General features: G+C 70.2%; 92 protein-coding genes, 5 tRNA genes and 3 pseudogenes (1 of these 100 running past the window's edge). 69 read left to right on the forward strand and 31 right to left on the reverse strand.

Features of this window, described 5'->3' with window-relative positions:
• The 4 genes in view from DES41_RS34220 to DES41_RS34235 are tightly spaced (at most 60 nt apart) and all read left to right on the forward strand, a layout consistent with a single transcriptional unit that may run on beyond the window.
• Positions 1-1,052, forward strand: partial view of a carbamoyltransferase family protein gene (locus DES41_RS34220; RefSeq protein ID WP_114472110.1) — the 3' portion only. It extends 733 nt beyond the left edge of the window; 1,052 of the gene's 1,785 nt are visible here — the last part of the coding sequence; the start codon falls outside the window, past its left edge; its stop codon occupies positions 1,050-1,052.
• Between the two features lie 28 nt (positions 1,053-1,080).
• Positions 1,081-3,513, forward strand: coding sequence for a glycosyltransferase family protein (locus DES41_RS34225; RefSeq protein ID WP_114472111.1), 2,433 nt, complete (start codon positions 1,081-1,083; stop codon positions 3,511-3,513).
• The gene (locus DES41_RS34230) at positions 3,510-4,448 is read left to right on the forward strand and encodes an amidohydrolase family protein (RefSeq protein ID WP_114472112.1); all 939 of its coding nucleotides are present in this window, start codon (positions 3,510-3,512) and stop codon (positions 4,446-4,448) included. Before DES41_RS34225 ends, DES41_RS34230 begins: the two co-directional genes overlap by 4 nt.
• Before the next feature lie 60 nt (positions 4,449-4,508).
• The gene (locus tag DES41_RS34235) at positions 4,509-5,789 is read left to right on the forward strand and encodes a glycosyltransferase (RefSeq protein ID WP_114472113.1); all 1,281 of its coding nucleotides are present in this window, start codon (positions 4,509-4,511) and stop codon (positions 5,787-5,789) included.
• A 32-nt stretch (positions 5,790-5,821) separates the two neighbouring features.
• Here the strand turns inward: DES41_RS34235 and DES41_RS34240 are convergent, their stop codons facing one another.
• The gene (locus tag DES41_RS34240) at positions 5,822-6,769 is read right to left on the reverse strand and encodes a glycosyltransferase (RefSeq protein ID WP_114472114.1); all 948 of its coding nucleotides are present in this window, start codon (positions 6,767-6,769) and stop codon (positions 5,822-5,824) included.
• A 341-nt stretch (positions 6,770-7,110) separates the two neighbouring features.
• Here DES41_RS34240 and DES41_RS34245 point away from each other — a divergent pair, with 341 nt between their 5' ends.
• The 3 genes from DES41_RS34245 (at position 7,111) to DES41_RS34255 (ending at position 13,441) form a co-directional block, all read left to right on the forward strand.
• Positions 7,111-7,965, forward strand: a complete 855-nt coding sequence (locus DES41_RS34245) for a hypothetical protein (RefSeq protein WP_114472115.1) — start codon at positions 7,111-7,113, stop codon at positions 7,963-7,965.
• Positions 7,966-8,039: 74 nt separating this feature from the next.
• On the forward strand, positions 8,040-8,924 hold the full coding sequence (locus tag DES41_RS34250) for a glucose 1-dehydrogenase (RefSeq protein WP_114472116.1): 885 nt from the start codon (positions 8,040-8,042) through the stop codon (positions 8,922-8,924).
• A gap of 416 nt (positions 8,925-9,340) precedes the next feature.
• Positions 9,341-13,441 (forward strand): chemotaxis protein CheB, encoded by a 4,101-nt coding sequence (locus DES41_RS34255; protein WP_170168380.1) that lies wholly within the window; start codon positions 9,341-9,343, stop codon positions 13,439-13,441.
• Between the two features lie 139 nt (positions 13,442-13,580).
• Here the strand turns inward: DES41_RS34255 and DES41_RS34260 are convergent, their stop codons facing one another.
• Together DES41_RS34260 and DES41_RS38160 are read right to left on the reverse strand one after the other, a co-directional pair.
• The gene (locus DES41_RS34260) at positions 13,581-14,639 is read right to left on the reverse strand and encodes a P1 family peptidase (protein WP_114472118.1); all 1,059 of its coding nucleotides are present in this window, start codon (positions 14,637-14,639) and stop codon (positions 13,581-13,583) included.
• Between the two features lie 253 nt (positions 14,640-14,892).
• The gene (locus tag DES41_RS38160; protein WP_147283047.1) at positions 14,893-15,303 is read right to left on the reverse strand and encodes a hypothetical protein; all 411 of its coding nucleotides are present in this window, start codon (positions 15,301-15,303) and stop codon (positions 14,893-14,895) included.
• On the opposite strand from DES41_RS38160, the gene DES41_RS34265 reads away from it, so the two are divergent.
• The 5 genes from DES41_RS34265 (at position 15,302) to DES41_RS34285 (ending at position 21,803) form a co-directional block, all read left to right on the forward strand.
• Positions 15,302-16,186: a transporter substrate-binding domain-containing protein gene (locus DES41_RS34265; RefSeq protein ID WP_114472119.1), complete on the forward strand. Its 885-nt coding sequence runs from the start codon at positions 15,302-15,304 to the stop codon at positions 16,184-16,186. The genes DES41_RS38160 and DES41_RS34265 overlap by 2 nt on opposite strands.
• A gap of 80 nt (positions 16,187-16,266) precedes the next feature.
• Positions 16,267-18,048 (forward strand): sensor histidine kinase, encoded by a 1,782-nt coding sequence (locus DES41_RS39700; RefSeq protein WP_147283048.1) that lies wholly within the window; start codon positions 16,267-16,269, stop codon positions 18,046-18,048.
• On the forward strand, positions 18,045-19,382 hold the full coding sequence (locus DES41_RS34275) for a sigma-54-dependent transcriptional regulator (RefSeq protein ID WP_114472121.1): 1,338 nt from the start codon (positions 18,045-18,047) through the stop codon (positions 19,380-19,382). Before DES41_RS39700 ends, DES41_RS34275 begins: the two co-directional genes overlap by 4 nt.
• A gap of 247 nt (positions 19,383-19,629) precedes the next feature.
• Complete coding sequence (locus DES41_RS34280; protein ID WP_245966011.1) at positions 19,630-21,351, forward strand: zinc-binding metallopeptidase family protein; 1,722 nt, start codon at positions 19,630-19,632, stop codon at positions 21,349-21,351.
• Between the two features lie 17 nt (positions 21,352-21,368).
• Complete coding sequence (locus tag DES41_RS34285) at positions 21,369-21,803, forward strand: peptidase dimerization domain-containing protein (protein ID WP_170168382.1); 435 nt, start codon at positions 21,369-21,371, stop codon at positions 21,801-21,803.
• Positions 21,804-21,828: 25 nt separating this feature from the next.
• On the opposite strand, the gene DES41_RS34290 is transcribed toward DES41_RS34285, so the two are convergent.
• From DES41_RS34290 to DES41_RS34295, 3 genes are read right to left on the reverse strand one after another with little or no spacing between them, the layout of a single operon-like run.
• A complete protein-coding gene (locus DES41_RS34290; protein ID WP_114472123.1) occupies positions 21,829-22,839 on the reverse strand; it encodes a tripartite tricarboxylate transporter substrate binding protein in 1,011 nt (336 codons plus the stop codon).
• Entirely contained in the window at positions 22,836-23,162 is a 327-nt protein-coding gene (locus tag DES41_RS38165) for a hypothetical protein (protein ID WP_147283049.1), read from the reverse strand. Before DES41_RS38165 ends, DES41_RS34290 begins: the two co-directional genes overlap by 4 nt.
• Positions 23,163-23,195: 33 nt before the next feature.
• Positions 23,196-24,425, reverse strand: a complete 1,230-nt coding sequence (locus tag DES41_RS34295) for a CaiB/BaiF CoA transferase family protein (RefSeq protein ID WP_114472124.1) — start codon at positions 24,423-24,425, stop codon at positions 23,196-23,198.
• A 265-nt stretch (positions 24,426-24,690) separates the two neighbouring features.
• On the opposite strand from DES41_RS34295, the gene DES41_RS34300 reads away from it, so the two are divergent.
• The 16 genes from DES41_RS34300 (at position 24,691) to DES41_RS34375 (ending at position 39,906) form a co-directional block, all read left to right on the forward strand.
• The gene (locus tag DES41_RS34300; protein ID WP_114472125.1) at positions 24,691-25,902 is read left to right on the forward strand and encodes an ABC transporter substrate-binding protein; all 1,212 of its coding nucleotides are present in this window, start codon (positions 24,691-24,693) and stop codon (positions 25,900-25,902) included.
• Positions 25,886-26,755, forward strand: coding sequence for an HTD2 family dehydratase (locus DES41_RS34305; RefSeq protein ID WP_245966012.1), 870 nt, complete (start codon positions 25,886-25,888; stop codon positions 26,753-26,755). Before DES41_RS34300 ends, DES41_RS34305 begins: the two co-directional genes overlap by 17 nt.
• Positions 26,756-26,790: 35 nt before the next feature.
• Positions 26,791-27,537, forward strand: a complete 747-nt coding sequence (locus DES41_RS34310) for an SDR family NAD(P)-dependent oxidoreductase (RefSeq protein WP_114472126.1) — start codon at positions 26,791-26,793, stop codon at positions 27,535-27,537.
• Between the two features lie 35 nt (positions 27,538-27,572).
• Positions 27,573-28,496, forward strand: coding sequence for an NAD(P)-dependent oxidoreductase (locus tag DES41_RS34315; RefSeq protein WP_114472127.1), 924 nt, complete (start codon positions 27,573-27,575; stop codon positions 28,494-28,496).
• A gap of 4 nt (positions 28,497-28,500) precedes the next feature.
• The gene (locus tag DES41_RS34320; RefSeq protein ID WP_114472128.1) at positions 28,501-29,379 is read left to right on the forward strand and encodes a branched-chain amino acid ABC transporter permease; all 879 of its coding nucleotides are present in this window, start codon (positions 28,501-28,503) and stop codon (positions 29,377-29,379) included.
• Positions 29,372-30,364 carry a branched-chain amino acid ABC transporter permease gene (locus tag DES41_RS34325; protein ID WP_245966013.1) on the forward strand — a complete coding sequence of 331 codons (993 nt, stop codon included), beginning with the start codon at positions 29,372-29,374 and terminating at the stop codon, positions 30,362-30,364. The genes DES41_RS34320 and DES41_RS34325 overlap by 8 nt, the downstream gene beginning before the upstream one ends.
• Entirely contained in the window at positions 30,364-31,188 is an 825-nt protein-coding gene (locus DES41_RS34330; protein ID WP_245966014.1) for an ABC transporter ATP-binding protein, read from the forward strand. Before DES41_RS34325 ends, DES41_RS34330 begins: the two co-directional genes overlap by 1 nt.
• Positions 31,181-31,948, forward strand: coding sequence for an ABC transporter ATP-binding protein (locus tag DES41_RS34335; RefSeq protein ID WP_114472130.1), 768 nt, complete (start codon positions 31,181-31,183; stop codon positions 31,946-31,948). The genes DES41_RS34330 and DES41_RS34335 overlap by 8 nt, the downstream gene beginning before the upstream one ends.
• 14 nt (positions 31,949-31,962) lie before the next feature.
• Positions 31,963-32,880 carry an SMP-30/gluconolactonase/LRE family protein gene (locus DES41_RS34340; RefSeq protein WP_114472209.1) on the forward strand — a complete coding sequence of 306 codons (918 nt, stop codon included), beginning with the start codon at positions 31,963-31,965 and terminating at the stop codon, positions 32,878-32,880.
• A 115-nt stretch (positions 32,881-32,995) separates the two neighbouring features.
• Positions 32,996-34,237, forward strand: a complete 1,242-nt coding sequence (locus DES41_RS34345) for an FAS1-like dehydratase domain-containing protein (protein ID WP_245966015.1) — start codon at positions 32,996-32,998, stop codon at positions 34,235-34,237.
• 11 nt (positions 34,238-34,248) lie between these two features.
• Complete coding sequence (locus DES41_RS34350; RefSeq protein WP_114472131.1) at positions 34,249-35,433, forward strand: CoA transferase; 1,185 nt, start codon at positions 34,249-34,251, stop codon at positions 35,431-35,433.
• Positions 35,430-36,638 carry a CaiB/BaiF CoA transferase family protein gene (locus DES41_RS34355; RefSeq protein WP_114472132.1) on the forward strand — a complete coding sequence of 403 codons (1,209 nt, stop codon included), beginning with the start codon at positions 35,430-35,432 and terminating at the stop codon, positions 36,636-36,638. The genes DES41_RS34350 and DES41_RS34355 overlap by 4 nt, the downstream gene beginning before the upstream one ends.
• Positions 36,635-37,450 (forward strand): HpcH/HpaI aldolase/citrate lyase family protein, encoded by an 816-nt coding sequence (locus tag DES41_RS34360; protein WP_114472133.1) that lies wholly within the window; start codon positions 36,635-36,637, stop codon positions 37,448-37,450. Before DES41_RS34355 ends, DES41_RS34360 begins: the two co-directional genes overlap by 4 nt.
• Before the next feature lie 128 nt (positions 37,451-37,578).
• Positions 37,579-38,220: a GntR family transcriptional regulator gene (locus DES41_RS34365; RefSeq protein WP_114472134.1), complete on the forward strand. Its 642-nt coding sequence runs from the start codon at positions 37,579-37,581 to the stop codon at positions 38,218-38,220.
• Positions 38,221-38,299: 79 nt separating this feature from the next.
• Entirely contained in the window at positions 38,300-39,292 is a 993-nt protein-coding gene (locus DES41_RS34370) for a Bug family tripartite tricarboxylate transporter substrate binding protein (protein ID WP_114472135.1), read from the forward strand.
• A 32-nt stretch (positions 39,293-39,324) separates the two neighbouring features.
• Complete coding sequence (locus DES41_RS34375) at positions 39,325-39,906, forward strand: cysteine hydrolase family protein (protein ID WP_114472212.1); 582 nt, start codon at positions 39,325-39,327, stop codon at positions 39,904-39,906.
• Positions 39,907-39,909: 3 nt separating this feature from the next.
• Here DES41_RS34375 and DES41_RS34380 read toward each other — a convergent pair whose 3' ends face one another.
• Complete coding sequence (locus DES41_RS34380; RefSeq protein ID WP_114472136.1) at positions 39,910-40,686, reverse strand: IclR family transcriptional regulator; 777 nt, start codon at positions 40,684-40,686, stop codon at positions 39,910-39,912.
• Positions 40,687-40,931: 245 nt separating this feature from the next.
• On the opposite strand from DES41_RS34380, the gene DES41_RS34385 reads away from it, so the two are divergent.
• The 18 genes from DES41_RS34385 (at position 40,932) to DES41_RS34470 (ending at position 57,315) form a co-directional block, all read left to right on the forward strand.
• Positions 40,932-41,816, forward strand: a complete 885-nt coding sequence (locus DES41_RS34385) for an alpha/beta hydrolase (protein ID WP_170168384.1) — start codon at positions 40,932-40,934, stop codon at positions 41,814-41,816.
• A gap of 23 nt (positions 41,817-41,839) precedes the next feature.
• Positions 41,840-42,841, forward strand: coding sequence for a Bug family tripartite tricarboxylate transporter substrate binding protein (locus DES41_RS34390; protein ID WP_170168385.1), 1,002 nt, complete (start codon positions 41,840-41,842; stop codon positions 42,839-42,841).
• A gap of 97 nt (positions 42,842-42,938) precedes the next feature.
• On the forward strand, positions 42,939-43,841 hold the full coding sequence (locus tag DES41_RS34395) for an NAD(P)-dependent oxidoreductase (RefSeq protein ID WP_114472139.1): 903 nt from the start codon (positions 42,939-42,941) through the stop codon (positions 43,839-43,841).
• Between the two features lie 8 nt (positions 43,842-43,849).
• A complete protein-coding gene (locus DES41_RS34400; RefSeq protein ID WP_114472140.1) occupies positions 43,850-44,722 on the forward strand; it encodes an amidohydrolase family protein in 873 nt (290 codons plus the stop codon).
• A gap of 34 nt (positions 44,723-44,756) precedes the next feature.
• Complete coding sequence (locus tag DES41_RS34405; protein WP_114472141.1) at positions 44,757-45,749, forward strand: TRAP transporter substrate-binding protein; 993 nt, start codon at positions 44,757-44,759, stop codon at positions 45,747-45,749.
• A complete protein-coding gene (locus DES41_RS34410) occupies positions 45,746-46,243 on the forward strand; it encodes a TRAP transporter small permease (RefSeq protein WP_114472142.1) in 498 nt (165 codons plus the stop codon). The genes DES41_RS34405 and DES41_RS34410 overlap by 4 nt, the downstream gene beginning before the upstream one ends.
• Positions 46,244-46,316: 73 nt before the next feature.
• Positions 46,317-47,588 carry a TRAP transporter large permease gene (locus tag DES41_RS34415; protein WP_114472143.1) on the forward strand — a complete coding sequence of 424 codons (1,272 nt, stop codon included), beginning with the start codon at positions 46,317-46,319 and terminating at the stop codon, positions 47,586-47,588.
• Positions 47,585-48,388 carry an IclR family transcriptional regulator gene (locus DES41_RS34420; protein WP_114472144.1) on the forward strand — a complete coding sequence of 268 codons (804 nt, stop codon included), beginning with the start codon at positions 47,585-47,587 and terminating at the stop codon, positions 48,386-48,388. The genes DES41_RS34415 and DES41_RS34420 overlap by 4 nt, the downstream gene beginning before the upstream one ends.
• 13 nt (positions 48,389-48,401) lie before the next feature.
• Positions 48,402-49,454: a ketopantoate reductase family protein gene (locus DES41_RS34425; RefSeq protein ID WP_170168386.1), complete on the forward strand. Its 1,053-nt coding sequence runs from the start codon at positions 48,402-48,404 to the stop codon at positions 49,452-49,454.
• Between the two features lie 123 nt (positions 49,455-49,577).
• Positions 49,578-50,573, forward strand: coding sequence for a TRAP transporter substrate-binding protein DctP (gene dctP, locus DES41_RS34430; protein ID WP_211333142.1), 996 nt, complete (start codon positions 49,578-49,580; stop codon positions 50,571-50,573).
• Positions 50,574-50,575: 2 nt separating this feature from the next.
• Entirely contained in the window at positions 50,576-51,139 is a 564-nt protein-coding gene (locus DES41_RS34435; protein ID WP_114472147.1) for a TRAP transporter small permease subunit, read from the forward strand.
• A gap of 1 nt (position 51,140) precedes the next feature.
• A complete protein-coding gene (locus DES41_RS34440) occupies positions 51,141-52,442 on the forward strand; it encodes a TRAP transporter large permease (protein ID WP_114472149.1) in 1,302 nt (433 codons plus the stop codon).
• A gap of 1 nt (position 52,443) precedes the next feature.
• A complete protein-coding gene (locus tag DES41_RS34445; protein ID WP_114472150.1) occupies positions 52,444-53,367 on the forward strand; it encodes an SMP-30/gluconolactonase/LRE family protein in 924 nt (307 codons plus the stop codon).
• Between the two features lie 60 nt (positions 53,368-53,427).
• Entirely contained in the window at positions 53,428-54,243 is an 816-nt protein-coding gene (locus DES41_RS34450) for an IclR family transcriptional regulator (RefSeq protein WP_114472152.1), read from the forward strand.
• Between the two features lie 76 nt (positions 54,244-54,319).
• Positions 54,320-55,546: an alpha-hydroxy acid oxidase gene (locus DES41_RS34455; RefSeq protein ID WP_114472154.1), complete on the forward strand. Its 1,227-nt coding sequence runs from the start codon at positions 54,320-54,322 to the stop codon at positions 55,544-55,546.
• Positions 55,547-55,581: 35 nt separating this feature from the next.
• Positions 55,582-56,460 (forward strand): TauD/TfdA dioxygenase family protein, encoded by an 879-nt coding sequence (locus DES41_RS34460; RefSeq protein WP_114472156.1) that lies wholly within the window; start codon positions 55,582-55,584, stop codon positions 56,458-56,460.
• Between the two features lie 10 nt (positions 56,461-56,470).
• Positions 56,471-57,181, forward strand: a complete 711-nt coding sequence (locus tag DES41_RS34465; RefSeq protein ID WP_170168387.1) for an RraA family protein — start codon at positions 56,471-56,473, stop codon at positions 57,179-57,181.
• A gap of 59 nt (positions 57,182-57,240) precedes the next feature.
• Positions 57,241-57,315: transfer RNA gene (locus DES41_RS34470), tRNA-Glu, on the forward strand.
• Between the two features lie 96 nt (positions 57,316-57,411).
• Here the strand turns inward: DES41_RS34470 and DES41_RS34475 are convergent.
• From DES41_RS34475 to DES41_RS34515, 9 genes are all read right to left on the reverse strand, one after another.
• On the reverse strand, positions 57,412-57,918 hold the full coding sequence (locus tag DES41_RS34475; protein WP_245966016.1) for a retropepsin-like aspartic protease family protein: 507 nt from the start codon (positions 57,916-57,918) through the stop codon (positions 57,412-57,414).
• Positions 57,915-60,479: an ABC transporter permease gene (locus tag DES41_RS34480; protein ID WP_114472158.1), complete on the reverse strand. Its 2,565-nt coding sequence runs from the start codon at positions 60,477-60,479 to the stop codon at positions 57,915-57,917. The genes DES41_RS34475 and DES41_RS34480 overlap by 4 nt, the downstream gene beginning before the upstream one ends.
• Positions 60,466-61,200, reverse strand: coding sequence for an ABC transporter ATP-binding protein (locus DES41_RS34485; RefSeq protein WP_114472159.1), 735 nt, complete (start codon positions 61,198-61,200; stop codon positions 60,466-60,468). The genes DES41_RS34480 and DES41_RS34485 overlap by 14 nt, the downstream gene beginning before the upstream one ends.
• Positions 61,197-62,138 (reverse strand): tRNA (adenosine(37)-N6)-dimethylallyltransferase MiaA, encoded by a 942-nt coding sequence (miaA, locus tag DES41_RS34490; RefSeq protein ID WP_114472160.1) that lies wholly within the window; start codon positions 62,136-62,138, stop codon positions 61,197-61,199. Before miaA ends, DES41_RS34485 begins: the two co-directional genes overlap by 4 nt.
• Positions 62,139-62,363: 225 nt before the next feature.
• Positions 62,364-64,130 carry a methyl-accepting chemotaxis protein gene (locus DES41_RS34495; RefSeq protein ID WP_114472161.1) on the reverse strand — a complete coding sequence of 589 codons (1,767 nt, stop codon included), beginning with the start codon at positions 64,128-64,130 and terminating at the stop codon, positions 62,364-62,366.
• 199 nt (positions 64,131-64,329) lie between these two features.
• Positions 64,330-65,220: an alpha/beta hydrolase gene (locus DES41_RS34500; RefSeq protein WP_114472163.1), complete on the reverse strand. Its 891-nt coding sequence runs from the start codon at positions 65,218-65,220 to the stop codon at positions 64,330-64,332.
• An 81-nt stretch (positions 65,221-65,301) separates the two neighbouring features.
• Entirely contained in the window at positions 65,302-67,212 is a 1,911-nt protein-coding gene (mutL, locus tag DES41_RS34505; RefSeq protein ID WP_114472165.1) for a DNA mismatch repair endonuclease MutL, read from the reverse strand.
• Positions 67,213-67,294: 82 nt separating this feature from the next.
• Positions 67,295-68,380, reverse strand: coding sequence for a zinc ribbon domain-containing protein (locus tag DES41_RS34510; protein WP_114472167.1), 1,086 nt, complete (start codon positions 68,378-68,380; stop codon positions 67,295-67,297).
• Positions 68,381-68,418: 38 nt separating this feature from the next.
• Positions 68,419-69,375, reverse strand: coding sequence for a zinc ribbon domain-containing protein (locus tag DES41_RS34515; RefSeq protein ID WP_170168388.1), 957 nt, complete (start codon positions 69,373-69,375; stop codon positions 68,419-68,421).
• Positions 69,376-69,538: 163 nt separating this feature from the next.
• Here DES41_RS34515 and DES41_RS34520 point away from each other — a divergent pair, with 163 nt between their 5' ends.
• Both DES41_RS34520 and DES41_RS34525 read left to right on the forward strand, forming a co-directional pair.
• Entirely contained in the window at positions 69,539-70,207 is a 669-nt protein-coding gene (locus DES41_RS34520; protein WP_114472170.1) for a DedA family protein, read from the forward strand.
• 71 nt (positions 70,208-70,278) lie between these two features.
• Positions 70,279-70,548 (forward strand): hypothetical protein, encoded by a 270-nt coding sequence (locus DES41_RS34525; RefSeq protein ID WP_114472171.1) that lies wholly within the window; start codon positions 70,279-70,281, stop codon positions 70,546-70,548.
• A gap of 48 nt (positions 70,549-70,596) precedes the next feature.
• Here the strand turns inward: DES41_RS34525 and DES41_RS34530 are convergent, their stop codons facing one another.
• From DES41_RS34530 to tsaE, 3 genes are all read right to left on the reverse strand, one after another.
• Positions 70,597-70,815, reverse strand: a complete 219-nt coding sequence (locus tag DES41_RS34530) for a glycine zipper 2TM domain-containing protein (RefSeq protein WP_114472172.1) — start codon at positions 70,813-70,815, stop codon at positions 70,597-70,599.
• Between the two features lie 133 nt (positions 70,816-70,948).
• On the reverse strand, positions 70,949-72,376 hold the full coding sequence (locus DES41_RS34535) for an N-acetylmuramoyl-L-alanine amidase (protein ID WP_114472173.1): 1,428 nt from the start codon (positions 72,374-72,376) through the stop codon (positions 70,949-70,951).
• On the reverse strand, positions 72,373-72,927 hold the full coding sequence (tsaE, locus tag DES41_RS34540; protein ID WP_425466418.1) for a tRNA (adenosine(37)-N6)-threonylcarbamoyltransferase complex ATPase subunit type 1 TsaE: 555 nt from the start codon (positions 72,925-72,927) through the stop codon (positions 72,373-72,375). The genes DES41_RS34535 and tsaE overlap by 4 nt, the downstream gene beginning before the upstream one ends.
• A gap of 18 nt (positions 72,928-72,945) precedes the next feature.
• Between tsaE and queG the strand changes: the two genes are divergently transcribed.
• Positions 72,946-74,001, forward strand: coding sequence for a tRNA epoxyqueuosine(34) reductase QueG (gene queG, locus DES41_RS34545; protein ID WP_425466416.1), 1,056 nt, complete (start codon positions 72,946-72,948; stop codon positions 73,999-74,001).
• Here the strand turns inward: queG and DES41_RS34550 are convergent.
• Complete coding sequence (locus DES41_RS34550) at positions 73,992-75,038, reverse strand: AraC family transcriptional regulator (protein ID WP_245966017.1); 1,047 nt, start codon at positions 75,036-75,038, stop codon at positions 73,992-73,994. The two genes, queG and DES41_RS34550, sit on opposite strands and share 10 nt — an antisense overlap.
• 111 nt (positions 75,039-75,149) lie before the next feature.
• Here DES41_RS34550 and DES41_RS34555 point away from each other — a divergent pair, with 111 nt between their 5' ends.
• On the forward strand, positions 75,150-76,328 hold the full coding sequence (locus tag DES41_RS34555; protein WP_114472174.1) for an isovaleryl-CoA dehydrogenase: 1,179 nt from the start codon (positions 75,150-75,152) through the stop codon (positions 76,326-76,328).
• A gap of 5 nt (positions 76,329-76,333) precedes the next feature.
• Positions 76,334-77,989 (forward strand): AMP-binding protein, encoded by a 1,656-nt coding sequence (locus DES41_RS34560; RefSeq protein ID WP_114472175.1) that lies wholly within the window; start codon positions 76,334-76,336, stop codon positions 77,987-77,989.
• Between the two features lie 3 nt (positions 77,990-77,992).
• Here the strand turns inward: DES41_RS34560 and DES41_RS34565 are convergent, their stop codons facing one another.
• Entirely contained in the window at positions 77,993-78,910 is a 918-nt protein-coding gene (locus tag DES41_RS34565) for an AEC family transporter (RefSeq protein ID WP_114472223.1), read from the reverse strand.
• A gap of 161 nt (positions 78,911-79,071) precedes the next feature.
• Here DES41_RS34565 and DES41_RS34570 point away from each other — a divergent pair, with 161 nt between their 5' ends.
• On the forward strand, positions 79,072-80,034 hold the full coding sequence (locus DES41_RS34570; RefSeq protein ID WP_114472176.1) for a tripartite tricarboxylate transporter substrate binding protein BugE: 963 nt from the start codon (positions 79,072-79,074) through the stop codon (positions 80,032-80,034).
• Positions 80,031-80,957: a site-specific tyrosine recombinase XerD gene (xerD, locus tag DES41_RS34575; protein ID WP_425466417.1), complete on the forward strand. Its 927-nt coding sequence runs from the start codon at positions 80,031-80,033 to the stop codon at positions 80,955-80,957. The genes DES41_RS34570 and xerD overlap by 4 nt, the downstream gene beginning before the upstream one ends.
• Positions 80,958-80,967: 10 nt before the next feature.
• Here xerD and DES41_RS39705 read toward each other — a convergent pair whose 3' ends face one another.
• From DES41_RS39705 to hemH, 6 genes are all read right to left on the reverse strand, one after another.
• Positions 80,968-82,587 carry a methyl-accepting chemotaxis protein gene (locus DES41_RS39705; RefSeq protein WP_281277261.1) on the reverse strand — a complete coding sequence of 540 codons (1,620 nt, stop codon included), beginning with the start codon at positions 82,585-82,587 and terminating at the stop codon, positions 80,968-80,970.
• Between the two features lie 213 nt (positions 82,588-82,800).
• Entirely contained in the window at positions 82,801-84,192 is a 1,392-nt protein-coding gene (locus DES41_RS34585; protein ID WP_114472178.1) for a sensor histidine kinase, read from the reverse strand.
• Positions 84,193-84,194: 2 nt separating this feature from the next.
• A complete protein-coding gene (locus tag DES41_RS34590; protein ID WP_114472179.1) occupies positions 84,195-84,884 on the reverse strand; it encodes a response regulator transcription factor in 690 nt (229 codons plus the stop codon).
• 27 nt (positions 84,885-84,911) lie between these two features.
• The gene (locus tag DES41_RS34595) at positions 84,912-86,438 is read right to left on the reverse strand and encodes a tripartite tricarboxylate transporter permease (RefSeq protein WP_114472181.1); all 1,527 of its coding nucleotides are present in this window, start codon (positions 86,436-86,438) and stop codon (positions 84,912-84,914) included.
• A 185-nt stretch (positions 86,439-86,623) separates the two neighbouring features.
• Positions 86,624-87,070 carry a tripartite tricarboxylate transporter TctB family protein gene (locus DES41_RS34600; RefSeq protein WP_114472182.1) on the reverse strand — a complete coding sequence of 149 codons (447 nt, stop codon included), beginning with the start codon at positions 87,068-87,070 and terminating at the stop codon, positions 86,624-86,626.
• 104 nt (positions 87,071-87,174) lie between these two features.
• On the reverse strand, positions 87,175-88,227 hold the full coding sequence (hemH, locus tag DES41_RS34605) for a ferrochelatase (RefSeq protein WP_114472184.1): 1,053 nt from the start codon (positions 88,225-88,227) through the stop codon (positions 87,175-87,177).
• A 20-nt stretch (positions 88,228-88,247) separates the two neighbouring features.
• Between hemH and DES41_RS34610 the strand changes: the two genes are divergently transcribed.
• The gene (locus DES41_RS34610) at positions 88,248-88,940 is read left to right on the forward strand and encodes an HAD family hydrolase (protein WP_114472185.1); all 693 of its coding nucleotides are present in this window, start codon (positions 88,248-88,250) and stop codon (positions 88,938-88,940) included.
• On the opposite strand, the gene hpnE is transcribed toward DES41_RS34610, so the two are convergent.
• The 3 genes from hpnE to hpnC form a co-directional block, all read right to left on the reverse strand.
• Positions 88,933-90,180 carry a hydroxysqualene dehydroxylase HpnE gene (gene hpnE / locus DES41_RS34615; RefSeq protein ID WP_114472186.1) on the reverse strand — a complete coding sequence of 416 codons (1,248 nt, stop codon included), beginning with the start codon at positions 90,178-90,180 and terminating at the stop codon, positions 88,933-88,935. The genes DES41_RS34610 and hpnE overlap by 8 nt on opposite strands.
• Before the next feature lie 88 nt (positions 90,181-90,268).
• Positions 90,269-91,114, reverse strand: coding sequence for a presqualene diphosphate synthase HpnD (gene hpnD, locus DES41_RS34620; RefSeq protein ID WP_114472187.1), 846 nt, complete (start codon positions 91,112-91,114; stop codon positions 90,269-90,271).
• A gap of 28 nt (positions 91,115-91,142) precedes the next feature.
• The gene (hpnC, locus tag DES41_RS34625; RefSeq protein WP_114472188.1) at positions 91,143-91,991 is read right to left on the reverse strand and encodes a squalene synthase HpnC; all 849 of its coding nucleotides are present in this window, start codon (positions 91,989-91,991) and stop codon (positions 91,143-91,145) included.
• Positions 91,992-92,148: 157 nt separating this feature from the next.
• On the opposite strand from hpnC, the gene DES41_RS34630 reads away from it, so the two are divergent.
• From DES41_RS34630 to DES41_RS38630, 15 genes and pseudogenes are all read left to right on the forward strand, one after another.
• Positions 92,149-93,318, forward strand: a complete 1,170-nt coding sequence (locus tag DES41_RS34630; RefSeq protein ID WP_114472189.1) for an efflux RND transporter periplasmic adaptor subunit — start codon at positions 92,149-92,151, stop codon at positions 93,316-93,318.
• Positions 93,319-93,325: 7 nt separating this feature from the next.
• The gene (locus tag DES41_RS34635) at positions 93,326-96,523 is read left to right on the forward strand and encodes an efflux RND transporter permease subunit (protein WP_245966018.1); all 3,198 of its coding nucleotides are present in this window, start codon (positions 93,326-93,328) and stop codon (positions 96,521-96,523) included.
• A gap of 65 nt (positions 96,524-96,588) precedes the next feature.
• Positions 96,589-96,675 (forward strand) — tRNA-Leu (locus DES41_RS34640).
• 28 nt (positions 96,676-96,703) lie between these two features.
• Positions 96,704-98,017, forward strand: coding sequence for a trigger factor (gene tig, locus DES41_RS34645; RefSeq protein ID WP_114472190.1), 1,314 nt, complete (start codon positions 96,704-96,706; stop codon positions 98,015-98,017).
• A gap of 78 nt (positions 98,018-98,095) precedes the next feature.
• Complete coding sequence (clpP, locus tag DES41_RS34650) at positions 98,096-98,716, forward strand: ATP-dependent Clp endopeptidase proteolytic subunit ClpP (protein WP_114472191.1); 621 nt, start codon at positions 98,096-98,098, stop codon at positions 98,714-98,716.
• A gap of 113 nt (positions 98,717-98,829) precedes the next feature.
• Positions 98,830-100,095, forward strand: a complete 1,266-nt coding sequence (gene clpX, locus DES41_RS34655; RefSeq protein WP_114472192.1) for an ATP-dependent Clp protease ATP-binding subunit ClpX — start codon at positions 98,830-98,832, stop codon at positions 100,093-100,095.
• Between the two features lie 122 nt (positions 100,096-100,217).
• Complete coding sequence (lon, locus tag DES41_RS34660; RefSeq protein ID WP_114472193.1) at positions 100,218-102,650, forward strand: endopeptidase La; 2,433 nt, start codon at positions 100,218-100,220, stop codon at positions 102,648-102,650.
• Between the two features lie 61 nt (positions 102,651-102,711).
• Positions 102,712-102,787: transfer RNA gene (locus tag DES41_RS34665), tRNA-Gly, on the forward strand.
• 49 nt (positions 102,788-102,836) lie between these two features.
• Positions 102,837-102,912: transfer RNA gene (locus DES41_RS34670), tRNA-Gly, on the forward strand.
• A gap of 48 nt (positions 102,913-102,960) precedes the next feature.
• Positions 102,961-103,036, forward strand: a tRNA-Gly gene (locus tag DES41_RS34675).
• Positions 103,037-103,262: 226 nt separating this feature from the next.
• On the forward strand, positions 103,263-105,194 hold the full coding sequence (locus DES41_RS34680; RefSeq protein WP_421666870.1) for a tyrosine-type recombinase/integrase: 1,932 nt from the start codon (positions 103,263-103,265) through the stop codon (positions 105,192-105,194).
• Positions 105,195-105,236: 42 nt separating this feature from the next.
• Positions 105,237-105,361: pseudogene (locus DES41_RS34685) on the forward strand (IS5-like element ISCARN85 family transposase); the annotation flags it as partial.
• A gap of 12 nt (positions 105,362-105,373) precedes the next feature.
• Positions 105,374-105,945 (forward strand): annotated as a pseudogene (locus DES41_RS38625) (response regulator); the annotation flags it as partial.
• A gap of 177 nt (positions 105,946-106,122) precedes the next feature.
• Positions 106,123-106,284, forward strand: a pseudogene (locus tag DES41_RS39960) (two-component sensor histidine kinase); the annotation flags it as partial.
• Positions 106,285-106,373: 89 nt separating this feature from the next.
• Positions 106,374-106,814, forward strand: coding sequence for an ATP-binding protein (locus DES41_RS38630; RefSeq protein WP_169884165.1), 441 nt, complete (start codon positions 106,374-106,376; stop codon positions 106,812-106,814).
• A 146-nt stretch (positions 106,815-106,960) separates the two neighbouring features.
• On the opposite strand, the gene DES41_RS34695 is transcribed toward DES41_RS38630, so the two are convergent.
• Positions 106,961-107,461: a DUF2938 family protein gene (locus tag DES41_RS34695; protein WP_114472194.1), complete on the reverse strand. Its 501-nt coding sequence runs from the start codon at positions 107,459-107,461 to the stop codon at positions 106,961-106,963.
• Between the last annotated feature and the right edge of the window lie 342 nt (positions 107,462-107,803).

Consider the following 107,803-nt stretch of genomic DNA (forward strand, 5'->3'; position numbering starts at 1 on the left):
TCGCCATGCTGCCCGAGGGCCGCTACCGCATCGATCCCATCGACCTGACGGCGCTGGCCTGCCCGCCGCGCGCACGCGGGGCAGCGCTGGAGAGCGTGCACCTGGACCTGGCCGCTTCGCTGCAGCTGGTGCTGGAAGACAGCGCACTGCAGCTGGCGCGCTGGCTGCGTGAAGCCAGCGGGCAGCCGCGCCTGGCCATGGCCGGCGGCGTGGCGCTGAACTGCGTGATGAACGCACGGCTGCGCGACAGCCGGGTGTTCGACGAGATCTGGGTGCAGCCCGCCGCCGGCGACGCCGGCACGGCGCTGGGTGCGGCCCTGTGGACGGATGCGCGCCAGCGCCGCGGCGACGCACCGCCCGCCGGCCAGCCGAGCGCCCGTGGCGCCGCCACGCCGCTCGCGCCGCGCCGCTGGCGGATGGAGCACGCCTACCTGGGGCCGGACTACGACGACGAAGCGATCGAGGCGCTGCTGCGCTGGGCCAAGCTGCCCTACCGCCGTGCTGACGACGTGTGCGCGGAGACGGCGCAGCTGCTCGCGCGCGGCTGCGTGATCGGCTGGTTCCAGGGCCGCATGGAGTTCGGCCCGCGCGCACTGGGCGCGCGCTCGATCCTGGCCTCGCCGGTGGACCCGGCCATGCAGGCGCGCATCAACGAGTTGAAGGACCGCGAGGACTTCCGCCCCGTGGCGCCCGCGGTGCCGCAGGAGCGCCTGGCCGAATGGTTCAGCCCGGCCGAGGCCAATGGCGGGCAGGCGCCGTTCATGCTGTTCATCTACGACGTGCACGAAGACCAGGCGGCGCGCATCCCGTCGGCCTGCCACCAGGACCGCACGGCGCGCGTGCAGACCGTGTCGGCCGACGCCAATCCGCGTTTCCACGGCGTGCTGGAGGCGTTCGGCCGCATCACGGGCGTGCCGGTGCTCATCAACACCTCGTTCAACGTGCGCGGCGAGCCCATCGTCTGCACCCCCAAGGACGCGGTGGACGCATTCCACAGCACGCCGCTGGACGCGCTGGTGATCGGCCCGTTCGTGCTGGAGAAGCGCCCGTGAGGCTGGTGCACGGCGCCACGGTGCAACCATGATCGGCGCGCCCGGGCCCGTGCGCTCGTTCTGGATGGGCGGCTTCGAGGGCGCCGACCACCTGGATGGACAAGGCCGTCCGCTGGACATGGCCGCGGCGCACGGCCACCTGCAGCAGCTGGACGAGGACTACGCACTCGCCGCGGCGATGGGCATCGGCACGGTGCGCGAAAGCCTGGGCTGGCGCCTGTGCGAGACGGCGCCCGGCGTCTACGACCTGGAGCGCGCGCTGCGCATGGCCCGCAGCGCCCGGCGCCAGGGCCTGCAGATCCTGTGGACGCTGATGCACTACGGCACACCGGCCGACGTCAGCCTGATGGACGACCGCCTCATCGAGCGCTTCGCCGCGTTCGCCACGGCCGCTGCGCAGGCGCTGGCGGACGAGACCGACGGGCCGCCCGTCTACACGCTCGTCAACGAGATCAACTTCCTCTCCTGGGCGGCGGCGCACACCGACATGGTCTGGCCCTACCGCGGCCAGTCGGCCGACGCGGTGCCCAGCAGCCGGCACAGCGGCTACGAGGTCAAGCGCCGCCTGGTGCGCGCCACGCTGGCGGCGACCGAGGCCGTGCGGCGCGTCGATCCCCGCGCGCGCTTCCTCCAGGCCGAGCCGCTGGTGCATGTGGTGCCTCCGGCGGACCGGCCCGATCTCGCGCCCCTCGCGGCCCAGGTGGCCGACTACCAATGGCAGGCCTGGGACCTGCTCGCCGGCCAATGCGAACCCGAGCTCGGCGGCTCGCCCGCGATGCTGGACCTGCTGGGCGTGAACTACTACCACAACGGCCAATGGGAGGTGGAGACCGAGCGGCGGCTCGCATGGCACACGCGCGACCCGCGCCGGCGCGGCCTGGACGAACTGCTGCAGGCCGCGTGGCGCCGCTATGGCAGCCCGTTGCTGGTTTCGGAGACCAGCCACGTCGGCGCCGGGCGCGCGCTGTGGCTCAGCGACGTGGCCAGCCAGGTCGAACGCGCGCGCGCCGCAGGCGTGCCCGTTGCCGGCATCTGCCTGTACCCGCTGGTCGACCGGCCCGACTGGGGTGACCCGCAGCGCTGGCACCGCAGCGGGCTCTGGGACGTGGCGCAGGCGCAGAACCAGGGGCAAGGCCAGGACGAAGGGCCGGGGCCCGGCATGGCGCGGCTGCTGCAACTGCCCTATGCCCGGATGCTGGCGCACTGGCAGCGGCGGCTGCCGGTGCCGGCGCGGCCGGTGTGGACCAAGCCGCTGCTGCTGGTCTTCTCGCCGCTGCGCTGGGACCTGGTGCAGCACCGGCCCCAGCACCTGATGGCCGAGCTGGCGGCCGACTGGCGCATCGTCTTCGTCGAGGAGCCGGTGCACGGCGCGGCCCGGGCCCAGCTGGTGCGCAGCTGCCCCATGCCCGACATCGAGGTGCTGCAGCCCCACACGCCGGGCAGCGGGGCCGGGTTCGAGGGCGGCCACATGCCGCTGGTCGCTGCGCTGCTGCAGCAGGCCCTGGGGGCCGAGGCGCTGCATTCGGCGCTGACCTGGCTGGCGACGCCCGAGGCCTTGCCGCTGGTCCAGTCGCTGCAGCTGCGGCCGACCGTCTACGACTGCTTCCGCGCCGGCCCCGGCGCGCCGGCCGGCCCGCACCGCCTGGCGCTCTGGAAGACGCGCGAGCTGGCCTTGCTGCGCCAGGCGGCGCTGGTGCTGGTGGCGGGCCCGGCGCTGTCGCGCGCGCTCGGCGGGCGCCATGGCCATGTGGCGAGCGTGTTCAACGCAGTGGATGCGGAGCACTTCTCGCCACGCGCGCTGGAGCCGCATGGCAGCGAGGCGCACGAGGCCGAACGCCTGTTGGCCGGCATCGACGGGCCCCTGCTCGGCTACTGCGGCAGCATCGACGAACGGCTGGACCTGGGCCTGCTGGCGCAGCTGGCCGATGCGCGGCCGCACTGGCACATCGTGCTGGTCGGCCCTGCGCAGCTGCCGGCCGATGTGCCCTTGCCGCAGCGGCGCAATCTGCACTGGCTCGGCGCGCAGCCCTACAGCCTGCTGCCCTACCTGCTGGCGCGCCTGCACGTGGCCTTGCTGCCCTACGTGCAGGGCCCGCGCACGGCCCTGGCCAACCCGCCGCAGCTGCTGGAGTACCTGGCGGCCCGCAAGCCCGTGGTCAGCGTGGCCCTCCCGGATGTGCTGGACCTGTACCCCCACATGGTGGAGACCGCGGCGGGCGCCGCAGGCTTTCTGCAGGCCTGCGAGACGGCGCTGCGGCGGCTGCGCGTGCACGACCTGCACCAGCGCGCGCGCGTGGACGCGGTGCTGGCGCGGCGCTCCTGGCGCAGCGCCGCGCAGGCCGTGCACGGCCTCCTGCGCGGGCTGCAACAGGAGGCCGCGCACATTCTCGCGCCCACCGGCCGGCCCGCCGTGCCGCCGCCAGCCAGCGCCGACCACCACACCCCGGCAGGCCACCCATGACCATCGACGCCCACCTCCACTGCACCGGGCGCGAGACCACGGGCGACGTGCTGCGCGCGCTCGACGACGCGGACATCGACCAGGCCGTGCTGCTGGCGCCGTTCCTCGGCGACGGCTATGCGCTGGACGACGCGGCCTCCCTGCGGCGTGCCAACGACCACCTGGCACAGCTGGTGCGCGGGCACGCCGACCGGTTGATCGGCTTCGCCGTGGTCAACCCGCAGCACGGCGGCGCCGCCGACGAGCTCGCGCGGGCCGTCGAGACGCTGGGGCTGCGCGGCGCGAAGATGGTGCCCTCGGGCTGGTACCCGAGCGATGCGCGCGTGCAGCCGGTGTTCGCCGTGGCGGCCAGGCTGGCGCTGCCCTTGCTGTTCCACAGCGGCATCTTCATCGACGGCCGGTCCGGCCGTTTCTGCCGGCCCTGCGAGTTCGAGGTGCTGCGCGACCATCCCGGCGTGCGCGTGGCGTTGGCGCACCTGGGCTGGCCCTGGACCGACGAGGCCATCGCGGTGGGCCTGATCGACCGCATCCATGGCGTGGCGCCGGCCGACGCCGTGTTCCGCTTCGACATCTCGTTCGGGCCGCCGCCGCCGTACCGGCTGGAGGTGCTGCGCCGGGCGCTCGACGTGCTGGGGCCGGAGTCGCTGCAGTTCGGCAGCGACTGCTTCCTGCCCTGCAGCGGCCAGCACATCGCCGAGCGGCGCGGCTGGGTGGAAGACCTGCTGGACCAGCTGGGCCTGGACGCCGCAGCGCGCCACCAGGTGTTCACCGCAACGGCCGCCACGTGGCTGCGCCTGCCGCCGGCGGCACCGCGCACGGCGAGGGCGCCGGCGGCCGCGCCCGCATGTGCCGCTGCGGCACCGCGGCCCGCCGCCGGCAGCTTGCGCAGCGGCTGGCTGGGTGCCTCCGGCCGGATCGGGCCGCTCTGCTGCTGACGCCATGGCCGCCGCTGCCGAACCCCCGCACACCCCGGCGCACTGCAAACGGGTGCACCGATGACGGTGCACGCCACGGTCCCGCCAGGGTCGGCGCCGCGCGTGCGCGTGCTCGAAGTCATGGGCAACGCGATCGTCGGCGGCATGGAGAGCACGGTGCTGCGCCTGGTCGAGCGGCTGCCGCGCGCGCGCTTCCACACCACCGTGCTGGCGCCTTTCGCGAGCCCCTGCACCGAGCGGCTGCGCGCGCTGGACGTGGAGGTCATCATCGCGCCGATGCCGCAGGACATGGTCTGGTCTTCGGTGCAGCTGGCCATCGCGGCCATCGCCGCCTGCCGCATCGACGTGCTGCACGCCCACCTGGGCAACGCGCACGTGCTGGCGGGCCTGGCGGGCCGCCTGGCCGGCCGGCCGGTGCTGGGCACGGTGCATGCGCGCCAGGTCACGCCGCTGGAGCTGGAGGCGCACCGCGCGTTCGGCACGCACCTGCACATGGTCTGCCAGCACAGCTACCTGCACGCGCTGGGCATGGGCGCCATGCCCTCGCACCTGCACTGCGTGCCCAACGGCGTGGACACGGAGCTGTTCAGGCCCGCTGGCCCGGCCGGCCCCAGCGCGGCCGGCCTGCGCGCCAGCCTGGGGATCGGCGTGCAGGTGCCGCTGGTCGGCTTCGTCGGGCGGCTGTCGCCCGAGAAGGGCCCCGAGCTGTTCGTGCGCTGCGCGCAGCGCGTGCACGACGCGCAGCCGCAGGCGCACTTCGTGCTGGTGGGCGAGGGGCCGCTGCGCGACGCGGTGCAGGCGCGCATCGACGGCCTCGGACTGGCCGCGCATGTGCACCTGGCGGGCCTGCGCGAGGACATGCCGGCGCTGTACCCGGAGTTCGACGTGCTGGTGTCCAGTTCGCTGACCGAGGCCATGCCGCTGGCCGTCATGGAAGCCATGGCCTGCGGGGTGCCGGTGGCGGCCACGCGTGTCGGTGGCGTGGCCGACCTCGTCGTGGAGGACTGGACGGGCCTGCTGGCCGAGCCCGGCGACATCGAGGGGCTGGCGCGCCTCGTTGCCGCGCTGGTGGCCGACCCGCAGCGCCGGCGCGAGATGGGCCGGCACAGCCGCCAGCGCATGGTCGAGCACTTCAGCCTGGCGGCCAGCGTGGACGCCACCGCGGCCCTGCTGCAAGGCCTGGCCGCCCACGCGGGCCCTGCCGCGGCGCCGGGGCAACTGGTCGACACGCCGATGCTGCCCGGCCGCGCCGCATGCTTGTCCAGCCGAGCGCGCGGGCGGGCCGACGGAACAGCCGGCGAACTGGGCGGCGAACGGAGTGGCGAGAAGGACAGCGGATAGGGCGGCGAGCAAGGCGGCGAAGGCCGCGCCGGTTACCGGGTCACGCTGGCGAACGCGTCCATCCAGTCGGCGACGAAGCGGTCGATGTGGAAGCGCTCGTTGGCCAGGCGGCGCCCGGCCTCGCCCCAGTCGCGCGCGGTGCCGGGCTCGCGCAGCAGCATGTGCATGACCTCGGCGAGCCGCTCCGGCCGGGTGTCCACATAGCCGTTCTGGCCCGAGCGGATGACCGCCGCCAGCTCCGTGGTGGCCAGGCCGACGATGGGCAGGCCGACCATCATGGCCTCGACGATGGCCAGGCCCAGGCTGGTGTAGCGGATCGGGTTGAAGAAGAAGCGGTAGGGGGCCATGGCCCCCGGCAGCGCGGCGTTGTCGATCTCGCCCAGCCCGCCCAGCGGTTTGCTGCCCATGCCGACCAGGTCCAGCGGCACAGTGCGCGCCATGTCGTGGTAGATGTCCAGCCCGAGCCTGCGCCCGCGCAGCTGCATGTTGTTCACGACCGTGATGCCGCGCTCCAGCCGGCCCTCGTACCGCGCGTCGGACAGCGGCTTGACGCCGTGCTCCACCACGCGCGTGGGCGTCACGCCCGCGTCCCACATCAGCGCGTTGAACGGCGTCACATGGACCAGCAGGGCGCCGGGGTCCTGCACCCAGTGCAGCGTGCCGGTCGGGCTCTGCAGAGGCGGGTCGTGCTCGACGTAGATGCGCGGCAGGGCGCGCTGCGTCGGCGCCAGCAGCTGCTCGCGGTCGCTCTCCCACTCCAGGCGCGACTGGTACAGCACGACATCGAACTGCATGTTGCGCAGGTGCTCGACAGGGGCCTCGTGCACGTTGTCGCCCCAGGGCAGGCTGCCGCTGCGGCCCGAGCGGTGGGTGGAGCGGAGCTCGTCGCGCACGAGGTAGAAGTCATGCGGCACCTGGCTCAGGTAGTAGAGGTAGTTGCCGTGGACATGCCAGGTCAGGATGCGCAGGCGTTCAGGCATGGCCGGCTTCCTGGTCGCACCGCGTCGATGTGTGGGTCATGCGTTCGCCGTGGCAATCGGCATGCCCGCAACGCGACGGCAGTGGATCGGCGTCGCTCGCCGCCACCGGTGGTCCCGCTCCTGCGCGCGGCAGCGGAAAAAGTTGCCGCAAGGCAGGGGGCGCAATGCTGCCGTCTCGCGCCTCCCGGTGTCTCGAAAGACCCTGTCGGCATTCCACGCCCGGGCTGCGGCACAGGCACGCGGCTTGCCGCCCTGCGCAGGGTCGGCGCGGCGCTGCCGTCACCGGCTGACCCCACGGGCGGCGCGATGCCGCATCTTTCTTTCACACCGAGGAGATCTTCATGCACGACAGAAACCAAGGCGACTGGCGCGGCAACCGCCCGGGCGACACCTCGCAAGCTTGGGACAACCAGCAGTCCGGCTATGCGCCCTCGGGCCAGCAGCAAGGCGGCGGCTATGAGAGCGGTGGTGACCCGGGTCGCCAGGGCGGCCAGGGCAACTGGGGCAGCCAGCGCGACACGGGTGGCTATGGGGGCTATGGCGGCTATGGCGGCGGCCAGGGCAGGCGTGGCGGCGGCTACGGCGGCGAGGACCACCGCTACGGTGGCTCGGGCGGTGGCCAGGGCCATGGCAGTCGCGGCCAGGGCTACGGCGGCCGGGGCGACGGAAGCCGGGAATTCGGTGGCGAGGACTACGGCCGCAGCCAGGGCTACGGCGAGAGCGGCCAGGGCTATGGTGGCAACCACGGCTACGGCAGCAGCGGCCAGGGCTCGCAGGGCGACGGCGGCAACCAGGGATACGGCGGCAGCCAGGGCTACGGAGGAAACCAGGGCTACGGAGGAAACCAGGGCTACGGGGGCAACCAGGGCCATGGCGGCAACCAGGGCAGCCGGCAGCACCACGATCCCGACTACCACCAGTGGCGCGAGCGGCAGATCAGCCAGCTCGACAGCGACTACGACGCCTGGCGGCAGGAGCGCTACAGCAAGTTCTCCGAGGACTTCGACAAGTGGCGGTCCCGCCGCAGCAGCCAGGGCGGCGGCAGCACGGGTGCAGGCGCCAGCGGAGCCAGCGGAACCAGCGGCGCCAGCGGCACGAGCGGCGCCAGCGGCACCTCGGGCCAGTCGGCCGGCGGCGGCATGGGCGCGTCCGCCTCCGGCACGTCGCAGACCTCGTCGTCCAAGCAGGACAAATGAAGCCGCGCGGCCCATGCCGCCGGCCGCGCGCCGGCGGCACCGGCCGCACCACCCACCGACCCGGAGCCTTGCAGATGCACGACACCCCTCTTGCCGACCCCCGCACCAAGTACCCCGTTCCGCCCTTTGCGCAGCAGCAGCAGACGCCGCCGGGCCAGCAGCCCGCCATGGACCCCGTGCCCGACTGCGGCGAGGACTCCTACGTGGGCGCCGGCCGGCTGGCCGGCCGCAAGGCCATCATCACGGGCGGAGACAGCGGCATCGGCCGCGCCGTGGCGATCGCCTATGCGCGCGAGGGCGCCGACGTGCTGGTTTCCTACCTCGACGAACACCAGGACGCCGAGGCCACGGCCGGCTTCGTGCGCAAGGCCGGCCGCAAGTGCGTGCTGGTGCCTGGCGACATCCAGAGCCGGGCCCATTGCCAGGCCATCGTGCAGCGCGCGGTGGACGAGCTGGGCGGCGTCGACATCCTGGTCAACAACGCGGCGTTCCAGATGTCGCACAAGAGCCTGCAGGAGCTGACGGAAGAAGAGTTCGACAAGACATTCCGCACCAACGTCTACGCCACCTTCTTCCTGACACAGGCGGCCGCGCCGCACATGCCGCCGGGCGCCTGCGTGATCAACACCGCCTCCATCAACGCCGACAAGCCGAACGCCACGCTGGTGGCCTACGCCGCCACCAAGGGCGCGCTGCAGAACCTGACCGGCGGGCTGGCGCAGCTGCTGGCCGAGCAGGGCATCCGCGTCAACTGCGTGGCGCCCGGCCCGGTGTGGACGCCGCTGATCCCGAGCACCATGGGCGCCGAGCAGGCTGCGAAGTTCGGCCAGAACGTGCCGCTCAAGCGGCCGGCCCAGCCCGCGGAACTGGCCGCACCCTACGTGATGCTGGCCAGCGAGCAAGCCTCGTACATCTCGGGCGCGAGGGTGGCCGTGACCGGCGGCGTGCCGTTCATCTGACCGGCGCCGGACCGCCACGGCTTTACGCCACCACCTCGGCGGCGCAGGCTGCAGCCGGCCTGATGGCCCGCCGGCGACGCCCGCAAGCAACCGCCCCAAGGAACGCGATGCTGCTGGCGCACGGCCAGACCGCGTGCCTGGCGCCAGGAGCAGGGCGCCTGCAGGCCAGCGTGACAACGGTCTCGTGCGGCTTTGCGGCAGACGCACCACCCGCGATGGCAAACTGTCCATTCCGCTTGCTGGGCCTGGACCTGTGTTCGACGAGCCGACATTTTTTTCAGGTCGGCCGGGCTGAGCGGTTGATCGACACTTGTCGGTCGACCACGGTGCGAAACGATCGGTTGACGGAGGTCCTCGAACCGCGTTCGAGCACGATCGTCGAACGACGGCACCTGCGAGCAGCACAGGAGAACACAGTGAGCACCGAGACCTTCGCCGACCCCGAGGAGACGCCCATCGCCAAGAGCCATCTGGGCTTCCCCGTCGTGGGAATTGGTGCCTCTGCAGGGGGCATCGCGGCGCTGCAGGGGCTGCTTGGAACCATCCCCGTCGACTCGGGCATGGCGTTCGTGGTGGTGATGCACCTGTCGCCCGACCACGAGAGCATGCTCGGTCCCATCCTGGAGCGGGCCGGCAAGCTGCCGGTCACGACCGTCGTGGAACCCACGCCGATCCAGGCCAACCATCTGTACGTCATCTCGCCGGCCATGAAGCTGCAGATGACCGACGGGCACCTCCAGGTGTCGCCGCTGGTGACGGTAGAGGCGCGGCGGCAGTCGATCGACATGTTCTTTCGCAGTCTTGCCCAGGCGCATCAGGAACGGGCTGTGTGCATCGTGCTGTCCGGTACGGGCAGCGATGGTGCCCAGGGTTTGCAGCGCATCAAGGAGGTGGGTGGCGTCGCGCTGGCCCAAAGTCCGGAGGACGCCGAATTCGACGGCATGCCACGTTCGGCCCTGCAGACCGGCCTGATCGACTTCGTGCTTCCCGTGGGCGAGATGGCCGACAAACTGGCGCTGATGTGGCACAACGCCCAGCGCATCGAGTTGCCGGCACCACCGCCGGACCTGGACGTCGAGCGGCCCACTGCCGATGCAGAGTTGCTGGCAGAGGAGGCGCTGCTGTCGATCAAGGCCGTACTGCGCGAACGCACCGGCCACGACTTTGGCCACTACAAGCGGGGCACCGTGCTGCGGCGCCTGGAGCGGCGCATGCAGGTCAACGCGCTGCCGGACCTGCCCAGCTACCGGCGCCTGCTCGACAGCGAGCCCAAGGAAACGCAGGCGCTGCTGCAGGACATGCTGATCAGCGTGACCAACTTCTTTCGCGACCCGGAAGCGTTCTCCGCGCTGGAGGCCGCACTGCAAACCCGGCTCGCAGAGCGTCCCAGAGGCGAACCGTTCCGTGCCTGGGTCGTGGGCTGCGCCACCGGCGAGGAGGCCTACTCCGTGGCGATCGTGTTGCGGCAGCTGCTTGGCCGCGAGGGCCCCGCCATCCAGCTCTTCGCTTCGGACATCGACCAGCGGGCCATCGTCGCGGCGCGCACCGGGCTGTTTCCGCTGTCCATCGCCAACGATGTCTCGCCGGCGCGGCTGCGCGAGTTCTTTGTCGAGGAGAACGGCAGCTACCGCATCGCCAAGTCGATCCGCGAGAGCGTGGTCTTCTCGGTGCACAACGCCCTCAGCGACCCGCCGTTCACGCGCCTGGAGCTGATCTGCTGCCGCAATGTGCTGATCTACCTGGACCGGGTGGCCCAATCGCAGGTCCTGGGCACCTTCCATTTCTCGCTGAAGCCGCGTGGCGTGCTGTTTCTCGGCAGCTCCGAGACGGCCGATGCCGTCGACGGCCTGTTCCGAAGCCTCGACAAGACGCACCGCGTCTACTCCGCCAGCGCGGTGCCGACGCGGGCACGCGTGCTGCCAGCCCTGCCGCCACAGGTGCAGGTCGCGCCGCCTTGGAACGACCCCGTCGCCGAACCCTCTCCAGCCCTGGTCCCACTCGAAGCCCTGCATGAACGCGTCGTGCGCAACTACGCGCCGCCGACCATCCTCGTCGACGCCGACGACACCGTGCTGCACGTCAGCCAGCGCGCGTCGCACCTGTTGAGGTTTCCGGCGGGCGCCCCCAGCAACAAGCTGATGGCGCTCGCCCGGCCAGAGCTGCGCGCGGAACTGCGCGCGGCCATGGCGCGCGCCGCGGAGACGGGCCTGACCGTCGAGGCGCCGCGGGTCGAACTGGTCATCAACGGCCGGACCAAGACGGTCACCATGACCGTGCGGCCCGCGGTCGACGAGGTGCCCAAAGGCCTGCTGCTCGTGGTGTTCGACGAAACCGACGAGAGCCTGGCCGAGCGCGTCGAGGGCGCGGTGGTCCGCAATCCCCTGGTCGAGTCGCTGGAGGCCGAGCTGCTGCGGACCCAGGCGCGGTTGCGCACCACGGTTGGCGATTCGGCGGCGTCGACTGAGGAGCTGCGGGCGTCGAACGAAGAGCTCCAGACCATCAACGAAGAGCTGCGTTCCACGACCGAGGAACTGGAAACGAGCCGCGAGGAGCTGCAGGCCGTCAACGAGGAGCTCACCACCGTCAACGCCGAGCTGTCGCTCAGGATCGACGAGACCGGCAAGGTCAACGACGACCTTCACAACCTCATGATCCTGGCGGACATCGGCGCCGTCTTCGTGGACAAGGGCCTGGGCATCAAGCGCTTCACCCCGCAGGTGACCACGGTCTTCAACCTGCTGGCACCAGACCTGGGCCGCCCACTGCGGGACATCACGCACAAGCTCGCCTATGCGCAATTGGAATCCGACCTGGTCGAAGTCATGCGGCACCTCAAACGCGTGGAGCGCGAGATCCGCTCACAGGATGGGCGCTGGTATCTGGCACGCGTGGCGCCGTACCGCACGGTGGACGATCGCATCGACGGTGCGGTGCTGGTGCTGTTCGACATCACTTCACGCAAGGCAGCGGAAGATCAGTTGCGCGTGACCGAACAAAGGATGGCCCTGGTGGCGCAGAGCATGCGCGACTACGCCATCGTGACCATGAGCCCCGCGGGCCTGATCGAGACTTGGAGCGTCGGTGCCGAGCGCATCTTCGGCTATGAGGCGAAAGAGGTGCTGGGCCAGCACTTCGCGGTCCTGTTCACCGAAGAAGATCGGCTGGCGGGCAAGCCGGAGGAAGAGTTGCGCACGGCGCGCGAGCACGGTCGGGCAGATGACGACCGCTGGCACCTGTGCAAGAACGGCGACCGCATCTATTGCAGCGGCATGACGACGCCCCTGGGCGACGATGGGTCGATCGGCTTTGCCAAGATCGCGCGCGACTTCACGGAGACCGAACTGCTCGAGCAACGGCGCAAGACCGAGTTCGCAGCCGAGCGGGCCAGCAACGGACGGCTGCAGCAGAACAGCGTGATGAAGGACGAATTCCTGGCGGTCATGGCGCACGAACTGCGCAATCCGCTGTCCGTGATCCATCTGAACGTGCAGCTGTGGTCCCGTTTGCCGAGCACCGTGAACGATCCGCGCGCCGCGCGGGCGGCCAAGACCATCACGGCTGCGGTGGCGAGCCAGGCACAGATCATCGAGGACTTGCTGGATGTATCCCGCGTCAACATGGGCAAGATCGCGCTGGACCCGTCGCTGCTCGATCTGGCGGAGCTCACCCAGACCGTGGTGGACGCAGCGAACAACGATGCCCGGGCGAAGGAGCAAACGCTGGACGCACAGCTCGCCACGGCCCGCATCTTTGCCGACCCGGTGCGGATCGAGCAGATCGTCTGGAACCTGGTCTCCAACGCCGTCAAGTTCACACCGGCCAAGGGCTCGGTCAAGGTGCGGCTGTCCACCAAGGGCGGCATGGCCAGGCTGGAGGTCGCCGACACCGGCATCGGCCTGGAGCACAAGGACCTGGACCGCGTCTTCGACATGCTGCAGCAGGTCGAAGTCGGCGGCGGCCGCCACAAGAAGGGGCTAGGCATTGGTTTGGCGCTGGTCAAGCAACTGGCGGAACTGCACGGGGGGCGGGTGCAGGCCCAGTCCCAGGGAATCGGACATGGCTCGCGCTTCATCGTCTGGCTTCCGCTTGCCAAGGGCGACACGACCTCGGCGCCGGTCTTGGCCGAGAACGCTGGTTTGGCCGGCCTGTCGGTGTTGGTTGTCGATGACGAGCCTGAACTGCTTTCGGCGCTGGGAGAACTGGTCGAGGCCGAGGGCGGTCGGGTGACGATGGCCAGCGACGCCGAGACGGCGCTGGAGCTGGCCCGGCGCGGTGCGTTCGACGCTGTGCTGTCCGATCTGACGATGCCGGGGCGCGACGGCTTCTGGCTGGCGGCGCGCTTGCGCGAAGCCGAGGAAACGCGTCAGCTGCCGCTGGTGGCGGTCTCGGGGATGTCGCGCGCGGCAGACCGCATGCGGGCCATGGCATCGGGCTTCGACGCGCATGTGCGCAAGCCGCTGGACATGCCATTGCTCCGTGCCGGCATCCTGGAGGCGATGGCGCGGCGCCAGCCATGACAGGCTGCCGCCGACGGTGTCAGCACCCTTGTCGCGGGTGGCCTCGCGGATAGGCCCCTGGCCTCGGCTGGCATGCAAGCACCTGCGAGCGGCGCCGTTGCCGGCCGATGCCGTCTCGCCCCCGGCTACGCGAGGTCGGCTACGCGAGGTCGGCTGCGCTCGGATACCCGTCGATGCCCTTGGCGGCCCGGACGGCACGCACGACGGCGCGCGCCATGGCCTCGGCCGCCAGCATGCCCAGCAGGTTGGGGTTGCCCGTCTTGCCGGACTTGCCGGTGCCCACTGCGAAGATGGTGTCGCCATCGCTCATGGTGTGGACAGGGTTGATGCTCCGCGCAAAGCCATCGTGCGCCATCTGCGCGATCTTCTGCGCCTGTGCCTTGGTCAGCACAGCGTCGGTGGCGATCAGGCCGATGGTGGTGTTGGTGCCGGCCAACAGCCGCTCGGGAACCTGCCCCGACGCGATGGCGCGCCGCGCATCCAGCAGCCTGCGGCCGTCTTCGGTGCGCGCGCCGGCGATGGGTTGCGCCGTGTCGGGGTCGATGATGTCTCCCACCGCATTGGCCACGACGATGGCCCCGACCGTGAGGCCGGCCACCTGGATCGAGGCCATGCCGAGGCCACCCTTCATGGCGCGCCTGGCGCCGAACAGCTTGCCCACCGTGGCGCCCGCGCCGGCACCCACATTGCCTTCGGCCGGCCGGTTCGCGCTCGCGGCTTCGCATGCGCGGTAGCCGGCTTGTGCATCGGGGCGGATGCGGGCGTCGCCGACACCCAGGTCGAAGATGATGGCCGCGGGCACGATGGGCACGTGGGTGACGCCCACGTCGAAGCCGATCTTGCGCTCCTCGAGATAGCGCATGACGCCCGTGGCCGCATCCAGCCCGAAGGCGCTGCCCCCGGACAGCATGATCGCGTGCACCTTCTCGACGAGGTTGGACGGCTGCAGCAGGTCGGTTTCGCGCGTGCCCGGTGCCGAGCCGCGGACATCGACGCCGCCCACCGCGCCGTCCTCGGTGACGATGACCGTGCACCCCGTGGGCCGGCGGCTGTCGGTGAAGTGGCCGACGCGGATGCCGGGCACGTCGGTGATGCTCCCGGCATCGTCCTGCCATGCGGCGCGCGGCTGCGCGAGCGCGAGGCGAAGGGGCAGGGCGCTGAGAGCGCTTGCGCCGGCAACGAAAAGGCGTCGGTCCATGCGGTGTGTCCTGGTGGGGTGGGCTTCCAGGAAGTTTCGCATCATCGCGAACGCCCGATCCGTGCAGCGCCTTGCCCGGCGCTCAACCAATCCGTGACGAACCCGGGCACGTCACCATGGTCCTTGGTCCGCGAGGTGCCGGTCTGGTCCGACGGCGTTGCCCCCCATCGTTGCGACGCGCGCGCGGCGCCGAACAAATTGTTTCCTGTCCTGGCCCCCGCACGCGCACCGCAACCTGCTGACGGGCCCGCCGCTACGCGACAATCCCGCCGCCCCGGGCAGCATGCCGTGCGCCCGGTGGCGCCGAATGCCGCCCGATGCCGTTGCACCCTTTCCTCATCCGCCGCGCCGCCGCCGCCATGGCGATGGCCGCCCCCCGCCGAACCGGCCCCCGTTGCAGATGCTTCGACGCCATGCAGGCGGCGCAGAGCCGCGTCACGACGACCGGCCAGCGGTTCAGCGGCGCCTGCGGCAGGCGGGTCGGCGTGGGCCACGCCCTGGCGCGGCGAGGACGGATTTCCGTTCGCGCGCAGGCGGCACGGGCGGAAATCCGTTCGGCCTGCTGGCCCGTGCCCAGCGCCCATGCGGCTGCGCGGTCGTTGGCACGCGGCGTGCTGCGCCCATGCAGGTCCGGCAGCCACGCGCCGACCTCTTCTTCGTCCATGCCGCGTCCATTCATCGCCATCTTCTGCTTCCTGCTGGGCACCGCCGCCGTGGCGCAGCCCACAGACACGCTCAAACGCATCGCCGACTCCGGGCAGATCAACCTCGGCCACCGCGAGTCGTCTGTGCCGTTCTCCTACTACGACGAGCGGCGCCAGGTGCTCGGCTATTCGCACGAGTTGATGCTGCGTCTCCTGGAAGGCCTCAAGGCGGAGCTGGGCTTGCCGGCGCTGACGATCAAGCTGGTGCCGGTGACGCCGCAGAACCGGCTTGCACTGGTGCAGAACGGCACCGTCGACATCGAGTGCGGCTCGACCACCCACAACCGCGAGCGCGCGCGACAGGTCGCGTTCTCCGTGTCCATCTTCAAGATCGGCACGAAGCTCATGACCGCGCGCGACTCGGGCATCCGCGATTTTCCGGACCTGGCTGGCAAACGCGTGGTGGTGACGGCGGCCACCACCTCCGAGCGCTTGCTGCGGATGTTCAACGAGAGCATCGGCCGCAAGTTCACGATCGCCGTCGCCAAGGACCACGGCGAGTCCTTCGCGATGCTGGAAGCCGGCCGCGCCGACGCCTTCATGATGGACGACGCCCTGTTGTACGGCGAGCGCGCCAAGGCCCAGCAGCCCGAGCGCTGGGTGGTGGTCGGCTCGCCGATGTCGTCGGAGGTGTACGGCTGCATGATGCGCAGCGGCGATGCCGCGCTCAAGCGCATCGTGGACGGCGAACTGACCCGCCTGATGCGCTCCGGCGAAGCCATGCGCATCTACGGCAAGTGGTTCCAACAGCCGATCCCCCCGCGCGGGCTGAACCTGAACTGGCCGGCCTCGCCGGATCTGCTGGAGCTGTACCGCGAACCGAACGATCGGCCCGTCGATTGACGACCTCTCGCCCAGTTGAGCTGCGCGATGCCCGGCGCGCGGCACGTCGTCTTGTGGGCGCCGCAGCCGCGTTGTTGCTGATGGCGGGCAGCGCAATGCTGGCCTACCGCGACGGCCTGGACCAGGGGATGGAGCAGCTGCAGGCAGAGTCCAACCACCGTCTCGACCTGTTCGCATCGGCGGTCGAGGGCATGGTCAAGCGTTCCGAGCACGTCCCTGCCACGGTGCAGCTGCACCCCGACATCGTGGCACTGCTGCGTGGGCCTGCCACGCCGGAACGCACGGCGGCGGCCAGTGCCTACCTGCGCCGCCTCAACGCGCATGTCGGCAGCCTTGCCGCGTTCACGCTGAACGACCGCGGTGTGGTCGTGGCCTCCAGCAACCTGGACCATCCGGACGACAGCCGCATCGGCAACGATGTGTCGTTCAGGCCCTACTTCCTGGAGGCGCTGGCCGGCCGGGTGGGCAGGCATTTCGCGATCGGCGTCGATGGCAAGACACCCGGCTACTTCGTGTCGCACCCGATCCATGACGGCGCCCACGTGATCGGTGTCGCCGCCATCAAGATCAGCCTGCAACCGATCGACCAGACATGGGCAATGGTCGGCGCGCCGGCGCTGCTGGCCGATGCCAACCGCGTGGTGATCCATTCCTCGCGCGTGGACTGGCGCTACACCTCGCTGGTGCCATCGACGCTGGAGCAGCGCGTGGAGCAGCAGCTCACGCGCCTGTACGACGACATGCGCATCCCGCAGTTCCCGCTGGTGCCGCAGCTCGATCCGCAGGTCGAACGCCAGCAGATCGGCGAGGAGCTGGTGCTGACCCGGCCGCTGGACGGCATGGACTGGCGGGTGATGCTGTTCCTCGACCTGAAGGACGTGCGCCATGCCGCGTTGATGCAGGCCGCCATGTCGGCGGTGGCTGCGGCCTTCGTCGCACTGCTGGCGCTGGTCCTGGTGCAGGCGCGCCGCATCCAGCGCCAGCGCCAGGAGGCACGGCGCATGCTGGAGAGCGCCAACGCCGATCTCGAGTCGAAGATCGGGGCGCGGACCCAGGACTTGCTGGACGCCAATGCACACCTCAAGCGCGAAGTGCGCGAGCGCGAGCAGGCCGAGCAGTCGCTGCGCGACGCGCAAGTGGAGCTGGTCCACGCCGCCAAGATGGCCATGATGGGGCAGCTGGCCGCCGGCATCACGCACGAACTGACGCAACCGCTGGGCGCCATCCGGACCTTGTCCGGCAACGCGGAGGAGTTCATGCGGCGTGGTCAGCTGGAGCCGGTGGCCAGCAACCTGTCCATCATCGCGCGGCTGACGGACCAGATGGGCAACATCATCCAACCGCTGAAGGCCTTCGCGCGCAAGTCTGAGCCCCAGCTCGTCCGCACGGACATCGGCCAGACCTTCAGCAACGCGCTGTTCCTGTACGGCTTGCGCCTGCGCAAGATGCTGGTTGCGTTGGTCAACGACTGCGCGCCGGGCACCGTCCACGCCTGGTGCGATGCGAACCGGCTCGAGCAGGTGCTGATCAATCTCATCGGCAATGCGCTGGACGCGATGGCCGCCACGCCGGCGCCGGAGCTGGCGCTGAGGGCCGGATGTTCGGAGGGCCCCGCGGGTGGGGTTCGGTGGACATGGATCACCGTCGAGGACAACGGCGCCGGCCTCTCGCCCAAGGCACGCGAGCAACTGTTCGAACCCTTCTTCACAACCAAGGCCCCAGGCGCCGGGCTGGGCCTGGGGCTGGCCATTTCCCGCGACATCGTGCGTGGCTTCGGCGGCGACATCCAGGTCACCGACAGGGCGGGTGGCGGCACATGTTTCCGATTGCAGATCCCGTCCGACGGGCCCAGACCGACATGAATCCAAGTGCGCTTTCTGTCCTGATCGTCGAGGACGATCCCCATGTGCAGCTGGGCTGCGTGCAGGCGATCCAGCTGGCCGGCCTGCCGGTCACGGCGGTGGCGTCTGCCGAGGAGGCGCATCCCCTGGTGCGGCCGGGCTTCGCCGGCGTCGTCATCACCGACATGCGGCTGCCGGGGCAGGATGGGCTGGCGTTGATCCGCTGGTGCCAGCAGCGCGACGCCGACATGCCGGTGATCATGATCACCGGCCATGGCGACGTCGGTTTGGCGGTGGAGGCCATGCGCAGCGGTGCCTACGACTTCATCCCCAAGCCCTTCTCGCCGGAGGCCTTGGTGGAGATCGTGCGCCGCGCACTCGAAAAGCGTGCGCTGACGCTGGAAGTGGCGGCCCTGCGCAAGTCGCTGGCCAGCCGGGCCGGGCTGGAGAGCCAGCTGATCGGCAACTCGCCGCAGATGCAGCGCGTGCGCCATCTGGTCGCCGAGGTGGCGGACTCGCCGGTCGACGTGCTGGTGCACGGCGAGACCGGCACGGGCAAGGAGGTGGTGGCGCAGGCGCTGCACACCCATTCCACGCGCCGCGGCAACCCCTTCGTCGCGCTCAACTGCGGCGGCATGCCCGACAACCTGCTCGACAGCGAGCTGTTCGGCCATGAGTCCGGCGCGTTCACCGGGGCGCAGAAGCGGCGCATCGGCAAGATCGAGCATGCGCACGGCGGCACGCTGTTCCTGGACGAACTGGAGTCCATGCCTCCGGGCATGCAGATCAAGCTGCTGCGCGTGCTGCAAGAGCGGCGTGTGGAGCGGCTCGGGTCCAACGAGGGCATGCAGGTCGATGTGCGCGTGGTCGCCGCGACCAAGGAGAACCTGCTGCAGCGGGCCAGGGAGGGAGGCTTTCGGCTCGACCTCTACTACCGGCTCAACGTCGTCACGATCGAGCTTCCGGCGCTGCGCGAGCGCCGCGAGGACGTGCCGCTGCTGACCGAGCACTTCATGCTGCTGGCGGCCAGCCGCTACAACCGGCCACACCCGGGTGTGACCCAGGAGCAGTTGCGTCGCCTGATGGCACACGACTGGCCAGGCAACGTGCGCGAGTTGCGCAACATGGCCGACTGCCTGGTGCTGGGCATACCGAGCGGGGTGCTGGGCGCTGGCGAGGTGCCAGCCGCCGACGTGCCCGTGCCTTCGCTGACCGAGATGGTCGACACCTACGAGCGCGGGCTGATCGCCGCGGAGCTGAGCCGCAACCAGGGCAACGTGGCCCACAGTGCGCGTGCGCTGCGCATCGCCAAGACCACGCTGGCCGACAAGGTGCGCAAGCACGGCCTGCTCTGAACGGGCGAGGGGCGGGACGGGTTTCCGTCCGCAGCTGGCGCGCAGGGGACGGCTTTCCGTCGCCGCCGCCACGCTGGTCAAAGCAGAAAGCTTTGAAATCAATGCATTTTTTCCTTCCCAGGGCAGCTGGCATATGCCTTGCAAATTGCCATCCGTCATCGTGTTGCAACACGCTTGGCGTATCGGCCGCAGGACCAGGCCCAGGGCCCCCTGCGGAACCCCGCGAAGACTCGAACGGAGAGCCTCCATGGCAACGCAATTCAAACTGAACCTGATGGCCTGCTCAGTGGCCGTGCTGATCGCCGGCTGCGGCGGCGGTGGCGACGACCCGCCGGCGCCGCCCCCGGAGCCCGGCAACCCCAACGTGCCCGCCATCTCTGCCGAAGTGCAGGCCGCCTCGCAAAAGATCGTGGCCGATGCGAACGTGCGCGCCGCCGTGGCCGAGTGGGACACCGCTGTCAACGCGCAGGAGCGTTTCCACCAGCACATGGAGCTGGTGCGCATCGCCTCGCCCTCGCGCGAGGAGTACAACCGCGCCCGCGAGATCAAGCGCCGCATGGTGCAGGAATGGGGCTTCGCCGAGAGCGAGATCCGCACCCGGGAAGACGGCAATCTGCCCGGCTCGGACGTGCAGCTCGTCGATGGCCTGCCCGTCTACAACATCTGCGCCGAGATCAAGGGCAGCTACTCCAGCTCCGCCGGCGCCCAGAGCTACCGCGGCCAGTACCCCAAGGTGCTGGTCGAGGGCCACATCGACACCGTCAACCCGGAGCGGCTGACCTACTTCTATGAGCCGGTGAAGTTGCAGCCCATCTCGCTGCCCATCGTCGAGACGCCGGCGCAGCTGGCCGCGGTCCCGGACGAGCTGGCCTTCGATGCCGCCGGCCGCATCGTGCAGGACGCCAACTACGCGCGCGCCCGCCGGTACTTCGACACCGCCGAGGCCGCGACGGCAGGTGGTGCAATGCGCATCTATGTGCCTGGCTACGGCGATGCCATGGGCAACGTCTCGGGCGTGCTGAACATCGCCAAGGCGATGAAGAAGTACAACATCAAGCCGGTCTACGACATGTGGTTCTGCGGCACTGCCGGCGAAGAAGGCAAGGGCAACCTGGCCGGCATGAAGCAGCTGTACGGCTACGACCAGAACAAGGGCACCGGCACCAACCCGCTGAACTTCGTCACCAACTTCGGCATCGACGGCGGCAGCGGCACCATCAACTTCATCGGCAGCTACCGCTTCGAGATGAAGTACTCGGCACCTGCGGGCCCCGGCACGAACCAGCCCAGCGCCTTGGAGGCCGCAGCGGCTTCGATCGCCAAGATCGCCGACATCAAGACCCCATGGGACGACAACAAGGAGGCGCTGAAGACCACCTACACGGTGGGCGTTGTCAGCTGCGAGGAGCCAGCCGCCGGCAGCACCGTGGTGCCCAGCTGCACCGTGCAGGTGGACATGCGCTCGCCGCGCCTGGAGCCGCTCAACGAGATCCGCAGCCGCATCGAACCGCTGTTCCAGGCCGGCGTGAGCGAGGAGAACGCGCGCTACAGCCTGGCCGACGCATCGGCGCAGGCCGTGAAGATGGAACTCACCTGGTTCGGTGACCGCCCGCCGCACGAGCGCACCAACCTGTCCGACGTGTCGATCCAGGCAGCCTGGCAGTCCGCCGAGATCGTGGGCGTGGACAAGCGGACCGAGGTTTCCACGGCGGCCAGCAGCCTGAACGACAACGTGCCCGCCGCCATCGGCGTTCCGACCATCAACCTGAACATCGCGACGTCTGCCACCGGTGGCGGCGGCCACGCCTTCTGGGAATGGGGCATCCCCGGCAACCAGGCCACCGAAGTCCTGCGCATGAAGCGCGTGATGGCCGCAGCGCTGATCGCCTCTGGCTTCCACGCCGCCGACGGCAGCGTGACGCCGCCGGCGGCCGGCCCGATCGGCAAGCGCACCGCCGAAGTCCAGTGAACCTCAGGAGAGAACCCATGAAGAAGACGATCGCATCCCTCTTGTGCCTGGCAGCGCTGGGCATGGCGTCTGCGCATGCTGCAGGCCAGACCAGCATCGTGGTCGAGTTCCAGGGCCCCGGCGGCCACAGCAACGGCGCCTATGGCCGCACCAGCGCCGTCCACGCCGCTGGTCGGGCACTGGTGAAGCTCAAGGGCGCCGGCCTGCCGGTGGGCTCGTACAGCGTGTCGGGCCTGAACGGAGGCAACTCGGTCAACAGCATCGCCAGCGACGCGCGCTACACGGTGACGGCCCTGAGCTCCGATCCAGGCGTGCAGGCCGCCATCGCCCAGCAGGTGGCGGCCACGGCGAAGGCCGGTGCCGACGCGGAGAACGCCTTCCGCGGCGTGAAGGAGGGCGACACCGCGGGTGGCGCGCGGGCGGACATCCGCTACACCGTGGCGCCGCAGTAGGCAGCCCGCCGCCGCAGCACGGCGTTCAGTCCAGCCGGATCCCGGCGACCTGGACGATGCGGCGCCACCTCGCCATGTCGGCCGCGAGGTGGTCGCGCAGGCTTTCCGGGGTTCCCCCGCCGGGCATGACGCCGTGCTGGGCCAGGCGCTGCCGGACATCCGGTGCGGCGAGAACCCTGCTGCACTCCGCGTGCAGCCGGGCGATGACGGCCGGCGGCGTCCTGGCCGGTGCGAACAGCCCGAACCAGGCGTTGACCTCGAAGCCGGGGAGCCCTGACGCGTCGAGCGTGGGCACCTGCGGCAGCTCGGGCACGCGGCTGCCCGACGTGACCGCCAGCGCACGGAGCTTGCCGCTCTCGATGTGCGGCAGCGCTGCGGGAATGGTCGAGAAGTAGACCTGCACGTGGCCGCCCAGCAGGTCGGACAGGGCAGGGCCGCCGCCCTTGTACGGCACGCTGAGCATGCGCGTGCCCGCCATGTGGTTGAACAGTTCGCCGGCCAGGTGCGCCGTGGTGCCCGTGCCCGAGTTGGCAAAGGTCACCGGCGACGCCGCCGTGTTGGCCAGCTGGACCAGTTCCCTCGCATTGGTTGCAGCGACCTTCGGGTGCACCACCAGGACCAGCGGCAGCGTTCCCACCAGCAACACGGGCGCGAGATCGCGGACCGTGTCGAAGCCCAGCTTGTACAGGCTCGGGTTGATGGGGAACGAGGTGATCGGCATCACCAGCGTGTAGCCGTCGGGCGCGGCATCCACGACATGCTGGACCCCCAGGTTGCCGGCACCGCCGGGCCGGTTCTCGACGACCACGGGCTGCCCGAGGGCATTGCCCAGGCGCTCGGCCAGCAGCCGCGCCGTGAAGTCGGTGCCGCCTCCTGGCGCGACAGGGACGACGATCCGGATGGGGCGGCTGGGGTAGCCGTCGGCAGCGCGGGCCGTGCCCGCCGCCATGCCGATCAAGGCCAGCGCGCGCTGCAGGACGGCGCGGCGCGAGCGGGGCAGGGGCGCCCCGGGCCGGGGGCGTGCGCAGTCTGTCATGGAGGTCTCCGAAGTGTGGAATGGGCGGCGTGCGCTGCTGCCGTGGCCGGTGTGCGCGGCGCCTGGCCGCTGGTCGCCGCGGCGGCGGGGGCTGAAGGGGCGGCCGCGCCGGCCGCGTGGCGCGCGCTGGCCGCCGAGGTGGCGCGCGGGGCGGCGCACTCCACCGCAGGCGACGCGGGCTCCAGCCAGAACAGCACCTGGTTCACGACATAGCAGGCCGGGTCTGCCTGCGCCCGTGCGTGGACGGTGGCGCCTGCCAGCGCGGCGCAGAACAAAGCCCGCACCGCCAGCAGGCTGCGGGACTGCTTGGTCTTCCTTGCCATGTCGCCTCCCAGGCCGATTGCAGTGGGGGCGGCTCAGGCAGAGGCGCGCACGGGTGCCCAGGCGAAGCTGTCGGGCTCGTCGGTGCCGACCGCTCCGCTCGCCACCAGGGCCGCGCATTCGGCGGCCGAGAGCCCCGCCTGCTCCAGCACCTCCAGCGTGTGCTGGCCGAGCGCGGCAGGGGGCAGGGTGGGGGCTGCATCGCCCGCGCCGGGGTGCCTCGGGAATTCCGGCACCTGGAACTGCAGGCCGCGGAAGGCCACATCGCGCAGCTTGCCGGCCGACCGGGCCTGCGGCGCATCCAGCACGCGCTCCAGCGGCAGCACCTCGGTGCAGCCGACGCCGGCGGCCTTGAGCCGGGCCACGGCGTCGTCGAAGGGCAGGGCGGCGATGGCGCGCCGGACCAGCGCCTCCACCTGCGTGCGCGCCTTCTTGCGGTCCTTGAGCCTGGCGAGCGAGGCGTCGGCGGCTTCGGGCAGGTCCAGCGCCTGGCAGAACTTGAGCCAGTGCCCATCGGTCAGCATCAGCAGGTAGAGCCAGCGTTCGTCCGCGGTCATGTAGGCGCCGTAGCCCGGCATGGCGAACTCGCCATGCGGTTCGCGCTCGGCCCGCCCCAGCAACTGGGTCTTGAGCTGCACGCCGACCAGGTCGCGCGCCGCGACATGCAGGCCGGTCTCGTACAGGCCGATCTCGACATGCCGGTCCGCGCCGCCGGCCTTGGCCTGCAGCAGCGATGCGAGCACACCGATCACGGCATAGGCCCCCGCGAACTGGTCGTGGTAGGAGGGGCCGAGCCGGCTCGGCCTGCCGTCGACCCGGTTGCCTTCCATGACGCCCGTCGCGGCCTCCGCCACGGGGTTGGAGGCCAGGTCGTCCTCCTGCGGGCCGGCGGCGTAGCCGCGGATGTGGCAGTACACGAGGTCTGGATTCAGCGCCGCGCAGTCCTCGCGGCGGACACCCAGCTTGCGCGCCGCCTTGGGCGCGAGGTTGTGGACCAGCGCATCCGACCGCGCCAGCAGCTGGTGCAGCGCGGCGCGGCCGCCCGGCGTGGACAGGTCGATGCAGGCGCTCTTCTTGCCGTGGCTGTAGGCAATGAAGGTGCCGCTCGGGCCGCCGCGCACCAGGCTGCGCGTGGGGTCGCCGGCCGGTGGCTCGACCTTGATCACCTCGGCGCCGAGCTGGGACAGGATGTGGGTGGCGAATGGCGCGGCGAGCATGGTGCCGATCTCGACGACCCGCAGTCCGCGCAACGGGGAATGGCTCATGGATGCCCTTTCAAAGAATGCATGTTGCATTCTTATGAGGGGCGGCGCGGCGGGAGTCGCCCGGCGCTGCTTTTGTTCATCCCATGAAAACCTTGGCGTTGCGCGTGCTCTCTTGCCCTGCGCCTCCCGCTAACGTTCGCTCCATCGGCCCTGCAGTCGCGGTGATCCAGGCGGTTGCAAAGCAGACAAACCGGGTGCAAGGCCCGTGCAAAGCGCCATTGCATCGGTTTAAAGAATGCATTTTATTTAATGAATCGGAGACACCATGCGCAGACGTAGCTTTCTCTCCCACGCCGCGGCGGCCGCCGCGGTGACGGCGCCCGCCCTCGGCCGGGCCCAGCAGGCGGCCCCGGGCATCGACCTGGCGAGCAAGACGGTGACGGTGGGGGCCTTCACGCCCATCACCGGGCCGGTGCCCTTCTACGCCATCCTCACGCACGGTGCGGATGCCTGCTTCAAGTGGGCCAACGAGACCAACGCGCTGAACGGCTGGAAGATCAACTACGTCACCTACGACGACGGCTACGAGCCCGCGCGCAGCGTGGCCGTCACCCGCCGGCTGGTGGAAGAGAGCAAGGTCTTCGCGCTGGCCGCGCCCATCGGCACCGCACAGTCCGTGGCCGTCATCCCCTATGCCAAGGAGGTCGGCCTGCCGATGGTCGCGCCCATCGGCGGTGCCACGGCGCTGTTCTCCGAACGGCTGGTGTTTCCGCTGCTGCCCGACTACGGCTGGTCCGCCGCGTCGACGCTGGACTATGTCGCCGGCGCGCCCCTGAACGCCGGACGCGTCAGCCTCCTGTGGCAGAACGACGAGGTCGGCCGCTCGGCCAAGCGCGGCTTCGACATGCATTGCGCGGCGCTCAAGAAGGAGGCCGCCGAATCCATTCCCTTCGAGATCCGCACCACCGACTTCACCGCACAGGTGCGCCGGCTGGCAAATGCCAAGTCGGACGCCGTGGTCTTCTTCGGCTCCAACGCCAACCTCGCGGCGGCGCTGAAGACGGCCGAGCGCATCGGCTTCACCACCAAGTGGCTGGCGCCGTTCTACACGGCCGATCCGACCACGCGCAAGCTGGCCGGGCCGCTGCTGAACGGGGTGTACTTCTCGTCCTGGCTGCTGCCTGTGGATGCCGACGACGCCGAGGTCAAGGCCTACCGCGCCAGCGTGGCCAAGTACTGGCCGAACGATCCCATCGGTGTGCTGGGCCTGAACGGCTGGACCAACGGCGCGCTGTTCGTCAAGGGCTTCCAGATGCTGCTGGCCAGCGGCAAGCCCCTGACCCGCCAGAGCCTCGTGGACGTCATGGAGACCATGAACAACCAGAACTTCGGTGGCGCACGCAACGTGGGCTTCAAGCCGAACGACCACCGCGGCACGCGGCAGGAATGCATCATCCAGGCGACGGCCGATGCCTTCAAGCTCGAGCGCGATTTCAAGGCCTTCCCGGCGGAGGTGTTCGATGCCAAGCTCGCCTGAAGCCGCCACCATGGGCAGCGACCACCATGAGGCCTGGATCGGCCGCGAAGAAGAGCGCAGCGAGCGCCTGCACCTCTCCGTCGCCCAGACCATGGCCGCCACGCTGGACCTGGAGACCGCGCCGGCTGCCGGCACCGCCCTGCCACCCGGCTGGCAATGGCTGTTCTTCAACCCGGCCCTGCGGCGCAGCCAGCTGGGCGTGGACGGCCACCCGCAGCGTGGCGGCTTCCTGCCGCCGATCGCCCTGCCGCGGCGCATGTGGGCCGGCAGCCGCATCCAGTACCTGGCCGACCTGCCCGTCGATGCCGTGGCCACGCGCCGCAGCCTGATCCAGAAGGTCGAGCAGAAGGTCGGCAAGCGGGGATCGCTGTGGTTTGTCACGGTGCAGCACCGCATCGGCTGCGGCGAGCGCGCCTGCATCGTCGAGGAGCAGGACATCGTCTACCGCGAGGCCAGCCCCGTCGGTGCGCCCCAGGCCAAGGCCGAGCCGCATCCGGACGAGGCCCGCTGGAGCCAGCGCGTGCGGCCCGACACCACGCTGCTGTTCCGCTACTCCGCGCTGACCTTCAACGGCCACCGCATCCATTACGACCAGGCCTATGCGCAGGGCGAGGAGGGCTACCCCGACCTCGTCGTGCACGGCCCGCTGACGGCGACGCTGCTGCAGCAGTTCGCTCTCGCGCAGGGCGACGGCCGGCCGCTGGCGCGCTTCGACTTCCGCGGCGTCAACCCGCTGTTCGTGGGCCGCGAGTTCCGGCTGGAAGGCAAGCCGCTGGCCGATGGCTCGCTCGCCCTGTGGGCCCGTGGGCCGGACGGCGAACTCGCCATGTCCGCCACGGCGGCGTTCCGCTGAATTTCCTTCCAGCATCCACCCAGGAGACTTTTCACATGGCACAGCACCTGAGCGGCCCGGCCAACCTGCAAGGCCAGGTGGCCTTGATCACGGGCGGCGCCGGCGGCATGGGCCGCGCGATCTCTCGCGCCTTCCGCGCCGCGGGCGCGCAGGTCGTCGCGACCGACCGGGCCGAGCACGCCGACATCGGCGAGGGCATCGACTACCGCCCCTACGACGTGACCTCGCGTGCGCAGACCGACAGGGTCGTGGACGCCGTCATCGCCGCGCACGGCAAGGTCGACATCCTCGTGCTGTGCGCCGGCACCATCGCGCGCACCCCGCTGGCCGACAGCACCGACGAGGAGTGGGACGCCATCCTCGACGTGAACCTGCGCGGCGTCGTCAATCCCGCGCGCAAGCTGTTCCCGCTGATGTGCGGGCAGGGCTTCGGCAAGATCCTGGCCGCCGGTTCCATCGCGGCCAAGAACGGCGGCGTCGCCTCGGGCCCGGCCTATGTGTCGGCCAAGGCGGCCGTGCACGGCCTCATGCGCTGGATCGCCAAGGCCGGCGCGCCCCACGGCGTGTACGCCAACACGCTGGCACCCGGCCCGGTCGAGACGGCCATGTGGGCCAACGTGACGGGCAGCACCGGCGCACCCGCGGCCAACGCCACCGTGCCGCTGGGCCGCTACGGCAACGCCGAGGACATCGCCCAGGCCGCGCTGTTCCTGTGCTCGCCGGCCTCCAACTGGATCACCGGCACCTCGCTGGACATCAGCGGCGGCATGTGGATGGACTGAAGGTCCCCACCAGAACAACGACAGGAGACACCGACATGACACCATCCACCACCCCGACGCTCGGCTTCGTCGGCTTTGGCAACATCGGCGGCCCCATGTGCCGCAACATGGCCTTAAAGCACACCGGCGACGTGCTGGTGTTCGACCGCAACCCGGCCGCCTATGCGGTGTTGGACGGTACCCAGGCGCGGCAGGCCGCGTCGCTGCAAGCCCTGGCGGCCGAGGCCGACATCGTCTTCATGTCGCTGCCCGGCGGCCCCCAGGTCGAGGCCGTTTGCCTGGGCGAAGGCGGGCTCGCCAGCGGCGCGCGCCGGCCGCAGATCATCGTGGACCTCAGCACCACGACGGTGGCCACGGCGCGCAGCATGGCCGCGCGGCTCGCGCCGCTGGGCGTGGCCTTCGCCGATGCGCCGGTGGCGCGCACGGTGGAGGCCGCGCGCCGCGGCGAGCTGGCCATCATGGTCGGCGCCGACGAAGCGCTGTTCGCGCGCATCGAGCCGCTGCTGCGCTTCATCGGCTCGGACGTCACGCGCTGCGGCGGCGTCGGCTGCGGGCAGGTCGTCAAGCTCATCAACAACGCGCTGGTGTTCGAGAACACGCTGGCGGTGGCCGAGATGATGGTGCTGGGCGAACGTGCCGGCGTGGAACCCGCGCTGCTGCTCGATGCCGTGGCCAAGGGCTCGGGCGACAGCTTCGTGCTGCGCAACCATGCACGCCGCGCGATGCTGCCGCGCGAGTTCCCGGCCGGCGGCTTCCCGCCCGAATACGCGCTCAAGGACATCGGCTACGTGCTGGAGCTCGCGCAGCAGAGCGGCGTGGCCGCGCACGCCACCGAGCTGGCCCGGCGCTACTACAGCGCCGCCGTGGCGCACGGCCTGGGCGGGCGCTACTTTCCCAATGTGATCGAACTCGTCGACCGCAACCTGGGCATCGCGGCGGCGCAAGGGCAGGGGGCCTGAAGCCATGGCCGATTTCCTGGGCCTGGTCTGGGCCGGCGTCATCAGTGGCTGCCTGTATGCCATGGGCGCGGTCGGCCTGGTGCTGATCTACAAGAGCTCCATGGTCGTGAACTTCGCGCACGGCAACCTGGCCGGGCTGGCCGCCTTCCTGGTGTTCGGCTTCACGGCCGGGCACTTCGCGCAGATGGCCTGGCTGCCCGCGGTGCTGCTCACGCTGGCCATCATGGTCGCGGTGATGGCGCTCAGCTACCTGCTGATCGCGCCGCTGGTCTTCAAGTCCGACCTGACCAGCACCATCGCCACGCTGGGCGTCGGCCTGGTCGCGCAGGGCATCACCCAGCTGACCTTCGGCTCCGACGTGGTGGCGCTCGACCTCCCGCTGCCGGCGTGGCAGGGCCAACTGGGCCCGGTGCGGATGGGCTCCTACGACCTGGCCGTGCTGGCCGCCACGGCGGTGTCGGTCGGCGCGCTCTATGTGCTGATCGAACGCACCCGGGTGGGCATCGCGTTCCGGGCGGTGTCGGCCAACCCGTTCGCCAGCCGCGTGTGCGGTTTGAACCTGCGGCGCATCCACCTCCTGTCGTGGGTCGTCGCCGGTCTGTTCGGGTTGATCGCCTCGCTGCTGATCGTGCCGACGAGCTTCCTCTCGTCGACCTCGGTCGCGTCCTTCATGCTGCAGGCCTTCGCCGGCGCGGTGGTGGGCGGCTTCAGCAGCCTGGCGGGCGCGGTGGTGGGCGGCATCTTCATCGGCGTGCTCATGAACCTGCTGTCGTTCTACGTGGCGGCGGAGTTCAGCAACACCTATGTGCTGCTGACCATCCTCGTCGTGCTCAACCTGTTCCCGAGCGGCGTGCTGGCCGTGCGAAAGGGCGCCCGTGTCTGAGGCCTCCATCTCCTCCGGCGTGCTGCCGGCAACACACCGGCCCGCACAGGCCCCCACAGGCATGGCCTGGCGGCAGGGCGCAGCCGGCGCCTTGTGCCTGGCCGTGCTGGCTGCGCTGCCCTTCGTGGCGGGTGGCTACTGGACCTTCACGCTGGGCCTGTGCTTTGCCAATGCGATCGCGATCCTGGGCGTGAGCTTCCTGGTGCGCTACGGCGGCGAGGTGTCGATCGGGCACGGCGTCTTCGCCGCGGCCGGTGCCTACACCGTGGCGCTGGTCGAGAAGTACCTGGGCCTGTCGGTGCTGGCCAGCCTGCCGGTCGCCGCCGTGGTGGGGGCCTTGCTGGGCATCGCCTTCGCGTTCCCGTCGCGCAACCTGGCGGGCATCTACCTCGCGGTGGCGACCATGGCGCTGGCCCTGGCGCTGCCCGAGGTGCTGCTGCACTTCCCCACCGTGACGGGCGGGTTCGAAGGCCTGTACGTGAAGCTGGACGCCTTGCCCGGCATCTCCAAGTCCATGCAGCGCTACTACCTGCCGCTGGCCGGCCTGGTCGCGGTGGTGCTGCTGCTGAACCAGTTCCGGCGCTCGCGCCAGGCCACGGCGCTGCTGTTGATCCGCACCTCGGCCCATGCGGCGGAGTCCTTCGGCATCCGGCGCAGCTGGGCGCGGCTCTCGTGCATGGCGCTCAGCGCGGCGGTGGCAGCGGTCGGCGGCGCGCTGCTGGCGTTCAGCTCGTCGACGGTCTCGCCGAACAGCTTCACGCTGTGGACCTCGATCTTCCTGCTGGTCGGCTCGGTGGTGAGCCTGTACTCGCTCTCGCTGGTCGGTGCTGTGCTCGGCGGCATGTTCCTGACGCTGATGCCGCTGCTGCTGGCCGGTGCCGGCGACTGGGTGCCGATCCTGTATGGCGCGGCGCTGCTCGCAGTGGTGCTGGGCTTCAACGCACTGCCGCCGCATCTGCAGGCGCGCCTGCAAGGGGGCAAGTGATGAGCGCCGTGCTGTCATCGCCCGTTCTGGCCATGCCGCCGACAGCGCCTGCCGACCGGGGCGAGTCGCTCGAGGTGAAGAACCTCGCGCTGTCCTTCGGCGGCATCCAGGTGCTGCAGGACATGAACGTGCGCCTGCGTGCGGGCGAGATCACGGGCTTGATCGGCCCCAATGGCGCCGGCAAGACCAGCTTCTTCAACTGCCTGACGGGCCTGTACACGCCGCAGCAGGGCAGCATCCAGCTGGGTGAACGCCGGCTGGAAGGCGTGCCGCCCACGGGCCGCGCGGCGCTGGGGTTCTCGCGCAGCTTCCAGCATGTGGCGCTCTGCCCGGAACTGAGCATCGTCGAGAACGTGATGATCGGCCTGGACCGCCAGGCGCACGCCGGCTGGCTGGACGCCTTCCTGCCACTGGGCCGCGGCCGGCAGGAGCGCGCCGCGCACCGGGCGCAGGCCCTGACCGCGCTGGCCCGGCTCGGCATCGCACAGGTGGCGGAGCAGGCGCCTTCGGCCCTGCCACCTGGCGTACTGCGCCTGGCCGAGATCGCCCGCGCCATCGCCGGGTCGCCCCGCGTGCTGCTGCTCGACGAGCCCGCGGCCGGCCTGAACTCGCTCGAGACGGCGGAGCTGTCTGCCGCGCTCAAGCGCCTGCGCGCACCCGGCCTCGTGCTGGTGGTCGTGGAGCACGACATGGACCTGATCATGGACGTCTGCGATGTGATCCACGTGCTCAACAGCGGCCGGATGCTGGCCACGGGCAGCCCGGCGCAGATCCAGGCGAACCCCGAGGTGGTGCGTGTCTACCTGGGAGACGACGATGCGTGAATCACTCCACACCGCCGCGGCCCACTTGCTGGAGGTCGAGGGCCTGACGGTGCGCTACGGCGCCGGCCCGGTCGTCCACGGCATCGCGCTGGCGGTGCCGGACGGCAGCGTGGCCGCGCTGCTGGGCGCCAACGGCGCCGGCAAGTCCAGCACGCTGCGGGCCATCGCCGGCCTGGAACCGGCGCAAGGGCGTCTGCGCTTCGACGGCCACGACATCACGCGCCTGTCGGCCGCGCAGCGCTTTCGCGCCGGCATCGTCTACGTGCCCGAGGGGCGTGCCATCGTGAGCGACCTCAGCGTGGAGGAGAACCTCACGCTGGGCGGCTACTTCGCTGATGCCGCCACGCGTGCGCAGCGCCAGCGCATGGTGCTGGACTTCTTCCCCGAGATCGCGAACCGGCTGCGCGCGCCGGCCGGCCTGCTCAGCGGCGGCGAGCAGCAGATGCTGGCGATCGGCCGCGGCCTCATGTCGGGCCCGCGCCTGCTGCTGCTGGACGAGCCCTCGCTGGGCCTGGCGCCCCTGCTGGTGGCCCGGGTCTACGAGCGGCTGGCGCTGGTCCAGCGCGAGCAACAGCTCACCGCGCTGCTGGTCGAGCAGAGCTTCCATGCGGCAGCCAGGCTGGCCTCGCGCGCCTGGGTCATGCGCCATGGCCACCTGGTGGGCGAACTCGACGCAGACGCCCTGCACAGCCGCGAGGGGCGCCAGCAGGCCATCGACGCCTACCTGGGCGCGCGCCATGCGGCGCCGGCGGTGGCATGAACAAGGACAACACCATGAAGTTGCAAGCTGAAGTGATCGCGACCGGGCTGCGTTTCCCGGAAGGCCCGGTCGCCCTGCCGGATGGCAGCGTGCTGGTCGTCGAGATCGAAGGCGCGCGGCTGCTGCGCATCCAGGCCGGCCGCACGCCGCAGGTCGTCGCCGAACTCGGTGGCGGCCCCAACGGCGCCGCCCTGGGCCCCGATGGGCACTGCTACGTGTGCAACAACGGCGGCTTCAGCTGGCGCACCGATGCGGGCTTCACGCGGCCGACCGGGCCGAAGGCGGGCTACGCGGGCGGCGCCATCCAGCGCGTCGACCTGGCCAGTGGCGCGGTCGAGACGCTCTACACCCACTGCGACGGTGCGCCGCTGCACGGACCCAACGACCTCGTGTTCGACGGGCAGGGCGGCTTCTGGTTCACCGACTTCGGCAAGTTCTTCGAGGACCGCTACCTGCGCGGCGGGGTGTTCTACGCCCGCACCGACGGCAGCCTGGTGCGCCGCGTGGCCCACCCGGTGCTGACACCCAACGGCATCGGCCTGTCGCCGGACGGCCGCACGCTGTACGTGGCCGAGACCGAGACCAGCCGGCTGTGGGCCTACCCGGTCGAGGCGCCCGGGCAGCTCGGCATGGAGGCCTGGCCTTCGCCCAATGGCGGGCGGCTGCTGCATGGCCTGCCCGGCTACCAGCGCTTCGACTCGCTGGCGGTGGAGGAGAGCGGCAACATCTGCGTCGCCACCCTGGTCCGCGGCGGCATCCATGTGTTCTCGCCGGCCGGCGCGCTGCTGGAGTTCCACGAGGCGCCCGAGGGCTACTGCACCAACATCTGCTTCGGCGGCCCCGACCGCCGCACTGCGTTCATCACCCTGTCGGGCACCGGCCAGCTGCTGGCCGCGCGCTGGCCGCGGCCCGGCCTGGCGCTGATGCACTGATTCCGTCCCACCGATCCGTGCGTGGCCGACAAGGCCACCAGCGACGGGGCGGTGGATTCCTCAAAAGAATGCATTCTGCATTGTTCCCCTGTTTTGCCACCCTAGGAGAGTCACCTTGAGCACCGCCACCCTGACCGAAGCCCCTGTGAAAACCCAGCCCGCGCCGCAAGGCGAGGTCGGCCACGCACCTGCGGAAGGCCGCATCACCGACCAGGCCATCGCCGATGCGCGGGCCATGATCGGCCTGCACCTGCGCCCGGAAGGCCCGTACCTGCAGGACGCCACGGCCGACACGCTGCGCAACTGGTGCAACGGCATCGGCGACCTGAATCCGCTGTACCGCGACGTGGGCTACGGCGCCACCACGCGCTATGGCTCGCTGCTGGGCCACCCGATGTACCCCATGGCCTTCGGCTGGCTGGGCCGCACGCGCTGGGGCCTGCCCGGCGTGCACGGCTTCTATGCCGGCAACGACTGGGAGCTGTTCCGCCATGTGCGGCCGGGTGACCGCATCACGGCCATCGAGCGCGTGGTCGGCGTGGAAGAGAAGGAGAGCAAGTTCTCCGGCCGCCTGGTGCTGCAGTACGTCGAGGCCTGCTACTACAACCAGCGCAGCGAACTGGTCGCACGCGCTCTGGGCACCTGCACGCGCCATGAGCGCAAGGCCGCCCGCGACACCGGCAAGTACAAGGAGATCGAGCAGTACCAGTACAGCAACGAGGAGCACGACCGCATCGACGAGATCGTGCTCAACGAGCCGAAGAACATCCGCGGCGCCAACGTGCGCTATTGGGAAGAGGTGCAGGAGGGCGAGGAGCTGCCGACCATCGCGCGCGGCCCGCTGTCGCTGATGGACACCATGGGCTTCCTGGTCGGTTGCGGCCGCGGCCACACGCACGGCGTGGTGCTGCAGGCGGCCGTGAAGCACCCGGGGCACTTCTTCCGCAACCCCGAGGCGGGCGGCGGCGTGGAGTACACCGGCATCGGCCACCACCGCGAATCGGTGGCCAAGGAGGTCGGCGTGCCCGGCACCTACGACTACGGCCCGCAGCGTTCGTCGTGGATGGCCACGCTGGTCACCAACTGGATGGGCGATGCCGGTGTCCTCAAGCGCGTGCGCACCGAGATGCGGCGCTTCAACATCGTCGGCGACACCACCTTCTGCAAGGCCAAGGTCGTGCGCAAGTACGTGAAGGACCAGGTCGGCCTGGTCGACATCGAGATCGCGGCCGAGAACCAGCGCGGCGAGGTCACGACGCCGGGCCTGGCCACCGTGGCGCTGCCCTCGCGCAACGTCAAGCTGCCCGCCTTCATCGATGGCGCGGCCATCGACCTGGAGCTGCCGGTCACCCGCTGAAGACGGACGCCATGCCCCTGCACCCCTCCCCACCAACCGAGGCGCCACCGTCCGGCGCCAGCCTCCCCCTCGCGGGCTGCCTGGTCGTCGAACGCGCGCGCACCGTGGCCGGCGCCTATGCGGGGCGCCTGCTGGCCTCCATGGGCGCGCAGGTCATCATGGCCGAGCCGGCCGGCGGCTCACCGTTGCGCGGTGCGCCCCCCTGGCTGGACGACGGCGGCACCAGTGCGCTGTTCGCCCACCTGGGCGCAGGCAAGCGCAGCCTGGTCTGCGACCTGGCGGACGAGGGAGGGCGTGCCAGCCTGGACGCGGAACTGGCGCGTGCGGACATCTTCATCGACGACACGGCGCTGCGCGAGCGCGCAGCGCTGGGGATCGACGCGGATGCCGTGGCCGCGCGCCACCCGCATCTCGTGCACGTGAGCGTGCTGCCGTTCGGTGCCAGCGGCCCCAAGGCCCACTGGGACGGCGAGGAGGTGAACCTGCTGCATGCCAGCGGCGAAGGCTTCCTGCTGCCCAACGGGCTCTCGCACGAGCTGTTCCCCGACAGGCCGCCGCTCAAGATCTACGGCCACTTCGCCGGCTACCAGGGCGGCGCCACGGCGGCCATGGCCGGGCTGGCCGCCTGGTGGGCGCGGCCCGTGGCGGGCGGGCAGTTCGTCGACGTGGCGGTGCAGGACGCCAACCTGTGCGTGGGCGCGTTCGCATTGCAGCGCCTGGGCGACGGTTCGCTGGAGCACCGCGCCACGCGCAGCTTCCGCTACGGTGGCGTGTTCCAGGCGGCCGATGGCTACCTGGAGCTGCTCACGCTGGAAGACCGCCAGTGGCAGGCGCTGGTGGAGATGCTGGACCGCCCCGCCTGGGCGCTGGAGCCCGCCCTGGCGGACCCGCTGGAGCGCAGCCGGCGCGGCGACGAGATCAACGGCCACATCCGTGCCTGGATGGCGCTGCACGCGGTGGACGACATCGTGCGCCGGGCCCAGTCCCTGGGCGTGCCGGCCGGCAGGTACCGCACGCCGGCCGAGGTCGCGGCCGGCGCGCATGAACGCGAGCGCGGCCTGTTCGCCCAGGCGCAGCTCGCAGATGGCCGCCAGGTGTCGGTGCTGCGCGCGCCCTTCCAGTTCCGCTGCACGCCGCTGGCCGACACCGTGGCCGTGCCCGCGCTCGACGAAATGGCCAAGGAGGCCACGGCATGACCACCACCACAGCTGCGCGCGCGCCCCTGGCCGGCGTGCGCATCGCCGACTTCACGATCCACGCGGCCGGCCCGTTCTGCACGCACCTGCTCTCGCAGCTGGGCGCCGAGTGCATCAAGGTCGAGAGCCGCACGCGGCCGGACGCGTTCCGCAAGCCGCATGCGGTCTACGGCCGCATGCAGGCCGCGACCTTCGACCAGGTCTCGGCCAACAAGCTCTCGGTCCGCCTGAACCTCAAGCATCCCGAGGCCGTGGCATTGGCCAAGCGCCTCGTCGTGGCATCCGACGTGGCCGCCGAGAGCTTTCGGCCCGGCGTCATGCAGCGCCTCGGGCTGGACTTCGCGTCGCTGCGGCAGGCCAAGCCCGACGTGGTGCTGCTGTCGCTGTCGTCCTGCGGCCAGAGCGGCCCCGACTCGCACTTCGCAGGCTATGCGCCGCTGTTCGGCGCCTGGGGGGGCCTCGGGTGGATGAGCGGCTACAGCGATGGGCCGCCCGTCGAGATGCGGCATGTGATGGACCACTCGGCCGGCCTGCACGCGGCGCTGGCCACGATCGCGGCGCTGCACCAGCGCCGTCGCACCGGGCAGGCCCAGCATGTGGACCTCGCGGCACGCGAGGTTGCCTCGGCCATGGTCGGCGACGCGCTCGTGCTCGCGGGCGCCGGCCTGGTGCCGCCGCGGCCCGGCAACGCCGACGCGCTGCTCGCGCCGCACGGGGTCTACGCCACGGCGCAGCCGGACCGCTGGCTCACGCTGGCCGTGCGCGACGATGCGCAGTGGCGCGCCTTGCTGGGCGTGCTGGGCCAGCCCGATGCGGACGCGCGCTTTGCCAGCGCGGCCGGCCGGCGGCAGCACCGCGAGGCGCTGGATGAACAACTCGGTGCCTGGCTGTCCGTGCAGGACGGCGATGCGCTGGCGGTGCGCCTGCAACAGGCCGGCGTCTGCGCCCATGTGTCCTGGAACATGCAGGACATCGCAAGCGACCCGCACCTGAATGCCCGGCGCGCGCTGACGCCGGTCGAAGGCCCCGGCATCGACCCACGCCTGGCGGTCGGGGCGCCGGCGCGCTTCAGCCGCACGGGGGAGGTCGGCATCCGGCGGCTGACGCCGACGCTGGGCCAGGACGAGGACTACGTGTTCGGCGAGCTGCTGGGCCTGAGCCGATCGCAGCGCGACGCACTCGAGCAGCGCGAGGTGATCCTGTGAAGGCCACCCGCGCCGACCGCAGCCTCTTGTTCGTGCCGGGCCACCGCCCCGAGCGCTTCGACAAGGCCGCGGCCAGCGGCGCGCATGCGCTCGTGCTGGACCTCGAGGACGCCGTCGCGCCCGACGACAAGCCACGCGCCCGCGATCTGGTGGCCACCTGGCTGGCGGCCGGGCATGCCGCCTTCGTGCGCGTCAACGCGGTGGACACGCCCTGGCACGCCGACGACCTGCGCATGCTCGCCGCCGCACCCCGGGCCGGCGTGATGCTGCCCAAGGCCGACGCTGCGGCCATGGTGGCGGTGCTGCAGGCCCTGCCGGGCCGGCGCGCCATCGCACTGCTGGAAAGCGTGGCCGGCTACCAGGAACTGGCCTGGCTCGCGGCCGCGCCTGGCCTGGAGCGCATCGCCTTCGGCAGCGTGGACTTCTCCGCCGAGACCGGCATCGCCGACGAGGGCGAGGCCCTCACGGCCGTGCGCACCCAGATCGTGCTGCAGTCGCTGGCGGCCGGCCTGGCGCCGCCGGTCGACGGCGTGAGCCTGGGCTTCACCGATGCGCAGCTGCTGCGCGCCGAGGCGCGCCGCTCGCGCGCGCTGGGGTTCGGCGGCAAGCTCTGCATCCATCCGGCGCAGCTGGCGGCCGTGCACGCGGCCTTCGCGCCGAGCGCGGCGGAGCAGGCCTGGGCAGCGCGCGTGCTCGCCGCCTTCGAGGCCAGCGGCGGCGGCGCGACGGCCGTGGACGGCAAGATGGTCGACAAGCCCGTGGTCGAGCGCGCCCGCCGGCTGCTGGCCGAACCCGCTGCAGCGGACCTCTAGAATGCGCGCGCAGCGGCCGGCTCACCCGACGGGGCACCTCCTGCCACACCGACGCGCGGTGTCGCTGGCCAATCGACAGGCCCACCGGGGCGATGCCTGGGCCAGCCCAGGCCCACAGGCGACGGCACATGGATTACCGAACCAAGGAAGAACAGGTCGCCGACTACCTGCGCGAGCGCATCCTGTCCGGCGTCTACCCGCGCGGCTCGCGGCTCAAGCAGGCCGAGATCGCGGAGCAGCTGCACCTGAGCATCACGCCCGTGCGCGAGGCGCTCAAGCTGCTGGAGGCCGAGGGCTACATCGGTGGCGACTCCTACCGCGGTGCCCGCGTGGCGGACTTCGACGCCGCGGCCACGGGCGAAATCCTGCAGTTGCGCCTGCTGCTGGAGACGCAGCTCGTGCGCGCCTGCGCCGAGCGGGTGAGGGCCCAGGACATCACCGAGCTGCGCCAGCTGGCCGACGCGTTCGCCGAGGCCTTCCGCTCGGGCGACCGGGCCACCGCCCGCGGCATCAACTACCGCCTGCACCGCCGCATGTACGACATCGCGGCCCTGCCGCAGACGCTGCACTTCGTGCAGATCCTGTGGGCACGCTACCCGTTCGACCTGATCAACGCGGCCCAGGACCGGGGCCAGGGCGCGGTCGAGGAGCACGAAGAGATCCTGCAGGCCCTGACCACGGGCGACAGCGCGGGCGCCATGCTGGCCATGCGCCGGCACATCGAATCGGGCTGGACGGTGCTCAAGGCCGTGCAGCCGACCGAAGGCTAGGGCCTTCACCGCCGCCCGGCGCCGCCACGGCCATGGCGGGCGCCGCCGCGTGCCTGAACGATTTCACAAGGAGACCAGCATGACCTCTCGCCCGTCGCTGCGCGTTCGCCGCAGCCTGTTGGCCACCGTGGCGGCCGTTGGCCTGGGCACGCTGTGCCCGGTGCACGCCACACCGGCGTGGCCCGACAAGCCCATCCGCATCCTCGTGCCCTACGGCGCCGGCCAGGGCGCCGACATCCTGGCGCGGGTGATGGCGCAGGAACTCGGCAAGTCGCTGGGCCAGACGGTCTATGTCGAGAACAAGGCCGGTGCCGGCGGCAACATCGGCACGGCACTGGCGGCCAAGGCGCCAGCCGATGGCTACACCTTCCTGCTCGGCACCAACGCGACGAACGCTGCCAACGGCTACCTCTACGCGCACCCGGGCTTCGACGCGGCCGCCGATTTCGATGCGGTGGCCATGCTGGGCCTCTTGCCCATGGTGGTCTGCAGTTCGGCGCCCGACCTGCCGGCCAACGGCATCGCGCAGCTGGTCGAGAAGGCGCGTGCCAGGCCAGACAGCCTCAACGTCGGCCTGCCCAGCACCTCGTCGGCCGTGATCTTCGCCCACTTCGTCAAGACCGCGCAGGCGCCGCTGTTCGGCGTCAAGTACAAGGCCTCGGCGCAGTCGATGACCGACGTGCTGGGCGGCCAGATCCCGCTCGTCATCGACACCGTGATCGCGGCACGGCCGCACCTGGCGTCAGGCAGGCTGAAGGCGCTGGGCGTCACCACGCTCAAGGAAAGCGAGGTGCTGCCGGGCGTGAAGTCGCTGGCCGAGCAGGGCGTGCAGGGCTTCGAGTTCGTGCCTTGGGACGCGTTCTTCGCGCCGCGCGGCACGCCCGCGCCGGTGGCGCAGAAGTTCGCCGAGCATGTGCAGCGCGCCATGGAACAGCCCGAGCTGCGCCGCAAGCTGCTCGACACGGGCCTGGAGCCGCGCTACATGGGGCCGGCCGAGCTGCAGGCCTTCGTGGCGGCAGAGCGCCAGCGCTGGGGCGACATCATCAAGGCCGCCGGCATCCGCGCGGATTGACCTCTTTCAACCACTTCGACCAGGAGCGCAATGTGAGCACCTCGATCTATCTCGTGCTGGACATGGAGAACGACCTCGTGCATGCCGACGGTGCCAACTACAAGGCCGCCTATGCCGAGCAGGTGGAGGCGCGCCGCATCGTGCCGAACACGCGCGCCGCCATCGACAAGGCGCGCGCAGCGGGCCTGCGCATCGGCTTCGTGCGCGTCGGCTTCTCGCCCGACTACCGCGAATGCCCGCCGAACTCGCCGATCTTCTCGGCCGCGCGCACGCGCGGCGTGTTCCAGCTCGGCACCTGGGGCACGCAGACCCACCCCGACCTGGGCCAGCAGGCGGGCGACTTCGACATCGTCAAGCACCGCGTGAGCCCGTTCTACGCCACCAGCCTGGAGGCCATCCTGCGCGCGCAGGGCACCACGCGCATCTACTGCTCTGGCGTGTCGACCAACGCCGTCGTGCAGGCCATGGTGCGTGAGGGCCACGACCGCGATTTCGAGATGGTGCTGCTGGAGGACTGCTGCTGCGCGCCCAGCGCCGAGGAGCATGCGAACGCGGTGCAGGGCCTCAAGCGCTTCTGCCAGCTCAGCAGTTCGCGCGAGGTGGCGTTCTCCTGAGCGTCAGCCCGGCGCGCGGAAGCACTGCGCGGCGTCCGCCGCGATGTCCTGCACGGTCTCGGCCAGTTGGGCATGGGCCTGCGACAGCCAGCCTTCGCTGAGCGTGCTCTCGCTGCCGGACAGTGTCAGCGCCCCCAGGGGCTGGCCGCCGCCGTCCAGCACCGCTTCGGCCATGGCCCAGATGCCGGGTGCGAGTTCGCCGCGCGTGAGCCCGTAGCCCGCCTGGGCGCTGCGCGCGCGCATGCGGTCCAGCGCTTCGAGCCGGCGCGGGCCGCGGCGCGCGATCTCCTCGCGCCGGTTGCGCGCGAGGATCTCCTCGGACGCATGCGCCGGCATGCGTTGCAGCATGGCCAGGCCGGCCACGGCCGAGAACAGGGGACGCCAGGAGCCGATCCGGATCAACATGCCGGGCAACTCCACCTCGCCGCGCTTCTGGAAGGCGCAGACCATCTCGTCGCCACTGCGCAGCAGGAAGCTGGCAACGCTGTCGGTGGCGCGGGCCAGGCGCTCCATGCGCGGCTCGATCCGCTCGCGGAAGGCGTGGTAGGCCGGCATGCCCAGCCCCAGCTCGTAGAGCCGCTGGCCGGGGTAGTACTTCACGTCGCCGGGATGGCGGCTCGCAAAGCCCTCGCGCACGAAACAGGCCAGCAGGCGGTGGCAGGTACCGCGGTCCAGCCCCACCTGTTCGGCCAGGTCCGTCAGGCGCCAGCCGAAGTCGCCGCGGTGGCTCAGCTCGCGCAGCAGGGTCAGCGTGCGCTCGACGCTGCGCGTGCCGTGCATGGCGTCGCCAGGGGAAGCGGGAGGGTTTGCGGCGTTGTCGTGCAAGTCGTTGTCTCTCGGGCCGGTGGGGCCTTTTTGTGCGCGAAATTATCGGCCCCGGCCATGCTGCCGCGCGTGCCGGCCCGCACCGGGGGCCGACGGCACAGAAGTTCACAGGTTGAAAAAGTGCTGGCCACCGCGAGGCGGCGGCGCGCCCTGCGGGACTATGGTTGCAGCAGCCAAACCACAACGCATGGAGACAAGCCTTGGCGCCGCACACCCCGGACGACATCCTGGTCGAAGACATCGCCTACCAGCGGCAGGGCGATGCGCCCTTGCTGCTGCGCCTGTACCGGCCGCGCGGCCCCGGCCCGTTCCCGCTGCTGGCCGAGGTGCACGGCGGCGCCTGGTGCCGCGGCGACCGGCTCGACGAAGACCGGCTGAACTGCGCACTGGCCGCACGCGGCATCGTCGTCGCGGCGCTGGACTTCCGCATGCCGCCGCAGGCGGCGTATCCGGCCTCGCTGGCCGACATCAACCTGGCCGTGCGCTGGCTCAAGGCGCAGGCCGCGACCTGGGGCTGCGACGCCGCCGGGCTGGGCCTCATGGGCCTGTCCAGCGGCGCGCACCAGGCCATGCTCACGGCCATGCGGCCGCACGACCCGCGCTACGCCGCCCTGCCGCTGGAAGGTGGCGAGGGGCTGGATGCGCGCGCCGCCTTCGCGGTGCTGTGCTGGCCGGTGATCGACCCGCTGGGCCGCTACCGCTATGCGCGCGAATGGCAGGACAGCGGCCGCCCCGTGCCCGAGACCATCGGCCGCGTGCTGCCCGACCACCTGCGGTACTGGGGCGGCGAAGACGCCATGGCCGAGGGCAACCCCGTGCTGGCACTGGAGCGCGGCGAGGCCGTCGCGCTGCCGCCCGTGCTGGTCCTGCAGGGCGATGCCGACCTGGTGCACCCGCGCGCGCAGCTCGAGCGCTTCGCACAGGCCTACGGCCGGGCCGGTGGCGAGATCGCGCTGCAGTGGTTCGAGGGCGAGGCCGAGGGCTTCGTCAACAAGAAGCCCGACGCGCCGTCCACGGCGCGCGCCATCGATGCCATCGCGCATTTCGTCCACCAACGCAGCGGCAGCACGGTGCCCGCGCCATGACTAGAAGACAGGAGACACATTCCATGTTCCAGAACATCCTTCGCCGGGCCCGCAAGGCCTGCAGCCATTGCCTGGGCGCCACGCTGGCCGCCGCCGCGCTGGGCGCCGCGGCACAGGGCACGCCGTATCCGGCCAAGCCGGTCAAGCTCATGGTGGCGGCCGGCACCGCGAGCAGCCCCGACGCCATCGCGCGCCTGCTGGCCAGCCACCTGGGCGCGGCCTGGAAGCAGTCCGTCGTGGTGGAGAACGTGCCCGGCATGGGCGGCATCACGGGCACCGAGCGCGGCGCGCGCCAGCCTGCGGACGGCTACACGCTGGTGCTGAGCACGAGCGCGGGCATGGCGGTGGGCTCCAGCATCCTGGAGAAGATGCCCTACGACCCCGTGAAGGATTTCGAGCCCATCGCGCTGCTGATGCAGCTGCCCAACCTGCTGGTCATCCATCCCAGCGTGCCGGCGAAGAACCTGCAGGAGTTGATCGCCTACGCGAAACAGAACCCGGGCAAGCTGCGCTACGGCCATCCCGGCGGCGGCACCACGCCGCACCTGTCGGCCGTGCTGCTGAACCAGAGCGCGGGCATCGCCATGGAAGGCATTCCGTACAAGGCCAGTTCGCAGATGACGACCGACCTGCTGGCCGGCCACTACGAGGTGCTGTTCCACAACAGCTCGGTGCTGCTGCCCCATGTGCAGGCCGGCGCCGTGCGCGCCATGGGCATCACGGGTGCCCAGCGCACGCCGCAGCTGCCCGAGGTGCCGACCGTGGCCGAAGCCGGCAAGCTGCCCGGTTTCGAGGTCAGCGCCTGGTGGGGCCTGTATGCGCCGGCCGGCACGCCGCCGGCAGTGCTGGCCAAGGTCAGCGCCGACGTGGCGGCGGCACTGGCCAGCCCGGAGATCAAGGGCTGGATCGAGAAGCAGGGCGGCCAGGCCGGCAGCGGCTCGCCTCAGGCCCTGCGCGAGTTCCAGGCGGCCGAGACGCGCAAGTGGCGCGACATCGTCAAGGCGGCGCAGATCAAGATGGAATAGCGCGCCCCCGCGCTCCGTCCCGCGCGGCCTGCGCCGCAACTTCCCATTCCATGCCGGCTGCGCCAGCAGGCCGGCCTGCACCCCGGAGAACCTCCGCATGACCACGCAACCCCCGCCCGTGCTCGGCTTCGTCGGCCTGGGCAACATCGGCGGCCCCATGGCCTGGAACATGGCCGGCAAGCACGCGGGCGACTTCATCGCCTTCGACGCCGACCCGGCCGCCTGCGCGGTGCTGGACGGCACGCGCGCGCGCCGTGCCACCTCGCTGGCCGCCCTTGCGCAGGAGGCCGACATCGTCTTCCTGTCGCTGCCCGGCAGCGCCCAGGTGGAGGCCGTGTGCCTGGGGCCCGAGGGGCTGGCCGCCGGTGCGCGCTGGCCCGCCACCATCGTGGACCTCAGCACCTGCACCGTGGCCATGGCGCGCAGCGTCGCGGCGCGGCTGGCCGAACGCGGCATCGCCTTCGCCGACGCCCCCGTGGCGCGCACGGCGGAGGCCGCGCGCCGCGGCGAACTGAGCATCATGGTCGGCGCCGACGAAGCGCTGTTCGCGCGGATCGCGCCGTGGCTGCACTACATCGGCTCGGACGTCACGCGCTGCGGCGAGGTCGGCTGCGGCCAGGTCGTCAAGCTGGTCAACAACGCGCTGGTGTTCGAGCACACGGCCGCGCTGGCCGAGATGATGGTGCTGGGCCAGCGCGCCGGTGTCGAGCCCGCACTGCTGCTGGATGCCGTGGCCAAGGGCTCGGGCGACAGCTTCGTGCTGCGCAACCACGGCCGCAAGGCCATGTTGCCGCGCGTGTTTCCCCAAGGCGGCTTTCCGCCCGAGTACGCGCTCAAGGACATCGACTACCTCATGGAGCTGGCCGCGCAGACCGGCACCGCGACCGCCTTCGCGGGCCTGGCGCGGCGCTACTACGCGGCGGCTGCGGCGCATGGCTTCGGTGGCCGCTACTTCCCCACCGTGATCGAGGTGGTGGACCGCAACCTGGATGTGGCGTAAGGGCCGGCATGCACGACAAGACCACCCTGCAGCTGCCCGCGGGCGCCTGCGACTGCCACACGCATGTCTTCCTCGACCCGCGCACCTACCCCTGGTCGCCCGCGCGGCGCTACACCCCGCCGCCGGCCTCCACCGAGGCGCTGGCGGCCTGGCACGACACGCTGGGCCTGGCGCGCGTGGTGGTGGTTCAGCCCAGCGTGTACGCGGCCGACAACGCCGCCACCCTGCAGGCGCTGCGCGTGCTCGGTCCGGCGCGCGCGCGGGGGGTGGCCGTGCTCGATGCCGCCACCACCGAGGGGGACCTTGAGGCCATGCACGCCCTGGGCGTGCGCGGCGTGCGCGTGAACCTAGAGATCGACCACGCCAGCGATGCGGTCGCCGCAACCACCCAGCTGCGCGAGACCGCCGCGCGCGTGGCGCCGCTGGGCTGGCATGTGCAGGTCTACGCCAACCTGCCGCTGCTGGCGGCCTGCCGGTCGGTGCTGCGGGCGCTGCCCGTGCCGGTGGTGCTGGACCACTACGCCGGTGCGCATGCCCAGGGCGGGCCGGCCCAGCCGGGATTGCGCGAGGTGCTCGCCCTGGTGGCCGAAGGGCGCGCCTACGTGAAGCTCTCCGCGCCGTACCGCCTGTCCGCCGCGGTGGGCTACGCCGACATGGCGCCCATCGCGCGCGCCTTCATCGCGGCCGGGCCCGATTGCATGCTCTGGGGCAGCGACTGGCCGCACCCGCAGCCCGGCACCCGGCCGGATCCGCACGACACCAGCCCGCCGTTCGCGGTCGACTCGGCGCAGGTGCTGGCCGGGCTGCGCAGCTGGGCGCCGGATGCGCGCACCTTCGACCGCATCCTGGCCGACAACCCGGCCCGCCTGTACGGCTTCTGACCACCCACCACCAGACCACCCCTCGGAGACACGCATGCGCACCAGACATTTCCTCCAGGCCGCAGCGCTGGCCCTGTGCTGCGCGGCCACCGGCGCCGCGCAGGCCCAGCAGCCCACCACGCTCAAGCTGGGCTGGCCCACCTCCGACGGCGCCACCGACCCGCTGGCCATCGGCGCGCGGGCCTTCAAGCAGGCGCTGGAGAAGCAGTCCGGCGGGGCCATGCAGGTGCAGCTCTACCCGAACCGGCAGATCGGCGACGACAAGCAGCTCGTCGAAGGCGTGCGCTTCGGCACCGTGGACGCGGCCGTGGTCACCAATGCCGTCACGGCGCAGACCGAGCCGGCCTTCGGCGTGCTGGAACTGCCCTTCCTGTTCGAAAACGATGCCCATGTGCAGCGCGTGCTGGACGGCCCCGTCGGCGCCGACCTGGCCAAGCGCCTGGCCGCCAGGGGCGCCGTGGTGCTGGGCTACTTCGAGGGCGGCTTTCGCAGCCTCATCAACAACAAGCGCCCGGTGACGCAGCCCGCGGACATGGGCGGCGTCAAGGTCCGCGTGATGCAGAACCCGGTCTACATCGACCTCGTCAACGCGTTGGGCGGGGCGGCCGTGCCCATGGCATGGGGCGAGACCATCACGGCGATCCAGCAGGGCACCATCGACGGGCTGGAGCTGCCCGTCGCGCTGATCGAGCCGCTCAAGGTCAACGAGTTCGCCAAGTACCTGTCGCTGACGCAGCACACCTTCACCGCCTACGAGCTGCTGATCGGCAAGCGCCTGCTGGACCGGCTGCCGGCGCAGCAGCAGGCCTGGGTGCAGGCCGCGGCCAAGGAGGCCGTGCTGGAGCAGCGCCGCGCCATGGCCGGCCAGACGCCCAAGGCGCTGGAAAGCCTGCAGAAGGCGGGCATGCAAGTCAACGCCATCGGCGACGTGGCGAACTTCCGCAAGGCCGTGGCGCCGGTCTACGACAAGGCCCGCAAGGCCGGGCAGGGCGCCCTGATCGACGCCGTGCTGGCCGCCGGAAAATGAGGACCGCGGCGCACGACCTGGTGGAGGCGCTGGCGACGGCCACGCGCTGGAGCGTGCAGGCGCTCACGCTGCTGATGCTGGCCGCGCTGGCCATCCAGGTGCTGATGCGCTCGGTCTTCAACGCGCCGCCGTCCTGGTCCGAGGAACTGGCGCTGCTGGCCTTCAGCTGGACGGCGCTGCTGGCGCTGGCCTACGGCGTGCGCGAGGGCATCCATGTGCGCATGGACATGCTGCTCGATGCGCTGCCGCGGGCCTTGCGCCGCGGGGCCGAGCGCCTGGTGCTGGCCGCCGTGGCGGGCATCGGCCTGTACCTGGCGGTGGCCGGCTGGCACTACACCGAGAGCGCCGTCGGCACCACATCAGCCGCCATCGGCTACCCCATGCCGCTGCTCTATGCGAGCTGCGTGGCCTGCGGAGCGCTGGTGGCGCTGTTCGCGGCCGAGCGCCTGTTGCTGGGCCTGCCGGCGTGCGGCGAGCCGGAGGCCGCTGCATGAGCGCCGCGCCGCGCCGCCGCAAGCCAGCGCGCTCCCCCTTGGCGGGACAGGCCGCAGGCTGCAGGGTGCACAGGTGAGCGCCGTCGCCGCCATCCTGTCGCTGGGCTTCGCCGCGCTGGTGCTGCTCGGCGTGCCGTTCGCCTTTGCCCTCGCGCTGTGCGTGGTGGGCGCCATCGCCGTGACCGGCATGGACCCCATGCTGCTGCCGCAGACACTGGTCGCCGGCACGCAGAGCTTCAGCCTGCTGGCGATTCCATTCTTCATGCTGGCCGGCGAGATCATGTCCGCGGGCGGGCTGTCGCGCCGGCTCGTCAACGTGGCCGATGTCTTCGTGCGGCACCTGCCGGGCGGGCTGGGCCTGGTCGCCATCCTGGCGGCCCTGGTGTTCGCGGCCATCAGCGGCTCGGCGCCGGCCACCACGGCCGCCATCGGCGCGGTCATGGTCCCGGCCATGGCCGAGCGCGGCTACTCCAGGGCCTATGCCACGGCGCTGTGCGTGTCGGCCGGCGTGCTGGCGCCGCTGATCCCGCCGTCCATCGCGTTCGTGATCTGGGGCGTGATCGCCGAGCAGTCCATCGCCAAGCTGTTCCTGTCGGGCGTGCTGCCCGGCTTGCTGATGGCCGTGGGCATGGTGGCGCTGGTGCTCTGGCATGCGCGCCGCAGCGGCGTGGCGCGCAGCCCGCGTGCCAGCCTGCGCGAGATCGCCACCGCGCTGCGCGCAGGTGTGTGGGTGCTGCTGGCGCCCGTCATCGTGCTGGGCGGCATCTACCTCGGCATCTTCACGCCGACCGAGGCCGCCGTCGTGGCCTGCCTGTACGCGCTGTTCGTGGCCCTGTGCATCGAGCGTTCGCTCAAGCCCGCGCAGCTGGGCGGCAGCATCACGCGGGCGATGTCGACCACGGCCATGGTGCTGGCCATCGTCGGCTTCTCGCAGGGCTTCGGCGTGCTGGTGGCGCAGGAGCAGCTGGCACCCGCGCTGACGGGCTGGCTGGCCGCGCACATCCACACCAAGTGGCTGATGCTGGCCGCGCTGAACATCGGCTTCTTCCTGCTGGCGGCCGTCATGGACGAGGTGGCCATCATGGTCATCCTGGGGCCCATGCTGATCGCCATCGCGCGCCAGTACGGCGTGGACCCCATCCACTTCGGCAGCATGATCGTGACCAATGTCGCCATCGGCATGGCCGCGCCGCCGATCGGCTATTGCCTGTTCGTCGGCATGGCGATTGCCAAGCTCAAGCTCTGGGAGGTGGCGCGCGCCATCATGCCGTTCGTGCTCATGATGGTCGCGGTGCTGTTCCTCGTGACGTACGTGCCGGCCTTCTCGCTGGCCTTCGTGCGGTGACGGCCCGCGCCGCGTCCGCCGAGGCCGGCGTGGAGCGCCTGGGCACGCGCAGCCTGGGCCGCGGCATCAAGCTGCTGCGCCTGGTGGCTGCGCGGCCGCAGTTCGGCTGGCGGCTGTCGGACCTGGCCGCGGCCAGCGGCATCGACCGCGGCACCGTGCACCGCATGCTGGCCTGCCTGGTGGCCGAGCGGCTGGTGTTGCAGCGCGCGGGCGACCGCCACTACCTGCCCGGGCCGCTGCTGTTCGAGTTGGGCCTGGCGCTGCCCGACCACCAGCAGTTCCAGCGCCGCGCCGAGCCGCAGCTGGCGGCCTTCGCGCGGCGCATGGCCGGCGTGGCCGTGCTGGTGCTGCGCAGCGGCAACGAATACGTGTGCTGCCTGCGCGCGGGCAGCCTGCCGCTCACGGGCTCGGTGCTCTACCCGGGCAACCGCCGCCCGCTGTTCACCACGGCGGCCGGCGTGGCCATCCTGCAGACGCTGGGCGCGGCCGAGCAGCGCGCCGTGCTGCTGGACAACGTGGCGCAGGAGATTGCGCGCTGCGGCAGCGAGCGGCTGGCGGCGCTGCAGCGCATGCGCGAGCGCTCGGACCGCCATGGCTTCGGCGTGAACCTGGGCGACGTGGTGCCCGGCGTGCACGCCTTCGCGGTGCCGCTGCGCGGCAGCGGCGGCGAGGCCTTCGCGGCGCTGTGCCTGCTGGGGCCGCCGGGGCTGTACGGCGAGGAGCGGCTGCCGGCCATCCATGCCGAGCTGCTGGCCGCGCAGGATCGCCTGGCCACCGAGGCGCAGCGCTGGGGTTTTTGACAAGGAGGTCGACATGACGAGGGTATGCATCGTGGGAGCGGGGGCGGTGGGCGGCTACGTGGGCGCGCACATGGCCAAGGCCGGGGTGGACGTGACGCTGGTCGACGCCTGGCCCGAGCATGTGGAGGCCATGCGCCGCGATGGCCTGCGCGTGGAGGGCATGGATGGCGCCGGTGCGGTGCACACGGCAGTGCGCGCGCTGCATGTGGGCGAGCTGCAGCGCTGCGTGCGCGAGCAGCCCTTCGACGTGGCTTTCATCGCGGTGAAGTCCTACGACACGCGCTGGGCCACGGAACTGGTGCTGCCCTACCTGGCGCCCACGGCCTGCCTGGTGTCCTTGCAGAACGGCATCCACGAGGACGTGATCGCCAGCGTGGCCGGCTTCGGCCGCGTGCTCGGCGTGTCGGTCAGCGCGCTGGCGGCCGAGCTCGTGGCGCCGGGCCGCATCGTGCGCAACTCGCCGCTGGGCGACGAGAAGAAGGCCGGCATGCGGGTGGGCGAGATGCACGGCCAGGTCACGCCGCGCGCCCAGCTGCTGGCCGCGCTGCTGGCCCATGGCGACAGCTGCAAGCTCACCAGCAACCTGTGGGGCGAGCGCTGGTCCAAGCTGACGATCAACGCCATGCGCAACGGCGTGTGCGCGCTGACCGGGCTGACCGGGCGCCAGCGCGACCTCGACGAGGTGGCGCGCGATCTCACGGTGCGCCTGGGCAGTTCCTGCATCCGCGTGGGCCGCGCGCTGGGCCTGGCGCTGGAGCCGGTGGGGGGCCTGGACCTGGAGGTGCTCGCCCGCGCCGAGGAGGACCGCGCGGCCTACGACGCCATCACGCAGCAGATCATGGCGGTGGCCTACTCGCGCAGCGACGCGCAGCGCCCCTCCATGGGCCAGGACATCCAGAAGGGCCGGCGCACCGAGACCGAGGCCATCAACGGCCTGGTCGCGCGGCGCGGCGAGGAGGTGGGCGTGGACGTGCGCCTGCACCGCCGCGTGAACGGCGTGATCGGGCGCATCGAGCGCGGCGAGGCCGTGCCCAGCCCCTCGCACCTCGCGCAGATCCTCGCCTGACGCGAAGTTCAACATGTGGAACCGCCGCCGGCGCGGTGGTTCTCCGGTGCAGGCCTGCCACGTAAGGTTGCCGCCACCCGCTGCTGCGCTGCAGGGGCGGCATCCAACGACAAGGAGACAAGCATGTTGAACATCGAGCGCATCGCCCGGCGCTGGGGCGCTGCCGGCCTGCTGGCCGCGGCCTTCGCCGCCGTGCCCGCCCAGGCCAGCGAACGCTGGCGCGCCTACACCTACAACGCCGTGGCCACGGTGACGGCCGTGAAGGGGCTCAACGCGCTGTTCGAGGCGGTCGACAAGGAGACCGAGGGCGCGCTCAAGGTGCGGCTGCACCTGGGCGGCACGCTGCCGATCACGGCCACCAACATCACGCAGGCCGTGGCCGACAACGTGGTGCAGATGGGCGACGACGCCTTCTTCATCGGTAGCGTGCCGGTCGGCGGCGTGGTGCGCCTGCCGATGCTGTTTCCGCAGCGCGCCCAGTTCGAGAAGGCCTGGGACGCGGAGGCGCCGTTCCTGCGTGCCGACTACGACCGGAAGGGCGTGGTGCTGCTGGGCCGCTACATCTTTCCCGAGAACGTGTTCTGGTCGCGCAAGAAGCTGACCTCGCTGGCCGACATCGCGGGCCAGAAGATCCGCGTGGTCTCGCCCGAGCAGGCCGAGTTCATCCAGCGCCTGGGCGGCATCCCGGTCACGCTGGGCACCTCGGAAGTCGCGGCCGGCATCGACCGCGGCGTGATCGACGGCGCGCTGACGGCCAGCTCGGGCTACGGCTATGTCTGGCGCGACCTGCTCAAGTACAGCTACCGGCTCAACGTGAGCTTCGTCGACTCGCTGGTGCTGGTGAACAAGGAGGCCTGGAACAAGCTCGCGCCGGCCGTGCGCGGCAAGGTGCAGGCGCTTGTGGACGCGCACACGGCGCGCATGACGGCGGCCATGGCGGCCGAGGACGAGGAGCTCACGAAGAAGCTCGCGGCCGCCGGCATGGTCGTGACCGAACCCACGGCGGCCGACCTGGCCGAGGCAGAGAAGCGCATCACGCCGTACTGGACGGAGTGGGGCGAGAAGCGGCCGGCCGCGCAGGATGCGCTGCGCAAGGCGCGTGCGGCGGCGGGGCGCTGAGCATGGGCGCGCATGGGACGCTGCCGGCCATCGATGTCGATGGCGCCAGCCAGGACGCAGACGCGTTCAGTTCCGGCGAGGACCTGCCCGCGCGGCTGGGCCGCTGGGCCACGCAGGGCATCGTGCTGGGCCTGGTGGTGATGATGGGCCTGGAGATGCTGGTGCGCTCGGCCTTCGGCTGGTCCATCCAGTTCAGCAACGAGATCGGCGGCTATGCGCTGGTGGCCGTCACCTTCTTGTCGCTGGCCTCGGGCCAGCTGCTGCACGCCTACCACCGCGTGCACTTCCTGGACAGGCAGCTCGGCCCGGTGGGGCGCGCGCGGTTGCGGCTGGGCTTCGACCTGGCCACGGCCGCGGTGGCCGCGGTGCTGGCGGCCGAACTGGTCCGCTTCGAATGGCTGACCTGGCAGTCCGGCGATGTCGCGGCCACCAGCCTCATGACGCCGCTGTGGCTGCCGCGCCTGGTCATGCCGCTGGGCGCCCTGGCGCTGTGCTGGGCGCTGCTGCGCACGCTGGCCGGCGACTGGCGCCGCCTGCGGGCCGCGCACGGCCTGCTGGGGAGCTGACATGGCCGAGTACCAGATCGTCTTCATCTTCGCGTTGTTCATCGGCCTGCTGGCCGCGGGCATGGCCGTGCCCTTCGCCATCCTGCTGCCGGGCATGCTGTACCTGTACCTGCAGGGCGGCGTGGCCGCGCTGCACAGCCTGGGCCTGGTGAGCTGGGGCAGCATGGACAGCTACACGCTGACATCGATCCCGCTGTTCGTGCTGATGGCCGAGATCCTGCAGGGCAGCGGCCTGGGCATGCGCGTGTACCGCGGCCTGTCCAGCCTTGTGCGCAAGGTGCCGGGCGGGCTGCTGCAGACCAACATCGCGGGCTGTGCGGTGTTCGCCGCGGTCAGCGGCTCCAGCATCGCCACGGCGGCGTCCATCGGCCAGGTGGCGCTGCCGCAACTCAAGGCCCGGCAGTACGACCCGCGGCTGGCGGCAGGCTCGCTGGCCGCCGGCGGCACGCTGGGCATCCTGATCCCGCCGTCGATCGCGATGATCGTCTACGCGACCTTCACCGACACCTCGGTGGCCCGGCTGTTCATGGCCGGCGTGGTGCCGGGCATCGTGCTGACCCTGATGTTCATGGGCTATGTGGCGGTGGCCGCGGTGCTGCGCCCCGGCATCGCCCCGCCCGAGCGCGGCGAACTCACGCGGGCCATGGTGCTGCGCGCGCTGGTGGACATCGTGCCTTTCCTGCTGCTGATCGGCGGCATCATGGGCGCGATCTACACCGGCATCGCCACGCCGACCGAGGCGGCGGCGGCCGGTTGCATCTTCGCGCTGGCCATCGCGCTGGTGTTCGGCGAGCTGTCGTGGCGCACGTTCGGCGACTGCCTGCGGCGCTCCACGCTGATGGTGGCCAACATCCTGCTGATCACCTACGCGGCCTTCGTCTTCTCCTATGCCATGAGCTATGCCGGCGTGGGCGAGCAGATCACGGAGTTCATCGTCGGGCTGCAGCTGGGCAAGCTGGAGTTCTTCGTCGCGCTGCTGGTGCTGTTCACGGTCCTGGGTGCGCTCGTGGAGAGCCTGGGCATGATCGTGATCACGGTGCCGCTGCTGTACCCGCTGCTGGCCAACTACGGCATCGACCCGGTGTGGTTCGGCATCGTCGTGGTGCTGTTCATCGAGATGGGCCAGATCACGCCGCCCATCGGCATCAACCTGTTCGTGATCCAGAGCATCGCGCGCGGCAAGCTGTCCGACGTGGTCATGGGCACGGTTCCGTTCCACCTGCTCATGTTCGTGCTGCTGGGCATGCTGGTGGCCTGGCCCGGCATCGCACTGTGGCTGCCGGGCCGCCTGTCTGGAGGTTGACATGTTCGCTCCCCCTGAGAAATGCAAGGCCGAGGTCTTCACGCGCATCCCCGAGCGCTTCCACGTGAAGGACCGCCAGAGCGAATGGGCCCGCACGCAGCTGCACGGGGCGCCGGCGCCGGTGTTCCTCGAAGGCCCCTCGTTCGACCGCGACGGCAACCTGTGGGTGGTCGACATTCCGTGGGGCCGCATCTTCCGCATCGACCCGCAGGGCGGCGTGGAACTCGCGGCCGAATACGACGGCGAACCCAACGGCCTGAAGTTCCACTCCGACGGCCGCGCCTTCATTGCCGACTACCGGCGCGGCATCATGGTGCTGGACCCGCGCACGGGCCGCGTGGAGCCCTACCTGGAGCGCGCCCGGCTGGAGCGCTTCAAGGGCTGCAACGACCTGTTCTTCGCGTCCAACGGCGACCTGTACTTCACCGACCAGGGCCAGACCGGGCTGCACGACGCGAGCGGCCGGCTGTTCCGGCTGCGCGCCTCGGGCCAGCTCGACCTGGTGCTGCAGGGCATCCCGAGCCCCAACGGCCTGGTCATGAACCTGGACGAGACCGCGGTGTACCTGGCCGTCACCCGCGACAACGCGATCTGGCGCGTGCCGCTGATGGCCGACGGCACGGCCACCAAGGTCGGCGCCTACATCCGCATGAGCGGTGGCGGAGGGCCCGACGGCATCGCGCTGGATGCGCAGGGCGGGCTGGCGGTCTGCCACGTGGGCTTCGGCGCGGTCTGGATCTTCAGCCCGCGCGGCGAGCCGCTCGTGCGCATCGACGCGCCCGACGGCGGCACCTACACCACCAATTGCGCCTACGGTGGCGCGGACGGCCGCACGCTGTACATGCTGGAGTCCAAGAGCGGCTGCGTGTTCACGGCGCGCGTGGCGGTGCCGGGCCGTGCCATGTACGGCCAGTCTCGGGACTAACCCTGGTTTGACGCGCAAAGCACTGCGCGGCGCCGCGCAGGCGCCCAGAATGCCGGCCCCATGAAGCTCGAAGACCTCGTCCTGGAAGCCGCCGCGCCCCACGGCCCGGAGCGCAGCGGCACGCAAAGCCTCGCACGGGGCATCAAGCTCTTGCGCATGGTCGCCACGCGGCCCGGTTTCGGCTGGCGCCTGTCTGATCTCGCGGCCGCCTGCGGCCAGGACAAGGCCACCGTGCACCGCATGCTGGCCTGCCTGGTGGAGGAGCGGCTGGTGCTGCAGCGCGCCAGCGACCGCCACTACCTGCCGGGCCCGCTGATGTGCGAGCTCGGCCTCGCGCTGCCCGACCGCGCGCAGTTCCTGCGGGCGGCGGAACCGCAGGTGGCGGCGTTCGCGCGGCGCATGGCGGGCATCGCGCTGCTGCTGCTGCGCAGTGGCAACGAATACGTCTGTGCCCAGCGCGCCGGCAGCCTGGTGCTGTCGGGGCTGATGGTCTACCCCGGCACGCGCCGCCCGCTGTTCACCTCGGTCGGCGGGGTGGCCATCCTGCAGACCCGGCCGGCCGCCGAGGTGCGCGCCGTGCTGCTGGACAACGTGGCGCAGGAGATCGGCCGGCGCGGCACCGGCCGGCTCGAGGCACTGCAGAAGATGCGTGAGCGCTCGGACCGCCATGGCTTCGGCGTGAACCTGGGCGATGTGGTGCCGGGCGTGCACGCGCTGGCCGTGCCCGTGTGCGACAGCGCGGGCGATGCCTTCGCGGCGCTGTGCCTGATCGGCACGCCCGAGCTCTATGGCGAGGAACGGCTGGCGCCGTTGCAGGGCGAACTGCAGGCCGCGGCGGCGCTGCTGGCAGCCGACGCGCGCAAGTTCAACATGTAAAACGGGCGCTGCGCCGGTGCGTGGCAGCGCGCCGGCCTGCGCTTAAGGTCGTGGCCATGTTCTTCCATGCCACGCCATGAAGCTGCAATCCGCTGTCAACCTGGACGACCTGCGCCGCATGGCGCGCCGCAAGCTGCCGCGCATCGCCTTCGATTTCATCGAGGGCGGGGCCGACGACGAGCTCTGCCTGGCGCGCAACCGCGCCGCCTTCGCGCAGCACCGGCTGCTGCCGCGCTACCTGCGCGACGTGCGCCAGCGCGAGCAGTCGGTGACGCTGTTCGGGCGCCGTTACGCGAGCCCCATCGGCATCTCGCCGACCGGGCTGGCCGGGCTGTTCAGGCCCGACGCCGACCGCATGCTGGCCGCGGCCGCACGCGCCGCCGACGTGCCCTTCCTGCTGTCCAGCGCGGCCAACGCGGCGCTGGAGGACGCGCTGCCCGTGGCGCCCGAGCATGTCTGGTTCCAGATGTACTGCACGAGCGACCCGGCCATCAACGCCGACCTCGTGGCGCGCGCACGCAAGGCCCAGGTGCGGGTGCTCGTGGTGTCGGTGGATGTGCCCGTGAATTCCAACCGCGAGCGCAACCGGCGCAATGGCTTCTCGCGCCCGTTCCGCATGACGCCGGGCGTGGCGCTGGAGGCGCTGGGCCATCCGATGTGGGTGCTGCGCTACCTGCGCACGGGCGGCGTCCCGATGATGCGCAACTGGCTGCCCTACGCCCCGGCCGGTGCCGATGCCGGCGAGGTGGCCGACCTCTACGGCACGCTGACGCCTGCGCCCATGGTCGACTGGGAGCACCTGCGCCGCATCCGCGCGGGCTGGCCCGGGCCGCTGGTCGTCAAGGGCCTGCTGCACCCGGACGATGCGCGTGCGGCGGTGGCGCTGGGCGTGGACGGCCTGGTGGTCTCCAACCACGGCGGCCGCCAGCTCGACACCGCGCCCGCGCCGCTCGAGATGCTGCCGGCCATCCGTGCAGCCGTGGGGCCGGATGTGCCGCTGCTGCTGGACAGTGGCGTGCGGCGCGGCTCGGACGCGGTGATCGCGCGCTGCCTGGGCGCCGACGCCGTGATCTTCGGCCGGCCCACGCTGTACGGCGTGGCCGCGGCCGGGCAGGCCGGTGCATTGCATGCGCTGCAGATCATGCGGCGCGAGATCGACGCGGTGCTGGCGCAGATCGGCTGCGCGCGCTATGAGGCGCTGGACGCGGGCTACCTGTGGCCCGGCATGGCGGCCGCCACCGCAAGTTCAACATGTGAAAGCGCCGTGCCGGCCGAGGCGCCCCTGGCGAAGGTCTGGGGCTAAGGTTCCGGCCACCGAAGTTTGGAGACACACCACCCATGACCGCGATCCGCACCACGCCACTGCATTCCGACTATGTCGTGCAGGTGCATGCCTTCATCCCCGACCTGCTGGACGATGCCGCCGCCATCGCCGAGCTCAAGGCCCAGTGGCAGCGCACGCCGGTGATGGTGTTCCGCCGCCAGTCGCTGGACGAGCACGAGCTCGTGCGCTTCACCGCGCACTTCGGCACCTGCGAGACCACGGTGCGCAAGGACATCCAGTCGCCCTACCACCCGGAGATCATCTACTTCAGCACGCTCAAGTACCACGACGGCCGCTTCGTCGGCGGCTTCGCGGGCGGCGAGGACGTGGACTGGCATTCGGACCAGACCTTCCAGGTGCGGCCGGCCACGGGCGCCATCCTGTACGGCACCGAGGTGCCGCGCGACGGCGGCGACATCTACTGGTCCAACCAGTACGGCGCCTGGGACCTGCTGCCAGACGATGTTCGTGCGCTCATCGATGGCCGCACCGGCGTGTACCGCTATGCCAAGCGCTACGCCATGCTCAACACCGCCGAGCTCAAGGACAAGGAGAAGGCCAACGCGCTGCTGAGCCTGCCGGACGCCCGCCACCCCGTGGTGCTGACGCACCCGCGCACCGGCCGCAAGGCGCTGTACGCCGACCAGACCACGCTGGTGGAGATCGAGGGCCTCACGCCGGAGCAGAACGCGCGCGTGCTGCCGATCCTGTTCGCCGCGGGCGGCGACCCCGCGCTGGTCTACCGCCACAAGGTGCACAACGGCGACGTGATGATGTGGGACAACGGCTGCGTGCTGCACCGGCGCGACCAGATGTACCTGACCCAGCCGCGCCTCATGAAGCGCACCACCTTCCGCGTACCCGCCGCCGAGCACTGCCTGCCGCATGCCTGAAAGAACGACGATGACGCAATCCAATGTCTACCTGCGCGTGAACCGCGTGGCCGCTGAGCTGTGCGCGAAGGCGCGCGAGGTCACCGTGGCCGACCTGCACGAGAGCACCGCCCACCTGGGCTTCACCGGCCTGATGTCGGCGCGCATGCGGCGCATCTCGCCGGGCGCGAAGATCGCCGGCCCCGCCGTCACGGCGCTGTGCCAGCCCGGCGACAACCTCATGATGCACCGCGCGCTGCGCCTGGCGCAGCCGGGCGACGTGCTGGTCGTGCACAGCCTGGGCGAGACCTCGGCGGCGCAATGGGGCGACGTGGCCACCACTTACGCGGTCGAGAAGGGCCTGGCGGGCGTCGTCGTGCACGGCTGCGTGCGCGATGTGGACCAGGTGCTGGCCATGGGCTTCGCGGTCTGGGCGACCCACGTGTGGCCGGTGCATGCCGACAAGGGCAAGGGCGGCGGCGTGAACATTCCCATCCCTTGCGCCGACGTGCTGGTGCGGCCGGGCGACCTGATCGTGGCCGACGGCGACGGCGTGATCGCCATCCCGCGTGCCGAGGCGGCGCGCGTGGTCGACGCGGCCCAGGCCAAGATGAAGAAGGAGGCCGAGTTCGCCGCCGCCATCCGCGGCGGTGCAGCGGTCTGGGAGTTGAGCGGTGCAGACAAGGCCTATACCCAGCTCGGCATCGTCGAGCACGAGGCGGCCTTCGACGACCCGGCTTGAACGTTTCTGTGGTCTGCCGCGGAAAGGACCAAAAAGTCTGGCTATAATGCGGGCTGTCCGGAGCTATCGTCTATCGGTTAGGACATCAGATTTTCATTCTGAGAAGCGGGGTTCGACTCCCCGTAGCTCCTCCAGGATTCATCCGCCCTGCACCACCTGCCTGCGTCGCAGGGCGCGTCTTCAGCACCTCGGTGCCCCCCTCTTTCGATTGCAAGCCGCCTGACCAGGCCTCACTCGGCCCGTGGGCGCAGCCGCATGCTGTCGCGGTCCATGCTGACCTCGAAGTGCTGCAGGAAGTTCTGGCCCAGGAGGGCCTGGGCGTCGTTGGCGCCCAGTTGCAGCCCGACACCCACGCGCAGGCCGCGCACGGCCGCGCCGCCTTGCAGTTCGATGCGCCCGGCCCGCACCATGCGGCCCTCGCGCACGCCGTTCGCGGTGCGAAATTGCGTGGGCTCGCCGCCTTCCAGGCCGGCGCGGCGGGCCAGTGCTTCGCTGACGCCGACCACGCTGGCGCCGGTGTCCACGAGGAACATCACCGGCTCGCCGTTGATGCTGCCGGCGATGCGGAAGTGCCCGTCGGCATGGCGCGGGATCAGCAGTTCGCCGGTGGCCGTCACACGCGCCGCACGCGGCTGCTGCCAGCGGTCCATGGCCCAGTACAGCAGCGCCATCACCGCGAGCCAGAAGGCCACCATGGCGAGCGCGCCGCGCAGCACCATGCCGCGCTGCCGGCTCACCAATCCTCCTTGACGGCCATGACCGCGTCGCGCCCGGCCGCGGCACGGCCAGCGAGCCAGGCCGTCAGCGTGCCCGCAGCCACGACGGCCGCGCACAGCGCCAGCAGCCGGCCCCAGGGCGCGTGCAGGTCCATGGTCCAGTGGAAGCTCTGCGGGTTGACCACGTGCACCAGCACCACCGCCACCGCCAGGCCCAGCGCCAGGCCGGCGATGGCGCCGATCAGCGTCCAGGCAGCGCCTTCGCCGGCCACCACCGCCAGGATCTGCCGGCGCGTCAGCCCCAGGTGGGCGAGCAGGCCGAACTCCTTGCGCCGTGCCAGCACCTGGGCGCTGAAGCTGGCGGCCACGCCGAACAGCCCGATGCCGATGGCCACGGCCTGCAGCCAGTAGGTGACGGCGAAGCTGCGGTCGAAGATGCGCAGCGAGTTGGCACGCAGGGCGCCGACCGAGGTGAACTCCAGCAGCGCGCCGGCGCCAGGGGCCTGCGCCTCGACCAGCGCGCGCAGGCGCTGCTGCAGGGCCGCGGCGTCGGTGCCCGGTGCCAGCCACAGCGCGATGTCGTTGATGCGGCGGTCGCCCGAGAGCTGCTGGTAGGCCTGCTGCGGCACCACCACCGCGCCGAACTGGCGCACATAGTCGCGCCACACGCCGGCCACGAACAGCGGCGGCGCGGCGGCCTGCGGGAATGCCGCGGCGGCCAGCGCGTCCAGGCGGCTGCCCGGCGTGGCGCCGTACAGGTCGACCATGGGCTCGCTGACGTACACGCCCAGCATGCCCGGCGGCACCGGCAGCGCCGCGCCCACCAGCGGCAGGCTGCTGGCCGGGTCGGCGAGGCTGCGGGCCAGCAGCTGCACGGCGGGCCGCTCAGGGTTCAGCTGCACGGCGCGCTGGCGCGTCGTGGCCACGCGGGCCACGCCTTCGCTGGCGGCCACCGCGGCCACGGTTTCGGGGGAGAAGAACAGCGCGTCGCCGGCCGCCACGGCGGGGCGCAGGTACAGGTCGGCCGGCAGCACCTGGTCCAGCCAGCCGATCATGGACTCGCGAAAGCTGGCCACCATGACCGTCAGCGCGACGGCCAGGCTCAGCGCCGCGACCACGCCGCTGACGGCCACGGCCGCGCTCTCGCGCACGCGCCGCGCCCGCTCCACCGCGAGCAGCGGCAGCAGCCGGTGGGCGACACGCGGCTGCAGCCGGTCGTACAGCGCCTGGATCAGCAGCGGCAGTGCCGTGATGCCGCCGACCAGCAGCAAGGCCACGGAGACATAGGCGCCGAGTGCGATGCCGCCCACCGGCGGCGCCAGCGCGAGCAGGCCGCCCAGCACCAGCAGCACGACGCTCCACAGCTGCCGGCGGCGGCCGGTCGCCGCCTGGCCCAGGCCTTTGAGGGCCTGGGCCGGCGGCAGGTTCTGTGCGGCACGGGCCGGCCACCAGCCGCCGGCCAGTGTGGCGGCGATGCCCAGCAGGCCGTAGACGGCGGCCGCCAGCGGGCGCCACTGCAGCGGTGGGGCGGCCTCGTTGAAGTAGCCGCCGCCCAGGTCGCCGCCGAGCAGCCGCAGGGCGGCGGCGGCGAGCGCCGTGCCCAGCGCCAGGCCGGCCAGGCTGCCGGCCAGGCCGAGCACCGCCGACTCGGCCAGCACCAGGCGCTGGCGCTCGCGGCCCGTGAGGCCCAGAACGCCCAGCAGCGCGAACTGCTGCGTGCGACGCGCCACCGACAGCGACAGCACCGAGAACACCAGGAAGGCCCCCGTGAACAGCGCCACCAGCCCCAGCACCGTGAGGTTCACGCGGTAGGCGCGCGAGAGGTTGCTGACGCGCTGCGCATCCTGCCCGGGCGTCTGCGCGCGCACCTCGGGCGGCAGGGCCAGCGCGGCCAGCACGTCCTCGCGCGGGGCCCCGGGCGCCAGCTGCACATCGATGCGGGTGATCTCGCCCAGGCGCTCGAACAGGTCCTGCGCGGCGCCGATGTCCATCACGGCCAGCGGCGGGCCGCCGGCCGCCACCGTGCCGGCCACGCGCACGGGCCGCAGCGCCAGGCCATGCTGCAGCTGCACGCCGTCCATGCCCAGCGCCTGCTGGGCGGCCGGGTTGAGGAACACCGTGGCCGGCGCGAACCAGGCGTCGCGCGCGCCAGCCAGCCCGGGCGTGGGCGCGGGCAGCAGCTGCGGCGCGAAGGCCGCCACGCGCAGCGCGTCCAGGCCCAGCACGCGCAGCGGCACGCGCTGGCCGGCGCGGTCCGAGCCGGCCAGGGTCTGCAGCTCCAGCACGGGGCTGGCGTGGCGCACCTGCGGATGGGCGGCCACGCGTGCGTAGAGGTTCTCGTCGAAGCCGCCCTGCGCGGCACGCAGTTCCAGGTCGGGCTGGCCGTTGACGCTGCGCACGGCGCTGGCGAACTCGTCCAGCGCCGAGGCATTGATCAGGTGCACGGAGAAGGCCAGTGCCACGCCCAGCATGACGGCGACCACGGCGGCCGCGTTGCGCCAGGGGTGCTGGCGCAGCTCCTGCCAGGAGTAGCTGGTCAGCAGCGTGCGCAGCACGCCGGCGGGGGCGTCAGCCCTGCGCATCGGCGATGCCCTGCGCCGTCAGGTGCAGCACGCGGTCGGCGCGTGCGGCAGCGGCCTCGGAATGCGTCACGAGCACGAGCGCGGTGCCGTGCGCGCGCACCTGGGCGACCAGCAGGTCCATCACCCGCGCGGCCGTGGCCGGGTCCAGGTTGCCGGTGGGCTCGTCGGCCAGCAGCAGGGCCGGGCGGTGCACCAGTGCCCGCGCGATCGCCACGCGCTGCAGCTGGCCGCCGCTGAGCTGCTGGGGCAGCCTGGTGCCCAGCCCCTGCAGGCCGACGGCGTCCAGCATGGCGGCCACGGTGGCGTCGGTGCCGTGCCGGCCCAGCAGCATCAGCGGCAACGCCACGTTCTGCGCCACGTCCAGGTGCGGCAGCACGTGGAAGGCCTGGAACACGAAGCCCAGGGCCTGCCGGCGCAGCCGTGCGCGCGCGTCATCGTCCAGCGCCGAGAGGTCCTGGCCGCCCACCAGCACGCGGCCGGCGTCCCAATGGTCCAGGCCGGCCATGCAGTTGAGCAGCGTGGACTTGCCCACGCCGGATTCGCCGACGATGGCGACGAACTCGCCCGGTGCCACGCGCAGCGTGACATCGGCGAACACCGTGGTCTCGCCGTAGCGCTTGGCCAGCCCGTCCACGGCCAGGGCCGGGGCCGGGGGCACTGGAGTACCTTCGCGCTGCGCGCTGCGGTGCTGAGCACCTTGGGGCGGCCCGGCGGTGCTCATGCGATGCGCTCCAGCACCTGGGCCAGCGCGTCGGGTGCGTCGCAGGGCACGGTCTCGCGCGCCGGCATGGAGCGCAGCCAGGTGATCTGCCGCTTGGCCAGCTGGCGCGTGGCGGCGATGCCCTGCTCGCGCAGCGCAGCCAGCGCGGCCGGTGGCAGCGGCGCGCCGAGGGCGGGCAGGGCGTCCAGGGCCTGCCAGGCCTGGCGGTAGCCCACGCAGCGCATGGACGGCAGATCGGCATGCAGGTCGCCGCGGGCGCGCAGGGCGCGGACCTCGTCGAGGAAGCCGCCGGCCAGCATGGCGTCGAAGCGCTCGGCGATGCGCGCATGCAGCCAGCCGCGCTCGCGTGGCTCCAGCGCGATGAGGCGGTGGCGCGGCGCGGCCTGGGCGTCGCGCACGCCGTGGAAGGACGACAGCGGCCGGCCGGTCGAGCGCCAGACCTCGAGCGCGCGCTGGATGCGCTGCGAATCGTTGGGGGCCAGCCGGGCAGCGGTGGCGCTGTCGTACAGGGCCAGCTCGGCATGCATGGCGGGCCAGCCGCGCGCGGCGGCCTCGGTCTCCAGCGCGGCGCGCAAGCCGGGATCGGCGGGGGGCATCGCGTCCAGCCCGTCGATGAGCGCCTTGAAGTACAGCATGGTGCCGCCCACCAGCAGCGGCAGTGCACCGCGCGCGCGGATCTCGGCCACCAGCCGCGTGGCATCGGCCACGAAGCGCGCCGCGCTGTAGGCCTCGGCCGGGTCGAGGATGTCGATCAGGTGGTGCGGCGCGGCCGCGCGCTCGGCGCGCGTGGGCTTGGCGGTGCCGATGTCCATGCCGCGGTAGACCAGGGCCGAATCCACGCTGACGATCTCCACCGGCCGGCGCGCGGCGATGGCCAGCGCGGCGGCGGTCTTGCCGGAGGCGGTCGGGCCGGCCAGGCCGATCCAGTCGATGTCCACGGTGGTGGCGGCCTCAGCGCCGCGCTGCGGCAGCGGGCGGCAGGCAGGGCAGGGCGGTGGTCAGGTTGGGGGTCGGAGCGGGGTGGGGCAGGCGCATGGTGTCGAAGACGGGCGGCACGCCTTGCGTGCCGGTGCCGCGATTGTGGCAAAGCCACGCTGCATGCCGCCCATTTCCGTACGCGGCGCACGCGCCGCATGCGCCGCTCGCGCGGCGCGTTCACCCGCTCAGAAGCTCTCCCACTCGCCTTCTTCGTTCTTGGCAGCGGCCTTGGCGGCCGGCAGTGCCCTGGGGGTGGCGGCGACCGGCCTGGGCCGCACGCCGGCCGGCGCGGGGGCGGCCTTCGCGGCCACACGCGGCTGCGGGGCGGCGGCGGGGCGGGCCGCCAGCGCCGGGGCCCGGACCGGGGCGCGGGCTGGCGCCGGGGCTGCACGCGGCGCCATCCCCGCACCGTCGCGCAGCTGGAACACCGCCATGGCCTGCACCAGTTGCTGGGCCTGGTGGCGCAGGCTGTCAGCCGCGGCTGCGGACTGCTCGACCAGGGCGGCGTTCTTCTGCGTGGTCTGGTCCATCTCGGTGATGGCCTGGCCGATCTGCTCGACGCCCGAACTCTGCTCGCTGCTGGCGGCGCTGATCTCGCCCACGATGTCGGTGACGCGGCGGATTGCGGCGACGACATCCTCCATGGTGCTGCCGGCCTGGTCCACCAGCGTGGTGCCCTGCTGCACGCGCTCCACGCTCGCGCCGATCAGCGTCTTGATCTCGCGCGCCGCCTCGGCCGAGCGGCCGGCCAGGCTGCGCACCTCGGTGGCCACCACGGCGAAGCCGCGGCCCTGTTCGCCCGCGCGCGCTGCCTCCACCGCCGCGTTCAGCGCCAGGATGTTGGTCTGGAAGGCGATGGAGTCGATCACGCCGATGATGTCGGCGATGCGGTCGGAGCTTTCGTGGATGCCCTTCATGGTCGCCACCACGCGCGAGACGACTTCGCCGCCCTTGGTCGCGACGGACGAGGCATTGGCCGCCAGCGCATTGGCCTGGCGCGCGTTGTCGGCGTTCTGGCGCACGGTGGAGCTGAGCTCCTCCATGGAGGCGGCCGTCTCCTCCAGTGCCGAGGCCTGCTGCTCGGTGCGGCCGGACAGGTCGTTGTTGCCTGCCGCGATCTCGCTGCTGGCCGTGGACACGCCCTCGGCGCTGCTCCGCACGCCCGAGACCACGGTGGCCAGTTGTTGCTGCATCTCCTTGAGTGCAGCCAGCAGCGCGGTGGCTTCGTCGCGGCCATGCACCTGGATGTCTTCTGTCAGATCGCCTGCCGCCACGCGGCGCGCCGCGCTGCCGGCCTGCGCCAGCGGGACGGTGATGCTGCGCGTGAGCAGCCAGGCGAAAAGGGCGACCAGGCCCAGCGCCACGACCGCGAAGCCGACCAGGATGGACTGGCCCAGCGCCGCCTGGTCGGCGGTCGCGCGCAGAGAGCTTTCGTAGATCTTGTGCTGGCCCTCCTCGAAGCGCTGCAGCGCGGCGTCGTACTGGTCGGCCAGCGGGCGCAGCTGGGTGCCGAGCAGTGCCGCCACATCCTCACCGCCCTGGCGCCGCTTGATGAGCTCGGCGCGCGGGCCGCGGTAGGCCTCGCGCCGGGCGTTGATCTCGGCGATCAAGGCCTTCTCTTCGGGCGTCGCGGCCAACTGGCCGATGCGCTCGCTGACCTCGGAGATGCGCTTGGAGGTGCGGTCCATCTGCGCGATCCAGGCGGGGATGCGGCCCGGATCGGCCTCGAGCAGCGTGGATTGGGTGCGCACCCAGTTCATCTCGATGTTCTGGCGCCAGCGTTCGGCCAGGCGCAGCTTCTCGTTGTCCACGGTCCCGAGCCGCTGGGCATCGGCGGCGGTCTGCTGCAGCCGCCAATAGCCAACGGCGGCGCTCACGGCAATGACCAGCAGCAGGATGCTGAAGGCGAGGGTCAGCCGGGCGCCGATGCGCAGTTGACGCAGTCCGCTCATGCTGCGCTCCCGTTGGCTGTGGCTTGCGCGCCGCGAGGCAGCGCAGAACCGTTCCGGACACAAACTTCTTCTTGGTGCACAACAAGCCTCCCGAGAGCCTACGGTGCGCCGATTATGGGCATTCGTACGCTATGGGTATGTACTGGCTTGCCCCAGCTGTACGAGAACTGAGCGAAAGAACAACACTCCGGGTGGCCGGCTACTCGCCGGCCTGGGCCAGCGTGCCGGCCGGCGGCCAGCCGAACAGCTGGTGCAACGCCGTGCGGTACTGCGCCTGGCCGCGCAGGATGGTGTTGTGGTGCGTGCCGCCGTCGACCACGACGAAGGCCTTGGGCTCCTGCGCTGCGTCGTACAGGCGCCGGCCCAGGTCGGGCTTGATCAGGCTGTCGTTGGACCCATGCACCACCAGCAGGGGGGCGCCGATGTAGGGCACCTTGCGGATGGATTCCATGCGCTGCGTGATGAGCCAGCCGATCGGCAGCCAGCCCCATTTCATGCTGGCCGCCACCTCGGGGATGGAAGTGAACGTGCCTTCGACGAGCACGCCGCGCTCGTCTTGCACCTTGGAGGCCAGATCGATGGCGATGGCGCCGCCCAGCGAGTGGCCGAAGATGTAACGCGGCCGGTCGGGGTAGCGGGCGGCCAGCCAATCCCAGGCGGCACGGGCGTCCTCGAAGGCGCGGTCTTCGGAGGGCAGCTCCGCTGTGCTCTTGCCGAAGCCGCGGTAGTCGATGGCCAGCACCGAGAAGCCCAGCTGCTGCATGGCGCGCATGCGCGGTGCCGAGCCCTGCACATTCCAGCGCGCGCCATGCAGGTACAGCAGGATGGGCGCCTGCGCGGCACCGGTGTGCAGCGCCGGTTCGTTCTCCAGCCACAGGCCGTGCAGGCGCACGGCTTCCCTGGAAACCTTGGAGTCGAAGTCGATCCAGACCTCGTCCATGCCCTCGGCGCTGGCGGCGCTACCGCCCCAGGCGCGGTCGCCGGGCTGGAAGATCCAGTCGCGTTGGCGTTCGTCGAGCAGACTGCAACCCGTGACCGCGCCCAGGGACAGGGTCGAGCACAGCAAGGCGATCAGAGAAAGGCGGCGCATGGCAGGCACTGACTTCGTTTGTGCGGCGTAAGTTCAATCCTACGCAGCGCAAGCACGATCGAGGCCAGGCCCTGCGACCGTTCAGCGCCCCCGAAGGAACAGCTGGTCGAGTTCCCGCACGCTGATCTGGCGCCAGGTCGGCCGGCCATGGTTGCACTGGTCGGAGCGCTCGGTGGCTTCCATCTGGCGCAGCAGGCCGTTCATCTCCTCCAGCGTGAGCCGGCGGTTGGCGCGCACGGCGCCATGGCAGGCCATGGTGGCCAGCAGCTCGTTGCGGGCGCGTTCGACCACGCCGCTGGCATCGTGCTGGGCCAGTTCGGCCAGCACGCTGCGCGCCAGCGCCACGGCATCGCCCTGGGCCAGGCTGGCCGGCACGGCGCGCACGGCCAGCGTGCGCGCCGAGAACGGCGCCACGTCCAGGCCCAGCTGGGCCAGGGTATCGGCATGGGCCTCGGCGGCCGCCAGCTCGGTCGGCGTGGCCGCGAAGGTGGCAGGGATCAGCAGCGGCTGGCTGGCCATGGCGGCACCGTCCGCCTGCGCCTTCAGCCGCTCGTACACGATGCGCTCGTGGGCGGCATGCATGTCGACCACCACCAGGCCCTGCTGGTTCTCCGCCAGGATGTAGATGCCCTGCAGCTGGGCCAGCGCGCGGCCGAGCGGCCAGGCGTCGGTTTCGGCTGGTGCGGGCGGGGCCGACCGGGTCGGCGGTGTTGCGGATGCTGGCCTCTCATCGGCATCGCGCTCGTCTGCCAGGACGGCGAGTTCGGTGGCGGGGTCGGCCACCGCCTCGCCCGCCCAGCGCGGGGCGGCTTCGGCCACGCGGGCTGCCGGCGCAGGGCTCCAGGGTGTGAAATCGGCCGCTTGCGTGCGCTCGGCGAACGCCATGGACGGCTGCTGCCACGGCGGCACCACCGTCACCCGCGGCGCCAGGGGAAGCTGCGGCGCCGGCTGGGCCAGCGCGGCGCGTGGCGCGGCCAGGGCCTGGTCGATGGCGCGGCGCACGGCCTGGTGCACCTCGCGGCTGTCGCGAAAGCGCACCTCGATCTTGGTCGGGTGCACGTTCACGTCGACGCGCGTGGGGTCCATGTCCACATACAGCGCGTAGACCGGCTGGCGCTGGCCATGGAGCACGTCCTCGTAGGCGCTGCGTGCGCCATGCGCAAGCACCTTGTCGCGCACAAAGCGGCCGTTGACGTAGGCGAACTGGTGGTCGCCGCGCGCGCGTGCCGCGTCCGGGATGCCGGCGCGGCCGCGCACACGGATCAGCGGGCCGCCGGCTTCGGATTGCGCGCTGCTGCGGTAGTCCACCAGCACCGAGCGTTCGCAGAAATCCTCGCCCAGCACGTCGGCCAGGCGCTGGTCCAGGCCGGCGTCGTCGCTGTCGGCCGCGGCCCGCCACTGCTCGACCAGCTTGCCCTCGTGCCAGATGGCGAAGCCCACGTCGGGCCGCGCCAGCGCGTGGCGGCGCACGGCCTCGACACAGTGGGCCAGCTCGGTCGCGTCGGTCTTCAGGAACTTGCGCCGCGCCGGTGTGCTGAAGAACAGCTCCTTGACTTCCACCGTGGTGCCGATGGCGCGGGCGATGGGCTTCATCTCGCCGGTGCGCCCGTCCAGCAGCATGGCGTGCGCCTGCTCTGCGGTGCGCGAGGCGATCGCCATGTCGGAGACCGAATTGATCGCCGCCAGCGCCTCGCCGCGAAAGCCCATGGTGGCCACGCTCTCGAGTTCCTGCAGGTTGCCGATCTTGCTGGTGGCGTGGCGCTTGAGCGCCAGCGGCAGGTCGTCCATGGGGATGCCGATGCCGTCGTCCTCCACGGCGATCAGGCGCACGCCGCCGGCCAGCAGGCGCAGCACGATCTGGCGCGCGCCGGCATCGAGCGCGTTGTCGACGAGTTCGCGCACCACCGAGGCCGGCCGCTCGACCACCTCGCCGGCGGCGATCTGGCTGATCAGCTCGTCGGGCAGTTCGCGGATCTGGCGGCGTTGGCTCATTGCAGCACCGCCCGGCCGCCCGAAGGTGCTGAAGCACCCCCTCGGGGGGCAGCGATGCACGCAGCGATGAGCGTGGGGGCTTTCATTGCAAGGGGTGGCCGCAGGCGGCGCACTGGGTGTCGCTGGCGCGCACGTTGGTCGCGCAGTTGGGACAGATCGCCGGCGGCCTGGGCGGCTCGGCCGGCTGCGCGGCATTGGCGGCCGCGGCGCGCGCGCGCTCGGCCACGCGCTGGGCGCGCGCCTGGGCCTGTTCCTGCATGCCGCGCGCCCGGTCGACAGCGTAGGCCAGGTGGGCGTCCACATGGGCCTGCTCGGCCGCCAGGTCCAGGCCGTCCAGCGCGCGCAGGTAGACGCTGCTCACGCCGCGCAGGTAGACGAGGCCCGGCAGCGTGCAGGCGGCTGCGAACAGCACACCGCTGCCGAAGCCGGCCGCGGCCGCATGCGCGCCGCCACTGCCCATGCCGAAGCTGCCCATGTCGATGTTGCCCAGGATGGGCGCGGAGATGCCCGCCGTGATGGCCACGCCGCCGAACAGCATGGTGCCGATCAACAGGCCGATGAGGCCGGCAATGAAGGACACCACCAGCATCAGCAGCAGCACCATGCCGAGCCGGCGCCGCGCGATCGCGATGAGCTGGCTCATGCATTCCATGGCTGTGGCGCCGTTCCACACCGAGGGCGCCGACAGCGGGAACACCACCATGGGCAGCGCGAAGAGCGCCACGCCGGTCAGCACCACGGCCACCGGGAACACGAAGGCATACAGCAGCGGCCCCAGCAGCGGCAGCTTGCACAAAAACACCACCACCATCAGCGCCAGCACGCCGGCCAGGTACAGGCCTGCGATCCACAGGTAGACCAGCAGCAGGCGGTGCGAATGCGTGAGCGAATGCGAGACGGCTTCGACGATGGAACGCGAGCGCACGCCATGGGCCTCGTCCATCAGCATCACGCCGGCGGCATTGACGCCGTAGAACAGCACGGCATAGGCCGCCACCGCGAACAGCGCGACGAAGAAGTAGCTGACGCCGGCCAGCAACGTGCCCAGGCCCATGACCATGGCGCCCGCGACGAGCGTGACGAGCAGCAGCACGAGCGCGCGCCAGTTGCGCATGGCGTCGATGCTGTCGACGAGGCTGCTGCTGTCCTTGACCTGTTGGGAAAGCACGGGCTGGGTACTCCTGAAGTTGGCTGCGGCGCGGCCGGCTAGCTGCCGACCAGACCTTGTTCGATCTCGCGCCGGCGCTGCTCGCGGGCTTCATTTTCCAGCCGGACGCAGGTCGGGTGCCTGCGGAACTCGGACTTGAAGCACTGCATGCCGATGCACAGCGAGCGCGAGAGCCCGCTGCTGCGGTCGGCGCACACGGATTCCGGGCTGGGCGCGGCAGGTGGGGCGGCGGCCTGGCGCTGCGGCGGGGGCGTCGGTGGCGGGCTGGGCGCGGGGGGCGGAGTGTAGACGGCGGCGGGCTCGGCCGGCGGCGCGGGCGCGGCGGAGACGGCGCTGGCCGCCGGCTGGGGCGGCTGGGCGGCTGGGGGCTGTGGCCGGTCACGTGCCGGCGCGGCAGCGGGTGCCGGCTCCGATGCCGCGGGTGACGGCAGCGGCGCGGCGCCTGGTGCCTCTGCCGGGACGGGCCCGGTCTCGGGCGCCACGGGCGCGGGCTCGGTCAGGAACTCCTCGACCGGTTGTGCCGCCGGCGCAGGCGCGGCAGCAGGCAGCGGTGGCGCACTGCTGCGCTGCCACCACGCCACCGCTGCCGCCAGCACCAGCACGAGCAACAGCAGCGGCAGGATGGGACGGTGCCGCGGCGGCACGGGCGCGGCCGGCGCCCTGGCCGCAGCCTCGGCCACCGTCGCCTGCGATGTGCCGCGCTGCCGGTCGGGCTGCACCAGCCGGGGCGCCACGGGAGCCGCTGCCGGCGCGGCCAAGGTCTTGCCGCAACTGCGGCAAAAGCGCGCGCCGGCCCGGTTGGGCCTGCCGCAGGCGGCGCAGGCCACGGACGGCGTGGACAGAGCGGACGGCCTGGAGGCGGGCGCTGACGCCGCTTCAGCGCGCGCAACGGCCCCGGCGGCCGGCATGGCCGGATCCAGTGGTGTTGCGCACTTCCTGCAGAACCTGGCGATGGGCCGGTTGCCGGTGCCGCATGCGGGGCAGGTCTTGGACAAGGGGGAACAGCGGATGGATGAGACGGTGGTGCACCGGCGGCGCCGGCCGCGGCCGGCCTGCGCCAGGGCGGGCCGATGCTAGCAAATGCGCCGGCCGCGCAATTCCCCAGGCGGGCGGGCCTGTCATCCGCCGGGCACGGACGGGCCGCCATAATGCCGCCGCATGGAACTGGTGAGCTTTCTGATCGACTTCATCCTGCATGTGGACGTGCACCTGGAAACCTTCGTGCGCAACTACGGCACCTGGGTCTACGCGCTGCTGTTCCTGATCATCTTCGTCGAGACGGGCGTCGTCGTGATGCCCTTCCTGCCCGGCGACTCCTTGCTCTTCGTGGTCGGAGCGCTGTGCGGGCTGGGCCTCATGAGCCTGCCGATCGCCATGGCCGTGCTGATCGTGGCGGCCATCCTGGGCGACCAGTGCAACTACAGCATCGGCCGCTTTTTCGGGCCCAAGGTCTTCCAGTGGGAGGACTCGCGCTTCTTCAACAAGAAGGCCTTCAACCAGGCCCATGCGTTCTACGAGCGTTATGGCGGCGTGACCATCATCCTGGCGCGCTTCATGCCCTTCATCCGCACCTTCGCGCCCTTCGTGGCCGGCGTGGCCGAGATGAGCCGCGCCAAGTTCAGCGCCTACAACGTGGCCGGCGCGCTGATCTGGGTGCTGGGCATCTGCACGGCGGGCTACTTCCTGGGCGGCCTGCCCTGGGTGAAGGCCAACCTGGACAAGATCATCTGGGCCATGATCTTCATCCCCGGCGTGATCGCCATCTACGGCGGTTGGAAGGCCAAGCGCCAGGCCGAGCGCGACGCGGCGGGCGCTGCCACGCCCTGAACACCGGTTGTCACGCCCGGCGCCGCGGCGCTGGGCCATGATGCGGGTTTCTTCCCCCCAAGGAGTTCCGCATGTCCCTTCCGTCCCGACTTCGCGTTCGGGCGCTGGCCCTGGCCGGCGCTTCGGCTGTCGTGCTGTGCGTGCTGCTGGTGCCCAGCGCACAGTCGCAGATCCGTGCCAACCCGAGCTACCAACCCGTCGGCGTGTCGTCCAGCGGCAATGGCAGCACGGCCTGGTTCCATGACCCTTCCTCGGGCCGGGCCATCGCCTGCCACATGGCAAGCGGAGGCAGCGGCCCGATCCAGTGCCAGTCGGCCAAGCTGCCGCAAGAAGGTTCCTGAATGCAAAAGGGCCCCTGAGGGCCCTCTGTCAGCGGATGGCCGGGAGCGTCAGCGGTTGTCGCGGCGCTTGCCGACCTCGTTGCCGACCAGTGCGCCGGCTGCTGCGCCGCCCACGGTGCCCAGCGTGCTGCCGAACACGGCATTGCCGACGACACCGCCTGCGACAGCGCCCACACCCGTGCCGACCTGGGCGCTGGTGGGATTGGATGCGCAGCCCGTCAGGCCGATGACCGATGCCGCGGTGACTGCCAGGATGGTCTTGATCATGGGATACCTCGTCTCTTGGTGTTGCGATGCCAGGCTCACTTGGTCGCTTCCTGAGCCCGTACCTTGACTGTAGGCGGGCACGGGGTCCGCGCCTGTAGGCGGCGGCCGGCGCGGCGTGTGGGGCCGCGCCAGATCAGACGGTGCGGCTGCGCGCCAGCGGCGGGTTCTTCGCGAAGTAGCCGCGGATGCCGCGCATGATCGCGTCGGCCAGGTCGTCCTGGTAGGCGTCGCTGCGCAGCCGGGCTTCTTCTTCCGGGTTGCTGATGAAGGCCGTCTCCACCAGCACGCTGGGAATGTCCGGGGCCTTCAGCACCGCGAAGCCGGCCTGCTCCACGCGCGGCTTGTGCAGCCGGGCCATGCCGCCGATCTCGCCGAGGACGGCGCTGCCCAGTTTCAGGCTGTCGTTGATCTGCGCCGTGGTGCTCATGTCCAGCAGCATGCGCTGCACATGCTGGTCCTTGGCCTGCACGTTGACGCCACCGATCAGGTCGGCCTGGTTCTCCTTGTCGGCCAGCCAGCGCGCGGCCGTGCTGGTGGCGCCGCGCTGGCTCAGCGCGAACACGCTGGCGCCACGCGCGGCCGGCGTGGTGAAGGCGTCGGCATGGATGCTGATGAACAGGTCGGCCTGCACGTTGCGCGCCTTCTGCACGCGCGTCTGCAGCGGCACGAAGAAGTCCGCGTCGCGCGTGAGGAAGGCGCGCATCGGGTTGCCGTTGACGCTGGAGGCGTTGATGCGCTCGCGCAGCTTGTGTGCCACGCGCAGCACGATGTCCTTCTCGCGCGTGCCCTTCGGGCCGATGGCACCAGGGTCCTCCCCGCCATGGCCGGGGTCCAGCGCGACGATGATGAGGCGGTCGGTGCGGCTCGGCGGCGCGGGCGGGGCCTTGGCCGGGCGCGGCGGCGCCTTCTCCGGCGCGGCGGCCAGCGTGCCGTGCGGCAGCTCCGGCGAGGGCGGGCGCGCCGTGCTGTCCGGGCCGGGCAGGGGCAACACCCGCCCCGGCGGTGGCGACTCGCGCAGCTCCGGGCCCGTGGTGCTGCCGGGGCCGGTGTGGCGCGCGATCAGGTCGTCCAGCGGGTCGGCCACGGGCGCCTTGCCGGCGTCGACGTCGCGCAGCCGCTCGCTGATCAGGGCCTGCAGCGGGTCTTCCTTCTCGGCCGGGTACAGGTCCAGCACCAGGCGGTTCTGGTAGGCCGCGACCGGCTTCAGCGTGAACACCTGCGGCACGGCCGGGCGTTTCAGGTCGATCACCAGCCGCACCACGCCGGGCTGGTTCTGGCCGACGCGGATGCGCTCGATGTTGGGATCGTCCGGCCGCACGCGGCCCACGAGTTCGCGCAGGGCGGCGTCCAGGTCGATGCCCTCGATGTCCACGGCCAGGCGGGGCGGGTCGGCCACGAAGATCTGCTTGGTGGTCAGGGGCACGTCGGACTCGATGGTCACGCGCGAGTAATCGGGCGCGGGCCAGACGCGCACCGCGACGATGCCGGCGCCGCGCGCGGCATGGGTCACGCCCAGCAGCAGCACCAGCGCCCCGTGGCCGAGCAGGCGGCGGCGTTTCATGTGAGTTTCTCCAGCAGCGCGAGGCCGCGCGGCGTGTGGGCGTCGATCTGCACGTCGCGGCCGTCGTCGGTCCGCGCGGTGATGGCGATGGCCAGGTCGGCCGGCGGCAGCAGCGCGCCGGCTTTCTCGGGCCATTCGGCGAGCTTCAGGCCGGGGGCCGCGAAGATGTCGCGAAAGCCTGCGTCTTCCCATTCGCGCGGATCGTCGAAGCGGTAGAAGTCGAAGTGCCAGATCGCCAGCGGCGGTTGGCTGGTTTCCACGGCATGGGGTTCCACCACCGCATAGGTCGGGCTCTTGATGCGGCCCTGCACGCCCAGCGCGCGCAGCAGGTGGCGCACCAGCGTGGTCTTGCCCGCGCCCAGGTCGCCGTGCAGCGTGACGAAGGCATCCTGCACCGCCGGTTGCGCGGCCAGGCGCGCGGCGAAAGCCGCCGTCGCGGCCTCGTCGGGCCAGTGCAACACCAGGGAGGAGGAGGGGGCCGCATCCTCGGCGCCATCCGGCGGGGATGGTGCGGTTTCTACAATCGGCGGGTGACGGCTGCTGTGGTTCAGATCGATGCTCTCCGGCTGGTGTCCCAGATCAGGGACTGGGCCAGCGCGCTCGGATTCTCCCAAATCGGCATCGCCCCTGTGGATTTGTCGTCGGCCGAACCGGGTTTTGCGGCCTGGCTCGCGGCGGGCTTCCATGGCGAGATGGCCTACATGGCCCACCACGGCATGAAGCGCGCGCGTCCGGCCGAGCTGGTCGCCGGCACCTTGAGCGTGCTGACGGCGCGCATGGACTACCTGCCGCAGGACACCCCGCCCGATTGGCAGGCCCAGGAGTTCGCGCGGCTCGAACGCCCGGGCGAGGCCATCGTCTCGGTCTACGCCCGGGGCCGCGACTACCACAAGGTGCTGCGCGCGCGGCTGCAGAAGCTGGCCGAGCGCATCGCCGAAGCCGTGGGCCCGCTCGGCTTTCGCGTGTTCACCGATTCGGCGCCCGTGCTGGAGGCCGAGCTCGCCGCGCGCAGCGGCCAGGGCTGGCGCGGCAAGCACACGCTGGTGCTGAACCGCGAAGGCGGCTCGATGTTTTTCCTGGGCGAGATCTACCTGGACATCGCGCTGCCGCCCAGCGCACCGGTGAGCGCCCATTGCGGCCAGTGCCAGGCCTGCATCGACGTGTGCCCCACGGGCGCCATCGTCGGGCCGCAGCGACTGGATGCGCGGCGTTGCATCTCTTACCTGACCATCGAGCACGCCGGCCCGATTCCGTTGCCGCTGCGCCACTTGCTGGCCAACCGCATCTACGGCTGCGACGACTGCCAGCTGGCCTGCCCCTGGAACAAGTTCGCGGGCCGCGCGGCCCTGCCCGACTTCGATGCGCGCGAAGGCCTGGCCGGCAGCGCGCTGGCCACGCTGTTCGGCTGGAGCGAGGACGAGTTCCTGCGCCGCACCGAGGGCAGCCCGATCCGCCGCATCGGCCACGAGCGCTGGCTGCGCAACATCGCGGTGGCGCTGGGCAATGCGCTGCGGCAGGCGCCGGCAGACGAGCGCGCGCCACTGCGCACGGCATTGCAAACGCACGCGGCGCATGCCAGTGCCCTGGTGCGCGAGCACGTGGCCTGGGCCCTGGCTCAGGGTTGAGCCTGCGCCTGAGCCTGAGCCTGCGCCTGCCGGAATGCGCCCGGCGCCATGCCGGTCCACTGCCGGAAGGCACGCGCGAAGCTCTTCTCGTTGCGGAACCCCACGCTGAGCGCGATCTGCTTGACCGAACGCTGGGTGCGGCGCAGCTGCTCCACGGCCTGCTCGTGCCGCACCTGGTCCTTGAGCCCTTGCAGCGACAGGCCCTCGGCCTGCAGTTGGCGGTGCAAGGTGCGCGTGGAGACGTGGAGCAGGCCGGCCAGTGCATCGGCCGTGCTGGCCTCGCTGCGCGTGCGCAGCAGTTCGCGCACACGCTGGCCCAGCAACCGGTCGCGCCGGTACTGCAGCACCGTGAGCGGCAAGGCGCGCCGCAGCATGGTGCGCAGCGCACGCTCGTCGCGCACGAGCGGCAGGCCGAGGTAGGCCGCGTCGAACCGGTAGCCGGCCTCGCGCGCGCCGAAGCGGATGGCGCCGCCGAACATCAGCGGGTAGGCGTCGGCATGCGCGGGCGCGGCGAACGGGAAGCTGGCCTCCTGCAGAGAGACGCGCGAGTCGATGGCCCAGCTCGCATAGCCGTGCACGAAGCGCAGGCAGGAGACCAGGCAGAACTCGCGCATGGCGCCCAGGTCGCGCTGCTCCTCGATCCACAGCCGCGCGCTGCCGCCTTCCACCTGCAGGTGCAGCAGCACGTCGTCCACCAGCAGCCGGTGGTGCCGGCACCAGCGCGCCAGCGCCACGCCCAGGTTGGGCGAGGTCAGCGAGGCGCGGCACAGCATGCCGTAGCTGCCCCAGGGCAGGCGCCGGCCGAACCAGCCCAGGGCCTCGTCGTCCAGTTCCTGCATGGCGTGTGCGTTGAGCGCCTCGAACTGCGCCGCCGTCACGCGCGCCTCGGGCTGCTGCAGATCGCGCGGCGCGATCTGTGCCGCGCGCAGGGCCGCGGCCGGATCCCGGCCGCGGCGCGCATAGGCCTGCACGATGGCTTGGACGAAGGCCATCGGCGTGGCGGCGCGGGTGGGCGGCGAGGCGAGCGGAGAAGGCATGGCAACAGGCGAATGGCGTGGCGCAATCTGCAACCATTGTGGCGTCAAATGCCCGCCGGGCCGGCGTAAGCTGTCGCGCTGCGACCCAACCCCCTTCAGGAGACTGCCCCCATGCCTACCCAACAGCCTGGCCTCGACTTCGACCTCGGCGAGACCATCGACGCGCTGCGCGACGCCGTCGCCGATTTCTGCGCCGCGGAGATCGCGCCGCGCGCCGCCGCCATCGACAGCGAGAACCAGTTCCCCAAGGACCTGTGGGCCAAGCTGGGCAGCCTGGGCCTGCACGGCATGACGGTGAAGGAAGAGTACGGCGGCACTGAACTGGGCTACCTGGCCCACATCGTGGCCATGGAAGAGGTCTCGCGCGCGTCTGCATCGGTGGGCCTGTCCTACGGCGCGCACTCCAACTTGTGCGTGAACCAGATCCACCGCAACGGCAGCGCCGCGCAAAAGGCCAAGTACCTGCCCAAGCTCGTCAGCGGCGAGCATGTGGGCGCGCTGGCCATGAGCGAGCCCAACGCCGGCTCGGACGTGGTCAGCATGAAGCTCAAGGCCGACAAGAAGGACGGCTGCTACGTGCTCAACGGCGGCAAGATGTGGATCACCAACGGCGGCGATGCCGACACGCTGGTGATCTACGCCAAGACCGAACCCGAGATGGGCGCGCGCGGCATGACGGCCTTCATCGTCGAGAAGGGCTTCAAGGGCTTTTCCGCCGGCACCAAGCTCGACAAGCTGGGCATGCGCGGCTCCAACACCTTCCCGCTGTTCTTCGACAACTGCGAGGTGCCCGAAGAGAACGTGCTGGGCGGCGAGGGCATGGGCGCCAAGGTGCTCATGAGCGGGCTGGACTACGAGCGCGCCGTGCTCTCGGGCGGGCCGCTGGGCATCATGGCCGCCTGCATGGACGCGGTCATTCCGTTCATCCACGAGCGCAAGCAGTTCGGCCAGAGCATCGGCGAGTTCCAGCTCATGCAGGGCAAGATCGCCGACATGTACAGCACCTGGCAGGCCACGCGCGCCTACGTCTACGCCGTGGGCAAGGCCTGCGACCGCAACGACCACGCGCGCAGCTTCCGCAAGGACGCGGCCGGCACCATCCTGTACTCGGCCGAGAAGGCCACCTGGATGGCCGGCGAGGCGATCCAGACGCTGGGCGGCGTGGGCTACACCAAGGACTTCCCGGTCGAGCGCCTGTGGCGCGATGCCAAGCTCTACGAGATCGGCGCGGGCACCAGCGAGATCCGCCGCATGCTGATCGGCCGCGAGCTGTTCGCAGAGACGGTCTGAGCACCATGGACAGCTACGCCAAGGGCGCCACGGCGCCCGCGCTGATCGAGCAGACCATCGGCGACTGCTTCGACGCCGTGGCCGCGCGCCAGCCCGAGGCGCTGGCCCTGGTGAGCCGCCACGAAGGCGTGCGCCTGACCTACGGCCAGCTGCAGGCCGACGCGAACCGCCTGGCCAGCGCGCTGCTGCGCTCCGGCCTGGTGCCGGGCGACCGCATCGGCATCTGGTCGCACAACAACAGCGCCTGGCTGCTCATGCAGCTGGCCACGGCCAAGGCCGGGCTGGTGCTCGTCAACATCAACCCGGCTTACCGCACGGCCGAGCTCGAATACGCGCTGAACAAGGTCGGCTGCCGCGCCATCGTGGCCATGGCGCGCTTCAAGACCAGCGACTACCTGGGCATGTTGCGCGAGCTGGACGGCCAACTGCCGCAGCTCGAGCGCAGCTACTGGATCGACGTCGCCGGGCAGGGCGCGGACGAGCCGGGCATGACGCGCTTCTCCGAGCTGCTGGCCTCGGGCGATGTTGCCGATCCGCGCGTGGCCGAGGTGCAGCGCGGCCTGAAGAACACCGACCCCATCAACATCCAGTTCACCAGCGGCACCACGGGCTTTCCCAAGGGCGCGACGCTGACCCACCGCAACATCCTCAACAACGGCTTCTTCATCGGCGAGTGCATGCAACTCACGCCGGCCGACCGGCTGTGCATCCCCGTGCCGCTGTACCACTGCTTCGGCATGGTGCTCGGCAACCTGGCCTGCCTCACGCACGGCAGCGCCATCGTCTACCCCAACGACGGCTTCGATCCGCTGACGGTGCTGCAGGCCGTGCAGGACGAACGCTGCACCGGCCTGCATGGCGTGCCCACCATGTTCATCGCCGAGCTGGACCATCCGCGCTTCGCCGAGTTCGACCTGTCCTCGCTGCGCACCGGCATCATGGCCGGCTCGCCCTGCCCGATCGAGGTCATGAAGCGGGTGGTCGAGCAGATGCACCTGTCGGAGATCACGATCGCCTACGGCATGACCGAGACCAGCCCGGTCAGTTGCCAGAGCTCCACCGACACGCCGCTGGCCAAGCGCGTGTCCACGGTCGGCCAGGTGCAGCCGCACCTGGAGGTCAAGGTGGTCGATCCGGCCAGCGGCGCCATGGTGCCGCGCGGCCAGTCGGGCGAGCTCTGCACGCGCGGCTATTCGGTGATGCACGGCTACTGGGGCGACGTGGAGAAGACACGGGAGGCCATCGACACCGAGGGCTGGATGCACACCGGCGACCTCGCGACCATGGACGACGAGGGCTACGTGAACATCGTCGGCCGCATCAAGGACATGGTGATCCGCGGCGGCGAGAACATCTACCCGCGCGAGATCGAGGAGTTCCTGTACCGCCATCCGCAGGTGCAGGACGTGCAGGTGGTCGGCCTGCCCGACGCGCGCTATGGCGAGGAGCTCTGCGCCTGGATCATCCCCAAGCCCGGCCAGGCCCTGACCGAGGAGGCCGTGCACGACTTCTGCAAGGGCAAGATCGCGCACTACAAGGTGCCGCGCTACATCCGCTTCGTGGCCGAGTTTCCGATGACGGTGACGGGCAAGATCCAGAAGTTCCGCATCCGCGAAGCCATGAGCGAGGAACTGAGCCTGCGCCCCGACCGGACCGCCTGACGCTCAGGGGGCGAGCGGCCGCAGGATGCCCAGCGCATAGGGCAGGCTCATCATGCCGGCCAGCGTGGACAGCGTCACGAGCCCCGCCACGTAAGGCCCGTTGTAGCCCATGCGCGCGGCCAGCACATAGCAGCTGGACGCCGTGGGCAGGGCAGAGAAGATCAGCAGCACCGTGGCCTGCACGGGCGGCAGCCGGAGCAGCAGCACCACGCCCAGCGCCACCAGCGGCAGCAGCAGGTGGCGCACGGCCAGCAGGGACAGGCCCAGCGCCTTGGCCCGCGCGAGCGGACCGAATTGCATGCCGGCGCCGGCCGCCATCAGGCCCATGGCCACCGAGGACGCGCCGATGCGCGTGGCCGTCGGTTCGATCCACTCCGGAATGCGCAGGCCGGCCAGGTTGGCGGCCAGGCCGGTGGCGGTGGCCACGATCAGCGGGTTGCGCAGCAGCTCGCGCCCGAAGTTCGCGCTCGCGCCGCGCGCCATGGGCCACACGGCCGCGATGTTGAAGATCGGCACGCAGACCGCGATCAGCACCGCCATCGCGAGTGCCCCGGGCGCACCGGCCAGCCGCTCGGCCAGCGGCAGCGCGATGAAGGAGTTGAAGCGGAACGCGATCTGCGCGGCCCCCGCATGCTCGCGCTGCTGCACATGTCTCGAGAGGCCAGGCCAGTACGGCAGGCTGTAGGACAGTGCGATGCCGCAGGCCGCAAGCAGCAGGCCGGCCAGGATCAGGTCCGAGGTGGCGGCCAGGTCGATGCGCGAGCGCAGCACCGACTGGAACAGCAGCACCGGGAACAGCACGTAGTAGACGAGTTTCTCGACCTGGGCCCAGACCTCGCGGTTCATGGGCGTGTAGCGGCACAGCAGGAAGCCGATCAGGATCAGCGAGAAATCGGGGAGCAGCAGTTGCGCGTAGTTCACGGGGCTGGACGCACAGCGGCGCAGGTCGGCGCCCGAGAATACCAGCGGCACACAAGGGCATGCCCGAAGACGCCGGGGCCGAGGCCACTTCTATAATTTTTCGGGGCCGGCCACGAGCCGTCCACCGTCCACCCATCCACCCCCAGCGGAGAACCTCCCCGATGCAACGCCGTTCCGTTTTCACCCTGGCCCTGCTGGCCGCTGCCAGTTCGGCCTTCGCCCAGTCCTACCCGAACAAGCCGGTCAAGCTGGTCGTGCCGTTCGCGCCGGGCGGCACCACGGACATCATCGCGCGCGTCATCGCCGAGCCGCTGGGCAGGGTTCTGGGCCAGCCCGTGGTGGTGGACAACAAGAGCGGCGGCGGCGGCATCATCGGTGCGTCCGAGACGGCGCGTTCGCCGGCCGACGGCTACTCGCTGGGCGTGGCCACGGTGTCGACCACGGCGGCCAACCCGGCCATCAATCCCAAGACGCCGTACAACCCGCTGACCGACTTCACGCCGATCATCAACATCGCGGCCACGCCCAACATCATCGCGGTCAACCCTGCGTTTCCGGCCAAGGACTACAAGGCCTACGTGGCCGAACTCAAGAAGTCGCCGGGCAAATACTCCTACTCCTCCTCCGGCACGGGCGGCATCGGCCACCTGCAGATGGAGCTGTACAAGACCATGGCGGGCGTGTTCGTCACGCACATTCCCTACCGCGGCGCGGGCCCGGCCCTCAACGACACGGTGGCCGGCCAGGTGCCCATGATCTTCGACAACCTGCCGTCCACGCTGCCCTTCGTGCAGAGCAAGCGGCTGGTGCCCATCGTCGTGGCCGCGCCGCAGCGCGTGGCCGCGCTGCCCGACGTGCCCACCTTCAAGGAGGTCGGCCTCGAGCCCGTGAACCGCATGGCCTACTACGGCATCGTCGGTCCCAAGAACCTGCCCAAGGAAGTGGTCGACAAGATCAACGCCGGCGTGCGCAAGGCGCTGGAAGACCCGGCCGTGCGCAAGCGCATCGAGGACACGGGCTCGCTGATCGTCGGCAACTCGCCCGAGGAGTTCGCGGCCCAGATCAAGGCCGAGTTCAGTGTCTACAAGAAGGTCGTGGAAACCTCCAAGCTGACGCTGGAGTGACGGCACTGCCCCCGGCAGTGCTGGGCGAGAGCCAGGGCCGCATCGACGCCTTCGTCGACGCGCTCTGGCTGGAGCAGGGGCTGGCGCGCAACACGCTGGCCGCCTACCGGCGCGATCTCGCGCTGTACGCGCAGTGGCTGGCGCAGCGCGGCACCACGCTGGACGCCACGCGCGAGATGGACCTGCAGGCCTACTTCGCGGCCCGCCACACGGGCACCAAGGCCACCACGGCGAACCGTCGGCTCACCGTCTTCAAGCGCTACTTCCGCTGGGCCCTGCGCGAGCGCGCAGTGCAGGCCGACCCCACGCTCAAGCTGCGGTCCGCGCGCCAGCCGCTGCGCGTGCCCAAGACCATGACGGAGGCGCAGGTCGAGGCCTTGCTGGCCGCCCCCGACGTGCAGACCCCGCTGGGCCTGCGCGACCGCGCCATGCTCGAACTGCTCTACGCCAGCGGCCTGCGCGTGAGCGAACTGGTGGGCCTGCGCACCTTCCAGATCGGTCTCAACGAGGAGGTGCTGCGCGTGACCGGCAAGGGCAACAAGGAGCGGCTCGTTCCCTTCGGCGAACTCGCGCAGGAGTGGCTGGAGCGCTACCTCGAAGAAGCCCGGCCGGCGCTGCTGGACGGGCGCCAGAGCGAAGACCTGTTCGTGACCACGCGCGGCGCGCAGGCCGGCAGCGCCATGTCGCGCGTGATGTTCTGGGGGCTGGTCAAGCGCTATGCGCTGGCCGCCGGCATCGCCGTGGCGCCGTCGCCGCACACGCTGCGCCATGCCTTTGCCACGCATCTGCTGAACCATGGCGCCGACCTGCGCGCCGTGCAGATGCTGCTGGGCCACGCCGACATCTCCACCACCACCATCTACACCCACGTGGCGCGCGAGCGGCTGCACGCGCTGCACGCGCGGCACCACCCGCGCGGCTGAGCAAGCAGGCTCAGGCTGCGAGCGCGGGCTGCGGGCCCGCCAGCGTGGGGCGCTGCGCCGTGGCGCCAGCGCTGGCCGGCAGCTGGAACACGCCGACCGCATCCACCATCCGCCCGACCTGGGCATTGAGGCTGTCGGCCGCCGCGGCGGACTGCTCCACCAGCGCGGCGTTCTGCTGCGTGACCTGGTCGAGCTGGTTCACGGCACCGCTGACCTGGCCGATGCCGGTGGTCTGCTCGTGGCTGGCGGCACTGATCTCGGCGATCAGGTCGGCCACGCGCTGGACCTGCTTGACGATGTCGCCCATGGCGGTCCCGGCCGCACCGGCCTGCGTGGTGCCGACCGCGGCCATCTTCACGCTCTCGCCGATCAGGGTCTTGATCTCCTTGGCGGCCTGGGCCGAGCGGCCGGCCAGGCTGCGCACTTCGCTGGCCACGACGGCGAAGCCGCGGCCCTGGTCGCCTGCGCGCGCTGCCTCGACGGCCGCGTTGAGCGCCAGGATGTTGGTCTGGAAGGCGATGCCGTCGATCAGGCCGATGATCTCGCTGACCTTGCGCGAACCGCCCGAGATGGCGTCCATGGTGCCGACCACCTGGCCGACCACGGCGCCGCCCTGCTGGGCCGCCGCCGCAGCAGCGGTGGCCAGCTGCGCGGCCTGGCGTGCGGTCTCGGCGTTGGACTGGACGGTGGAGCCGATCTGCTCCATAGAGGCCGCCGTCTGCTGCAGGTTGCTCGCCTGCTCCTCGGTGCGCTGGCTCAGGTCCTGGTTGCCCGCCGCGATCTCGCCGGCCCCGGTGGCGATCGAGTCGCTGCTGTGGCGCACGGTGGAGACGACGCGGATCAGGTTCTCGTTCATGTCGCGCAGCGCGGCCAGGAGCTGGCCGGTCTCGTCCTTGCCGCGCACCTCGATGCGCGAGGTCAGGTCGCCGGCCGAGACGGTCCGCGCAATGCGCACGGCTTCGGCGATCGGCACCGTGATGCTGCGTGTGATCCACCAGGCCGCCAGCAGGCCCAGCGCCACGCCGACGGCGCACAGCGCCAGCATCAGCATGCGGGCACGTTCGTAGGCCGTCTGGGCGGCGTCTGCGGCTTCGTTGTTGGCCTTCTCCTCGAGATCGGACAGCTCGCCCAGGGCGTCGTACCAGGCCTGCATCGGGCCGTCCACCTGGGTGCCGAGGAAGCGGGCTGCCTCGTCCGTCATGTCGGTGCGGCCCAGTTCGACCACCTTGGCGACGAGGGGCACGGCGGCGGTCCGGAGCGTAACGACCTTGGCCAGAAGTTCCTTCTCCTGCGGGCTGGTGTCCGGCAGTTCGAACATGGTCGCCAGCTCCTTTTCGGAGGCCTCGTAGCGCTGGCGGGCCTGCGTGATGCCCTCGATCGCCACGCGCTTGCGCACGCCGTCGTACAGCACGATGTCGCGGCTGCGCTGGGCCACCTGGCTCACGGCGCCGCGCATGGCGCCGGCCAGGCTGGATTCCTTGTTGTTGACCGAGACGATGTCGTCCAGGCGGGCCTGGACCTGGGCCATGGACACCAGCCCGAGGACGGAGACGCACACCAGCAGCAGCACCACCAGGCCGAAGCCGAATGCCAGGCGCGTGCCGAGTTTGAGATTCTTCAGGGCGTTCATGCAGTCTCCGTCATGGTCGAGATGGTCTTTCCTACGTTGCAGGGGGAGGCACGCGGTCCCGCGTGACAGCGGTGCGTGGGATGTGCGCGGCCGAATGTAGGTGCATGCGGGCCGCTCGCCCTGCGCCGTGCAGCCCATTCGGCGGCCGCTTGTAACCGGCCGTCACGCGGGGTCCTACATGCGGCCGGAGTGCGCCGCGCCGGGCCCCTGCCTTCAGGCGCGCGGCAGTGTCACGCTGGCATGCAGGCCACGGCCGTCCTCGCCGCTGTCCAGCCGCAGCTCGGAGCCCAGCAGCTGTGCATAGCGCGCCACGATGGACAGGCCCAATCCCGCGCCCTGGCCCAGCTTCTCGCCGTCCCGGCCCTGGGCCCAGCGCTGCATCAGGGCCTGGCGTGCCGAGGCCGGTATCCCGGGGCCGTCGTCCACGACGGCCAGCACGCAGGCGTCGCGCGCCGGCGTGTCCTGCAGCGCGATGGTCAGCGTGCGGCCGCCGTAGCGCAATGCGTTGTCGACCAGGTTGTCCAGGATGCCTTCGACCAGCGCCGCATCGGCCCAGACGGTGAAGGCCGCGTCGTCGGCATCGTCCAGGCCGCGTGCGCCCAGGTCGACGCCGCGCGCGTCGGCCTTGTCCAGGTGGCGCACGATGGTCTGGCCGACCAGCGGGCCCAGGGCCAGGCGTTCGCGCTTGAGCGCGAGTTCGCCTTCGTCGGCCATGGCCAGGTCCAGCAGCTGGTTCACGAGCCGGCCGGCGCGCCCGGCGCTGGTGGCGATCTGCTGCAGCTGTTGGCGCGAAACCGCCGTGCCGGGATGGGCCAGGCCGTAGTCGGCCAGCGCGCGGATGCCGGCCAGCGGCGTGCGCAGCTCGTGCGCCACGTTGCCGGCGAACTCGCGCTGTGCGCGCACGTTGCGGCCCAGGCGTTCGAACAAGGCGTTGACGGCCTGGCCGACCTCGTCGATCTCCTGCGTGGACGGCGCCAGCGGCACGGGCGAGAGGTCGTTGGCGTCGCGGTGTGCGAGGGCGGCCTGCAGCTGGCTCAGCGGCGCCAGGTCGCGCTGGATGCCGCGCCACAGCCAGACCGCCAGCAAGCCCAGCAACAGCAGCAGCGGCAGCGCGCCGAACACCAGCAGGCGCTGCACCAGTGCGCCGCGGATGCGCGTGGTGTGGGCCATGACCACGTGGTAGTCGGCCCCGTCCACGCTGTGGCGCAGCACCACGGCGCGCACCGGCTGGTCCCGATAGAGGATGTTGCCGTAGACATGGCCTTCGGCCGTGCCGGGCAGCGGCATGGGGGGCAGGGGCTCGCCGGCCAGGCGCGTGCCATCGGGCCGCAGCACGCTGAAGTACACGGCCTCGGCCTGGTCGAACAGCGCGGCCGTGAGCTCGCTGCTGGTGAGCTGCAGCACCACCTGGCCGTCCGGCGCGGGGCCGACCTGCGAGGCGATGGAGTAGGCGTCGTCGAGCAGGGCGCGGTCGAAGGCCTGCTCGGTGAAGTAGCTGGCCACGCCCAGCGTGGCGATGGTGCCGATCAGCCAGATCAGCACCAGCGGCAGCATCACGTGCTGCAGCATGCGGATGCGCAGCGAGGGCGCAACCGCGGCCGGCATGCTCAAGCCTCGGGCTCCAGCAGGTAGCCGATGCCGCGCAGTGTGCGGATGGCCGCGCCGCTGCCCACGAGCTTCTTGCGCAGGCGGGAGATGAAGGCCTCCAGCGCGTTGTCGCCCAGCGCGTCGTCGAAGCCCGAGAGCTTGTCCGACAGCGTGCGCTTGTTCACCGCATGGCCGGGTGGGCTCATGAGTTCCCAGAGCACCTCGAACTCGCGCGCGGGCAGGTCCAGCGGCTCGCCGGCCACGCTGAAGCGGCGCGCGCGCCGGTCCAGCTGCAGCCGGCCGAGCGCGGCCAGGTCGTCGGTGCCGATGGCGCGGCGCACCAGCGCGCGCAGCCGGGCCTCGACCTCGGCCAGGTCGAAGGGCTTGCCCAGGTAGTCGTCGGCACCGGCGTCCAGGCCGGCGATGCGCTCCTCGGTGCGGTTGCGCGCCGTGAGCACCAGCACGGGTGTGCGGTCGCCACGCGCACGCGCCTCGCGCAGCACCGCCAGGCCCGAGCCCATGGTGCTGCCGGGGCGTGGGTGCTGCGGCAGGTTCAGGTCGAGCAGCACGGCGTCGAAGGGCTGCACGCGCCACAGGTGGGCGGCGTCTTCCACGCTCTCGGCCGGGTCGACGCGGTGGCCCGCGTGCTCCAGGCTGCGCGTCATGACCTCGCGCAGCACGGCATCGTCTTCAACCAGCAGGATTCGCATGGAAGGCGAGGCTAGCAGATGCCGCGTTCATGCCGATGCCTGCTGCGCCAGTGCCAGTTGGCGCCGGGAGCGCAGCGTGGCGCGCACGGTGGACCAGACTGCCCACAGCAGCAGCAACAACGTGACGGCCAGCAGGCCAGCGCTGATCGGCCGCTCGATGAAGACCATGGGGTCGCCGCGCGAGAGCAGCAGCGAGCGGCGCAGGTTCTCCTCCAGCATCGGCCCCAGGATGTAGCCCAGCAGCAGCGGCGCCGGCTCGAAGCGCAGCACCATGAGTGCGTAGCCCATGATGCCCAGCGCGGCGACCGAGAAGATGTCGAAGGTGTTGTTGTTGACGCTGTACACGCCCAGCGCCACGAACACCAGGATGGCCGGGTACATCCAGGCGAAGGGGATGCGCAGCAGTGCGACCCACAGGCCGATGGTGGGCAGGTTCAGCACCACCAGCATGATGTTGCCGATCGCGAAGCTGACCACCAGGCCCCAGAACAGCTGCGGCTGCTCGGTGATGAGCATGGGGCCGGGCTGGATGCCGTGGATGATCAGCGCGCCCAGCATCACGGCCATCACCGCGTCGCCCGGGATGCCCAGCGACAGCGAAGGCACGAAGGCCGTCTGCGCGGCGGCGTTGTTGGCCGACTCGGGCGCGGTGATGCCTTCGATGGCACCCTGGCCGAAGCGGCTCGGGTCCTTGGCCACCTTCTTCTCGATGGCATAGGCCATGAAGGCTGCGATGGACGGGCCGACGCCCGGCAGGGCGCCCAGGGCCGAGCCCAGCGCGGAGCCGCGCACCATCGGCTTGAGCGTCGCGCGGAATTCCTCCCGGCTCGGCACCATGGACTTGAGCGCCACCTTCTCGGGCTTGCGGTTCATGTCGGCCGAGTTGATGCAGCGCACCACCTCGGCCACGCCGAACAGGCCCATGGCGAGTGCGATCAGGTTGATGCCGTCCATGAGTTCCGGCACGTCGAACGAGAAGCGCGCCACGCCCGAGTTGACGTCGGTGCCCACCATGCCCAGCAGCAGCCCGAAGACCACCATGGACAAGCCCTTGGCGGCCGAGCCCGCAGTCATCGACGAGGCGGCAACCAGGCCCAGCACCATCATCGAGAAGAACTCGGCCGGGCCGAACTTGAGACCGACCTCGGCGATGGCCGGCGAGAACAGCACCAGCAGCACCAGGCCCGACATCGCGCCGGCGAGGGATGCAATGGTGGTCACGAACAGCGCCAGGCCGGCCTTGCCCTTCTTGGCCATCGGGTAGCCGTCCAGGCAGGTCACGGCCGACGACGGCGTGCCGGGCAGGTTCAGCAGGATGGAGGCGGTGGAGCCGCCGTACTGCGCGCCGTAGTACACGCCGGCCAGCATGATGATGGCCGACGTCGGCGGCATGTGGTAGGTGAGCGGCAGCAGCAGCGAGATGGCGGCCAGTGCACCGATGCCGGGCAGCACGCCGACCACGGTGCCCAGCAGCACGCCGCCGAAGCAGTAGAGCAGGGTGATGGGCTCGGCGGCGACTTGCAGGCCGAGCCAGAGGTTGGAGAGAAGTTCCATGTCAGTTGTCCATTGCGCCGAGCGTCATGCGCAGTGCACGAGGGCGTCTTGCGGGCAGAGGTTCAGAAGGCCGCGGAGCAGGCCGTGCGAGTGCACCCGCGGGACCGGCTTTGCCGGACCGCTGGGTGCGCCCCTGGAGGGGGAAGGGATGGCTACACGAAGTGAGCCAACCAAGCGGAATGGTCTTATGAACTCCAGGGCCACAGCGGCAGGATCATCTGCAGGCCGATGGGGAAGATCAGCGTCGTCAGCACCGCGACCACGGCGCACACCGTGAGCCGGGTGCGCAGCGCCATCGCCGAGGGCACCAGCGACAGCAACGCCGCGAAGAACGCGGCCAGCACCACGCCCAGCGGGTGCAGCGCGAAGGCAAAGGCCAGCAGCGCGGCGATGCTCCACAGCAGGTTGTTCCACTGCACGGCGATGCCGGTGCCGCGCCGCCACCAGGCGGGCAGGGCGACCAGCAGGCCCAGCACGGCCAGGGTCCAGCCCAGCACGACGGGAAAGTAGCCGGGCCCCATGCGAGCGGCTTCGCCGAAGGTATAGCGCTGGCCATACAGCGCGAAGAAGATGCCGGCGGCGGTCATCAGCAGCCCGCCGGCCAGGTCGTGGATGTCTCGGGTGGTTTTCATGGAGGCAAAGGGGCACGCGGCCCCGAAGTGGATCGGGCCGGCACGCGCTCGCGCACCGGCGCAGCCACGCAGAGGGCGCGGCTGTGCGGCGAGCGTAAGAAGTGCTAACTGACCGCTGGCTGATCCGCCTGGCCGGTCCGGGTATTCCAGCCGCTCAGGTGGCGGTCAGCGATGTCGGCCAAGGCCTGGGCCCAGCGCGGGCTGTCGTTCAGGCAGGGGATGTAGCCGAAGGCCTCGCCGCCGGATTCGAGGAAGGCCTCACGGGCTTCCATGTTGATCTCTTCCAGCGTCTCCAGGCAGTCGACCGGGAAGCCGGGGCACATCACGTCGATGCGCTTGGTGCCCTGCTGCGCCAGCGCGCGCAGCGTGGGCTCGGTGTAGGGCTCCAGCCACTTGGCGCGGCCGAAGCGCGATTGGAAGGTCAGGCGGTACTGCTGGTCCGACAGACCCAGCTTCTGCGCGAGCAGCCGGGCCGTGGCCTGGCACTGCGCCTGGTACGGGTCGCCCAGCGCGATGTTGCGCGCGGGAATGCCGTGGAAGCTCATCAGCAGCAGCTCGCCGCGGCCATGCTGCGCCCAATGGCGCTGCACGCTGTCGGCCAGCGCGGCGATGTAGCCCGCGTCGTCGTGGTAGTCGTTGACGAAGCGCAGTTCGGGCACGCGGCGCTGGCGCCGGCTCCAGGCGCCGACGGCATCGAGCACGCTGGCCGTGGTGGTGGCCGAGTACTGCGGGTAGGCCTGCAGCACGAGGATGCGGTTGACGCCGCTGGCCGCCAGCGTGTCCAGCTGCGCGGCGATGGCGGGCTGGCCATAGCGCATGGCGTAGTGCGCGTCCACGCCGTGGCCGCGTTCGGCCAGGCTGGCGCGCAGGCCCAGCGCCTGCGCCTCGGTCCAGACCTTCAACGCCGAGCCCTGTGCCATCCACACGCTGGCGTACTTGGCCGCCGACTTGGCGGGCCGCACCCGCAGGATGATGCCGTGCAGGATGGGCCACCAGGCCAGCTTGGGGATCTCCACCACGCGCGGGTCGGACAGGAACTCGGCCAGGTAGCGCCGCACGGCAGGGGCGGTGGGGGCGTCGGGCGTGCCGAGATTGCAGTAGAGGACGGCGGTGCGACCGGGGTCGTCGGTGGCGGCGGGCGCGGGGCGAAAGGGCATTGCGCTATTCTCGGCGACCCATGCTGCAGACCCACAAAGTCCGGGCCATCACGCTCGATCTGGACGACACCCTCTGGCCGATCTGGCCCACCATCGCCAAGGCCGAGAAGGCACTCGGCGCCTGGTTCACCGACAACGCACCGGCCACGGGCCGGTTCTGGGGCGATGCCGAGCGGCGCCGCCTGCTGCGCGAGCAGGTCGTGCAGGAGCACGAGCACCTGGCCCACGACATGGCCTTCCTGCGGCGCGAGTCGATCCGGCGCGCGCTGGCGCAGGCCGGCGACGACGAGGCGCTGGCCGCCACGGCCTTCGATGTGTTCATCGCCATGCGCCATGAGGTCGAGCTCTACGAGGATGCGCTGGAGGCGCTCCAGTTCCTGGCCGCCCGCTTTCCGCTCGTGGCGGTCTCCAACGGCAATGCCGACCTGGGCCGCATCGGCCTCATGCCGCATTTCCGCGCGGCCTTCAGCGCCGCGAGCTTCGGCGTGGGCAAGCCGGACGCGCGCATCTTCCTGGCCGCTGCAGAGGCCGCCGGCGTGCCAGCCGAGGCGGTGCTGCATGTCGGCGACGATGCGCTGCTCGACGTGCTGGGCGCGCATGCCGTGGGCATGCAGACGGCCTGGATCAACCGCGGCGAGCACCCGTGGACACAGTCGGTACAGCCCCACGCGAGCCTGACGGACCTGCGCGAACTCTGCGCCCTGTTCAGCTGAGACCGGCCAGGGCGTCGCGCGCGCTGCGCACCGCGCCCTCGATGGTGCCGGGGTAAGGGCCGGCCACGTACTCGCCGCAGGCCGAAAGGCCTGGCGCGATCTGCAGGCCGGGCCGCTCCAGCGCCGGTGTGCAGGCGAAGGTGGCCCGCTTCTCCACGATGGTGACGACCGGCTGCAGGTCGGCCAGGCCCAGCTCTGCGCGGCCCTGGGCGATGACCTGCTGTTGCAGCTCCTCGCGCGTGCCGCGGCTCACGCTCACGACGAAGGCGAGCAGGCCGTCCTCGCCCAGGTGGCGGCGGTCGAACACGAATTGCGCGGGTGTGCCCTTCAGCGCGGCCATGGGCCGCGGCAGGCGCGTGGCGCTCGTGGCATAGACGGTGGTGATGGGCTCGAACTGCAGCGCGTCGGCCCGGGCCAGCCAGGTGTCTGCCGCGCAGCCGGCGGTGCGCACCAGCCGCGCGGCTTCCCAGGACGGGCAGGCCAGCAGCACGCGGTCGAATGGCTGGCCATCGACGCGCCACTGCGCGCCGTCGCGGGCCAGCGCGTTCACGCGCATGCCCATCTGCACGGACTGGCCCTGCGCCTGCAGCCAGGCGATGGCGGGCTCGGGGAACAGCGCGCCCAGGGGCCGCCGCGGGATCAGCATGTTGGAGCCGCCGCGTCCGCCCAGCAGAGAGTCGCGCAGCACGCGCAGGAACACGCTCGCACTGGCCTCGCTGGCCGCAGTGTTCAGTGCCGACAGGCACAGCGGCTCGACGAAGGCCTGCAGCACGCGTGCGGGCAGGCCGGCGCAGAGCTGGGCCACCGTGGTCTGTGGCGCACAGCGAAAGCCGGCCAGCTGCCAGCGCGTGGTGGCCGCCAGCAGCGCCGCCTTGTCGCGCCAGCCCCAGCCGCGCGCGCCCAGGATGCCGGCCAGCGCGTCCCAGGGCGGGGCCCGGTCGGGCAGGGCGATGCCCTCGCCGTCGGGCAGGCGCAGGTCCAGCGGCAGGCGCAGCAGGGCCTGCGCAGGGTCCACGCCCACGGCGCGCATGAGGGCCAGCGTCTCGGTGTAGGCGCCGATCAGGATGTGCTGGCCGTTGTCCAGCGTGAGGCTGCGGCCTGCATGCGCGTGGACGACGCTGCGCGCGCGGCCGCCGGCATGGCGCGCGGCTTCCAGCACGGTGACCTGGTGGCCGGCCTCGGTGGCACCCACGGCGGCGGCCAGCCCCGCCCAGCCGGCCCCGACGATGGCGAGGTTCACGGCCGAGGGCCGGGCAGCCCCAAGCCGGCCGTGCCTCCCCCTTGTGGGGTGGCGTTGCACGACCGCAGGGCGTTAGAAGCCAGGGGGCTCATAGCCGGCCCAGGGCCTGCACCTTCCACGCCAGCCAGAACTTGCGCAGCGGCGTGAGGCTGATGCGCTGGTCCAGCACGGCGAAGTTGTCGCGCTCGATCTCGCGCAAGAGCGTGCGGTAGATGCTGGCCATCATGAGCCCGGGCTTCTGCGCGCGCCAGTCGGCGGCCGGCAGCAGCGCCAGCGCCTGGTCGTACAGGCCGTGGGCACGCTCGGCCTGGAAGCGCATCAGCGCGACGAAGCGCTCGGAGTGCACGCGGTTCAGCAGTTCGTGGGCCTTGACGTCGAAGCGCTGCAGCTCGTCGATGGGCAGGTAGATGCGCCCGCGCATGGCGTCCTCGCCCACGTCGCGGATGATGTTGGTCAGCTGGAAGGCCAGGCCCAGCGTGTGCGCGTACTCCGTGGTGGCCTCCTGGCTCTGGCCGAAGATGCGCGCCGAGACCTCGCCGACGATGCCGGCCACGAGGTGGCAATAGCGCTTGAGGCCCGGGAAGTCCAGGTAGCGCGTCTGCTCCAGGTCCATCTGGCAGCCCTCGACGACGGCTTGCAGGTGGCGCTGCTCGATGCCGAACTGCGGCGCGAGCGGCATCAGCGCCCGCATCACGGGATGGCTGGGTTCGCCGGCATAGGCCTTGGCGACTTCGGTTTGCCACCAGGCCAGCTTGGTGCGCGCGACCGAGGGGTCGCTGACCTCGTCGACCACGTCGTCGACCTCGCGGCAGAAGGCGTAGAACGCGGTGATGGCCGCCCGGCGCGGCTTGGGAAGAAACAGGAAGGCGTAGTAGAAGCTGCTGCCCGAGGCCGCGGCCTTCTGCTGCACGTACTGTTCCGGTGTCGTTGTCATGGGGCGGGATTGTCCACGGACTGGCTGTTCATCCATGCATGCGCCAGGCACGCCAGAGCAGGCGGGGGCCATCGGTCTTGTGGAGCCTGGGACGTTCGCGCCAGCTGGCGTGGTCCAGCGCGGCGATCTTGTCCAGGATGGCCAGGCCACCTTGCACCACGAAGCGCAGCTCCCAGCCCATGCGGCCTGGCACGCGGTGCACCAGCGGGGCGCCTTCCAGCATGAGGGCGCGCGCCCACTGCACCTGCTCGGCCACCAGCGCGCGCACCGGGGCCGCCTGCGTCGTGCCGTGGGCGGCGCAGCGGTCTTGCGGTAGGTAGTAGCGGCCGCGCGGCAGGTCCTCGCTCAGGTCTTGCCAGAAGTTGATGAGCTGCAGCGCATTGCAGATGGCGTCGCTCTGGCGCAACGCCTCGCGGTCGTGGATGCCATACAGGTGCAGCACCAGCCGGCCGACCGGCGCGGCAGAGCGGCTGCAGTAGTCCAGCAACTCTGTGCGGTCGGCGTAGCCGGCGCCTTCATCTGTCTTGCGGACGTCCTGCATGAAGGCGTCCAGCAGGTCGTCCAGCGGCGCGAAGGGCAGTTGGTGCCGGACCCGGGCCTGTTCCAGCGGGGCGAAGACGCCGGGCCAGCGGCCCGACAGCGGCTGCCCTGCATAGAGCGCGGCGAGGTCGGCGCGGTAGAGCGCCAGGCTTTGCAAGCGGCGCGCAGCGTCGTCGTTTCCCTCGTCGGCGATGTCGTCACCGGTGCGTGCGAACCAGTAGATGGCCGCGATGGCAGGGCGCAGCGCCGGTGGACAAAGCCACGACGCGACGGGAAAGTTTTCGTAGTGTGTAACGTCCGGCGCAACAGCCGGCGCGCTTTGAGGCCTTGCACGCATGTGCGCGCGATTTTCGCTGTGTTTTCCGCGCCAATCCGAACTGTGAGTTGGTTGACAATGCGCGAACAATTCTCCTAGATTACTAACCCATCAGTCAGTAGTGGGCCTGGGGAGCGGCGGTGTGCGGGCCTCCAGGGCGCTTGTTCGGGGCTTCCCAATGTCAAACCTGCCGAGGCGCGTGCGCCGTTTTTCCTGGCCGTGCGCGGCTGTCCTGGCCGTGGCGGCCGGGCTGGCGGGGTGCAGCAAGCCGCCGGCCGAGCCCGAACCGATCCGTTCCGTCAAGCTGCTGACCGTGGCGCCTGCGGCATCGACCTTCGGCATGGAGTTCGCAGGCGAGGTGCGCCCGCGCATCGAGTCCCGCCTGGGTTTCCGGGTGGCCGGCAAGATCGTGCGGCGCAACGTGGACCTGGGGCAGACGGTGCGCGTGGGCCAGTTGCTGGCCGAACTCGACGCCCAGGACCTGCGCCTGGCCGCCGATGCGGCACGCGCCCAGGTGGCCGCCGCCCAGACCAACCGCGACCTGGCCCTGGCCGACCAGAAACGCTACAAGGAATTGCGCAGCCAGAACTTCATCAGCGGCGCCGAGCTGGAGCGCCGCGAGTCGGCCTACCAGGCGGCGCAGGCCCAGCTGGACCAGGCCAAGGCCCAGCTGTCGGCCCAGGGCAACCAGACCGGCTACGCGCGCCTGGTGGCCGACGTGGCGGGCGTGGTGACGGGCATCGAGGCCGAGCCCGGCCAGGTGGTGGCCGCGGGCACCCCCGTGGTGCGGGTGGCCCAGAGCGGCGTGCGCGACGTGGTGTTCTCGGTGCCGGAGGACCGCGTGGCGGCCATGGCGGTGGGCTCGCCGGTCGAGGTCCGGCTGTGGAATTCGGACGACACGCTGTCCGGCAAAGTGCGCGAGGTGGCGGCCAGTGCCGATGTGGCCACGCGCACCTTCCAGGTCAAGGTGGCGCTGGACACCAAGACGCCGCCGCCACTGGGCACCACGGTCACCGTGTCGCCCAAGGCACTGGGCAGCGGCGGCGTGCCCGTCATCAAGCTGCCGACCAGTGCGTTGCGCCAGGACGCCGGTACCGGCCAGACCTCGGTGCTGGTGCTCGACGAGGCCAGCATGACGGTGCGTGCCCAGCCCGTGACCATCGCCACGGCGGACGGCAACGATGCCGTGATCAGCGCCGGCGTGCAGCCCGGCATGCGCGTGGTGGCCGCTGGCGTGCACGTGCTGACGCCGGGCCAGAAGGTCACGGTCTACCAGCCGCGCGTGGGCGGCGACAAGGCCAACGCCCCTGCCGCTGCTGCCGCCGCCGCTGCCTCCTCACCGCGCTGAGCCGACGATGAGCGAACCGAACACCATGGACCAGCCCAAGGCTGGCTTCAATCTTTCGCGCTGGGCGCTCGACCACCCGGCGTTGACGCGCTACCTGATGGTGGTGCTGATGCTGCTGGGCTTCGCCACCTACTTCCAGCTGGGGCAGGACGAGGACCCGCCGTTCACCTTCCGTGCCATGGTGATGCGCACCTACTGGCCCGGCGCCACGGCGCAGCAGGTGGCCGAGCAGGTGACCGACAAGCTGGAGCGCACGCTGCAGGAGGTGCCCTACGCCTTCCGCATCCGCAGCTACTCCAAGCCGGGCGAGTCGCAGATCATCTTCGAGCTGAAGGACAACTCGCCCCCCAAGGACGTGGCCAACCTCTGGTACGTGGTGCGCAAGAAGATCGGCGACATGCGCTACACGCTGCCGCAGAGCGTGCAGGGGCCGTTCTTCAACGACGACTTCGGCGATGTCTATGGCGTGATCTATGCGCTGTCGGCCGACGGCTTCAGCTACGCCGAGCTCAAGACCTTTGCCGACGATGCACGCCAGACGCTGCTTCGCGTGCCCGACGTGGCCAAGGTCGAGCTGTTCGGCGTGCAGGACGAGAAGGTCTACATCGAGGTCTCCCAGCGCCGGCTGGCGCAGCTGGGGCTAGACTTCTCGCAGGTGCTGGACCAACTGGGCCAGCAGAACGCGGTGGCCAGCGCCGGCGCCATCCAGACGCCGCTGGACGTGCTGCAGGTGCGCGTGACAGGCCAGTTCAGCGCCGTCGAGCAACTGCGCGACATGCCGATCCGCGGGCCTTCGGGCGCGCAGCTGCGCCTGGGCGACATCGCCGAGGTGCGGCGCGGCTACGTCGATCCGCCTGGCGTGAAGGTGCGCCACGACGGGCGCGAGGTCATCGCGCTGGGCGTGTCCATGACCAAGGGCGGCGACATCATCCGCCTGGGCAAGGCGCTCAAGACGGCCTTCGGCGACATCGAGAAAGCCCTGCCGGCCGGCGTGCAGCTGGCCCAGGTGCAGGACCAGCCCAGCGCCGTCTCCAACTCGGTCAACGAGTTCGTGAAGGTGCTGATCGAGGCCGTGGTCATCGTGCTGGCCGTGAGCTTCATCGCGCTGGGCTTTCACCGCCGGCCCGGCGAGCATGGCCTGCTGCGCCGCTACTACATCGACATCCGGCCCGGCCTGGTGGTGGGCATCACCATCCCGCTGGTGCTGGCCGTGACCTTCCTGGCCATGTGGTACTGGGGCATCGGCCTGCACAAGATCTCGCTGGGCTCGCTGATCATCGCGCTGGGCCTGCTGGTGGACGACGCCATCATTGCGGTGGAGATGATGGTGCGCAAGATGGAGGAGGGCTACGACAAGGTACGCGCCGCCACCTTCGCCTACGAGATCACCGCCATGCCCATGCTGACGGGCACGTTGATCACGGCGGTGGGCTTCCTGCCCATCGGCATCGCCAAGTCGGTCACCGGCGAGTACACCTTCGCGATCTTCGCGGTGACGGTGATCGCGCTGGTGCTGAGCTGGTTCGTCTCCGTCTACTTCGTGCCCTACCTGGGCACGCTGCTGCTCAAGGCCCAGCCGCACCATGGTGAGGGCGCCGGGCACGGCCAGCCGCACGAGATGTTCGATTCGGGCTTCTACAACGCATTCCGCAGGTCGGTGAACTGGTGCGTGGCGCACCGCTGGCTGACCATCCTGGCCACGGTGGGCGTGTTCGCGCTGGGCATCGTGGGCATGGGCAAGGTGCAGCAGCAGTTCTTCCCCGACTCGAGCCGGCCCGAGATCCTGGTGGACCTGTGGCTGCCCGAAGGGTCGTCGTTCGCCGCGAACGAGGCGGTCGCCAAGCGTGTCGAGCAGCGGCTGCAGCAGGAGCAGGGCGTGCGCTCGGTCACGCTGTGGATCGGCTCGGGCGTGCCGCGCTTCTACCTGCCGCTGGACCAGGTCTTCCCGCAGACCAACGTGTCACAGTTCATCGTGCTGACCGAATCGGTGCCGGTGCGCGAGCGCCTGCGCGTGGCCCTGCCCAAGCTGTTGGCCGAGGAGTTCCCCGAGGTGCGCGGCCGCGTCAAGCTGCTGCCGAACGGGCCGCCGGTGCCGTACCCGGTGCAGTTCCGCGTGATCGGGGGCGACCCGCAGCTGCTGCGCCTGCGCGCCGACGAGGTCAAGGCGGCGATGCGCGAGAGCCCGAACACGCGCGGCGTCAACGACAACTGGAACGAATCGGTCAAGACCGTGCGGCTGGAGATCGACCAGACCAAGGCCCGGGCGCTGGGGGTGACCAGCCAGTCCATCGCGCAGACCGCCAACATCGCGCTGACCGGCACGACGGTGGGCCAGTTCCGCGAGTACGACAAGCTGATCGACATCGTGCTGCGCCAGCCGGCCAGCGAGCGCGCGCTGATCACCAACATCGTCAACGCCTACGTGCCGACCGCCTCGGGCCGCTCGATCCCGCTCACGCAGATCGCCACCCCGGTGTTCAGCTGGGAGCCGGGCGTGATGTGGCGCGAGAACCGCGACTACGCCATCACGGTCCAGGGCGACGTGGTGGAAGGCCTGCAGGGCGCCACCGTGACCGAGGAACTGCTGCCCAAGCTGCGCGCGCTGGAGGCCAAGTGGAAGCAGCAGGGCCCGGGCGGCTACGCCGTGCAGGTCTCCGGCGCTGTGGAGGAGAGCAGCCGCGGCTCCTCGTCCATCGCCGCCGGCGTGCCCATCATGCTGTTCCTGACCTTCACGCTGCTGATGCTGCAGCTGCAGAGCTTCAGCCGCGCCATGCTGGTGTTCCTGACCGGCCCCCTCGGCATTGCCGGCGTGGCCGGCGCGCTTCTGTTGCTGAACCGGCCGTTCGGCTTCGTCGCGCTGTTGGGCGTCATCGCGCTGATGGGCATGATCCAGCGCAACTCGGTGATCCTGATCGACCAGATCGAACAGGACCGCGCGCGCGGCGTGCCGACCTGGGATGCCATCGTCGAATCCGCCGTGCGCCGCTTGCGCCCCATCGTGCTGACCGCGCTGGCGGCCGTGCTCGCCATGATCCCGCTGTCGCGCTCGGTGTTCTGGGGCCCGATGGCGGTGGCCATCATGGGCGGCCTGATCGTCGCCACGGTGCTCACGCTGCTGTCGCTGCCTGCGATGTATGCAGCCTGGTTCCGCGTGAAGAGGCCCACGGACGAGGAGCGCGCGCGGGCGCCGGCACCCGGCGTCTGAACGGTGCCGGCAGGCCGCGCGGGCCGGCCGGCGCGACCGGCTAAAATGTCCGGTTGACCGAGACTGCGCGGGTGGCGAAATTGGTAGACGCACCAGGTTTAGGTCCTGACGCCAGCAATGGTGTGGGGGTTCGAGTCCCCCCCCGCGCACCACACCCTATTTCTTTTACCCGAGACCACCATGGCCGTTACTGTTGAAAACCTCGAAAAGCTGGAGCGCAAGATCACCCTGTCGCTGCCGGTGGACGTCATCCAGAACGAGGTCAACAACCGCCTCAAGAAGCTGGCCCGCACCGTGAAGATGGACGGCTTCCGTCCCGGCAAGGTGCCGATGAACGTCGTGGCGCAGCGCTATGGCTACTCGGTGCACTACGAAGTCATGAACGACAAGGTGGGCGAGGCCTTCTCGGTCGCGGCCAACGAAGCCCAGCTGCGCGTGGCCGGTCAGCCGCGCATCAGCGAGAAGGAAGGCGCGCCCGAAGGCCAGCTGGCCTTCGACGCGGTCTTCGAGGTGTTCCCCGAGGTGGTGATCAACGATCTGGGCACGGCCGAGATCGAGCGCCTGTCGGCCGAGGTGACGGACGAAGCCATCGACAAGACGCTGGACATCCTGCGCAAGCAGCGCCGCAGCTTCGCCCAGCGCGCCCAGGACGCCGCCGCCGCGGACGGCGACCGCGTGACGGTCGACTTCGAAGGCAAGATCGACGGCGAGCCCTTCCAGGGCGGCAAGGCCGAGGACTTCCAGTACGTGGTCGGCGAAGGCCAGATGCTCAAGGAGTTCGAGGACGCCGTGCGCGGCATGAAGTCCGGCGAGAGCCGCACCTTCCCGCTGGCCTTCCCGGCCGACTACCATGGCAAGGACGTGGCCGGCAAGCAGGCCGACTTCCTGGTCACGGTCAAGAAGATCGAGTCCAGCCACATGCCGGAAGTGGACGACGCGCTGGCCAAGTCCCTGGGCATCGCCGACGGCACGGTGGCCGGCCTGCGCGCCGACATCCGCAAGAACCTGGAGCGCGAAGTCAAGTTCCGCCTGCTGGCCCGCAACAAGCAGGCCGTGATGGATGCACTGCTGACCAAGGCCGAACTGGACCTGCCCAACGCCAGCGTGCAGGCCGAAGTCGGCCGCATGATCGAGAGCACGCGTGCCGACCTCAAGCAACGCGGCCTCAAGGATGCCGACAGCGCGCCGATCCCCGAGGAGATCGTGCGTCCCCAGGCCGAGCGCCGCGTGCGCCTGGGCCTGGTGGTGGCCGAACTCGTCAAGAAGAACGATCTGCTGGCCAAGCCCGAGCAGATCAAGGCCCACATCGACGACCTGGCCGCCAGCTACGAGAAGCCCGAAGACGTGGTCCGCTGGTACTACGGCGACCGCCAACGCCTGGCCGACGTGGAAGCCGCCGTGATCGAGAACAACGTGACCGACTACGTGCTGGCCCAGGCCAAGGTCACCGAGAAGGCGATCGGCTTCGACGAGCTGATGGCGCAGCAGGGCTGATGCCCGGGCGGGCCTTGCCTCTTGCCTTCGTGCGCAAGGCCCCCATCTGACGCTTGCCAACCTAATTCCGGAGAAAACATGGCCATCCACAACAGTTCGCTCGAGACCCAGAACCTGGGCATGGTTCCCATGGTCATCGAGCAGTCGGGCCGCGGCGAGCGTTCCTACGACATCTACTCGCGCCTGCTGAAAGAGCGCGTGATCTTCCTGGTGGGCGAAGTCAACGACCAGACCGCCAACCTGGTGGTGGCGCAGCTGCTGTTCCTGGAGAGCGAGAACCCCGACAAGGACATCTCGTTCTACATCAACTCGCCCGGTGGCAGCGTGACGGCCGGCATGGCCATCTACGACACCATGCAGTTCATCAAGCCGGATGTGTCCACCCTGTGCGTGGGCTTCGCGGCCAGCATGGGCGCCTTCCTGCTGGCGGCCGGTGCCAAGGGCAAGCGCTTCTCGTTGCCCAACTCCAAGATCATGATCCACCAGGTGCTGGGCGGCGCGCGCGGCCAGGCGACGGACATCGAGATCCATGCGCGGGACATCCTGCGCACCAAGGACCAGATGAACAAGATCCTGGCCGAGCGCACGGGCCAGCCCCTGGACAAGATCAAGAACGACACCGAGCGCGACTATTTCCTGGAAGCCAACGAGGCCAAGGAATACGGCATCGTCGACCAGGTGATTTCACGCCGGCCCTGATCCGGCCCCCGCGGCAGCCGCGCGGACTGCGCGGAAAACGGCGCCTTTTTGGTGGAAGGCGCCGTTTTTTGCGTTGGTTATCATTGCCCAACGTCCTTTAAAGGCATTCCTCCATGGCCGAGAAAAAAGGCTCCTCCAGCGAAAAGACCCTGTACTGCTCGTTCTGCGGGAAGAGCCAGCACGAGGTGAAGAAACTCATCGCAGGACCGTCCGTGTTCATCTGCGACGAGTGCATCGACCTGTGCAACGAGATCATCCGTGACGAGGTGCCCGCCGCCGGCGAGGCGCGCGAGGGCCGAGGCGACCTGCCGACGCCGCTGGAGATCAAGAGCAACCTGGACAACTACGTGGTGGGCCAGGAAGTCGCCAAGCGCACGCTGTCGGTGGCGGTCTACAACCACTACAAACGCCTGCGCTACAAGGACAAGGCCAAGAAGGACGAGGTCGAGCTCTCCAAGAGCAACATCCTCCTGATCGGCCCCACCGGCTCGGGCAAGACGCTCTTGGCGCAGACGCTGGCGCGCATGCTGGACGTGCCCTTCGTGATGGCCGACGCCACCACGTTGACCGAGGCCGGCTATGTCGGCGAGGACGTCGAGAACATCGTCGCCAAGCTGCTGCAGAGCTGCAACTACGACGTGGAGCGGGCGCAGCGCGGCATCGTCTACATCGACGAGATCGACAAGATCTCGCGCAAGTCCGACAACCCTTCGATCACGCGCGATGTGTCGGGCGAGGGCGTGCAGCAGGCGCTGCTCAAGCTCATCGAAGGCACGATGGCCAGCGTGCCGCCGCAGGGTGGGCGCAAGCACCCGAACCAGGACTTCCTGCAGATCGACACGACCAACATCCTGTTCATCTGCGGCGGCGCGTTCGCGGGCCTGGAGAAGGTCATCGGCAGCCGGCAGGAATCCTCGGGCATCGGCTTCGGTGCCGCGGTCAAGAGCAAGGCCGAGCGCGCACTGACCGAGGTGTTCCGCGAGGTCGAGCCGGAAGACCTGATCAAGTTCGGCCTGATTCCCGAGCTGGTGGGCCGCATGCCGGTGGTGGCCACGCTGGCCGAGCTCAGCGAGGATGCGCTGGTGCAGATCCTGACCGAGCCCAAGAACGCGCTCGTCAAGCAGTACGCCAAGCTGCTGGCCATGGAAGACGTGGACCTGGAGATTCGCCCTGCGGCGCTCAAGGCCATCGCGCGCAAGGCGCTGGCCCGCAAGACCGGCGCCCGTGGCCTGCGCTCCATCCTGGAGCTCTCGCTGATCGACACGATGTTCGAGTTGCCCAACACCACCAATGTCGACAAGGTGGTCGTCGACGAGTCCACCATCGAAGAAAACAAGGCGCCGCTGCTGGTCTACCGGGAAGCGGCCAAGAAAGCCTGACCGTGCTGCCGGTGACCGCAAGGGCGGCGCCGGCATTCTTCAATCTCTCCTGTGCCGCGCGCGGCATGGGTTGAAAATGTGACACACGCGACCATATTCGCTGGGTCACACAAAGGATTCTGATGTCCGGTCAAACCCCCCTGCCAGCCGAGCCGCTGGATCTGCCGCTGCTGCCGTTGCGCGATGTGGTGGTGTTCCCCCACATGGTGATCCCGCTGTTCGTGGGCCGTCCCAAGAGCATCAAGGCGCTGGAAGCCGCGATGGAGGCCGAGCGCCGCATCATGCTGGTGGCGCAGAAGGCCGCAGCCAAGGACGAGCCTCTGGTCACCGACATGTTCGATGTCGGCTGCGTCTCCACCATCCTGCAGATGCTGAAGCTGCCCGACGGCACCGTGAAGGTGCTGGTCGAAGGCCAGCAGCGTGCCCGCGTGAACCACATCGAGGATGGCGAGTCGCACTTCAGCGCCAACGTCACGCCGATCGAGATCGCCGACGCGTCGCAGAAGAACACCGAGGTCGAGGCACTGCGCCGTGCGGTGATGCAGCAGTTCGACCAGTACGTCAAGCTCAACAAGAAGATCCCGCCCGAGATCCTGACCTCGATCTCCAGCATCGACGATGCCGGGCGCCTGGCCGACACCATCGCCGCGCACCTGCCTCTGAAGCTGGACAACAAGCAGGTCGTGCTCGACCTGTCCGACGTGCGCGAGCGCCTGGAGAACCTGTTCGGCCAGCTCGAGCGCGAGGTCGACATCCTCAACGTCGACAAGAAGATCCGTGGCCGCGTGAAGCGGCAGATGGAGAAGAACCAGCGCGACTTCTACCTGAACGAGCAGGTCAAGGCGATCCAGAAGGAACTGGGCGAAGGCGAAGAGGGCGCCGACATCGAGGAGATCGAGAAGAAGATCCGCCTCGCCAAGATGCCCAAGGAGGCCTTGAAGAAGGCCGAGGCCGAGCTCAAGAAGCTCAAGCTCATGTCGCCCATGTCGGCCGAGGCCACCGTGGTGCGCAACTACATCGACGTGCTGACCAACCTGCCCTGGAGCAAGCGCACGAAGATCAAGCACGACCTGGCCAATGCCGAGGAGGTGCTCAACGAGGACCACTACGGCCTGGACAAGGTGAAGGACCGCATCCTCGAGTACCTCGCGGTGCAGCAGCGCGTGGACAAGGTCAAGGCGCCCATCCTGTGCCTGGTCGGCCCGCCTGGCGTGGGCAAGACCTCGCTCGGCCAGTCGGTGGCCAAGGCCACCGGCCGCAAGTACGTGCGCATGGCGCTGGGCGGCATGCGCGACGAGGCGGAGATCCGCGGCCACCGCCGCACCTACATCGGCGCGTTGCCAGGCAAGGTGCTGCAAAGCCTGTCCAAGGTCGGCACGCGCAACCCGCTGTTCCTGCTCGACGAGATCGACAAGCTGGGCACGGACTTCCGCGGCGACCCGTCGAGCGCGCTGCTCGAGGTGCTCGACCCGGAGCAGAACCACACCTTCGGCGACCACTACGTCGAGGTCGATTTCGACCTGTCCGACGTGATGTTCGTGGCCACCTCCAACTCGATGAACATCCCGCCGGCCCTGCTGGACCGCATGGAAGTCATCCGCCTGTCGGGCTACACCGAGGACGAGAAGGTCAACATCGCGCTGAAGTACCTGCTGCCCAAGCAGCTGAAGAACAACGGCGTGAAGGACGAGGAACTGCTGGTCGCCGAGGATGCCGTGCGCGACGTGGTGCGCTACTACACGCGTGAAGCCGGCGTGCGCTCGCTCGAGCGCGAGCTGTCCAAGATCTGCCGCAAGGTGGTCAAGGGCCTGCAGCTCAAGAAGATGACGCCACAGGTGGTCGTTAACGCCGACAACCTCAACGACTTCCTGGGCGTGCGCAAGTACACCTATGGCCGCGCCGAGAACCAGAACCAGGTGGGCCAGGTGGTCGGCCTGGCCTGGACCGAGGTTGGCGGCGACCTGCTGACCATCGAGGCCGCGACCATGCCCGGCAAGGGCGTGATCACGCGCACCGGTTCGCTGGGCGATGTGATGAAGGAGTCGGTCGAGGCCGCTCGCACGGTGGTGCGCAGCCGTTCGCGCATGCTTGGCATCAAGGACGAAGCGTTCGAGAAGCGCGACATCCACATCCACGTGCCCGATGGCGCAACGCCCAAGGATGGCCCGAGCGCGGGTGCGGCGATGACCACGGCCTTCGTGTCGGCGTTGACGGGCATCCCCGTGCGCAGCGATGTCGCCATGACCGGCGAGATCACGCTGCGCGGCGAGGTGACCGCCATCGGTGGCCTGAAGGAAAAGCTGCTGGCCGCGCTGCGCGGTGGCATCAAGACGGTGTTGATCCCGGAAGAGAACGCCAAGGACCTGCAGGAGATCCCCGAGAACGTGAAGAACGGCCTCGAGATCGTGCCGGTCAAGTGGATCGACCAGGTGCTGCAGGTGGCGCTGGAACGCGTGCCGACGCCGCTCGCGGACGACGAGCCTGCGGCTGCGCCCCTGGACGTGCCGGCAGCGGCCGAGGCCGACGCGGCGCGCGGTGTTTCGACCAAGCACTGAGATCGAAAAGTTCGGCGAAACTTGCCGGAAGGTGATTTTTTGGCCTATAATCTGAGGCTTCGCGGGAATAGCTCAGTTGGTAGAGCGCAACCTTGCCAAGGTTGAGGTCGAGAGTTCGAGACTCTTTTCCCGCTCCAGTTGAAGGCCGTAGAGAGAAGCATCGCTCTACGGTGGCGAAGAAAAGATGCGGGAATAGCTCAGTTGGTAGAGCGCAACCTTGCCAAGGTTGAGGTCGAGAGTTCGAGACTCTTTTCCCGCTCCAAGTCAGAAGCCGTCGAGAGGGCATCGCTCGACGGATGTGCAGAAAGATGCGGGAATAGCTCAGTTGGTAGAGCGCAACCTTGCCAAGGTTGAGGTCGAGAGTTCGAGACTCTTTTCCCGCTCCAAGTTATGATCTACAGACTTCTACTGACGTCTGTAAGTCGTTGAAAAGAGGGGCTTCGGCCCCTTTTTTCATTCCAGCGAGCGCCACGGAAATCCACCCACAGCTACCGTTTTTGAGTGACCAATTGAGGCACAAGAATGCGGTTGGGTCGGCTACCGGATAGTTGCTGGGGCTGAGCGGGAACCATGACGAGCATTAGGCCTAAGTCATAACTTAGGAGCCTCGAAATGGCACTCTCTGATCTGACCGTCCGGCAGGCAAGGACCACCGGCAAGCGCTACACCCTCTCCGACAACGACTGCCTGGGCCTGATGGTCTCTGCCGCAGGCGGCAAGTCGTGGATCTTCCGCTACTACTGGCTGGGCAAGCAGAAGCGCTTGTCCCTCGGCGGCTATCCCGCCCTCAGCCTGCGTGAGGCCCGCGCGGAGCGGGACAAGGCCCAAGCCCTGCTCGCCAGGGGAATCGACCCCCAAATCGAACGCGACCAGCGCCGGCACGCGGCCAAGCTGGCGGGCGAATACACCTTCAAGAACGTCTTTGATGCCTGGGTCGAGCATCGCCGCAAGGAACTCAAGGAAGGCCGTCAAAGCACGCTGTCGCAGATTCTGCGCATCTTCAACAAGGACGTGCTGCCCACCCTTGGGAAGATGTCGATCTACGACATTCGCCGGCCCCAGCTCGTGGGCGTCGTGGCGGCGATCGAGAAGCGCAAGGCGTTCACCACCGCCGAGAAGGTGCGCACCTGGTTCAATCAGATGTTTCGCTATGCCCTGGTCATTGCCGAGGGGCTGGAAGTCAACCCTGCAGCGGACCTGGACGTGGTGGCCGAACCCAAGCCTCCGGTGGCGCACAACCCCTACCTGCACCTTCCCGAGCTGCCCGAGTTCCTTCAGAAGCTCCGGCTCTACAACCCCCGGGGTTGGCAGACGCAGCTTGGCGTCCGGCTGCTGTTCCTGACGGGGGTGCGCACGGGCGAGTTGCGGCTGGCCGAGCCCGAGCAATTCGACCTCGACCGCGGCTTGTGGATCATCCCGCCGCAGGTCGTCAAGCAGCTCCAGGACGAAATGCGCAAGGCCGGCAAGCGGCCGCAGGACGTGCCGCCCTACATCGTGCCTCTGTCCCTGCAGGCCATCGAGATCGTGCACTATCTCCTGGGCGTGATGCGTCCGGCGCAGAAGTACCTGCTGTCGCATCGCAGCGAACTCAAGAAGCGCATCAGCGAGAACACCCTCAACAAGGCCGTGCAGCTCATGGGGTATGAGGGACGCCTGACCGGCCACGGCATCCGCGGCACTATCTCGACCGCGCTCAATGAGATCGGATACCCGAAGATTTGGGTGGACGCGCAGCTTTCGCACTCCGATCCGAACAAGGTCAGCTCGGCCTACAACCACGCTAAGTATGTGGAGCCTCGGCGCCGCATGATGCAGGACTGGGCCGACCGTCTCGATCTGCTCGAACAGGGCGAAGTGGAAGCCGCGAGCGCGCACCTGACCATCCGCATCGACGGCGTGCCGGCGATGGCTGAAGTGGAGGAAGCGCTGGGTGCGGTAGTTGCGGCCCCCACGGCGGCCGAGCCCGCTGTCCTCGGGGTGCCGCCCGTGGTGGCCACGCCCATCGTCGTGACCCCCAACAGCGGCGGAATCACGTTCCAGCGGCTGTCGCAGGTGCCGCCGGCTCCGGTGCATGCCCCGGAGCCGGAAGTATCCGCCATCCAGCGCGAGCGCGAGGAAATGCTGGCCATCTACGAGTCGCCGAACAATCTGCCGGTCCCGCTCTTCGGCAAGCTGGCCGGGAAGTCCAAGGACCAGATCAACCGCGAGCTGAAAGCGGGCAAACTCCTGTCCATCAGCCTGGGCAATCGCGGGCAGCGGGTCCCCGACTGGCAACTGGTGCCGCTCAAGCACAGGCTGGCCCAGGTGCTCATGAACCAGTGTCCGCACGCGGATTCGTGGGACCTGTACCGCATGCTGACCCAACCGCACCCTGACCTGGGTGATCGCGCAGCCATTGATGCAGTCACGCCCACCAACGTGCCTGCGATCGTCCGGGTCATCATGGGCGACTACCAGCGCCATGAGGATGCGCCCGAAGCCATTGCCTTGCGGCCCAACCCCCATGGATGTGCGGCAGAGCGTCCGTCGGCTAGGGCGTGTTAACACTAATTGAATTCATGCCTCAATACGGCGACACCGCTGGGCATGCAGATCACGCCCGAGCAATTCGCCGTATCGAACACTGCCTGCCCCTGCAGCGCGGCAACGTCAGCATGACCAACTTGCAAGTGATCAATGTGGGCTTCGTGCTGGTCGTCGATGGCCTGCGCGGTTTGTGTTAACAGGCCCTAGTTGAGTCCGGCTTCGTTGTGGACCTCGTACGTACGGGCTTAGACGGGCATCATATGGCCCTGACTGGTTCTTACGATTTGATTATCTTGGATGTCATGCTGCCCGACGTGGACGGTTGGCGTATCGTGCAGGCGCTACGCGATGCGAAATCCCCTGGACGCCGTTACTTTTTCTGACTGCCCGGGATAGTGTGGAAGACAGGGTCAAAGGGCTAGAGCTGGGCGCAGACGATTACTTAGTAAAACCCTTCGCTTTTTCAGAGCTCCTGGCGCGCGTTCGTACGTTATTAAGGCGGGGCGCCACTGCTGCTTTCCAGAATCAGTTACAGATCGCCGATCTCGTTCTCAATATTCCGCGCCGCCGAGCCCAGCGCCAAAACGTGTGTATTAATCTTACGAACAAAGAGTTTGCCTTGTTGGAGCTCTTGGTACGCCGGCAAGGCGAAGTGCTCCCTCGCTCGTTGATCGACACGGTTGGCATATGGCAAGACCATGGCGTGACATTTCGAGGAGCTGTACTACGGACCGGAAACAGTTTCCCTGCCCCGCGCATCTTAACCATAGCAGTCGCCACGGGTATCAATTTCCATCTGCATTATCTGGAGAGCTTTCGGGACTACCTTCGAATCATCACGGTTGCGGCCTGCCTCATTGCGATTTTGGCCACATGGCTGGCCGTACACCAAGGCCATGCGCCGATACGGCGTATCAGCTGCGAAATCCAAAAAATCAGGTCTGATCAGTTGCATATACGACTCGAAGCACACGCCGTGCCTACCGAGCTGGTCGAGCTCGCGATGTCCTTAAACGGAATGCTTGAGCGGCTTGAGGACGTCTTTCGCCGTCTCTCCGATTTTTCAGGCGACATTGCGCATGAGCTTCGAACCCCATCACGAACCTGAAAACCCAAACTGAAGTCGTACTTTCCCAGTCCCGCAGCGTCGAACAGTACCGGGAGATCCTGTACTCGAACTTAGAAGAGCACAAGCGCATGGCCAAAATGGTCGGCGATATGCTGTTCTTGGCCCAGGCTGACAATAACTTGCTCAAACCTGAGCTTGTCAAAATCGATCTCGAGGCCGAAATACGCATTCTCTTTGACTATCTTGGTGCCTGGGCCGAAGAGCGCGATGTTACGTTGGAGATCACCGGCCAGCAGATTTGTATCTTTGGGGACAGGCTGATGATCCGCAGGGCGTTGAGCAACGTATTGTCTAACGCGATTCGTTATACACCACCGGGAAATAGCGTCGACGTCACACTCGAATTAGCGGCGAAAGCAGCAACAGTGCGCATCGAGAATTCGAGGCCAATGATTCCCGCCGAACACATAAACCGGATTTTTGAGCGGTTCTATCGAACTGACGCCTCACGCCAACGCAGCGGAGAAGGAGCGGGTCTCGGGTTTAGCGATAGCGACATCCATCGCTGAGGCTCATAACGGCACGATCCATGCCCATTCCACAGTTCAAGCAACCGCGTTCGAAGTTAGCTTCCGTCGGTTGACTGCTGAAATACGCCCAGATGATGGGACCGCAGCCGCACAAAGGAGCAGCGACAAACACGCTTGTCGCAATTCTATGCAACGATGCCGTTGGTTAAGAGTGCCATCAGGTACATTCCAACACCGAATACGGAATGCCCAATCACGCTTTTTAGACGTTCAAGGTTAGGCTTCAAAGCCTTCGATGCCAGAACGCCTTGTCCCATGCCTGGCATCATCACAAAATATGGCGCAACCAAAAATGCCCACAGCAAGAGCATGGGTGGAAGCATGGTGGGTTGCCTCAACCACCCGTCGCCCCACACCGCGACGAGAATCAGGCCATACGCAATCCCGGTGGCATAATGCACTATCCACCCAAGCGCAAGCTCTCCGCGAATGGGAGACGCCGCACCAATACTTTCATGTGTGAAGCGCCCCGATTGCATATGCCCCACCCAACGCCCTACCATGGCCCAATTGGGGCCTGAAATGCCAAGAAACCTCGAGCCGGCTGCAATCCATAGATCAAGGATCACCGTGGCGCCGATACCTACAACGGATGCTTGCAGTGCAATTTCGATTATCTCAGCCATCGCGATTTTTCCTTTAACTTAGGCTATGCTCAAACGTGGTCGTGACCTTCGGATCATGACCATCGAGGTATACCGGCCGGCAAAACTTACCGCAGAACATCAAAGTGGACAGAGTTATTGTCAAATCTGGTGTTTGCGAGGGGTGGCGTGATCAGGCGGCGAGCGGTTGCTGAGCCGGTGTGCTGTCGGTCACCGGTAGTCCGTCTTTGAAAGGGACGCCTTCCAGCAGCGAGGCGATTTTCTCTGGTGAACCGCCCCGGGTTTCGCGGAGGCTGTTTAGTTAAAGTAAGACGGCCTTATCGGATGGGGTTCCGAGTCGGTTGTAGTAGTTTGCCTCAGCTT

Origin of the sequence: Pseudorhodoferax soli, from assembly GCF_003337555.1 — a bacterium.
In the GTDB taxonomy this organism is placed as follows: domain Bacteria; phylum Pseudomonadota; class Gammaproteobacteria; order Burkholderiales; family Burkholderiaceae_C; genus Pseudorhodoferax; species Pseudorhodoferax soli.

What these genes read in the sequence shown, in the direction of transcription:
- DES41_RS34225 (WP_114472111.1), top strand. Translation starts at nt 1,081, where the DNA reads ATGATCGGCGCGCCCGGGCCCGTGCGCTCGTTCTGGATGGGCGGCTTC.
- DES41_RS34230 (WP_114472112.1), top strand. Translation starts at nt 3,510, where the DNA reads ATGACCATCGACGCCCACCTCCACTGCACCGGGCGCGAGACCACGGGC.
- DES41_RS34235 (WP_114472113.1), top strand. Translation starts at nt 4,509, where the DNA reads ATGACGGTGCACGCCACGGTCCCGCCAGGGTCGGCGCCGCGCGTGCGC.
- DES41_RS34240 (WP_114472114.1), bottom strand. Translation starts at nt 6,769, where the DNA reads ATGCCTGAACGCCTGCGCATCCTGACCTGGCATGTCCACGGCAACTAC.
- DES41_RS34245 (WP_114472115.1), top strand. Translation starts at nt 7,111, where the DNA reads ATGCACGACAGAAACCAAGGCGACTGGCGCGGCAACCGCCCGGGCGAC.
- DES41_RS34250 (WP_114472116.1), top strand. Translation starts at nt 8,040, where the DNA reads ATGCACGACACCCCTCTTGCCGACCCCCGCACCAAGTACCCCGTTCCG.
- DES41_RS34260 (WP_114472118.1), bottom strand. Translation starts at nt 14,639, where the DNA reads ATGGACCGACGCCTTTTCGTTGCCGGCGCAAGCGCTCTCAGCGCCCTG.
- DES41_RS34265 (WP_114472119.1), top strand. Translation starts at nt 15,302, where the DNA reads ATGCCGCGTCCATTCATCGCCATCTTCTGCTTCCTGCTGGGCACCGCC.
- DES41_RS38160 (WP_147283047.1), bottom strand. Translation starts at nt 15,303, where the DNA reads ATGGACGAAGAAGAGGTCGGCGCGTGGCTGCCGGACCTGCATGGGCGC.
- DES41_RS39700 (WP_147283048.1), top strand. Translation starts at nt 16,267, where the DNA reads ATGGCGGGCAGCGCAATGCTGGCCTACCGCGACGGCCTGGACCAGGGG.
- DES41_RS34275 (WP_114472121.1), top strand. Translation starts at nt 18,045, where the DNA reads ATGAATCCAAGTGCGCTTTCTGTCCTGATCGTCGAGGACGATCCCCAT.
- DES41_RS34280 (WP_245966011.1), top strand. Translation starts at nt 19,630, where the DNA reads ATGGCAACGCAATTCAAACTGAACCTGATGGCCTGCTCAGTGGCCGTG.
- DES41_RS34285 (WP_170168382.1), top strand. Translation starts at nt 21,369, where the DNA reads ATGAAGAAGACGATCGCATCCCTCTTGTGCCTGGCAGCGCTGGGCATG.
- DES41_RS34290 (WP_114472123.1), bottom strand. Translation starts at nt 22,839, where the DNA reads ATGACAGACTGCGCACGCCCCCGGCCCGGGGCGCCCCTGCCCCGCTCG.
- DES41_RS38165 (WP_147283049.1), bottom strand. Translation starts at nt 23,162, where the DNA reads ATGGCAAGGAAGACCAAGCAGTCCCGCAGCCTGCTGGCGGTGCGGGCT.
- DES41_RS34295 (WP_114472124.1), bottom strand. Translation starts at nt 24,425, where the DNA reads ATGAGCCATTCCCCGTTGCGCGGACTGCGGGTCGTCGAGATCGGCACC.
- DES41_RS34300 (WP_114472125.1), top strand. Translation starts at nt 24,691, where the DNA reads ATGCGCAGACGTAGCTTTCTCTCCCACGCCGCGGCGGCCGCCGCGGTG.
- DES41_RS34305 (WP_245966012.1), top strand. Translation starts at nt 25,886, where the DNA reads ATGCCAAGCTCGCCTGAAGCCGCCACCATGGGCAGCGACCACCATGAG.
- DES41_RS34310 (WP_114472126.1), top strand. Translation starts at nt 26,791, where the DNA reads ATGGCACAGCACCTGAGCGGCCCGGCCAACCTGCAAGGCCAGGTGGCC.
- DES41_RS34315 (WP_114472127.1), top strand. Translation starts at nt 27,573, where the DNA reads ATGACACCATCCACCACCCCGACGCTCGGCTTCGTCGGCTTTGGCAAC.
- DES41_RS34320 (WP_114472128.1), top strand. Translation starts at nt 28,501, where the DNA reads ATGGCCGATTTCCTGGGCCTGGTCTGGGCCGGCGTCATCAGTGGCTGC.
- DES41_RS34330 (WP_245966014.1), top strand. Translation starts at nt 30,364, where the DNA reads ATGAGCGCCGTGCTGTCATCGCCCGTTCTGGCCATGCCGCCGACAGCG.
- DES41_RS34335 (WP_114472130.1), top strand. Translation starts at nt 31,181, where the DNA reads ATGCGTGAATCACTCCACACCGCCGCGGCCCACTTGCTGGAGGTCGAG.
- DES41_RS34340 (WP_114472209.1), top strand. Translation starts at nt 31,963, where the DNA reads ATGAAGTTGCAAGCTGAAGTGATCGCGACCGGGCTGCGTTTCCCGGAA.
- DES41_RS34350 (WP_114472131.1), top strand. Translation starts at nt 34,249, where the DNA reads ATGCCCCTGCACCCCTCCCCACCAACCGAGGCGCCACCGTCCGGCGCC.
- DES41_RS34355 (WP_114472132.1), top strand. Translation starts at nt 35,430, where the DNA reads ATGACCACCACCACAGCTGCGCGCGCGCCCCTGGCCGGCGTGCGCATC.
- DES41_RS34365 (WP_114472134.1), top strand. Translation starts at nt 37,579, where the DNA reads ATGGATTACCGAACCAAGGAAGAACAGGTCGCCGACTACCTGCGCGAG.
- DES41_RS34370 (WP_114472135.1), top strand. Translation starts at nt 38,300, where the DNA reads ATGACCTCTCGCCCGTCGCTGCGCGTTCGCCGCAGCCTGTTGGCCACC.
- DES41_RS34380 (WP_114472136.1), bottom strand. Translation starts at nt 40,686, where the DNA reads ATGCACGGCACGCGCAGCGTCGAGCGCACGCTGACCCTGCTGCGCGAG.
- DES41_RS34390 (WP_170168385.1), top strand. Translation starts at nt 41,840, where the DNA reads ATGTTCCAGAACATCCTTCGCCGGGCCCGCAAGGCCTGCAGCCATTGC.
- DES41_RS34395 (WP_114472139.1), top strand. Translation starts at nt 42,939, where the DNA reads ATGACCACGCAACCCCCGCCCGTGCTCGGCTTCGTCGGCCTGGGCAAC.
- DES41_RS34400 (WP_114472140.1), top strand. Translation starts at nt 43,850, where the DNA reads ATGCACGACAAGACCACCCTGCAGCTGCCCGCGGGCGCCTGCGACTGC.
- DES41_RS34405 (WP_114472141.1), top strand. Translation starts at nt 44,757, where the DNA reads ATGCGCACCAGACATTTCCTCCAGGCCGCAGCGCTGGCCCTGTGCTGC.
- DES41_RS34410 (WP_114472142.1), top strand. Translation starts at nt 45,746, where the DNA reads ATGAGGACCGCGGCGCACGACCTGGTGGAGGCGCTGGCGACGGCCACG.
- DES41_RS34425 (WP_170168386.1), top strand. Translation starts at nt 48,402, where the DNA reads ATGACGAGGGTATGCATCGTGGGAGCGGGGGCGGTGGGCGGCTACGTG.
- dctP (WP_211333142.1), top strand. Translation starts at nt 49,578, where the DNA reads ATGTTGAACATCGAGCGCATCGCCCGGCGCTGGGGCGCTGCCGGCCTG.
- DES41_RS34435 (WP_114472147.1), top strand. Translation starts at nt 50,576, where the DNA reads ATGGGCGCGCATGGGACGCTGCCGGCCATCGATGTCGATGGCGCCAGC.
- DES41_RS34440 (WP_114472149.1), top strand. Translation starts at nt 51,141, where the DNA reads ATGGCCGAGTACCAGATCGTCTTCATCTTCGCGTTGTTCATCGGCCTG.
- DES41_RS34445 (WP_114472150.1), top strand. Translation starts at nt 52,444, where the DNA reads ATGTTCGCTCCCCCTGAGAAATGCAAGGCCGAGGTCTTCACGCGCATC.
- DES41_RS34450 (WP_114472152.1), top strand. Translation starts at nt 53,428, where the DNA reads ATGAAGCTCGAAGACCTCGTCCTGGAAGCCGCCGCGCCCCACGGCCCG.
- DES41_RS34455 (WP_114472154.1), top strand. Translation starts at nt 54,320, where the DNA reads ATGAAGCTGCAATCCGCTGTCAACCTGGACGACCTGCGCCGCATGGCG.
- DES41_RS34460 (WP_114472156.1), top strand. Translation starts at nt 55,582, where the DNA reads ATGACCGCGATCCGCACCACGCCACTGCATTCCGACTATGTCGTGCAG.
- DES41_RS34465 (WP_170168387.1), top strand. Translation starts at nt 56,471, where the DNA reads ATGACGCAATCCAATGTCTACCTGCGCGTGAACCGCGTGGCCGCTGAG.
- DES41_RS34480 (WP_114472158.1), bottom strand. Translation starts at nt 60,479, where the DNA reads ATGCGCAGGGCTGACGCCCCCGCCGGCGTGCTGCGCACGCTGCTGACC.
- DES41_RS34485 (WP_114472159.1), bottom strand. Translation starts at nt 61,200, where the DNA reads ATGAGCACCGCCGGGCCGCCCCAAGGTGCTCAGCACCGCAGCGCGCAG.
- DES41_RS34495 (WP_114472161.1), bottom strand. Translation starts at nt 64,130, where the DNA reads ATGAGCGGACTGCGTCAACTGCGCATCGGCGCCCGGCTGACCCTCGCC.
- DES41_RS34500 (WP_114472163.1), bottom strand. Translation starts at nt 65,220, where the DNA reads ATGCGCCGCCTTTCTCTGATCGCCTTGCTGTGCTCGACCCTGTCCCTG.
- mutL (WP_114472165.1), bottom strand. Translation starts at nt 67,212, where the DNA reads ATGAGCCAACGCCGCCAGATCCGCGAACTGCCCGACGAGCTGATCAGC.
- DES41_RS34520 (WP_114472170.1), top strand. Translation starts at nt 69,539, where the DNA reads ATGGAACTGGTGAGCTTTCTGATCGACTTCATCCTGCATGTGGACGTG.
- DES41_RS34525 (WP_114472171.1), top strand. Translation starts at nt 70,279, where the DNA reads ATGTCCCTTCCGTCCCGACTTCGCGTTCGGGCGCTGGCCCTGGCCGGC.
- DES41_RS34530 (WP_114472172.1), bottom strand. Translation starts at nt 70,815, where the DNA reads ATGATCAAGACCATCCTGGCAGTCACCGCGGCATCGGTCATCGGCCTG.
- DES41_RS34535 (WP_114472173.1), bottom strand. Translation starts at nt 72,376, where the DNA reads ATGAAACGCCGCCGCCTGCTCGGCCACGGGGCGCTGGTGCTGCTGCTG.
- DES41_RS34550 (WP_245966017.1), bottom strand. Translation starts at nt 75,038, where the DNA reads ATGCCTTCTCCGCTCGCCTCGCCGCCCACCCGCGCCGCCACGCCGATG.
- DES41_RS34555 (WP_114472174.1), top strand. Translation starts at nt 75,150, where the DNA reads ATGCCTACCCAACAGCCTGGCCTCGACTTCGACCTCGGCGAGACCATC.
- DES41_RS34560 (WP_114472175.1), top strand. Translation starts at nt 76,334, where the DNA reads ATGGACAGCTACGCCAAGGGCGCCACGGCGCCCGCGCTGATCGAGCAG.
- DES41_RS34570 (WP_114472176.1), top strand. Translation starts at nt 79,072, where the DNA reads ATGCAACGCCGTTCCGTTTTCACCCTGGCCCTGCTGGCCGCTGCCAGT.
- DES41_RS39705 (WP_281277261.1), bottom strand. Translation starts at nt 82,587, where the DNA reads ATGAACGCCCTGAAGAATCTCAAACTCGGCACGCGCCTGGCATTCGGC.
- DES41_RS34585 (WP_114472178.1), bottom strand. Translation starts at nt 84,192, where the DNA reads ATGCCGGCCGCGGTTGCGCCCTCGCTGCGCATCCGCATGCTGCAGCAC.
- DES41_RS34590 (WP_114472179.1), bottom strand. Translation starts at nt 84,884, where the DNA reads ATGCGAATCCTGCTGGTTGAAGACGATGCCGTGCTGCGCGAGGTCATG.
- DES41_RS34595 (WP_114472181.1), bottom strand. Translation starts at nt 86,438, where the DNA reads ATGGAACTTCTCTCCAACCTCTGGCTCGGCCTGCAAGTCGCCGCCGAG.
- DES41_RS34600 (WP_114472182.1), bottom strand. Translation starts at nt 87,070, where the DNA reads ATGAAAACCACCCGAGACATCCACGACCTGGCCGGCGGGCTGCTGATG.
- hemH (WP_114472184.1), bottom strand. Translation starts at nt 88,227, where the DNA reads ATGCCCTTTCGCCCCGCGCCCGCCGCCACCGACGACCCCGGTCGCACC.
- DES41_RS34610 (WP_114472185.1), top strand. Translation starts at nt 88,248, where the DNA reads ATGCTGCAGACCCACAAAGTCCGGGCCATCACGCTCGATCTGGACGAC.
- hpnD (WP_114472187.1), bottom strand. Translation starts at nt 91,114, where the DNA reads ATGACAACGACACCGGAACAGTACGTGCAGCAGAAGGCCGCGGCCTCG.
- hpnC (WP_114472188.1), bottom strand. Translation starts at nt 91,991, where the DNA reads ATGCGTGCAAGGCCTCAAAGCGCGCCGGCTGTTGCGCCGGACGTTACA.
- DES41_RS34630 (WP_114472189.1), top strand. Translation starts at nt 92,149, where the DNA reads ATGTCAAACCTGCCGAGGCGCGTGCGCCGTTTTTCCTGGCCGTGCGCG.
- DES41_RS34635 (WP_245966018.1), top strand. Translation starts at nt 93,326, where the DNA reads ATGAGCGAACCGAACACCATGGACCAGCCCAAGGCTGGCTTCAATCTT.
- tig (WP_114472190.1), top strand. Translation starts at nt 96,704, where the DNA reads ATGGCCGTTACTGTTGAAAACCTCGAAAAGCTGGAGCGCAAGATCACC.
- clpP (WP_114472191.1), top strand. Translation starts at nt 98,096, where the DNA reads ATGGCCATCCACAACAGTTCGCTCGAGACCCAGAACCTGGGCATGGTT.
- clpX (WP_114472192.1), top strand. Translation starts at nt 98,830, where the DNA reads ATGGCCGAGAAAAAAGGCTCCTCCAGCGAAAAGACCCTGTACTGCTCG.
- lon (WP_114472193.1), top strand. Translation starts at nt 100,218, where the DNA reads ATGTCCGGTCAAACCCCCCTGCCAGCCGAGCCGCTGGATCTGCCGCTG.
- DES41_RS34680 (WP_421666870.1), top strand. Translation starts at nt 103,263, where the DNA reads ATGGCACTCTCTGATCTGACCGTCCGGCAGGCAAGGACCACCGGCAAG.
- DES41_RS38630 (WP_169884165.1), top strand. Translation starts at nt 106,374, where the DNA reads ATGGCCAAAATGGTCGGCGATATGCTGTTCTTGGCCCAGGCTGACAAT.
- DES41_RS34695 (WP_114472194.1), bottom strand. Translation starts at nt 107,461, where the DNA reads ATGGCTGAGATAATCGAAATTGCACTGCAAGCATCCGTTGTAGGTATC.